The sequence below is a fragment of the Odoribacter laneus YIT 12061 genome, from assembly GCF_000243215.1.
Classification (GTDB): Bacteria; Bacteroidota; Bacteroidia; order Bacteroidales; family Marinifilaceae; genus Culturomica; species Culturomica lanea.
In genome coordinates, this window is record NZ_JH594596.1 from 115,344 (window position 1) to 230,686 (window position 115,343).

A 115,343-nucleotide genomic window follows, 5' to 3' on the forward strand; every position below is an offset into this window, starting at 1 on the left:
GAATGAGAAAAGCTAAAACTTTTTTCTTTTGAGGGAAGGAAACATAAAGCCGCCCATAGGTTTACGGTTTATTCCTTAGCAGGCTAAGGATGAGTTCTCTTAGGGAGAAAAAGGATTACAAATACCTGTATTCAAACAGATCTCGGCTGAGGCCGAAGGCGGACTTTATGGTTTTCCTTGCTGATATAGATGATTTATCTCATTTAAAAGCTGTTTATTTTCGTGAAAGTCCCTCATCAAAGAGAGACAAAATACATCTTCATCGTCATATAAAGCTGTCAATTCGGGATAAGCCACAATATCCCGCAGGGCTTCTAATAATGTATTTTTATAGAGGGGAGCAATGCGGTTCAGATTTTTGTAATATTCTGCCGATTGTCCAATAGAACAAAAATGCTCATCTAATTTTTCAAACTCAGTGTCTAACGCCAGAGGATAAGTTTGTTTCTTTAAACCGGATCTCATAATTTTTACGGTACCGATCAGATAAGAATCTAAGGGTTCTTTAATGGTCTGATTGGCATATAATTCATAAGTAGTCGTATAACTATAATCATTCCACTTCTGAGGGATCAGATAAAAAGCTGTTTTTTTGTTTAATTTAGCTAATAGGGGAATAAAGCTTTCGATAATACGGATTTTCATAAGTCAGATATTGGGTAATAAGTCTATTTAAATATCAGGTAAAAACCTATAAAAGGAATCCCGATCCCCAGCACAAAATAAATAAGATAAACTTGAAAAATCCACTGAAAGCAAATGGAAAATTTTTGTAAGCGGGATAAAGGATATTCAGGATATTGACTTTTAAAACGTTTGACATCTATTTCAGAATGATTATTATCGTATTTCATTAAAATATTTTCGTATTTTTCGTATAGTTGTTTTAATTTATCCTCCGAGACTGTTTTTCTTATTTTCAGGATATTTAATTCATCCAATAAAGCAGAGAGCTCACAACCGCATTTATGAAAATTAATCGCCCTCAATCCGTATTCCCGGGTCGCAATGACCTGAGAAATTGCTAAGACAAAAACGGATAAACCGATGGTGAGTATAGTGACTAACGTTCCTTTCGCCTGATTTTCCGGTAAGAAAATACATAAATTCATGGCAATGATGGATACTGTCAGAAAGGTTACGGATAAAGTAGAGTAGAGATTGTTTAACCGCATTCTTCTGTATGCATTAAATCTGGCTCCTCGGGTTTTCCAGATTTTCTTTTCTAAGTTTTCAATAAGTATATCCATATTTAACCACTGTTTTTTCCGTTTATTATGCCACTGTCTTTTTCAAAACTGTATAGGCTCCTCACTAAAAATCTGTTGTAAAGACGTTCAATTGTCTCCGGCGAATAAGAATGTTTCTCCCGGATCAAATTGTGCCGGATGAGTTCTGCCCTTTTTTTTTCAGGCGTATTGAGGGTGTCGTAATCGTACAAATAGGAGTTTTTTCCTTTTTTAAGTTCGTAATAGGCGCGTGTTACGGATTTTAACGATTCCGGTTTTTGATAATCAAAAATTTCCGATTGACGGAAAAAACTTATAATAATATGATCAATACGATTTAGTAAGATTATATCCGTGAGTTGCGAATAATAACAAATCCAGCCGTATCTTTTCTTTCCTGATTTTACCCCTGCTATTTTTTTATTCAATTCTTCTAAAAAATAAGCTTTCAGCGCTTCAGGCCTGTTTTTATAATGAACCGGACAGTATTCAGGTTGTTGGTATTGTTTTTTGAATTCGGTGAAAACCCCCGCAATCCGCCTGATAAAACGGGAAATTTTTTCTTCGGGAACAGTTATTTTTTGCGGGGAAATAAGATAACCTAAGTAGACAATTTCCTGAACTTTTTTTCCTGAACTTGTTTTTGACAAATTCCAATGAAGTTTTTTTCGTTTAAGGTTGTCTCTGATTTCTTGTCTGCCTGTTTTTAGTGGCCCGTTGGTAAAAAATAGCATATCGTCTACATAACGACTGTAGAAGGGAAAACGGTTTTTCATCATAAGGTCAAAATCAGACATGTATATCTCAGACAAAATGTTAGAAATGGATAGACCCTGGGGGATTCCGATTGCCGGTTTTTCTTTCTGTTTCCTCTGAGTGGTGCAAGGGAAAGGAACTGTTGGATTGTGAATGGCTTTCCAAAGCAGAGAAAGAATCCGTTCGTCTTCGATTTTTTCTTTTAATAGCCCGAATAGGATGGTATGGTCGATGTGATCGTAAAATCCTTTTATATCCGTTTTTAAATAAGCCGAATCGGAATGCTGTTGCATATATTTGTATAGATCGGCAATTTTTTTGTTCGGTAGATCTCGGTTAATGCATTCAGGAAATATGAGGTGGAGATACTCTTTTAAAGCCAATAGCAATAAGCGGTCTCTCACCGTGGGAATTGAAAGTACACGGGGAAAATGTTTGGCTCCCTTAGAAATTAATTTCTCCCGGTAGTAAGTAAAGGTATAAGTTTGGATACGGGTTTTAGTTTGAATGATATTTATTTCTTCTTCAAGCCGAGACTCGAAAGCGGTAGGAAGAACGGAATCATTTCCCCTCACCCCGGAAGAATGAAGGTGAGAATAAAATAATCTTTTTAAGTGGGAAGTAGAAATAATATCTTCAAACGTCATGCGTAATTTTATATTTACAAAAATATGTAAAAAATAGACAACAAAAAAATTTAAATATAAAAGCTGTGAGAAAATTGCAGAGCAGAATAGGATGACTTTTATTATACTGAATTTTCGGGTATCCGGAAAAAGTATTTCCGGAGGGTAAAAAGAAAAAAGTGATTTTTCAGATATTAAATATTTGAACCTTTCATGCTCAGAGCCAAGACTTCCCGGATGTCTGCAGAGGACGGATTTTGGAAAACTCTCAGGCCGAATTCCGGTATGATAGCTAGTATGTGATCGAAGATATCGGATTGTATATTTTCGTAAGGAACCCAGTTTTTTTCTGAAGAAAAGAAGTAGATTTCTAAAGGAATGCCTTTTTCGGTGGGTTGAAGCTGACGTACCATGTGGGTGAGATTTTTACTGGTAACCGGCAGATTTCGAAGATAATTCTCCAGATAGGCCCGGAAAACCCCTAGGTTGGTTTGATGTAATCCGTTGATTAACAGACAATCGTTTATGTGATGTTTTTGGTTATATTCTTGGGCCCGTTCTTCCGTTTTTTCAATGTAATTTTTGAGAATCGTAATCTTTTTGAATTTTTCCAGCATTTCAGGTGTGCAAAAATGTACGGTATTCATATCAATGTTGATAGAACGTTTGATTCTCCGGCCTTCCGATTCGCTCATTCCTCTCCAGTTTTGAAAAGAATCGCTCACTAAGGCATAAGGGGGAATGGTCGTAATGGTGTTGTCAAAGTTGCGGACTTTAACTGTATTAAGCGTAACTTCTATCACGACTCCGTCTGCATTGTATTTGGGCATAGTGATCCAGTCTCCCGGCCGGAGCATATCGTTGGCTGAAAGTTGTACTCCCGATACCAAACCCATGATGCTGTCCTTGAATACTAACATTAATATTGCTGCAGAAGCTCCCAGTCCGGCTAAAAGATGTGTCGGCGATTTCCCGATCAGAACGCTGATAATCAGTATACTTCCTACAAAAAACAAGGCAACCTGAATGATCTGGAATATTCCTTTTAAAGGTCGTTCCCGGAAGGCTTCTTTCTGGTTGATTAATTCGAATAAAGTACCCAGAAAGATGTTTGTAAACCGGATGGAAACGGCAATAATATAAATCATACACAGTTTACGAAGGAAAATGAATAGATCCGTAGTTTCTGGAAATGCTAAGGGAAGACAGGCATAAATAATGACAGGGGGAATAAGATGGCAAAAGTTATTCATAACCTTGTCGTTAAACAGTAAATCGTCCCATGTCGCTTTGGTGCGTTGCGTCACTTGACGAATGAGACGGAGGAGTCCCTGCCGGCAGATCAGGTCAGCTAAGTAGGCGATGAGGAGAATGATGAGGAGGATGACAAGGTGATTGAGAAGGCCACTTAGGTTTTCACTAACCCCTGAGTATTCCAATAATTTTTGAACCCAATTGCTTATGATATTCATATCTTTGGAGATATAATCGTTAGAAATAGAATAAACTCCGGAGCCTGAAAGGAGATGGGAATAACTTTTCAGTTTCGGAACTGCTAAGATATAATTATTTGAGAAAAAGGATGAAATTTGAGGAGGTAAAAAGGAGAAATAAATCGGATTATTTTGTTTTTTCGGACGGTTTTAATCGTTTGTTCTTTATTTTTGCAAAGAATGTTTCGACGGAAAGAAGTATGTTTTTATAAAAGGAAAGAATAAAAATGGGGTATGGCGGTAACGTGGAATTTATGGCATGGATGCCAGAAGATAAGTGAAGGCTGCCGGTATTGTTATGTATATCGGCAAGATGAAATGCATGGGAAAGATAGCAGTCTTGTCACCCGTACGGCCCTGTTTAATTTACCGGTCAGACGCAAACGGGATAAAACCTATAAAGTACCTGCCGGAGAAATGGTTTATACCTGTTTTACTTCCGACTTTTTTGTACCGGGTGCAGATGAATGGAGAACTGAGGCTTGGGCGATGATCAAAGAAAGGCCGGATTTGAGGTTTTTTATGATTACAAAGCGAATCGATCGTTTTCGGGTGGCTTTGCCGGAAGATTGGGGAGAAGGGTATGAACACGTGGCCATCGCTTGTACAGTGGAAAATCAGACGATGGCGGATTATCGTTTGCCTATTTATAAGGAATTACCAATCCGGCATAAGATTATTATATGCGCTCCTTTATTGGGGAGTCTGGACTTAACTGCTTATTTGGATGCTTCTATAGAGGAAGTCTCTGTCGGGGGAGAGTCCGGTTTGGAAGCAAGAACCTGTAATTACGACTGGGTGCTGGATATACGGCGGCAATGTGTGGAAAAGGAGGTGCCATTTGGTTTTCACCAGACAGGAGCCCGTTTGCTGAAAGATGGAAAGCTGTATCGGATTCGGCGGGAATTTCAGCATTCTCAGGCCCGCCGGGCCGGGATTGATTACCGGAAATAAGAGAAAGAAAAAGGGAATATGGTGAAATAACACAAAAGGGCACGTCCCTAATGTGTAAAAATGGAAGGAAAAAATGGAGAAAGTACGTTTTGGAGTGATCGGGACTAATTTTATTACGGACTGGGTGATTGCGGGTGCCCGGCAAGATGCCCGCTTTGAGTTGACAGCCGTGTGTTCCCGTTCGGAAATCAGGGGAAAGGAGTTTGCCCGGAAGTATGGGATTCCGTATGTTTTTACTACTGTGGAAGAAATGGCCGGTAGTTCTTGTGTGGATGCTGTATATATAGCTTCTCCTAATTTTATGCACGCTTCCCAGAGTATACTGTGTATGAGAGAAGGGAAGCATGTGTTGTGTGAAAAACCGTTGGCTTCCAATGCGGCGGAAGCGAGAACAATGATTGAAACCTCGAAACGGTATGGGGTGGCATTGATGGAGGCGATGAAACCGACTTTGACACCTAATTTTGGTGCAGTCCGGAGGCAGTTAAAACACTTGGGAAAGGTCAGGCGTTATTTTGCTTCTTTTTGTCAGTATTCTTCCCGCTATGATCAGTTGAAGGAAGGAAGGGTGTTGAATGCCTTTAAACCGGAGTTTTCCAATGGAGCTACGATGGATTTGGGAGTTTATACGATTTATCCGTTGGTTGTGCTGTTCGGGCGTCCTTTGGCTATACAAGCCTGCGGAGAAATATTGAAAACCGGCGTTGACGGACAGGCGGCGGTACATTTGTTGTATGAAGGGATGAATGCGACCGTATTGTATTCTAAAATAGCCGATTCTTATTTGCCCTCGGAAATACAGGGAGAGGACGGAACGTTAATTTTGGATAAGATACAGCAAATCTCGGAGGTGGTATGGATACCTCATGGGCCTGCTACTTCCGGAAGGGGTAATCTTTCTACCCGGCAGAATTTGAGTTTCGTTACGGATAAGGATGAATATTATTACGAAATAGCTGAATTTATAGGTTTGATCCAGAGTGGAAGATTAGAGTCGGATATCAATTCTCATTTACATTCTTTGATGACTTTAGAGATTACCGACGAAATCCGCCGGCAATTGGGGGTGGTTTTTCCTGCGGACCGGAATACAAAGTAACGGATTTGTTTTTCTTGTACTCCGGCTCGGTTTAAGGAGAGAAAAGTAAAATTTTTTGTAGCCGGTTGAAGTTTTGAGGCAATCTCTCTATTCCAGTAAACTTTGCGGCTGGGAGGAACAATAATTTCTTGTTTTTTCAAAATTCCGTATATTCGTTGTATGAATTTGAAATGAAAATGGTTGAACAAATCGAATTTACGCTGAAACCGCGTTCCAAGGGGATATATTTAGTTACCGAGGAAATTGCACGTCATTTGCCTGCTATAACGGGAGCAGGAATGGTACATCTTTTTTTAAAACATACTTCCGCAGCATTGGCCATAAATGAAAATGCCGACCCGGATGTAAGGCTGGATATGGAGGCTATCTTCGATCGTTTGGTAAAAGAAAGGGAGATTTATTACCGTCATACGGCAGAAGGAGATGACGATATGCCTGCTCATGCCAAAACAGTATTGACAGGAGTAAGTCTTACTTTACCGCTTAAAGACGGAAAGTTAAATCTGGGAATTTGGCAAGGCATTTATTTGTGTGAGTTCAGACGTTTTGGCGGTCGGCGGACGGTTGTTGCTACTGTAATCAGTTGAAAGACGTTGAGAAAGAACGACACTTTGTGCCGGATAATAGTTTATATGACGCTTCGCTGCTGAATGAACCTTTTGTTTTGGAGAATCAGATTGACTCGGAAACTGGGGTTTCATGAAACAGCGAAGCGTTGGCTTGTTGTCAGAATTGTTTTGGGGAAAGATTGCTCTTCTTCCCGCACATCAAAGCTGAATTAAGCGATTTGTTTGCGGGCATCCTGTCGTTTGACAATCTGTCCGTAAATGATAAGAGCGATAGCTGATAGAAGAGCTATTCCTGCAAAGTAATACCAGATATAATGCGCATGACTACTGGCGGCTAGCCACTCTTCCCGTGTAGAGAAAAGGGTGGGCTCCGGGCAATATTTGCTCAACAGATAGCCGGATAGTCCGAAACCTACAATGGAAGAGAGAAAAGAGTGAAGATGGCTGAAGCCTAAATAAAGTCCCTCTTCTCCTTTGGGAGCTTGTAAAGAAAAATATTCCAGGAAACGGGGAGAAATAAAAGTTTCTGCTATTCCCTGGAACACAATGCCGACGACCATCATAAAAGCGACTGGATGCATCGTTAAAATGGTGCTCTGAGGATTCAGCATATTACCGTATGCCATACACAGTGCGGAAACTGGCATAATAAACATACCGACTGTCATGGAAGTTAAGGCTGTTCTTTTCCGCATGATTTGGGTGACGAGATTTACAGTAAGTACTACCACCAAAGGATTTACATTGGCATACCAGGAAGGAGAAGCCCCCTCTCCTGCAAGACGCAATACATATTTAGGCATAGTGGCATACAATTGGTGTTGTACCATCCAGAAACCGGTGATAATGACAATTAAGGTGATTAGCCGTCCATTGGTACAAACTTTTAGAAGGGCGTGCCAGATCTGACGGAAGGTTTTACCTTCTCCGCTGTGATGACTGCTTTTATAAAAAAACCAGATCGCAATTAAAGCGAGTAAAGTCATGGAGGCTGAAAAATAATTCAGATTGATTAGACCTTCGTTCCCCATGGCTTCCCGTAAAGGCTTTACGATCGTTTTTCCGGAAAAAGCTCCGATGTTCACCATGCCATAAAAAATAGCAAAACCTTTTGCCCGGGTGGATGCTGTAGTTTCCCGTGCTACTGTGGCCGAAATAACACTTTTAATAAAAGCACCTCCCAAGATAATAAGAGCCATGATCGGAATAATTCCATAACGTAATCCACTATCGGTCAGTCCTTTAAAAATGGTGGTTTTTCCATATTCCACTAAACCTGCACTTTCCAGATAGGTCGGGAATAATGCCAGTCCACTATAACCAACGGTCAGAAGACTAAACGCTAATAGCATAGACCGTCGGAAACCGATTTTATCAGCAATTGCCCCTGCAAAAGTAGGCAGTAAATAAAGAAAAGCAGAGAAGGTTCCTGCAATGGCTGCTGCCTGAAGGTCGTTGAATCCTAAAATGCGACTTAAATAAAGGGTAATGACGATGAAGACTCCGTAATAGGCAGCCCTTTCCAATAATTCTACCGTGTTCGCTACCCAAAATGCTTTACTGAACCGGATTTTTTCTTTTGGTTTTGCTGTCGTACTCATGTTAATAATTTCAAAATTTGATGTTTATATTAAAAAATAAGATCACCACCTGTTTTTTTACCTTTTTTAGGAAAGTTACAAAACTAATTAAAATCTCCAATAAAAAAGAATTGAAGAATCGGGTTAAGTTATAAATTTTTTCTATGGGTAACAGAGAAGCCTAAAAGGTTGAATCTTTTCCTGTTCAAGGGTTCAGTGGTTCAATACTCCGGAGAGGAGGAAGAAGGATTTTTTATTTGGATTTAAAAGAGAGAGCAACTGTAAAACCCAAAAGAAAGATAAAAGGTGAATTTTTTTAAAAGACTATTGTGAAACTGTAACAAAAAAAGAGAAATTTACAGAATTAAAATAGAGGGGAATCTCTGAACACAAGGGCCAGATATTACGTATTCTTTAAGGGAAGATTTCCGGGAATTATTTTTTATCCGGAGAAATAAAAGTTCGCAAGAGAGGAAATGAGAGAGAGAATGAGAATTTGGGGAGTAATAGGAGTATTTTTTTTATTTTTATGTTTGGGTGTAAAAGCTCATAATTTACAAAAGGTGAAAAAACAGACATATTTATATGCAGTAAAAGGATCCGATCATTTGTATTTGGATAAATACGAACGGGAGGATGAACAAGGTATGAAACCTTGTATGTTATTTTTATTTGGAGGAGGATTTGTCAAAGGGGAAAGAGACGATGTTCGTTATATCCCTTACTTCCACTATTGGGCTGAGAGGGGATATGTGGTCGTTTCTATCGATTATCGGTTGGGATTAAAGGCTGTGGCTGAGGGGAAAAAAGTAAATCCGGAACAATTTCTCTCTGTTTTGGCAGGAGCTGTCCAGATGGCTGTCGAAGATTTATATGCTGCTACGGATTATGTATATACGCATGCTAAAGAGTGGAAAATTGACCGGAAGAAAATCATTGCAAGTGGTTCCAGTGCGGGGGCAATTACTGTTCTTCAAGGAGAATATGAGATTTGTAACCGGGGGAATGTTAATTCTATATTGCCTAAAGGGTTTAATTATGCTGGAATTGTCGCTTTTGCCGGTGCAATTTTGGATACTCAGCCGGATTTACAATGGAAACGACCCCCTGTACCTATGCTTTTATTTCATGGGGATGCTGACGAGCGGGTTCCTTTTTATAAAGCCGGGGATGAACGAGGCGGTTTTTTCGGTGCGAATTATATTGCCAGGCAATTGACCCATATGAATAGACCTCATTATTTTTGTATCTATTTAAATGCAGGGCATGAAATAGCGAGTATCCCCCTGGAGGAAAATAGAGGGGAAATTGAAATTTTTCTGGAAAAGTTCATCCGACAAAAACAGGCTTTAATCATGAATACGGAAATTTTTTTTCTGGGAAAAGCAGAACTGAAAAAAAAGTTGGATTTAATGGATTATATAAATAATAATTTTAAAGAATGAAATGTCGAAAAATTCGGTTTAAAATTGTGTGTGTTATTGAAATAGAATTTAGGATATGACAAATGAAATAAAAACAGAACTACATCCGTTGGAACCTTTTTTTCCGGAAGGAGCCAGAATGTTGATGCTAGGTAGCTTTCCCCCGGCGGCAAACCGATGGAAAATGAATTTTTATTATCCGAATTTTCAAAACGATATGTGGCGAATTTTTGGTTGTGTATTTTTTGATGATAAAGATTATTTTTTGACAGAGGACCGGAAATCATTTTGTGAAGTCCGGATTCGGCAATTTTTGGAAGAAAAGAGAATTGCTTTGTCGGATACAGCCCGGGAAATTATTCGTCAAAAGGGAAATGCTTCCGATCGTTTTTTGGAAATTGTAAAGACTGCAGATGTAAAGGGGATTCTGGAACAATTGCCGGATTGTCAGGCTGTGGTCACGACGGGACAAAAAGCCACAGATACGCTTCTTATGCTTTTGCAAGCGGAGGAACCCCGGGTAGGGCAATTTTCAGTATATAACATGGGCAATCGGCAACTCCGTATTTATCGGATGCCTTCTTCTTCCAGAGCCTATCCTAAACCTTTAACGGAAAAAGCAGAAATATATAAAAATATGTTCAGAGAACTAGGAATGCTGTAGAGAGATGAAAACGTGTTTGTTTATTATAGATATGCAGAATGATTTTTGCCGCCCTTATAGTAATTTATATATACCGGATGCGGAAATTGATGCCGGCCGGATTGCCCGTTTGATTGCCGGTTGCGCAAAGGATATCGACGGGATTATTCTGGCACAGGATATTCATCAGGTGATGAATATCACGCATACGGTTTTTTGGACTGATTTAGGGGGACGGCATCCGAAACCGGGAACTCCCATTAAAGCGGAGGAGGTGGAGAAAGGAGAATGGATACCTTTTACGGAAAAGGAAAGAGTTTTAAATTATCTACGGCATTTCGAAAAAGAAACAAAGGAGTTTCATGTAGTCTGGTTGGAACATTGTATTGTCGGTAGTGAAGGTGCTGCCGTTGTTTCAAGAGTCATGAGGGAAGTACGGGCATGGGCTGCCCGGGGACATTTTATACATATCGTAGAGAAGGGAGCTTATCCTTTTGCCGAACAATACGGTGCTTTCAGGGCTGAAGTAATCGTTGAAGATGCTCCCTCTACTTGGTTTAACCTGCCTTTGTTGCAGGAATTGAATACTTATGATAGTATTTGGATGGCAGGAGAAGCCCGTACCCATTGTGTGGCGGCTACGATTCGGCAATTACTGGATTTTCCTGCGATTATGCAGAAAATTGTAATTCTGAAGGATTGTATGAGCGATGTACCCGGCAACTATCCACAGGCCGAAGCTGTATTTCAAAAGGCCCGGGCGATGGGAGCCCATTTTACGACTTCAGTAGAACTGCGGCAAGGAAGAGGTAAAACCAAGAGAAAATGATTATACAGGATTTTATAGATAACGATCTATACAAGTTTACGACTATGAATGCTATCCAGAAAAAATTTCCGGAGGCAGAAGTGGCTTATCGCTTTATCAACCGGGGAGAGACTCTTTTCCCTATAGGGTTCGCCGAGAGGTTAAGGCAGGAAGTAGAGGCCATGGCCTCGCTTTCTTTATCAGAAGAGGCAGAGCGGTTTATGAGGCGAAGATGTTATTATTTTGATGCTGTATTTTTTGATTTATTGAAAGGCTTTCGTTTCGATCCCAAGGAAGTGGACATTCAACAGGAAGGCGGAGAATTAAAAGTAGAAATTCGTGGCCTCTGGTACCGTACGGTGTTGTGGGAAGTACCTTTAATGGCTATTATCTCTGAACTTTATTTTCAAATGACGGCTCAAACCCCTCAGGGAATAGCGGAAAAAGCAATAAAGAAAGCCCAGGCTTTTGTCGATTTGGGGGCAGAACTTTCTGAATTCGGAACCCGTAGACGATTTTCCTTTGAAGTGCAGGATCGGGTGGTCGGAATATTAAAACAATATATGGGATCACTGCTGAACGGAACCAGTAATGTGTATCTGGCCCTGAAACACAATTTGACTCCTATGGGAACTCATCCGCATGAATGGTTTATGTATCATGGAGCCCATTACGGTTATCGGGCTGCGAACGAATTGGCTTTGGCAAATTGGGTGGATGTATACGACGGTTATCTCGGTATAGCTTTGACAGATACGTATACGTCGACTAATTTTTTCGGAAGTTTTACGACCAAATACGCAAAGTTGTTCGATGGATTACGCTGGGATAGCGGAGATCCTTTTGAATTTACAGAGCAGGCGATACGTCATTATCGTTTGCACCGGGTAGATCCCCGTACTAAAACAATTGTCTATAGTGATGCCCTCGATCTGGAAGGGGTAAAAAAAATCCGGGAATTTGTAAAGGGACGAGTGCACGACGTCTACGGCATAGGAACTTATCTGACTAACGACGTAGGAGTAAAACCTTTGAATATGGTGATTAAATTGTTTGAATGCCGGCCTCAAAAATGTCCGTTTTTTATACCTACAGTGAAACTTTCCGATGCGAAAGGAAAACATACCGGAAACCCGGAAGAAATTGCTCTTTGTCTGGGAATTTTACGGTTACCGAAAGAAAACAGCTGAAAAAAATCGGATACAGATTCTTTTTTATAAACCAATCGATCGCATACCCTTGGTTTGAAGGCATACGATATCTGTCCTCCGATTTTAAAGAAAGAGATTCTCCATCCTGATTCAGCTCTCTTTTCTTATCCGTTTCGTTTATTAGCATAATTTTATTTGTTTTTAAAAAATGTCCATTCTACTTTAAAAAATATTGTATATAAATTGAAGTTATATTTTTCTTTTATATATTTTAACAAAAATACAGCTTTACAAGAGAAGGGAGCTTTTAAAGTTAAAATAAATAAATAAGTATGTTGATTCTTTAAAAAATAATGTCTATATTTGTTCCCTTATTTCAAAAAGAAAAGGCCGTAAAGGGAAAAGGGAGAAATACTGAAAATCAGCGGATACCATGAAGAGACAAATCTGGATATTTTGGATAATATTGACTATTATAGGGACGTCTTGTGAAAAAAGCCGGCAGGAACATTTATTGGCAGATACAAAGATTGCTTTGGATATCGCATTGGAACAGAGTTTACGGATGGCGGAGTTATTAGAATCTCAGCCGGAACGTTTACCAAAGAGTATTTATAAAGGTAAGTTAGAAACTTCCAGTTCTGCTTGGTGGACCAGTGGTTTTTTCCCGGGGACACTTTGGTATTTATATGAATATTCCGGGAATCCGGTATACAAAAAATGGGCAGAGAATTATACCCTTAGGGTGGAAAAGGAACAATACCGGACCGATAATCATGACGTAGGTTTTATGATTTTTTGCAGTTTTGGAAATGCTTATCGGATCACCGGTGATTCTGTTTGGCTGGGGCCTATCCGTCAGGCTTCTGAATCTTTGTGTACCCGTTTTAATCCGGTAGTTGGGTGTACCCGTTCCTGGAATACAAATGCAGCTACAAAACAATGGCAGTTTCCGGTGATTATTGATAATATGATGAATCTGGAGATGTTGGTTTGGAGTGCAAAGAAATTTCAGCAGCCTTATTTTAATAAGGTGGCACTTACGCATGCAAATACTACGCTGAAAAATCATTTTCGTCCGGATTATAGCAGTTATCATGTGGTATCTTATGATACTCTTACAGGTCAAGCAGAAGCCCGGCAAACTTCGCAGGGATATAGCGATGAATCGGCTTGGGCACGGGGACAAGCATGGGGATTATACGGATATACAATGATGTTCCGGGAAACGAAAAATAGTTTGTATTTACAGCAGGCAAAAGCTGTGGCAGACTTTATTATCCATCATCCGAATTTACCGGAAGATAAAATTCCTTATTGGGATTTTAATGCTCCCGATATTCCCGAAGCTTTGCGGGATGCGTCTGCAGGAGCTATTATTTGTTCTGCTTTATTGGAATTAAGCGGGTATGTAGATCCGGACAAAGCAGCCGAGTATAGAAAAGTGGCAGAAATACAACTGAAAACGCTTTGTTCTCCTGCCTATCTGGCTTCCTCCGGAGAAAATGCTAACTTTATTTTAAAGCACAGTGTGGGGCATTTTATGAAAGATATAGAAGTGGATGTTCCTTTAACTTATGCAGATTACTATTTTGTAGAAGCATTGCTGCGGTATAGGAAAATAAGAGAGCGGGAGAAATAATGCTTTACGGGAGATCCGAATCCGGAAAAGAACTGTTTCTTATCAGAAAGTCACCTTTGTAAAAGATTTGTTGGAAATTAGAAATTTCTTCTTCTTTGTTTTTTAATTTATCTTTCCTTTAAAAAAGAATATATTATGTTTATTTATATATAGGTAAATAATAATATAATTTTTATTTCATATATTTTACTTTTTATTTTTTATATTAATTTTTTTTTGTATATTGCTTTCGTTCTTTAGAGAGGTATTTTTTAGGTGTCTTTAGACTTTTATGTTTTGTATTTGCTCCACGCTATAGGTTGATAGCGTTACTATTTTGATAATAGTATACTTGTCTTTTTGTCGGGAAAATATTTTTTTAATTCTGTCGTTTAAAAGGTTAAGGAATTATATCTGTATCACTGACTGTAAACGATCATTTTATAAGTAGTTTTTAAAGCGGGAATAGTAGTATTCTTTTTTATTCACTAAATCCATATAAATATGAAAAAGAGAAAGCTAGAATTAAAAAAAGAAGTCATTGTTACGTTGAATCAAAGTACAATGGCCGAATTAAGAGGGGGTATCGGAATAGAACCTTTCACCGACGACTGTCCTTCGCAAGGAATTAACTTATGTAAGACAAATACTTGTGGAGATACAGATTTGTGTAAGTTGACCCAACTTTGTGCGGTTAAAACCGATCCTTCTATTTGTTATGCTTGTATACCCGCTACGGAATATAAGTGTGAATCTGTACAGGTTTGTATTATGTAAAGTTTGAATAAGGGTGGAGAAAAGTTCGATAGAGCTGGAGCCGAATTTATGGATTAATTTATAAAAAATGAAAATTGAAAGAGGACGTTATGGTTACGTTGAATTAAAACACGATGGACTGGAAGTAAAACCGTGATCATTGGAATTATTCGACGCCCTCTGGAAATTGTAGAAATAATAGAAGTCATCCTTGTGAAATAGCTGGTTGTGCCTATTCTGTTTTTGGGTTTAAGGTGGATGTGTTATCGGATAATAAAATGTATAGTTTTCCATGGATTCGAATCTGATTAAACTTTGTTTTACAATTAGATGTGGAGCATTAACTCCCTATATAAAATTTTCTGTCGAAAAATTTAATAATTAAAATTGAAAAAGTTATGAAAGCAAAAAAATTAGAATTAAAGAAAGAAGTGATCGCTTCTTTAAATAGAAGCATGATGGCTGAAGTAATGGGCGGAGAGCCCTTAGGACCGACTAATTCTCCTTCCAAATGTATATGTATGATTTCTGAAAAATCTCCCTGTCATACCTTAGGATTTGATTGTAGTAAAGTGACTGACTATCCATGTAAACTCTCAGATGCATGTGATACCTTACAGGAATGTACACTTATTAAGATGACAGAGTTTCCTTGTAAATTCACGGATGCCTGCTAATTAATAGCGTTAGGTTGATGTTTTAGATTTTTGAAATTTTCGTTATTCTTTCTTTTGATTAGAAGTTTTAAAATCCCATAATGAGATTTTGGATGTTTTTAAAGAAGAAAGATGCTTCGCTAATTTAGCTTTAGAACTTTTCAGGAATTGTTTCCAATTCTGGAAAGTGAGCCTCAATTTTTACAAAATCGGACTTTCTCTTTTTGTTGAAAAACCCTTTATTTTTATTCATATGAAAGCAAAAAAATTAGAATTAAAGAAGGAAGTGATTGCTACTTTAAATAAAAGCAAAATGTCAGGGCTGTGGGGTGGGGTGGAAGGTGTAACAATTGATACTTGTGCTTCAGCAGGGAATTTGTTATGTAATACCTTACGTTGTTTGGTATCAAGAGATATAGACTGTGGAACGGAAGATCAGGCTTCTGTATGCAATCCCTGTTTACCAAAAACCGAGTCACATTGTCAAACTATGCAGGAGAATTGTACATCAATGAACATTCGATGTAAACTTACAGACTTTTGTTAAAATAGAAAATGTTTGTAAAGCTCAATTATGAGGTGGGGTATAAATTTAAAAATAGTATTGGTAAGTTTAATTGTCATTGTCTGTATTTCTTTTTAGGAATAAGAGACGAAAAAGATAGAACGAAAAGGGAAGATACTCTCCTCATAAAAAACAGAATAGTTTCAATTTGTCTGATATTCCTACTACGGAAATAAACTGTAATGGAGTAAGTTTAATAAAAAAGAAATCAGTAGAAGTGAAAAATTTAAACTTTATAAAAAGTTTTATTTTACACAGAATCCATTTCGGCATATTTTTATGTTTGCTTCAGTTTTATTATTTAAGGATTAAAATGATAGGTTATGAAATCGAAAAAATTAGAATTAAAAAAAGAAGTGATTGCTTCCCTGACGAATGACGCTATGGCTAATGTATGGGGAGGAGATTTGGTCGGAAATACGAATGGTTGTATCGCTCCCTCCCAGGGAGGTGGATGTGGGAGTGGAAACTGTATCCCTTATACGCAAGATCCTTTTAAATGCCCTCTATCAGAGGTTAAGACATGTATTTGTGTTATAGAAGAAACGAGGGCATGTTTGACCGTTAAGACTTGTATGATAACAGGCGAGAATGATTGTCATAGATATATAGCTGAGTGAGTATTATAAATTGAATGGTTTTGTTCGTTAAATTCAGATGCTGAGGAAAATTGAAAAGAGGAAGATCTGATTTTAAATAACGATTCGAGTAGATTGATAATGTCTGATTTTATGAAATATGTCGGAATTTTTGATAAAATAATTAGTTGTTTGATTAGCGTTTAATAAATAAAATGTAAGAACTATGAAATCGAAAAAATTAGAATTGAAAAAAGAAGTGATTGCTTCCTTAACAAATGATGCGATGGCTAATGTTTTAGGTGGGGATTTTCTGACCGGACGTAATACAATAGGAGCTTGTGCTCCTGCGACACATAACGGGGCCGGCTGTTGTTCAGGATATTGTAAACCTTATTCCCAGGAGATGACGTGTGAAACATGTGGGGATAATTGTTTTAATAAGGATACTCTTTATTGTAAGACCGTTGAGAAAGCTTGTCAAATTATAGTACGGACAGATAATAATTGTAAAATAGAGATTGCTGTATAATACTAATAAATAACTGATGAAAAAGTTAGGATAAAAGAAAAAAGTGATAAAAAGATAGCTCGTGTTTTAGGGGGAGACTCAATAGGAAATACATCGGATTGTATAGCTCTTTTTGAGGTTGAGTGGGGGAGTGGAAAGTGTATTTTTTATTTGAAAGACCTAGTTAAATGCCTTATGACGGAGTTTGATACATGTGATTGTGTTGTACCGTATACAAAAATATGTGAAAAGTTAATTGATGATTGTGTCGTAGACAGTATGTTTTGTATAGCTAAAACAGTTACTTGTCTGTAGGGCTTTTTTGTGATATGTTTCAATTTATTAAAGCAGGTATTTTTTCATAGGGGCAGATAACGATAAAGACAACTTATTTACCTTTGATGTAGATAGGCAAATTTCAGCAGTATTTAATTAAATTTGATCCTGTGTTCAATTTGCCCTATCTTTGCAACCGAATTAGGATAAAAACTGAAAGACGGGGCGGAAAGAGAAAAGAAATGAAACTTTCGGGGAAGGGAAAAGTATAAGTGAAGGATTTAAAGGCAGGCTTTAAATCGGGTTGTTTAAAAAGATGAATATGGAAGAAGTGAAGAAAAAGGTGACTTTTGAAGAAGTACGTGCGAACGAAGAGATAAAATGTTATATAGCACAGGCAGATAAGGCTTTGTGTGCGATGGGATATACGGAACATTCCTTTGCTCATGTGGTGAAAGCAGCTGAGGCGGCTGAGAAAATACTGCTGACTTTGGGATATCCGGAACGGGAAGCGGAATTGGCAAAAATTGCGGGTTATATACACGATATAGGCAATATTGTCAACCGTATTGATCATGCCCAAAGCGGAGCTATACTGGCTTTTCACCTGTTGGAAAAAATGGGAATGGAACCCAATGAAATTGCTCAGGTGGTCAGTGCCATCGGTAACCATGACGAAAGTACAGCCGCCGCTGTAAACCCTATTGCGGCGGCTTTGATTCTGGCCGATAAAACCGATGTGCGCCGTAGCCGGGTAAGGAACCGGGATTTTGCTAATTTCGATATACACGATCGGGTGAATTATGCTGTAGAAGAGTCGAATATCTATTTTAATGACGATCGGACAGCGATTGTATTGGAACTTAAAATCGATACAACTATTTCTGCCGTGATGGATTATTTCGAAATTTTTCTCGGCCGGATGATGCTGAGCCGGAAAGCTGCCGAATATTTGAAAATACGTTTTGAATTGGTCATTAACGGTCAAAGACTCTTATGATTCCCCGGGGGAGGGGAAGGTGGCAGTTTCGGATCAAGCAAAATTTCTTATCATTTTACACATTAGGGCACGTCCCTAATGTGTAATTTTAGGAAGAAGGAACTGAGGAGATGATTGAGAGCGGAGGGAGTTCTGTTTTTCGCCAAAAAGGTCCGTCCCTTTGGGGGAAAATTTAAAAGGAAACAAGAAGATAGAAAGAACGGTGAGAGGTTTGGGATGGGAAGGCGGTTCCCGGAGGATATAATTATCGGCTCTTGAAGAGTGTAATTAAAAATATATTCCGTTTTAACCGTATTTTTTGTGTGAAATAGTTGTATATATAAATATATGTTTATATATTTGTATCGGAAATAAAAACAATAGAGGAGGCCGGATAAGAGGCCGAATTAAATTTAGAGAGGGAAATTATGGGAACAGAGTGTTTTACGGGGGAAGAATTGGAGCAGATTGCCTATATGTTGAAGGCTGTTGCCCATCCGAATCGTTTGAGGATTATTTGTCTTTTATCGCGGAAAGAGGAATTGAACGTATCGGAAATATGTGAGGAGACCGGTTGCAGTCAGGCATTAATTTCACATCACCTTACAGATATGTTGGCTAAAGGAATCTTGAAAATCCGGAGAGACGGACGGAATGCCTACTATCGTTTGACAGACGAGCGGGTGACAAATGTCATGCGGTGTATGATGAATTGCAGGTCCAAATGAGAAAAATATGGGGAGAAATAAGCGTTTTTTTTTAACCCTTAAATATAAATGTATATTTGAATATTTGAATTTATGAAAAAGTGGATACAAACGAATTGGGGAATTATTCTGTTCGGAATAATAGGAGCTATAGGAGGTTTCTTCTATTGGCGCTATGTAGGATGTCAGTCGGGGACTTGTGTAATCCAGTCGACTTGGTATTTGTCTACCCTATGGGGAGCGGCCTTGGGAGGATGGGTCGGTTCTTTTTTTAGTGGAAAAAATTTTTGTATGGCAGAGAAATGTAAATCAGAAAAATAAGTAAAAAATGATGGAAAAGTTTGAAGAAATGATTCAGGGAAATGTTCCCACCTTAGTAGACTATTTTGCCACTTGGTGTGGACCTTGTAAAATGATGCATCCTATTTTGGAAGAATTGAAACAGCGTATGGGGGATAAGGTAAAAATCGTGAAAATAGATGTAGATGTACCGGCCAATCGCGAAAGTGTTTATTTTTATCAGATACAATCTGTACCGACTTTATTATTGTTTCAGAAGGGGAAGATGGTATGGAGGCAGAGTGGAGTAGTAAGAGCTGCACAATTGCAGGAAACGATCGAGAAGTTTATCCAGAACGGATAAGGGTTTCAGTTGTGAGTAAAAAAAAGAATCGGATTAAAGATTGAGAAAATGAAATACATTATTATCGGAGGAGTTGCCGGGGGAGCTTCTACGGCAGCTCGCTTAAGGCGGCTAGACGAACGGGCGGAGATTCTCTTATTTGAAAAAGGAGAGTATATTTCTTATGCCAATTGTGGATTACCTTATTATATCGGTGGGGTTATTTCAGACCGGGAACGGTTGTTTGTTCAGACCCCGGAAAGTTTTGCCAGTCGTTTTGGCATAGGAGTAAAAGTGCTTTCGGAGGTGACGAGAATTGATCCGGAGCGGAAAAAAGTAGAGGTAAAAGATTTGAAGAGTGGCGAAGTGTATGAAGAAGGATTTGATAAATTGGTATTGTCTGTGGGAGCGGAGCCGATATTTCCTCCTTTGGAAGGAATCCGGACAGAAGGAATTTTTTCGTTGAGAAACGTCAGGGATACCGATCGTATTCATACCTATATAAAAGAGAAGCAGGTACGGAAGGCCGTTGTGGTGGGGGCTGGATTTATAGGTTTGGAGATGGCGGAAAATTTGGCTGCCCGGGGAATAGAGGTGACAATTGTCGAGATGGCAGACCAGGTGATGACTCCTGTCGATTATGAAATAGCTGTTGTGGTACATCGGCATTTAAAGGAAAATGGTATTCAGTTGAGATTGAAAGAAGCAGTTAAGGCATTTCGGAAAACGGAGAAGGGGTTGGGTGTGGAATTGAAGGGGGGAAATTTACTGGAAACAGATCTGGTTCTTCTTTCTATCGGCGTGCGCCCGGATACCCGTTTGGCCAGAGAGGCTGGCTTGGAGGTGGGAGAGGCTGGTGGAATCCGGGTGAATGCTTATTTACAAACTTCTTGCCCGGACATTTATGCCGTAGGGGATGCCATTGAATTTCCCCACCCCATAAGCGGTGTTCCTGCTTTGACTTTTCTGGCCGGTCCTGCCAATAAACAAGGACGCATCTGTGCCGACAATATGGTGCAAGGGAATTGTAAAGTTTATGAAGGATCTGTAAATACAGCCATTGCGAAAATTTTTGAACTGACTGTCGGGGCGACGGGGTTATCCGGTCGTTTATTGAATCGTTTGAATATTCCTTACCAGGAGGTGATTATACATGCATCTTCCCATGCTGGTTATTACCCGGGGGCTGTTCCGTTGACGATAAAGATTAATTTTTCTCCTACAGACGGGCGTTTATTCGGTGGGCAAGTCGTCGGATATGAGGGGGCGGATAAACGTTTGGAAATGTTGTCGGCAGTAGTGAAAGCTGGAGGAGATATTTATGCTTTAGCAGAGATGGAACAAGCTTATGCACCTCCTTATTCCTCGGCTAAGGATCCGGTAAATATGGCTGGTTTTGTGGCGGATAATATTTTGAGTGGGTTGGTACATCCGATCAGCTGGAGGGAGTTGAAAAAGTGGGAATCTCAAAAATACACCTTGATCAATGTGTGTACTCCGGAAGAATGTGAACTCGGGCATATTCCCGGTTCTCTGAACATTCCATTGGATGAGATGCGGAAGCATTTGGACGAAATACCCCGGGAAAAACCGGTAGTGGTGTATTGTGCTGTAGGATTAAGGGGGTATATTGCCAGTCGGATTTTGATGCAAAATGGATTTGACGTATTTAATTTGACCGGTGGATGGAGGACTTATGAAGCTGTCATGGAAGAGGAAAGAGGGGGAGAAGAAAAACGTGAAATTAAAGTGGAACAGCCTTTAGAGCAGCAGGGGAGGATTGTCGGTTTAGAAGTTGATGCCTGTGGATTACAATGTCCGGGGCCGGTTATGAAGTTGAAAGAAAGTATCGATCAACTGGAAGCGGGAGACCGGATGCTTATTAAGGCGACGGACCCAGCTTTTCGAAGAGATGTGACTTCCTGGGCGGAGTTAACTGGAAATCCCTTGAGAGAAATAAGGGAAGAGAAAGGTGTGATTACGGCTGTTATTGAAAAGGGAAAGGCTGTGACGGAAGAACGTAAAAGAGGAAGTGAAAACGCCAAGACATTAATTGTTTTCAGTGATGATTTGGATAAGGCACTGGCTTCTTTTGTGGTTGCCAACGGAGCAGTAGCGATGGGGAGAAAAGTGACGATGTTCTTTACATTTTGGGGGTTGAACGTAATTAAAAAAGAGCGTTCGGGTAAGGTTAAGAAAGATCGGATGGGGAGAATGTTTGATTGGATGTTACCGAAAGGAAGCCGCTACCTGGCTTTATCAAAAATGAATATGTGGGGAATGGGGGCCAGAATGATGCGGAAGATTATGAAACGTAAGGGAATTGAATCGCTGGAAAGTTTGATTCTGCAGGCCCGGGAGAAAGGAGTGGAGTTTATTGCTTGCCAGATGTCCATGGACGTAATGGGTATAAAAAAGGAAGAGCTGATGGAAGGGGTGCAAATCGGAGGTGTAGCAAATTATTTAGAGAAGGCGGAAAAAGCAGATATGAATTTGTTTATTTGAATCACCTAAAAATTTCAATATTGAAGTATTGGGTATAAAGTAATTTAAGAGGTATAGACACTGAATCTCCGGAGAAACCTTCCGTATATTTTTGACAGCTTATAAAGGTGAGTCGGTTTAATATTTATGTAAACCGGAATTTTTCAGGATTTTCCTTATATTTGTAAATATTAAAAATATTTGATTAACTTTTAGAAGCAGAGGGTAGGGATTCCCTTAGGTTTATAAAAATGAACGGAGATGAGAAAATATAGTTTATTTTTATTCTTTTGGTCGTTGACTTTGGGAACTTTTGGGCAGGTGGTTTCGGATTCATTGTCTTATGCCGGGCGACTTCAGTCGGCTATTGAAGCTGCTGCAGAAGTGGAGGAAGATTCGGTGGCTTATCGGAATGTATTTGCCTTGTTTGAGGATTTATATGCGGATTATCCGGATAGTGTGAGTATACGCGGGTATTATGAAGCCGGATTGTTGGCTTGCAAACTTCGGGAGGCCGACCGGGCTTTTCATTATTTAGATCCTCTTGTAGATACGGAAAGTAGTTACGGACCGGGCTTTATCTTTATCATTGGGGAATATCAGGATGAAGCTTTTGGCGTGTTGGTTTCGGATCCGCGTTGGAAGACCTTGGTGGAAAAAGCACGGAAAAACAAAACCGATTTTTATCGTTCGTTAAAAGCACAGAGAACCGAGTTTTTTATGCGTGCCTCGGAGGAAAAATCGGCAGCTATTTTTGCCGGTAGTGCAAGACTAAAGGGGGAAGCCTTGTATAAGGCTTTACAGGTTGCTAAAGATTATTTACCCAAGCGGCAACGGAATTATTCTATTTCGTTTACGGTATCCGATACCTTAGCCTCTTCTTATTTTGTCCGTCTGCCGAAAGAATACAATCCGGCAAAAGCTTATCCCTTGCTGATTTGTTTGCATGGTGCCGTACGATATACTGCACTGGAAGATTTTGTTGCAGATTGGATAATGGAAGGGCATAACCGGTTTTATGTCAGTGAAGCGGAAAAAGCCGGGGTTATTTTGGTTTTCCCCTTGGCGGATAAACAGTTTAACTGGATGTATCCGGATGATGGATTTTATATGGTACCGGCTATTTTGAAAGAAGTGAAACAGGCGTTACATGTAGATGACGATCGGGTGTTTGTTTGCGGACACAGTAACGGAGCTACGGGTGCTTTTTCCTACTGGATGAAGCAACCCTCACCTTTTGCCGGCTGTTTCGGATTGAATACTTATCCGAAAGTATGGGAGGCAGGTACTTATCTATTGAATGGAAAAAATCGTTTCTTTGTTAATTTTTCTACAGATCAGGATTATTATTATCCACCTCAGGCAAACGATAGGCTGGATACATTGACCCGGCAATTGGGCTTGGATTATTCGGATCATCGCTACGAGGGGTATCCGCATTGGTTTCCGCAATTCGACGCTTCAGAAGCGGCTTTCCGGATTATTTTTGAAGAGATGGGGAAACGGAGGCGAAATCCTTTCCCCTGTGAGATTTATCGTGAAACGGATGATGTAAAATACGGGCAGACGGATTGGCTGGAGATCGCTGAGCTGGATACTTTATCCTCTCGTGCAAGTTGGCATAAAACTTATAATTTCCCTATAACAACCTGGTTAGCGTATAATGATAAAGAGGAGTTAGTAAGTGAACAAGTGAATAAAAAAGCGTTTGATTTTCCGCGCGCTTCCGGAGCTGTAAAAGCTGAATATGCTAAGAATGTATTCCGTGTACAAACTTCTTGTGTAGACGTGTTTCGTTTATATATTTCTCCCGAAATGGTAGATATGAATAAAAAAGTAAAAGTATATGTAAATGGGAAATTGAAATTTAAACGTAAAGTGAAGTGGGATGACGCATTTCTCCGTCAAACTTTCCGGCGTTATTACGATCGCAGACAATTGTGGGTGAATTGTATAGAAATAAAAGTTTAGTCCGGTAAAAAATAAAAAGTTAGAGTTCTAAAGGATTAAATTTTATGCGGAAGGAAAGAAAAGTGTGAGGAATAAGGACTGAAGGGGAAGAAAAAGGGCGGATTGGGGAAGGGAAATATAGTTGGTCGGACGGAGAGGTATTTGAGGGAAGACGGAGGGGCTAAAGCGATACGAAATACAATTGCCTGAAGAGAGGGAATGGAAATCGTTTATGGCATAGTAGGAGGGTGATTTTGAAGGGGAGGGGTAAGGCCTTTACAAAAGACATTCTTTTAGAAGGAGTAGAAAATTAACCTTAATTTTTTACATTTGTAGGTATTAAAAAATATGTTATGAAGTTTAAATTTTTCCTCGGCTTATTGTTATTCTTCAATATGTCGACTGTTGCTGTGTGGGCTTGTACGTCCGCTATTATTACCGGGAAGCTGACAAAAGACGGACGACCCTTGATGTGGAAACATCGGGATTCTGGGGCGGGGTGGAATCATATTGCTTATTTTAAGGGAGAGAGATTTTGTTATACCGGTTTGGTGAACAGTGAGAATCCTTCGGATGAGATTTGGACAGGAATGAACGAGGCGGGATTTGCTATTATGAATACGGCTTCTTATAACCTCAAGGATGATGAAGTGGAAGAAATGGATAAAGAAGGGCAGTTTATGAAGCGGGCTTTGGAGGTTTGTAAAGATATGAAAGATTTTGAATATTTTTTAGATACCTTAAGTCGGCCGATGGGGGTAGAAGCAAACTTTGGGGTGATAGATGCTTTTGGGGGAGCCGCTTATTATGAAACCAACAATCATACTTATGTAAAAATGGATGTAAATGATGAGGAGTTGGCGCCCCGGGGGTATTTGATCTATACGAATTTCTCTTTTCACGGAAGAAAGGATGAAGGGAAGGGATACATTCGTTATGATACGGCGGAAGAATTATTCAGACAGTTTGAAAAAGAGGACTTTACAGCGGCTCATCTCTTTGCCGGATGTTCCCGTTCGTTTCGTCACTCTTTGTTAGGAATTGATTTGCGGGAAGAAGCTTTCAGTCCTAACCGGGCAAGTGGATTCTGTGTAGAGCAGGACTTTATTCCCCGCTATGAAAGTATCGCTTCGGTTGTCATTCAAGGGGTCAAACCGGGTATGGATCCGGAATTAGTGACGTTATGGGCCGTATTAGGGTATCCTCCTGTGTCCATAGCTTTGCCTGTATGGGTAAAGATGGGAGAGGAAATTCCGGCATTATTAGCGGCTTCTGCACAAACCGGAAAGGCTCCTTTGGGTGAGGTGGCTGTTCAGTTAAGGGATTTTGTTTTTTCCGTCAAGCGGGGAAACGGTTTAAAATATATGAATTGGAGTTTGCTTTACAATGCACAAGGAAGCGGTATTATGCAAGTGCTGCAACCTGCAGAAGAGGCTGTATTTGCCCTTTTTGCTCCTTATCAGACCGAATGGGAACGACAAGGATTGAAGGTAGAAGAAATCCGGCAACTTTACGGACAAGCTACTGAAATCATAAAAACGGCCTATAAACAAAATTTGGGTATTCTGCTCCAAGAATGAGGAAAAGAAGAGGGGTTTAAACATTCGGAAATATTTTTGAGTGTATCCGTACACAGAATCGATAATCTGTATGTGTTTGTACTGTTTTAACGGAAGACAATTTAGAAGATGGAGAGATTCGGCAGAATCTGACAGACATGAAAACGAGCAGAATCGATTTGCCCAGTTCGTTGGGCAAGGGAAACGAGTTCTTAATAAGAGGTAAAAACAGAGCGAGTGTACAGTTGGAAGGGGAAGGGTACACTCTTCGGGAATGGCGTTTTCCCGATTGTAATTCACTGGCCGAAAACGCGAATAACATAAAAATCTGGAACAATATAATGGATCATTTTCCGCATCCCTATACCAAAAGGGAAGCTATGGATCAAGAATGCCGGATTTACTCTGGAAGCTGTGTTACAAAAAGCTGCTATCAAAAACGGACAGCAGATCGATTTTTATTATTTCAGTAGATTCGCACCTTGGCTTACCCGTTGATTTTACGAAAATTTTTTGCTTTTCCTTTTGCCGGGAGAATGCCCACAGGTCTTTATCGGGTCCAGACATAATTGTCTTTTTCAGAAAGTTCTGCGCAATACCGGAAGCCGTCCCATTCGAATTCCTGTATTCTCTCCGGTTTTTCAATGCGGTTGAGTAAAATATAACGGGTCATTTCTCCCCGGGCCATTTTAGCATAAGTACGGATCGTTTCGTATTTTCCTTTTCTAAGTTCTTTAAATTCAGGGGTGATCATTCTTACTTGCGATTGTATTTTTTCTATTTGTAAAGCCGCCAAAACGTCGAGGCTTGCCAGGTTTATGATTATTTTGTCATCCTGGTTTGCTTCCTTTATCAAAGGCTCCGTAAGCTTGGGACGCCAGTATTCGTAGAGATTAGATTCTTGCATTCCCCGGATTTTGATTTTAAAAGCGATGCGATAAGCTTTGATAAGATCGAGGGGACGCAGCAGACCGTATAAGGTGGAAATGATCCGAAGATGTTTCTGAGCATATTGAAAATCTTCCTGGGTGAAGGTTTCCGGACGTATATGCTGGAAAACATTTCCCGTATAAGCCAGAATGGCAGGTTTGGCCGGAGTGTTTTCTCTGTCGAATTCCTGATACCTTTCGTAATTTATATCAGTCAGTTTATTACTGATTTGTAGTAATGTCTGAAGTTGATCCCGGGAGTAGTCCTGTATTTGGGAGGCGATGTATTCGGCCTCTTTTTGGAAACGGGGAACTGTTCCCTGAGGTAGAGGGGAAGTTATACTCATATCCATGGATTTCGCCGGTGAAAGAATGATCATCATAAGCGGATATTTACATGTAAAAATGTTCGAAAAAACTGTTACTGGTTTTAATAAATGTTTTTCAGATAAGTAGACTGACAAAATTCACATTTTTGATTTCTTTGCTACGGATAGGCCAATGAGATTTCGTCAGTTACACTCTGGGGATCCTTCCTGAACTTTTAGATTCTTGTCTGTTTTAAGCATTTAAATTTTACTAATATGGCAAATATAAGGAGAATTTACGGGTTTTGGTACGGAAAAGTTTGCTGACAATTTTTGCGGTTTTGTTTCTCTTCAAAAAATTTATATTATTTTCGTGTCGGTTATGTGATGAAAATAATGGAAAATAATAGCTATGGAAGTGAAATTGCCAGGGAGTTCCCGGATCGATGTGGCGGATGTTTTGAGGGGATTTGCCGTTATGGGAATTATTGTATTGCACAGTGTGGAACATTATAATTTTTATTCTTATCCGGAAACTACAGCTTCTTGGATGCAATTTACGGATAAAGTCATCTGGGAAGCAATGTTTTTTACTTTTGGAGGAAAGGCCTATGCGATTTTTGCTTTATTGTTTGGATTTAGCTTTTTTATTCAGGATAATCGTCAGCTACAGCAAGGAAGAGATTTTCGGGGAAGATTTGCCTGGAGGTTGGTCTTGTTATTTTTATTTGGGAATATAAATGCGGCTTTTTTTACAGGAGAAATTCTGGTTTTATATTCGATAATCGGGTTTGTTTTAATAGGGGTTTGCCGTTTGAGTACTAGGGTCGTTTTAGGATTGGCTATTATTTGTATGTTACAGCCACTGGCATGGTGGGAATTTTTCTCGGCTTTGGTACATCCGGGACAAGAGATCGGACAGAATTTGTCTAATTATTATTTTGGGATTGCCTTTGAAGCACAGCAGGGAACCTCTTTTTGGGAAATGTTGAAGGTGAATTTATGGGAAGGGCAATTGGCGAGTTTGACTTGGGCGTGGGAACACGGTCGTATGTTTCAGACAGCAGCTTTATTTATGTTGGGGATGTTGATTGGTAGGACCGGTTTATTTTTGTATACGGAACAAAATCTGAAATTTTGGTTCAAGGCTCTTTTGATCGGGATTGTTGCTTTTTTCCCTTTGAACGGTTTGGGAAACTTATTACCGCAATTTGTAGAAAGTCAAGCCGCATGGGTTCCTTTGAAGTTAATTATTCAATCTTTGGCAAATTTGGTATTTATGGTATTTATGGTGTCAGGTATTATTCTGCTCTTTTATACCACTGCTCTCAAAAAATGGATGAGTAAGATTATTCCATACGGACGTATGAGTTTAACCGATTATATTACTCAATCCATAGTCGGTTCTTGTTTGTTTTATGGTTGGGGAATAGCTTTACACCGGTATTTGGGAATCACCTGGAGTTTCGGGATGGGTATTTTGCTTTTTGGATTGCAATATTGTTTTGCTTGTTGGTGGATGAAAACACATAAACAAGGTCCTTTTGAAGGATGGTGGAAAAAGGCGACCTGGATCGGGTATAAAAACTGAGTATTGCGATTTGTTTTTGCCTTTTTAATCTTTTCTGATGTAACAAAGTGAAGAAAAGGGAAGTATAACTTATCTGTAATTATAATACGGAAGGTTATGAAAAAATTTGCTTTCTTTTTATCACTTATGGTTGTCCTCTTTTTCTTGGCTTGTAGCGATAACGATCATGATGAGACCACCGGTAAGCCCGGAGAAGGTCCGGGTGTTATTAATCTGGCTGTAACCAGTAGGGTGGGTACTCATGTCGGGGATGATCTGACAGCGTATGTAAAATCTTTGGATCTGTTGTTGTTCCGGGAAAATACGAACGGAATTTATCTATTGAGGGAAAGTGTTTCCTTCACAAAAGCGCAGTTGGAAGCTTTAGCCGGCGGAACGACGGAAGTAGGTGCTGGTTTTACAGAAGCCAGAAACGTCAATTTTGATAATTTACCAATCGGAAATTACATTATAGTCGGTGTGGGGAATATGCGGGATTCCGTTGGCGGTGCATTGGAAAATGCGGCATTATCGGCTATAAATGTGGGAAATACAATGCAGGAAATCGTTGCTTCGGTTACAGAAGGGAGCACTTCTCCCCGGATATTCTTTGGAATGACCGATCGGATTGTATTGGGTTCTGCTATGCCTGTCGCTCCTTCTCTGACGCTTTACAGAAAAGTAGCAATGTTCGCCCTTACCTTACAAAATGTTCCCGCAGCGGTAGATCGTATTGACGTAGAGGTGCAGAACACATACGGAGCTTTTAATATGACGGGTAATTTCTTAAGTGACCGGGTCATTTCAGTAACTCAGAGTAATCGCTATGAGTTTACCGAAGATCAGAGTACTTTACCGCTTGCCTTGGTTACTTTACCGACTGTTACCGGGGAACAATCGGCTTTTACCTTACTGTTTTATCTCGACAACGGACAGGTGATAACGATACCTTTACAGAATACTTATGTATTAAAAGCCAATACAATTACAAAACTGACTGCTACTATTGATGCTGATCAGTCCGGAGGGGTTTGGAATGTAAGATTGACTCTTTCTATTTCTGCCGATGTCGAGTGGAATGTCGATCAGGAACCGAATATTATTATTTAGCTAAAAGCTAAAAAGCAGGGTGACAATTTGATGAAGAATCCGATTATCTGGGGTTATTTAAGCTGTCTTGTACTGGCGGGTTGTACGGACGCTATTCAAGAACTATCTGGGACGGAGGAGGAGGCAACTGTAATTCGTTTGCCTGCCTTCTCTGTACCTTCTATAGAGAAATCCCAGGTCTTTTTTTTCAGGAAGCTGGAAAAGGGGGATACCTTGGTGTGCCGTGTAGAAATAGAAGGACCTAGAGAAGATTTTTCTACTTATTCTTTTCAATTGCCGGCGGGTTATTATCAGATGGTTCTTATTGGTAATGGAGAAATGGAGCACATTCGCTTTGAAGGGATTCCTTCTGTAGAAAATGGTATTATTGATTATTCGGATGGTACACAGCCTCCGGATTTGTATTTTACCCAAAATTATATTCAGGCGGGAGAAACCAATCGGATTGGGGCAGGGATAATAATATTATCTGCCCGGATCGCTTTGACGATTCGGAATGTGCCTTCAGGAGTTGCTCGTGTAAAAGTAAATTTACGGAATACAGTAGCGGGTATTTATATGACGCTGGTAAATTTGCCCGAAGCTGCTCATCCTGCAATTTCGTCGGAGCTTTCCGTTGTGCCGCATAGCAGTCCCGTAATACATCTGACCTCTCTGGCTTCTTATCCGGAAGGCGGGCAGAGTTTTCTGGAAGTTTTCTGTTATAATGTACAGGGAGAAATTGTTTATCAGGGAAAATCCGAATCTTTTCGGTTGGGAGGATCTGAAGATATTCAGATCAGTTGTCGTTTTGATTCTTCACCGGTAAATACGGGTATTTTTCTGTCGGAGACAAAGGGGCAGGAAATGCCGGATTTTATACTGACAAAAGAAAAATAGATAGTTCGTTTGAGTGTTCGGATATTCCACAGTTTGAGTATTCGGATGTGAGGAGAGAATTTTTAGATAAAACCTTACGCTATGAGGCAGTTGGTTTTCATTTTATTATGTGGTATCGGAATGATCGGATGTTCGGATCCGTTATCTCCGTATACTGCCGGCTCGAATGTCGTTCGTTTCAGTATGGCCTTTCAGAGTATTAACGATTTCCCGACTTCTATCGGCCTGCTGACCATATATGCTTTTAAGGAAAATGAAAAAGGGAAATATGTATTTTATCGGAAATTGGCGGAATTGAATCGGGATGCTATACGTCAGCTAGAAACGGCTCCTTCTCCCGGTGAGAATTATACAGAATCCAGATTATTTTCTGCAGAGCTTACTGTCGGAAATTACCGTTTATATGTGATAGGAAATGGGCAGGTAGAGGGGGGGAAATCTTTGCAGGTAGGCGTTTCAGAACCTTTCGACCTTTATTTCACCTATCCGGAAGACGGACTGTATTGGGCTTATTTTTTAGGAGAGGCGGAAGTCAATGCGGAAAGTGACAATCCGGTGGTCCAGATAGAGTTACACCGGGTTGTCAGCCGGGTGTTCCTGAAATTATATAGTGTTCCTTATCAAATAGATATGGTACGGATGAGTATAAAAAATATGGTTTCCCGTATTCATCTGAATGGGAGGTATTCGGGGATAACTCATTCGAGACAAGAAATATTTAAGATGAAAAATGAAAGTGTCTATGTGCAGGACACCATATTGTTTGATCTGTATACCTTCCCTTCTGCGCAGGATTCTTCCAGGTTGGAATTGATTTTTCAGGCCAAAAACGGGCAGGAAAGGACGAAGTGGATACCCCTGCAACTGGAGCCGGATCGGTATCTGTATCTGACCGGAGAGATAAATTCAGCTTGCGGGGCTTTAGTAAGTTTCGAATTTTCATGTGTTTATTTTTTTGTATGGGATTGGCCGAATATTGTATTACCGGAATTCCCGTTAAAACCTTTACCGCGATGAGATATAAAGTAGGAATAATGATGTGTTTCCTCCTCTTTGGACTGGAGGCTTGTATGGATGAAAAATGCGATTGCCTGCCGGAGGAAGGGATTGCTTTTATGATGAAGGATGTCGCTTATTTATTCGAAGGAAATGAAGCTATTGGCTACAGGCCTTATTATACGTTGACCGATCGTTTGGATATTTTGGCTTTTCAGAATTCTCAACGGGATACGACTTTTAGTTTCGATTACGCCTATTGTAAGGAACATCCTGTTATTCCGGTAAAATTGACCCCAAGGAAATATCACTTTTTGTTTGTAGCTAATCTTTTGGATGAAAAAGCGATGAGTTGGAAGAGTACTTCGGGGGAGGGACTGACGGCCACTTTCCGGATATTGGAAAACAGAGAGCCTGCTGTTTACTTGGCTGCTATTCGTACGGCCGACCTTTGGACTATTTCACAACTACCTGTACAACTCAGAATGCTGGTTTCCCGTTTGGAAATGAAAGTGGTAAATCCTCCGGAATGGATAACAGGTTTGGAATTCCGCGTGGAACATATTGCCGGCAAGATTATAATTGAGGAGGCGGTGTCGGCTGAAAATTTTCAGTTGGGAGAAGAACTTCAGGATACTACTTTCGTATATAAGTCGGAAAAATTAAATTATGCCGGGCCCGGAGAGTATTGGATGGGTATGAATACCTTTCCGACTTATGAAAATTTCCCGGCTCTCGTAGATATAAAATTGAAGGGTGAAAACCGGCTAAACCAATTGGTGATTGATGATCGGAGACTGAGTTTCCGTTCGGGAAGAATCACCCGTGTCAGCCTTGAATTTACGACTGAAAATACAGTATCTGTCTCTGTAGAAATAAATGGAAAATGGGAAGTGATTGATGAAGGTGAAATAGAAATATAAATCGGTAAAACGTAAACTGAATTAAATTAGAAATATCATGGTAAGATTGAACGGAATATTAAAGGGAGATAAGCTGGTATTGGTCGAATTTTTTGCTACCTGGTGTCCTCATTGCCAGAAAATGCGTCCTATTTTAGACCGTGTGGAAAAAGAAAATAAAGAGTATTTGCAGGTGGAAAGATTTGATATCGATGCTCCGGAGAACGAAAAGTTGCTGAATTATTATAGAATACAGTCTGTTCCTACCTTTTTACTTTTTTACCAGGGAGATCAGGTATGGAGGCAAAGTGGGGAAATGTCGGAAGAACAGTTGGAAGAGAAGGTAGAAAAGTATAGGTAGAAAGTGAGAGGTATAATCGTTTAAAATGGATAAATATTTCTGAAAAGGCCGATTGACATTTCACAGATAAACGGAACAGAAGTTTTTGATCATTCTCTTTTTAGCAGGATCGTAGTTTTGTTTGTCAAATGGGCATTCGTCCGGTAGAGGAGGGTTGCTTCATTTTACCTGATCTTCTTTAAACTGAAATGGTGTTTACCGTCGTAGAAATAGTGTATTTGTAAATCATAGCTGTCTACGATTGATTTGACAATGGCTAAACCCAATCCGGTTGATTCTGTTTTTTTGTCACTTGCGTGATAGAATCGCAGGAATATTTTTTCCGTATTTAAGGGAGCGTCCGTAGCGGTGTTGGAAAAGACAATTTCGTTTGCTCGTATACTAATCTGGATAATTCCTTTATTCGGACTGTGAATCAGGGCATTTTTCAGGAGATTGGTGAGGAGTACCTGGCTTAACGTTTCATTCATCCGGAAGGAAAATATACCTTCTTCTTTTATTTCTACCGACAACTCTTTAGGAGCGTAAATCAGATTGAAATCTGTGTTTATCCGGGAAATCAGGGCATTGAAGTTGACATCTTTTTCATCTCCGTATTGCCGGTTTTCGATCCTCGACAATAATAGTAAGGATTTATTCAGTTTGATGATACGTCCGATTGTTTGATGTATTTCTCCGATTTCATCCAATAATTCTTCGGTACAACAAGGGTTCTCGGAAAGTAATTCCAATTTATTACTACAGATGGCCAGAGGGGTTTGAAGTTCGTGGGAGGCATTTTCGAGAAATTGTTTCTGCTGACCGAAAACTTTTTCATTCCGCATAGCCATCTCTGAAATGGTCTGGTTTAAGCGTTTGAATTCACTTACTTTTGTCTTATTTTCCAGAGGGTTATTTTTCTTCCCCAAAGTATAGGAATCTAACCAGTGAATTAATTTATAAAGGGGACGTAAGCTTTTTCGGAATACCAGTTGAGTGACGACCAATATGCAGATTAACATGGCAATATAAAGATAAATGATGGACCATAAAATAGACTCCAGCATATCGTCTTCTTCCAGTGTAGAGGTCAATATCGTCAATTCGTAGTATCGCCCGTTATCTGTACGGAAGGAAGTATAGAGCACCCGCACCGGTTCTTCGTCCATTTCATATTCGTTAAAGGCTTCTGTGGTAACAAAACGTTCCTCGTACTGTTTTCCTGCTTCTTCAGGGATTTCGCGGATATAGTAACGGGTTAAAATATCCACGTGGGAAGTGAGTAACGAGCTGTCTCTTAAAGCTTGTTTGATGATTATTTTTTTGTAATTTCTGAGGCTGTCGTCTGTTTCATCCCGGACTTCATTCAATAGCTGGAAATAAAAAAATAGAGTCCAGAATGCCATTGTTAATAAGAGTACCCAGGATAATCTCCCAATTGTATAATGGATCAGTTTCATCTGATGGATAATATTAGAAATCAATTTTTTTTATGGATATCTAGAGACGATTTCTTGTTTTAAGCGCCTCTTGTATACATAAAACTTTTTGCACATTTTTATTTTTCGTTTTCAGTACTGCTATTCCCGTAACACATTTTATATCCGAAACCATAGACGGCCCGGATTTCGGGTAATGCTCCGGCTAATTTCATTTTTTTCCGTAAATTTTTTACTTGGGAATAGATGAAATCGTAACTATCAGCCTGATCGATACAATCGCCCCATACAGCTTCGGCCAACGTCCCTTTATGTATCAATCGGCCGGGATTGGTAACGAAATAATATAATAAATCAAATTCTTTCCGGTTTAATGTCAGTTCCTGTTCTCCCACAAAGGCACTATGCCGGTCCGGATACACTTTTAGATTTTCCACTTCAATTTTCAATTCTCCCTCGTTTTGTTTCCTGCGGATCACGGATTTTACCCGGGCGTGTAATTCTGCCAAGTGGAAAGGTTTTGCCAGATAATCGTCGGCTCCTACATCTAAACCGTATACTTTATCTTCCAGAGAATCTTTTGCAGATATAATGATAACACTTTCTTTTTTGTGCATTTTTTTTAGTTCCTGCAGCAATGTCAAACCGTTTCCGTCGGGCAACATGATGTCGAGTAATACACAATCGTAGTCGTAATCATTTAATTTAGAAAGAGCTGTCTGAAAGTCGGGAGCATGTTCCACGATAAAACGTTCCTTTTCCAGAGAGGTTGCCAGAGTTTTCCTCAGATTGTCCTCGTCTTCAATGATCAGAATTTTCATTTTTCTTGCTATGTTTTTACAAAGCTAAATAAATATTTGGGAAAGATTCTGGAAAAGTGATTTTGGAGGAAATAAACTCTTCAATTTTTGTACGTTTAGATCTGGGGTTAATTCGCTTCTTTACTTTTTCTTAGGATTCCTCTGCCTTGTTTCGCAAAAGAGCTTGGAGTTCCGTTCGCTATTTTGTAAAGTCAGTCTTCCCTGAAGCGCAGAGGCTTTCTCTTTTTAGCTACCTTCCTTATGCCTGATGCCGGTGGACAAGCTTTCATTTTTTTGAGGTACAGCTTCCCGACAAAATCCCCTCCTCTCTCCGAAGCAAGGTTACGGTTTCAAAAACGGTTGCTTGGGGATTAGCGCCTATCCCCGTCCCCAGGTGTTGCAAGGGGAGGGGTAAGGGTCGTGATCACCCCTTTTTCTTGAATATATTCGAATAAGGCTTTATAAAAAGGATGATGGAGGAGGGTTAAAGCATCTCCCAAGAGGATCAGTTTCATGCGGGCCCGGGTGATTGCTACATTCATCCGGCGCAGGTCTTGTAAAAAACCGATGTTTCCGGCTTCGTTTGCCCGGACTAAACTGATGAAAATAACGTCTCTTTCCTGTCCTTGAAAACCGTCGACCGTATTGATCGAAATCAGACGGGAAAAAGGTTTGAAGAAAGGATTTTTCCGCATGAGCTGTCGTATATAGCGAACTTGGGCTTTATAGGGCGAAATGAGTCCGAAGTCGATTTGTTCGTCTAAAATTCGGGTTTCTCCGATTTTTTGGATGTATTCCTGTAGTTGTTGGAGGAGGAGAAGAGCTTCGGTCCTGTTGAGGTGGCTGAGGCTTTCTCCGGCTGTTTCCTCGCTGGAATCGTATGCTTGGGTATCGCACCAGACGATAGGACTATCGTATTCGAGAATATTCCGGAACCTGACTTCCGGGGCGGCTTGCAGGCAATTATGATAGAACCAGCGGGAGGGAAAATGCATGATATCTTCGTGCATCCGGTATTGGATTTGCAACAAAGAGACTGCGGGAGGTTGCCGCTGGGCTACTTTTTGCATAAGCGTGCGGGCAAGTCCTTGTTGGGCTGCTTCTTTGTTTTTTATGGTCGGAGGGAGTTGGCAGTGATCGCCGGCTAAAATGACGCGGTCTGTTTTGCGGATGGCAATCCAGCAGGCTGCTTCCAAAGCTTGGGCTGCTTCGTCAATAAAGAGAGTGGAGAAACGCTTTCCTTCCAGAATTTTGTTGGCAGAACCGACTAAAGTAGACGCGATCACCCGCGCTTCTCCGAAAAGCTCCTGTTCTATTTTTATCTCTAATTCTGTTGCTCTGTGACGGAGGTGTTGCAGGCGGGAGTAAACCGCTTCTCTTGTTTCCCGTTTCCGCAGTTTTGGGGACAGTTCCCGGATGGTTTTCCGTATATTCCAGAGTTCCGGGTAATCGGGATGTGCTTCGAAGCGACGTTCGTAAGTGAAGGAAAGCATTTTGTCGTTTACGCGCGTAGGGTTACCGATGCGGAGTACATGAATCCCCCGGTCTACCAGTTTTTCAGAAATCCAGTCGACTGCCATATTGCTTTGGGCACAAACCAATACTTGATTTTCTTTGTGAAGAGTCTCGTAAATGGCTTCTACCAAAGTCGTCGTTTTGCCGGTGCCGGGAGGGCCGTGAACAATTGCGATATCTTGTGCGCGAAGCACGTGATTGACAGCTTTTTCCTGTTGATCATTCAGCCAGGGAAAGCGAAGCAGGGGGAGTTTCCGCTCCCGGAAAGGATGGGCACCCGACAGGATTTCCCTGAGTTCGGCTAATCGGTTCCCCTTTGCTGCGATCGTTTCCCGTAAAGCTGTAAACATGCTTTGATAGGAAGTTTCGTCGAAATAAAGCTGTATACCAAGATCTGTACATTGTTGTAAAGTAGTCGCAAAAGAAGCCTGGGGTAAGATGACTACCATACGGTTATCCCGTATATAACTGATTGTGCCTGTAAAAGTGAAATAGCGTTGTTTCCGGTTCAGGTCGGAGGTAAAAAAACAAACCGGCCGGCCGTGTTCAAAAAAATGTTCTGCCTCTTCTTCTCCGTTGTAAACCATCTCGATGACAGGGAGATTCAGGGAGTTGTAATAATTCCGTTCAGCTCGTACCGGATACCAGCAGAATCCCTGTTGTATTTTCCGTTGGATACCTCCTGCCTTTGATTTTTCCAGATAACTTTCTTTTTCATAGGTATATTCCGTTTGTAATAATCGGAGGTGTTCTGTTAATTCTGCTATGGATGCTATTTTCGTAGTATGAGGCATATCGGACTAAAATGATTCAATTCTTGCAAAGATAAAAGTTTACTTTGTATGTTGAGGTGTAAAAGTTCGAATGTTCCCCGGTTCAACTGTTTTTGTCCTTTCCCGGAAAGCTTTGCGTGATTTTATTTCCTTCAATCGGCAACTTTCTGTCGCTTCTGATAGTATAATTATTACTTTTGCTACAAATTCAAAATTATGAAAAAATTAATCATATTTGATCTGGACGGTACCTTACTGAATACTTTGGGGGATTTAGCTGCAAGCACTAATTATGCATTGAAAAAATTCGGTTATCCGGAACATAAACAGGACGAATACCGCTATATGGTGGGAAATGGAATCACTAAATTAATCGAGCGGGCCCTCCCGGAAGATGCGCGGACAAAAGATCAAATTATGCATGTAAGAGCCGAATTTGTATCTTATTATTCTGCCCATAAGACAGATTTGACAAAGCCTTATCCGGGTATACCGGAATTATTGGAAACATTAAAACGAAAAGGATTGGTTTTAGCCGTTGCATCCAATAAATACCAGGAAGCCACCCGGGAATTAATCTGGCATTATTTTAAAAACGGTACATTTGAAGTGATTTTGGGACAAAGAGAGACTGTGCCGACAAAACCGGATCCCAGTATTGTCAATGAGATTATGACTATTGTCGGACTCGAGAAAGAGGCGGTTTTATATGTGGGGGATTCCTGTGTCGATATGCAAACGGCTATAAACGCCGGAGTTACCGCTGTTGGCGTTTCTTGGGGGTTCCGTCCTTGTGACGAATTGAAAGAAAACGGAGCCGTGCATATTGTCTACCAACCTGCAGAAATTCTCGATCTACTTGCTTGATCGGATGGATGATCCGATGCTTTCCTGAAGGGAAGAGGGAAAAATATTTTAGAAGTTAGGAACGTTTAGGAATAGGGAATTCGCTACTTCCTCTATAAAATAAATTTTTAAATCTTTTTTTCACTGGGGGGCTTTTCCCAAATCTTTCCCAAATTCTATACTTTTTTTGTATCGTAAATAGGAGAATTTATAATAACCAATAAAAAGAATGATATGAAAAAAGCGTTTTTTATTTTAGTATGTTGTATCCTGTCGGTACAGTTTTCTTTTGCTGATAAAAAAATTTATACCACGGATACTTTGCAGCTGCCTGTTGCGGCTCGTCAGTTTATCAACACTCATTTTTCAGGAGTAGGGATTTCTCACATTAAGATTGAAAAGGAATTTTGGGAAGGAAATCAATATGACGTGATTCTGACGAACGGTTTTGACCTGGATTTTGACAAAAACGGAGAGTGGAAAGAAATTGACGGACACCGGAATGCTTTGCCTGTTACGGTTATTCCGGAGAAAATGGCGGTTTACCTGAATAAAAATTTCCCGGGTTTTTCGGTTATTTCGATTGAAAAAGATCGGGAGGGATATGAGGTGAAGCTATCGGATGGACGGGAATTGAAATTTAACCGGGAACAGCTTTTTATCGGATATGAGGATTGAGTACATAATTCCTCCTCTTGTTTAAACAGTAAGAAAAGAGATATTAGGAATAGTAAGTTATGAAAAAGAATGTGTATATTTTAGGAATGTTACTGGTCTTGTTAGGTATGGCCTGTAAAGATGACGATGATTCAACCTGGACTCCGGCTGAACCGGTCGTGCGTACTTTCAATCAAATGTTTCCCTTAGCACAAAGGGTGGAATGGAAAACAGTAGGAAATTATATTGTCGCTGATTTTTATTACGAGCATCAGGAAAAAGATGCCTGGTTTGATAAAAACGGAAAATGGTATATGACAGAGACTGATATCTTTTTCGAAACTTTACCTGAAAAGATAAAGACGGCTTTCCGCAATAGTGAATACAGTAGCTGGAAAGTGGAGGATGTAGACGTATTGGAACGGATAGAAATGGAAAAAGTATATGTTATGGAAGTCGAACAGGGAGATGTCGAAAAAGACTTGTATTATGTGGAAGACGGAACATTGGTAAAAGTAATGGAAGATAGAGACGGAAACGAGGATCATTGGCCTGTAGAAAGCTTGCCTCAAAAAATCAAAGATTACCTGAATACTCATTATGCTGGGGCAAAGATCATTGAATATGAAAGGGAGCGGAATGTGACGGAAGTGGATATTTTCCATGAAAATCGGTATAAAGAAGTCAAATTCGGACAAGATGATGCTTGGATATCTACCTGTTGGGAGGTATTGGAAAAAGATGTACCTGCAGCGGTAATGGCGACGATCCGGAGCCAATATGCCGGATATAAAATAGACGATATCGAATATGTAGAGCGGGCAGCCGGAGTAGCAGTATACTTGTTTGAATTGGAAAAAGGAGAGGAAGATCTCTATGTGATGGTAGATGCTTCTGGTAATATTGTACAAAATTAAGAGGCGAAGAAATATTTTGTAACTATCCCCCGGTTGTCGGAGTATAAGAATAAAAACGAAAAACAAAAAGAGCTATGGGAAAATTTGAAGAATTGATAAAAGGGGATAAACCAGTATTGGTCGATTTTTTTGCCACTTGGTGCGGACCTTGCAAGGCCATGCATCCTATTTTGGAGGAGCTGAAAAAAGAGATGGGAGATCAAATTCATGTCCTTACGATAGATGTCGACGGGGAAGCAAACCGGCAGTTTGTCATGAGTCATCAGATTCAATCCGTCCCTACTTTGATGATCTTTAAAAAGGGAGAGATGGTATGGCGGCAAAGCGGGGTTATGCAGTCGATGCAGTTGAAAAATGTGATTGAAAAATATTTATAGTTTGTAAACGGGAAGAAGCCGTTCAATCCCTTGATAACGGCTTCTTCATTTTACCACCTCTTTCGGATGGTTGCTTACACTATTTGCCTATGATCCGGTATTTTTCACCCAACCCAAAGGTTATAACCGACCGGCCGGTTATTTTTTTATTCCCCGTATCGGACATCCTAAAGCTTTTCGGTAAGAAATTCCGAAACCGAGGTTCGTTCCGCTCATCATAAAGCCATTGGCTGTACCCGTATAGAGATGGGAGGGGGTGGATAGCCAGTAAGTGCCTGTGGTAGGGGACGCCAGATCGGCATTTTCTCCCCAGAGCAAACCAAATAGAGGGAAGCAACGTTCCGCAGATTTTCCGGCACGGGTAAATAATTCTTCTGCTTGGTCGGGAGTTTGAAAATCCGTTCGGGCATTTCCTTTTATTTCTGTAATTTTCATCCATCCATTATAGCCGGCTGTACCCCGGAATTCATATCTCATGACATAAGCCTCATCGGTCCCGAACATTTTAATCATATAGGCTTTTTGAGATCCGTTACCGATAAATACATACGTATATTCCGTGCCTATCGCATCCAGGACTTCTTTTCCTGCTGTCCGGGTGACATTCGTGAAATCCAGGGAATTCGCTTGGGTAAGTATTCGGGCACATTCGTAAGCCAGGGGTAGCCGATAGCCTAATTCGCAGGGATCATAGCCGGCTCTGTCTACCCAACCATAAGGGTTGGATTCTGAATATATCTTAGTAGTAAAGCTGCCGTCAATTAGCCAATCGTCTATATTGGTAATAAATTCCGGAATTTGTTGTCCTTCTTCAGCTGTTATAGAGGGATCGGATGCGCGTAGAGGGATAGGCTCTCCATAAGTAAAGCCTACATTTCGCCCCCATTGATAAAAATTCCCCCAGGTTTGCTTGAACTGCCGGCCGGATAGATTCTCTGCTGTAGCGGGGAGAGTTGCCCCTACATTGGTTTCGGACCATTTTTCCAGGTTGAAATCTTTGTAATGGATTTGCGTTACAAATAGGGTACGGACGGTTTCCCCTTCCACTTCTATATTGATTTCCGCTTGTCTGGCTATTTTTTCATTTTTATACGGATCGGCAGATACTAACAGAGTATCTCCCTGTACAAGCAAATGACACCAGGATTGTGAGCTTTCCGCTTTCCATCTTATATTACTTGCGACGGCAACAGTCTGGGCTTTGCCGGAGGCAGAAAGATATACTTTTTCAGGAAATGTGTCGAATTTGGAACCGGTTTGAGTAATGTTAACCGACCCGCAGTTTCCTGCCTCGGTGATGGTTACGGTTGCTGTACGGACGGCAATCGTCGGATTTAAAGGTGCTGTTACAATCAGGAATTTGCCGAATTTTGCTACGGTACACCAGTCTTTATCGGAAGTTACCTGCCAGTCGCTGCCTAAGCCGAGTTCAATTTCTTGAGTACCGCCCGTCGCTTCAAACGAAATCTCCGAGATTTCCAAGGGTAATTCCGTGGGAATTAATTTGTTGTCCGAATCACATCCTGCAAAGATTAGGGTGAAGATCAGGAGAATATAGTTCAGTTGTTTCATGTGTTTTGTATTAAAATTTTAGCCAAATATGTCCCGGATAAGGGAGAATCTCCCAAAAACCTTTTGGACAGATCAGCGGCCTTTCAAGTCTGATCGGTAAAGACTTTCAGACTTCCGGTTGGCAGCTTTTTATGCTGCTGGATCGAAATCGATCGAAGACTTTTGTCTTGCCCGTCAACGAACGGATACCGGCCAGATCCTGAAAGGAACGCTCATCACAAAAAGACTGTATTCAGACTTTAGGGTTCTCCAGGGGTTGTTTCCGGAGAGGGTTGTTTAATCTTTCACACAGCGTATCGGTTGAGCATAACCGCATTGGGCACCGTTTTCATATATTTTTGTCGTATTGAGCATATAGATACAGCGCATTTTGGCGTCCAGCCAGTACCAGGAAGCTGCCCCCGGAGCTTGTAACGTTACGCCGTCTTGGAAACTCAACATTCCGGCCAAGGGTAGAATTCTGACTTCCGTTGCTGTCGCTTTATTAAATGAAGCTTCGGCATCTGTGGCGTTATCAAAATAAGTTTCTTCATTTCCTAAAAATTCAGTGATCTTGAGATATAAGTTCTTGCCGATTTGTCCCAACATTTCAAAACGTAGTGCATAAGCGTCCGCTGTTTCAAATTTTTTAATAGCGTAAATTTTAGAAGTTCCGTCTCCTACATACAGGGTCCTGTCGGGTACTCCCGGTCTGTCGACTAATTTTTCGTAAATTACCCTACTTTGGGTAGTGGCGAAAGTACCGCTTGCTTCATTCGAAGGGAAGAATTGGATTAAATCATCTTTTGTCGGTACATGGTAACCGGCGGGGCAAGGTGAGGAGCCGGCACGGGCTTCCCATGTCGTCGCCGAACCCGGGTTTAATAGCCAATCTCCGTTTGAGGAGGTAATGAATTCGGTCATGGTTTGAGCTTTTTCCGCAGTGATCTCTTCACTGGCCGGTACAGTTGCCGTGGCGCCGGTATGAGGGAAACCCACGTTTCGTCCCCATTGGTAATACAATCCCCAAGTTTCTTTGTAATTGGGACCTAGTATATTTTCTTCTGTGGCAGCTAATTTGGCTCCTAAGTTACTTTCTGCTAATTTGGAAAGGGCATATTCTCTTTGACCGATTGTCGTCTGGGTAATTTCCACGATAGCGGGATCTGCCTTGTCTGCGGTTACCGTAAGTGTCGCCGTACGGTTTCCTGTGCCTGCGTAGGCTGCGACTGTAACCGTGAAGGAAGCGCTTCCCGTCCCGCTGCTTGGCTGAACCGTACACCAATCGGCATTGGCAGATACGTTTACCGTCCAGCGTACACTGCTGTTGGTCGTTACATTTACGACAAATTCGCCGCCTTGCTGATCGAAAGTGTGAGCATTTGCATCCAGTTTTAATTGGGGTTTATCATACTTTCTGGGAGAGGTCATGTGTTTGACATCGTCCAGATTTCTCAATAAAAGTTTCCATCCTCCGTTCTGGGTGAGGTGTCCGGTCACAAAACCATTTTTATCGCTGACTTTCTCCTTGGCGAAAGTGGCTGTTTCCAGGGTAGAAAGAACTAATTCTTCGCTACTGTTCCATAGGATAGGTTGATCTCCGTAAGTCTTCGTGATATCTTTAAATTCCACTTCGTTTAATTGAATCAGTAAACCGTCTGCCACTTCTCCGGCTAAAATATTAGCTATGGTTTTTACTGTCGGATTGACGGTAATAGTCGGGGTCGGTTGTGGGCTTAGAAGAGCTGTGCTCAGACTGCCGATCGCGTTCAAGCCGTTTACTGTCGTTTTACTTCCTCCGTTCAGTAATACATTCACCTGTGTTCCTAAAGCGATATCGTGTTTGGTTGTAAATTGCAAGGCAATAGCGTTTCCGCTGGCATCCTGGATGATCATGTTTTTCTCATCGATATTTTTGCCTTCCTTATCCGATGTTACCAATCCCTTTACCCAAATATAGTCTGTTTTTGTGTTTGCCGTTAAATTCCGTAATTCTGCGATGGTGGCCAGTTCCGGTTCTTCCTGGGTAATGGTGAGGGCTGCGGTTTTATGCTGGTCTCCGTTGAAAGTAAGGGTCACTTCCCGGCTTTCCGTCGTTGTATTGGGGCTGGCGGTGATTTCCATGCTGGTACTGTCGGCCGAGACTTGTAGGCTGATCCAGTCCGTTTCTTCCGAGAAGCTGGTTGTCCATTTCACGTTGGAAGTGATGGCTAACGTCTGATGGCCTCCTGCTACTTCAAATTCCATCACTTGGGGATTGACCGATAGAACCGGTTCTAAGCCTGGTTGAGAAACCGTAACTTTTTCTATCAGAGAGCCGGCAGTGATCGTCAATGTCGTTTCCCGAAGTTGATAATCGGTATTTTTATTCGCACTGACTTTTACTTTGGCGTCTCCTTTTCCGCTGGCCGGATCGAGGGTGAGCCAGCTGCTTTCTGTATGAATGGACCAACTTTGATTGGTAGAGAGAATGATTTCTTCGCTTCCTCCTTCCAGGGCCAGACTGATAGAGTGTTTATTGATTTCTAACGTCGGCAGTGCTTCATCCTTATCGTCTTTACAACCGGATAAACTTAAACTAAGGATTAATACCAGGGTACTGAATATGCTTAATCCTCTTGTGGGGGTGCTAAATGTTTTTTTCATAATCAGGTTTTTTATATTAGAGTATAATTTATTCTTCATCTTTTACACAACGTATACTACAGCCTAATGCCCGCGGACAATAATTGGCGTCGATATGGGTTTGCCAATTTCCTATGGATACATAAACCGTATATTCGTTTACGGGAGAGGCTGTCCAGTAACTTCCGCTGACTCCTTCGGAGTTGGGACCTCCGGTATTGGTGTACAGATAACCGCAGGAAGGGAAGAGTAAGACTGCCGATTCTTTAGCGGCTTCGAATAATTTTTCCGCTTCCAGGGCATCTTGAAAATCGGTATAAGCGTCTCCTTTGATTTCCGTAATTTTTAAATAGGAGTTTATACCATCCGGTTCGATAAATTCATACCGCAGTATGTAGGCTTCGTTCGTGCCGTATTTTTTTATGGCATATCGGGTGCGGTTCCCATCTCCGGTAGAAACGCAGGTATATTCCGTGCCGTCGGCTTCCAGAACTTCTTTATTAACCAGTCTGTCTACACGGGAATAACGTCCTTCGAATTCGTCGATCGGAAAAATTTGCGAGGCTTCGTAGTCTAGGGGAATATGCCAGCCGGCTGGTGAAGGATCGCTACCGGCCCTGTCTTTCCAGGTATAACTGTTTCCCGAGGCGGGTTTAGTGGTCCGGCTGCCGTCTATAAGCCAATCCATGGGCATAGTTTCGGAAGAGCCGATAAATTCGGACATCGTTTGTGCGCTCTCCGCCGTGATAGAAGGATTAGTGGTGATTACTTTATAAGTGACGCCATGTGGAAAACCGACATTTCTTCCCCACTGGTAAAAATTTCCCCAGGTATCCCGGTAGTTCGCGCTATTGACATTTGCTTCCGTAGCGGGAAGCGTGGCTCCTAGGTTGGTATCCGACCAGCGATCCAGTACGAAAGCTCCTTTAAAACGTTGGGTCACCTTGACGGTTTGGGTGTAATCACCGGCAGTTAGCGTGATCTGAGTTTCCCGGTTTATATTGGCCGAATAAGGTTCTGCGGAAATTTTCAGGGTATCTCCTGTTTTTTCCAGATGACACCAGCCGGCCTCTACAGCGGCATTCCATCCGATATTACTCTCTACGAGCAAATTCTTAGGATCTCCGCTATAACCTAATGTCAATTCAGGTTGGGAAAGGATAATAATAATCCCTTCCTGATTTACCGGAATCGTCTTTGTTTTTTGGGGAGATGTAATTGTAATCTGGGCGGTCCTTGAAGAAAGAGACAGATTTTCCGGTACGCTGACGGTAATCTGATTCCCGGAAGTTGTCAGCGTACACCAGTCTTTATTACTCTCGGCATGCCAGCTGCCCGGGGTTTCTACTTCTATGGTACCTGTGCCTCCGGCAGCCTTTATCGTCAAGCCGGAAGAGACGATATTCAGGTCGGGTACGTTTTTCGTTTTATCGTCCGAGTCACATGCCGCCAAAGAGAAGCAAAATAACAGGACGAAGTATTTCATTATTTCTGTTTTCATATGCATAAGTTTATAGGCCGTTTATTACTCAATACTTAACTCAAACCATACATCGCTTCCGTCTGTTTTCTGGAAAAAGAAAGAAGTTGGGTTGTCGGAGGGATTGCCGGTGAGCGAATATCTCCCGCTCATCATCTCGACGATTTCTTTTCCGCCGTTCCCATAAAATGCATTCCCATTGTCATCTACCAAACCGGAAAAGCTAATATCTATTTCATCTTCTGTCCATTTGACAGGTTTGACATACATTAATAATAAGCAGGCATATATATTATAGCCGTCGGTCAGATCTACTTCCAGAAACTGCCCTTCATATTCTGCATCATAGGAAAGAAATATCTTGTAGAGAGATAGTCCTTGCTGATCTTTGAGAATTTGATTGGCATTTAGCCAGCGAGTGAGGAAGGGAGAACTTATAACTTTCAGGGTTAAGTACCAATTCAAAGTACTATAAGCGTATTTTTTATTCGGCGACATCGGTATCGTTGAAATCCGGGCATCTACATTATTATCGGTGCATTGCAGATTGCGTTCGATTTCCGACCAGTCGAAGTACTGGATTTCCTTGCCACCGATTTGGACGGGTTGATAGAACTTTATACCGGTAGTCGTGTAAATAAAAGGTACATTTAAGGTTAGCGTATCACTCCCATTGACGTAATCCAGTTCTAGTGTTCTTCCGCCTGTTTCGGGCAACAGGGCCCGTCCTTTCCGTTCAATCAAGACCGGATTACCGTCTACTTCCATCCGGTAACAACACCCTTCTGGAGGGGTGGTTACCTGAATAATATGCTTGATGGAGGCCAGTGTTTCTTCCCAGCTTTGACCGGTGGGAAGGGGTTTCATCCGGATCGTATTACCCGTTTTCTTCCCTTCCAGAATCAGTTCGTCTTTTTCCTTACCAACGATTATAAATTCATAGTCGCCCTCGTATCCCAAACCTTCCAGGCCCGGTACAGACGGATCTGAAAAGAAATGAAATACCTGATTGTAAGTGTCAAAACTGAGTACCGGCCCTGTATCTCCTTTAAGAGAATAAAGGCTGGATACAGGGGTGGGATTGGTTTCAGAACTCATAAATACTTCTTCTTCCGTAAAAGAAAGCAGGATAATATATCCTCCGTAGGCACAATCGCCTTTCGGATAATATTCCATGAGCCACCCGTTCGGAACCTCGGTCAGTATTTTCTGGTATTGTTTTAAAGCTTCTGACAGACGTTCAGTGGAGGGTTTGTCGAAAATGTCTTTTTCATCTTCTACACAAGCTTGCAGGCAAAACGAGAAGAGAAAAATTACTATATATATTGTGTTCCTCATAATGATTCATTTAATAAATAAAATATTCTATTTTCAAGGACTTCGGATGTTGCTTATTCAGTAAAAACGCAAATGCCGGTTTTCTATTACTGATCCAGGCTGTAATCCAGATTTTGAATCTCCTTCGATCGGCGTTCTACGGTACTGCGTAATTTATCAATATCGATATTCCAGGACGTTCTAAGCCAGTTCCGTACGATAGTAAATTTCTTTTGTATAATTGTGCTGCCTTCTGTTCCGGCCTTTTCCAATAATTCTTCCCAGTATGCATTGGAGTGGGTTAGATAAATGGCGATAACCTCTACAAAGTCTTCCTGGGGTTCGCTGCTGGCATAGGGAGAAACAAAACCCATTTGCAGCGCTTCTTCTTCTTTCCGGTTCATCCAGCCGGAAGGAGAATAGTCGGAAGTGGATATTTTGTCGAAATCCTTGGGATAGTTCTTGGTCTGATGCAAAATATGAGCAAATTCATGGTGCATGGTCTTGAAATAATAATAATTCAAGGAGTCGATACTATTTAGATTCAGTTCGTTTACTTTGTATAATGTCACCATCAAACCTCCTTCTGCCGTACCTAAAACTTCTGTCTGTTGTTCGGCATTGATGGCAGGAGAACCAATCAGATGAATTACTTTCGGCACATAAGTTCTCATAAAATCAATGCCGGCAATTTCGTCATAAGATTCCAGCCAGAGGTGTTTGATCAGTTTTGCCAGTTTGATTGAATTATCCATAGTGGCTGGTACTAAATTATAGGATTGGTCTATTTCCATATCCTCTATCCGGTATTTCAAATCGATATTATAATTATTGACATAATGATCCAGTAACCATAAATCGAACTGATTGCGTTTTATATCCGAAGGGTCGAAAATTGTACCTTCCGGCTTATCTTCAGAACATCCTGTTGAAAAGAAGCTGAGGAAGAAAAGGAGCAGTGAATAACTTACTATTGTTTTCATTGTATTTCGTTTATAGGTGAGGATTATTATCTGGGGTTGGCAGGCAAACCTGCACCGATTACCTGTGCCGGTAATTGGATGGCGCGTCTGGGATCGTCCACTGTTAAAATATCATCACTGCTTTCATAATGATTGTGAACGACTTCTATTCCATATCGTTTGATATCAAACCAGCGCAGGCCGTCGTGTATCGTTTCAATTCTCCGACAGTGGAGAATAAAATGAATAAAACTTTCCTGAGTGCCCGGATTTATTGAAAATTTAGGGTGTAAGACCTTTTTACTGGGTACCTCTTGAGTGTAATAATTATGAATAATATCCGGAGATATATTCACTCCGCTGTTGGTGTGTCCTTTTAACCACAGATTCATATCTGCCAAAGCCAGAGCATAATTTTCCTGATATACATAGGCTTCTGCCCGGCAAAGTAATGTTTCGTCGGTGGTGAAGGCCGGGTAGACAATGTTTATGTAACCGATACCCGCTACCTTATCGGTATACTCTGTAAATGCTCCTAATTTCGGATAGCATAATTTCTGAGCATCTCCGAAGACGGTATTATAGGCAGACAGGTTTTCTCCCCATAATCCGGGCGACCAAATTGTACCTTCTTTGGCGATTTCCTGAGAATGCCCGTACCGTTTTCCTCCGTTTGTATAAGGACCGTGAATGATCGGCCAATAAGATTTCGCCGGTAATATCAGTAAATTACAATTTAATTCTGCACTGATATAATGATTGAATCTCCAATCTAAGTCGGAAGTTTTGGCATCGCCCAGATAATCCCGTATTACTTCATTGGGGGCGTCTCCCAGAGCCAGTGTCGCATACTTGATGGTGAGATCAAATTTTCTGTAATAGAGATAAAAACGGGCAGCAAAGGCGCAAGCCGCTTTGTAGTTAAAGTGGTATTTCGGAATGTCGTAAAGTTGGTCATTGATTAAGGGAAGGCCTTCTTCGATATCCCGGGCTATTTTTTCATAGACTTCTGCTACAGTACCTCTGTCGTAATTTTTGAATACTACAGTTTCAGGTTCTTCTACATAGGGGATGCCCATATCTTGTGTACTGTTTTGTTCGTTATAATGCTGGCAAAAAATATTGACGAGTACGAAATGAGCATAGGCCCGGCATAAGAGGGCTTCTCCTTTTTGTGCCGTACAATTTTCCTCCCCGATTTCTTTAATCGTTTGTAAAACGTGATTGGCAGAGGCGATAGCTATATAGCATTGATCCCAAAGATATTGGGGAGAGTCTTGTGTGATTTCGGAGACATCCTCCCAATTGTAACATTGGGGAACCATTAAGGAATAATAAGTATAGAGGGGACCATTATCTGCTGTATTATCCGACATCAATTCCGTCATAGTAATGAAAGAAGCTGCAGGATAAGCCGAAACCAGCAGACTGGTAAGTTTTTCTTCTGTATTCAATTCTGCCCGGTTGTCGGGCATTTTATCCAGGAAATCATTACAGGCTGTAAACAGACATGCCCCTGTAATCAGCAGAGAAATAATGATATTTTTCATATTTTCAGGTATTAGAATCCGAATTTTAAAGTAAACGTAAATTGCTTGGGTACAGGGGCGGAAACACCACCTGAACGGAAGAATTCAGGATCTTGTCCGTTTAGTTTTGAATCAGCATAGATCAGAAACGGATTGGTTGTTTGTACTTTTAATTGAAGGTTATTGAGCTTCAGCCGACTGATCCATTTTTCCGGAAAATTATAGCTGAGAGATATCTCTTTCATCCGTATAAACCCTCCGTCGGCAATGCGTGCATCTGAGTAATTATAAGCGTTATAAGCATACGATAAATTGGGAATATCCTTATTTTGTCGTTTGCTGGCGATTACGGGAATATTGGTGAAAGCTTCGTCTCCGGGAAGCATCCATCTGTTTTTGAACTCTTTGGGCATTGCATCCAGGTCGGAATAGGAATTACTGAATACCGGGTCTAAACGGATTACATTTCCAAACGAATAGGTAATGAAGATATTCAATCTGAAATTTTTATAGGTGAAAATGTTTCCGAAACTTCCGGTAATGGTGGGTTCTGTGGGACCTTCGTATTTCAGAAAACTCAGGTTGTCCATTTCCTGAAAATTAATATCCGTTATGGTAATATCCCCTTTATGGTTCAAAAACAGGGGTAATCCATTCTTATTTAATCCTCTGAACGGCATGGAAAAAAGAGAACGTACCGGATAGTTTTTCAGAGCAAACCCATTTCCGGTAATCAGGTCGATGACTCTGGAACGGGTATCCAGTTTCGTAACTTCATTTTTATTTTTTGAAAAAATGAAATCTGTGCTCCAGCTGAAATCTTTGGTTTGTATATTTTTCGTAGAAAGGGTAAATTCAACTCCCCTGGATTTCATAGAGGCGACATTGGCATATTTCTGGGTTTCTCCTCCGGCGCCTTGGGTGCTCGTAAGTCCGATCAGATCGTAATTATTTCGCGTATAGTAATCCAGGGTAAAATTGATCCGGTTGTCCAGAAATCCGAGGTCTGCTCCTAAATTTAATTCGTGTTTTTTTTCGTAGGTCAATTCACTGTTTTCCAGGGAGCTGATCTGTATACCTGATTCTTTTACCGTGGAGGAGGGCCGGTAGGGACTGTAACTCGTATAAATGGCCCGGGAGTTACTTACGAAAGCCGGTCCGCGGTCTGCAGTCAGGCTGTAAGAAGCCCGGAGAGTCAGGTGAGAAAGAGCGGGTTCCAACGATTCAAAAAAAGATTCTTCGTGCACATTCCAGGCCAAGGCTGTATTCCAGGTAGGCAACCAACGGGAACTTTTCGATTTTCCTAATTTGTTTGATCCTTCATAACGTAGCGTCCCATTGAGGGTATATTTGCCCCGGAAAGAATAAGTTGCGGTACCGAAAAATGCAACATTCCGGGCGGTAGTGGTGACATTGTCATAATACTGTCCGTTTTCTTCCGCCAATTGTTTAAATGCATTGTAGTCGAAAAAAGGATTTCCTCCCATTTCATACTGGTAACCCAAACCGTTGAACCAAGTTTCTTGACGTTCAATCGAGCTGGTTTCCATGCCGCCGAAAAAATTGAAAATATGAGTTTCTCTGAAAATTTTATTATAACTCAAAGTCGCCCGGAAGTCAATTCCGAACATTTTATAATTGGTCCGTTTGTAAATACCTCCTTTCGGTAGTATGCTGATAGGTAAACTGTAAGCAATGTCCGGGTCTTTATAAAGAAAAGGGTTGGCGTCCCGGATGGTAGCGTCTGCCATAGCCCGATAGGCTAAAGCCTGATTCGAATTATCCCTGACGTTGTGTTCTTGGGAAGAATTCTGGTATTTTACAGCTCCTAATACTTTGGCTTCCAAGCCGCTTAAAATTTTCCATTTTAATTCCCCCTGAAATTTTAGATCCACCATATTGAGATCGATATAATTGTTATCCAGCTCGTTCAGAATATTGAATGGAGCATAATTACGGGTATAATATACATATCCGCTTTTGTCTTTTGCGGCCAAGGCCCGGGAGGTATTGAGGGCGTAACTATAGGGATTGATATCGAAATCCCGTTTCACTTCGCCGCTGACCACATCTATTTGTTGACTGAGGGTTCCGGGGGCTTTTTGTTTCCGGTAGGAGCCGTTGGAAATTAAATTGATGCTCAGGTTCGGCAAGATGTTGAAAGAAGCATTTACATTTGCGGTATATCGGTTCACGGAACTGGCTTTCGACCATCCCGGATCGTGATAAAGGCTGAGCGAAGTATAATATTGGGCTTTCTCTGTGCCTGAACTCAGGCTGATAGAATGGTTCTGAGCCAGAGAATTTTTGAATAATTCTTTAAACCAGTTCGTATTTCTTCTTTCGGCTTCTCCTAAATATTGATAGCAGGCTTCCGGAGTATTGGCTAATTCCCAGCTACCTGATACGGGATCGTAAGTATTGATTAATTGATACATTTTTCCGTATACCCCGCTTTCTGAAGCTCTGTATGTTTTGGCGAATCCCAGCCATCCTTTTTCCTGCATTTCTTTATAGACCCTCATTTGATCCTGAGAATTCATAATGTTGAAGGTAGTATAACTCGGTACCATTCTTACGGTAAATTCTCCCGAATAATTGATGTGGCTGACTCCGGCTTTTCCTTTTTTGGTTGTGACGACGATAACCCCGGCCATCGCTCTGGCTCCGTAAATGGAAGTGGCAGAACCGTCTTTGAGGATCTGAAAACTTTCAATATCGTCGGAACTCAGCCCGGCAATTGCAGAACTGATTAAGGTCACCGCATCTCCGGAGGAAAGATCGTCTGCTCCCAATTCCACCACATCTTCCATAACCACTCCGTCTACCACCCAAAGCGGGCGACTGCTTCCGTAGATGGAGGTGGCTCCTCTGACCCGGATTTTCGGGGCTGTCCCGAATGTTCCGGATACATTTTGTACGGTTACTCCTGCGGAACGTCCTTCCAGGGCGCGGCTGACGTCAGGCATACCTTGTACGATGACTTCTCCGGCATTCAGCTGGTCGGTAGCTCCTGTAAAAAGTCGTTTGTCCATTTGGGCCATTCCGGTTACGACTACTTCTTCCAGCGTTTCGCTATCCGGTTTGAGTACGACGTTGAGGATATCTTTATCTCCGATCCGTATGATTTGTTCTTTCATCCCGACAAAAGAGAACTTTAACGTACTTCCCGGTTTTACTTTTAAACTGTATTTTCCGTCTAAATCCGTTGAGGTACCGGTAGTCGTTTCTAACACCATGATCGTTACCCCGGGTAAAGGCTCTCCTTTGTCATCGGTGACTTGTCCGGTAAGAGTGCGTTCTTTCGGTTGCGTTTGCGGAAGGGCAGGGGGAGCGGGGCGAATCACTACATAATTGTTTATAATCTCCGCCTGCAGTTGAGTCCCTTCTAAAATAACCTGATACAATTCCTTTATGGTGAAATCTTTTTTTTGAAGACGAACGGTGCGGCGCATATCCAGTTCGTTATTACTGAAAAAAGTAAGTAAACCGGCTTGTTTTTCCACTTCGTTAAAAATAGCCTGTAGGGTATGTTCCCGTGCCTGAAGATGCACGACCTGAGCAGAAACATTTGCGGACACTTGACAAGTCAGGCCTACTGTCAGAAGGAACATGAGTTGAGACACATGCCATACTTTTCCGGAAATTTTCTCGGAAAGAGCCTTTAGCTTTCGGATTTTTTCCATACATTTGTTTTTGAAATTAATACTATTATGTCTGTTTACCAGACAGACATGATTTACTATTAAAATAGGGAGTGTTAGCGCACTCCTTGTTTTTTGGTTACCGTTATTTCTTTCTCTTTTATTTCAAATTTTATATTTGTACTGGTCGATTCTATCAGGCGAAGCAATTCATTCAAACTGGTATTTTTTTCAACAGCTCCTGTGAAACGATATTTTTTGCTTTCTTCGTTTTGGAATATAAAGTTTACATCGTACCAACGTTTGAGTTTTAAGGCAATATCTTCTATCGGCATATCCTGAAACCGAAATAAATTGTCTTTCCAGGAAGTATAAAGTTCTGTATTCACTTTTCTGATTTCCACGGTGTTGGAATCCGGATTCGACCTTAATTGCTCTCCGGGACGTAGCGGATAATTCTTCTTTCCTACTTTTACTTTTACCGCTCCTTTGACTAAGGTGATTTGTTCAGAGGCCTCATCTTTATAACAGCATACATTAAAAGCTGTTCCCAACACCCGGATAGCAGAATGCTTTGTTTTTACAATAAAGGGTTTTCCATCGTGTTTTACTTGAAAATAAGCTTCTCCGCTTAATTCCACCACTCGTTCCGCTCCGTAAAAATGATCGGGAAAGGAAAGACGACTATCGGAATTTACCCAAATTTGAGTGCCGTCACTGAGAATGACATTGTATTCTCCGCCGATGGGCACATAGATATGATTGGGTTTTTCCGTTATTTTACAGGAATTTGCGGAGGAATTAAAGGCAATCGTATTGGTCGTATTTACTCCGATAATTTCTCCTTTTGTATTCCGGATTTTTTGGTTAGCACTTTCTTCCAATACGATTTTTTCTCCGCTGGATAGTTCCAATACGGCTTTAGTAGATCCCGGTTTTACGGGTTCCGGTTTTGTAACCAGAGACAATGCGGGCGTATTTTTTTCTTTCGGAAGTAAGCGGCTCAATAGAATTCCTCCTATCAGTAGCGGAATGAGCAAACCTGCAGCAATGCTATAACGAGTCAGAATCGGTTTCTTTTTCCAGCCCGGCCGTTTGCTCGTATGCGTGTCTATATTTTTCCAGGCTTTCTCCGGCTGAATCTGTTTAAAATGAGCCACCTGAATGACTTTTTGTAAAGTATTTTCCAGTTGTTTTATTTCCTTATGATGCTCAGGATGAGCCTCCAGCCAGTTTTGTAATTGTTTCTGGTCGGCATTATTTAATTGTCCCTTCAGAGAACTTAGCAACAGACAGATAATATGAGAAGGAATTTTCTCCATTTTTTATTTTTTCTCCTATGACAGGAGAAAAACAAAAATGGGTGACAATTTTTTCTTCTTTTTTATAAATTTTTTGTAATAAAAAGTAAGAAGAGATATGTTTTCTTATTCAAATTATTTTTTAATGTGATCATTGCCCGGGCGATGGTTGTTTTCACGGTATTGACAGAAATATGTAATTCTTCCGCCACTTCTTTGTATTTTTTATTTTTGAATAAAACGGCTAGAAATATTTCTTGGGTTCTGGGAGGTAATTTACGGATTTCCCGATAGATTTCTTCCAGTTTCTGATTCCATTCCGAATCGTCTAGACGCTCTTCTTCTGCCCATTCGCCGTAATCTGAAATACTTGTTATACGTCGGTTTTCGTTTTTTTCCAAAGAATTCAGACAATGATTGTGTACTGCCTGGTATAAATAGGAACGCAAATGTTGGTCTACTGCTATAAAACTCTTTTTCTCCCAGAATTTGATAAAAACTTCCTGAACGATGTCTTCGGCAATATCCTGACGACGGACAAATTTTAAAGCATAGAGCACTAAAGGCCTATAGTACTTTTTGAAAAGCAATTGCAAGCCTTTTTTTTCTCCCTGTTTTAATAAATTCAAAATATAAGCCGCCTCATTCATGAATTATTATACCTTTATTTGCAAAAGTAATATATTTTTAATATTTTCATTCTAAATTTTATTTATACATTCCGAAGAAATTCATAAATATTCAGAATTTAGTGGTTTTAAAATCGAAACTTTTAATGTATGACGTTGATATATAGATTATTATTTTTTAAAATTCTTTTTTCTGTAAATGCATACGATTAAGTTATCTTTTTGATAAAAGTTAAAAAGAGTTTATTTTTTTACCTGCCCTCCTTTTATCCATCTTTTTTTGTAATAAGGTTCGTTCAATTCACTGAGGCGGACACCGCTGGCTGTCGTAGCATGAATAAACGTATTCTTTTTTAAATAAATACCTACATGACTAATAGATTTACGTTTTGTGGCCGTATTGAAGAAAACCAAATCCCCGGGTTTTAATTTATTCCGGGAGATTTTCCGGCAATTTTTTTTATACATGCCGATAACCGTTCTTTCTAGAGAGAGGTGATAGACGTTTTTATAAATGTTGCACACCAGTCCGGAGCAATCCACTCCTTTCTTTGTATTTCCCCCATAACGATAGGGCACTCCCAGCCAGGCTGAAGCTTCTTGGTAGAGTTGTAAGGGGTCTTTCGGTGAAACCTGAAAGCCTAATTTTGAGGATAAGTGAGAAGCAGTATGTTGTTTTTGGGCGAGCTTTCTTTGGGAACTGCAAGAACAGACCAGCAGCAAGCATAAAAAGTAGAATAGTATTTTGTGCATGAACGAATTGAATTAGACTTGGACAAATATAAAAAGTTGAAATGGGTAAAAAAAATTCTAAACCCTAATAACTGTAAAACTTTAACAAAGCTGGGGAATAAAATAACGTCCTTTTCTCTTCGGTAACCGTTTGTGCTCCCTTAAGGCTTGTGGGCGATTCTATGATTCGGAAATAATATTCTCCGAAAGTATCTTTATCTGTTTCTACAGAACGTATTCAGTAAATACGAGAGCGTGAATTATGTGTTTATTCCGCAAGAACTGTTCGGAGAATCTTCTTTATTGTAAATTTTTACTAATTTTGATTGTTGAATCATTCTAGAAATATACTGCGATGAATTGGAAAGAGATATTGGCATCTTATCCTGAAAATGAGGATATGATATTCCTCTATGAAGAATGGGGAGAAACCCCTTATTTGAGAGAGCTATTTACTTTATTAAGCGAATATCAGCCGGACTGGAATAAAGAGAAAGAATTGGGTAGTTGGGCAGCGGAATTTATGCTGGATCTTTTGGAGGAAACGGAAGCAGAACTCGGGGAGATGGAAGCAGAGGCGCGATTGGAGCAGTTTAAAGAGAGGATAGAAGAGCGGTATGACGATTTTAGAAATAGTCATCAGTTTGTAAGGGTAAATAATGTTGCCTTACGGGCAGAATCCGGGGAACAGTCTTGCGAAGATATTCGGGCCTACGTCGATCAGGAGGGAGAAAAAACCGGTTTTCCTATTTTAATTTAAGGTTTCTTTGTCTTTGATCAGGAGATTAAATCGGTTCGGAATAGGGGTTTCAAAGTTTAGCCTTTCTCCGGTTTGGGGGTGGATAAAACAAAGTTTAAAGGCATGAAGGGCAAGACGGTGAAGCGGATTGTAACGTGCTCCGTATTTTTTATCTCCGGTGACGGGGCATCCTTGAGCTTGCATATGGACTCGGATCTGATTTTTGCGTCCGGTTTCTAATTCCAGTTCCACAAGGGCATAGCGAGCATTCTTCTTTATCACTTTGTAATGAGTAATAGCGAGTTTGCCTTCCTGTGGTGTGGTGGTGTGGACGAAAAAAGCACTGTTTTCATTTATATAAGAACGGATGCTGCCTTGCTGTAGGGGAAGATTGCCTTCTATAACGGCAATGTATTTCCTTTCCGTGATGACATTTCCCCAGTCGCTTTGTAATTTTTCCTGTATTTCTTGGTTTTTGGCGAACATCATCAGACCTGAAGTATCCCGGTCCAGGCGGTGAAGGATAAAAATACGATTGTGCGGATTGTTTTGCTTGACGTAATCGCTGAGAATACGATAAGCTGTTTTTTCCTGAATCCGTTCTGTGGCCATGGACAATAAGCCTGCAGCTTTTTCTACTACAAGCAGAGAAGAATCTTCATAAACAATTTTTAACTGAGCATGGGAAAAGGGTTTATTGGCTTTGCCAAAACCGATTTCGATTTTGTCCCCTTTGTGTAAGGGAATGTCGAATTGTGTAGTTGGTTTGCCGTTTACAACAATTTGCTGATGCTTCAATAAAGATTTTATACTTGTTTTACTCTGATGGGAAAGAGAAGAGAAAAGAAAATTCAATAACGTATTTTCTTCTGTAACTTCCAAAATTTTAGTTTTTGGGGCGGGATGACGGGAAGCAGGAAAATTTTTTTTCATGTTAAAAAGATCAAGCTTTGGAAATAATAAAAAATATCCGAACAACTGCTTTTATTAGGTGATTTCATGCTTACTAGCGAAAGCTGATTGACATTTGCCAATAAAAGCGGAGTTCGGATATTTTTGTTTATCAAGCCTCTATTTCGATTAGTTTAGCACCTGCCTGAACCGGTGTACCTTCTTTTACGAAGATCCGTTTTACTTTTCCGGCATAATCCGAGGCAATATTATTTTCCATTTTCATGGCTTCCAGAATAATGACAGATTGGCCTTTGGTTACCTCATCTCCTGGTTTAACCTGGATTTTGAAAATGCTGCCCGGCATAGGAGCTTCCACTACTTTTCCCGTAATAGGTTCTTCCTGTTTTTCTTCCACTACTTTTTTCTCTGTTTCTTCCTCTTTATGCGAAGCTTGGTATTTGGCTTCTTTTTGACGGGTCAGGAAGTTTTTAGCTACTTGCGGGAATAATTCCAGTAACAATACTTCTTTTTCGTTTTCTGCCAATTTTACACCACCGGCTTCAGGTAAAGTCGGATTGGGTTGCATCTGATATTTAGACATATCATATGGAATTTCTTCCCGGGTCCCGGCGATTTTCAAACGGAATTCCGGATCGATGGGTACCGGTGTTTTACCATATTCACCTTTCACCAGATTCACAAATTGATTGGATACGTTACTGTACATCGGTTTACCGGCTTTCAAATCGAGGGCACAATTCACAGCTTGGGCACCTACAATCTGACTGGTCGGGGTTACCAAAGGAGGAAGACCTGCGGCCAGACGTACTGTCGGGATTAATTCCATGGCTTTTTCCAGAATATCCATAGAGTTCAGTTGTTTCAACTGAGCTACCATATTACTGTACATACCGCCTGGAACCTCAGCTTTCTTTACCAATTCGTTGGGTTTCGGGAAATTGAAATAAGCTTCTATAGCATGGCAGGCCTTTAATAAGGCTTCTTCGTCATTGGCTTTGGCTGCTTCAATTGCTTTGTCGAATTCTTTGTCAATTTCGGCAGGTAGGGTATCTGTCAGCGGATTGAACGGATTCGGGAATTGCTTGGTGGCGTCTACAGCTGCCAGCTCTTTCCGGATATCATACAATTCTTTGTTGATTTTAGCTACGGCTTCCATGTTAATATCGAGTTCCACACCTAATTTTTTACAGAAAATATAGATTAACTCGATAGCAGGAGCACCGGTTCCACCGGCAAAATTCCAGATATTCGTATCGACTACGTCGATTCCTTTGATGATAGACATCAATACTGCACCCAAACCGTAGCCAGGAGTACAATGTGTATGAAAATCGATAGGAATAGATAAATTTTTCTTAAATAACGGAACTAATTCTGCAATTCTGGAGGGTTGAATCAATCCGCTCATGTCTTTAATGGTGATCATATCCGCTCCCAGAGCTGCCATTTGTTTGGCTTTATCCAGAAAATATTCATTTGTAAAAACCGGAGCAGGATTCTTTTTCCCTTTCAGTTTATCCATAATGCTGAGTTTCGGATATTTCGGGTCAATTGTGTAACAAACAGCACAGTCGGCGATACCTCCGTATTTTTTTACATATTTAATAGTCGATTTTACATTGTTGACATCGTTTAGAGCATCGAAAATACGCATAATGCCTAAACCGGATTCGATAGAATTGCGGCAGAAACCATCTATAATTTCATCTGTATAAGGAGCATAACCAAATAAGTTACGGCCTCTGGATAAAGCAGTTAGTTTGGAGGCATTTCCTACAGCAGCTTTGATTTTCTCTAAGCGATCCCACGGATTTTCATTTAAATAACGCATAACGGAGTCGGGAACTGCTCCGCCCCATACTTCCATTGCATAGAAATTTGCATCTTTATAAAAAGGTAACACTCTGTCAATTTGCTGTTGTGTCATACGCGTAGCAAAAGAAGACTGTTGTCCATCCCGGAGAGTAAGATCTCTGATTAGTAGTTTTTGTGCCATTTTCTGCTATAATTTAAGTAAGTTAAAGTATAATATAGAATCTTATTTTATTTAAAGTATCGGTATCCCCTTTTTATGCTGGTTTTACGATTGCTTTTTAAGTTGTACAAACTTATTAAATAAAAATCATATTTCGTATCAATTTCTAAGAAAATTATAGAAAAAAATCGTTATTTATTTCTTTTGAATAGAGGATGATTATAATTTATAAGTTGAGTCCGATATTTTTTTACTTTTTTTTCATTTATAAGGTTTGTTTAGTTATGTTTGTACACTTAAAGGAGAAATCGAAGTTTTTAGAGCCGTTTGAAATAGAAAAAAGACGGATTGATTTCGGATTGAGAAATTGAATTTAAGATGCTGATATGATGGAAAAAATAGCTGTATTTCCGGGATCTTTTGACCCTTTTACTATCGGACACGAGGAGATTGTAAGAAGGGGATTGAAGATATTTGATAAAATCATTATTGCGGTGGGCATCAATGCTCTTAAAAGAGAATTTTTAGACGTGGATTGCCGGGTCCAATTGATTCAGAAAGTATTTGCGGATACTTCCCGGGTCATCATAGAGCCTTATTCGGGTTTGACGGTTGATTTTTGTAAAGAAATGGGAGCAAACATCATTATTCGCGGTTTACGGACGGCTGCGGATTTTGAATATGAAAGAGCTGTAGGGCAAGCTAACCGGGCTATGGATGCGGAGGTAGAGACAATGTTTATTCTGACTTCCACAGAACATACCTTTATTAGTTCGACGATTGTTCGGAATGTATATATGAATGGAGGAAATGTAGATCGCTTTTTACCGGAAGCTTTAAACACAGAGGATCTTCGGAGATGTGAAAAAAGGTAATAGGTAAATATATGAAAAAAGGAAAAAAATTAAGGGTTGCCGGGGGTATTATCGCTTTGGTGACTCTCTTTTTTTTATGTCTTCCCACTTATATGCGGAATGCATTGATACATTGGTATCCGGATATTTCGGATACTTATCTGTTTGATTCTCATGCTGTGACAAAGGCGGACACTTGTTGGGAATGGCCGGTTGCTCCGGATTATAATACTTATGTTTTGGATAGCACGGACCGGGCTTTTTTGGCCGAGTGGGGAACTGTCGCTTTCTTAGTGATACAGGAAGATAGTATTTTATACGAAGCTTATTGGGAAGATTGGACGCCACAGACCTTGTCGAATATCTTTTCAGCCACTAAAAGTATTGTCGGGATTCTGATCGGGATTGCCTATGACGAAGGCTATATCGGTAGTTTAGACGACAAGGTGGGAAAATATTTGCCGGAATTTCAGAAAGGGAAAAAAAGTAAAATTACCATACGGAATCTGTTGACAATGAGTTCGGGATTAAACTGGGATGAAGCTTATACAGCTTTATTTTCAAAAACGACTCAGGCTTATTACGGAGATGAGATCCGGAAACTGGTGATGAGTTTGGAGGCTGTGGAGGAAGCAGGTAAAAAATATTCTTACAAAAGTGGGGATACCCAGCTTCTGTCGTTTGTCCTTGAAGCAGCTACGGGACAGACTATTAGTGCGTATGCTGAAGAGAAACTCTGGAAACCCATGCAGGCTTGCAATGACGCTCTGTGGAATTTGGACAAAAAAGGGGGAGATGAAAAGTCATACTGCTGTTTTAATTCGACAGCCAGGGATATAGCCCGTTTTGCCCGGTTGATGTTGCATAAAGGGAATTGGAACGGTAAGCAGTTAGTGTCGGAAGCATATCTGCAAGAGGCGATGTCGCCTGCAGCTTATTTGGAGAATGAATTCGGAGATGGACCTCTCGATTATTATGGATTTCAAATCTGGATTATGCATTACCGGGGAATGCAGTTTCCTGCTTTCCGTGGCTTAGGCGGGCAATACCTATTTGCTATTCCTCAGAAAAATGCAATTGTTGTGCGTTTCGGACACAAGAGGAGTGAGTTATACGAGCGGGAAAAAACGGTGGATATGGACGGGTATTTGGATATTGCCTTTAAAATTTTAGCGAGGAATGAATAAAAATAACAGAAAGAAATTTTGTTCCTAAAATTTAATAGTAAAGTCTTCTTTAGGGAAGTGGGCAAAGATCAGAAAAATGGAACTTATGAAAAAATGTCATTCGAGTATTACACTTGCTTTTCTATATTTCCAAACTTTTTTAAAACCAAAACTTTTTCTTTTGGAGGTTTAATTCCATGTCTCCTCCAAATTTTTATTCACGAAAATCGTGATAAATCTTACTTTATTAAAGTTTTCTTTTTTCATTCTCCTTATATTTTTTTACTTATTCTGAGCTTTTTATGCGTCCGAAGTAACAAATGTTGTGTCTCTTTTAATCACAATAAAACATCTTGCAATGATTTTTGTTCTAATCGCATTAATGACCGGCGCTTTAGGCTTTCTCTCCTGCATTTTTCTTTTATAACCTGCTTTCAGTTGTGCAGATCCCATGACATAGCTATAATTGTAGTTCTAGTGAGGTGTACCTTCCTCTTTCTGTTGGCTAATACAGGCATTCTGGTTTCCTTTCGGATAGTGATACCGGAAGTATATTCAAACAGAGCAATCTCACAATAACAGGCAAATTCCAAGCAATTAGAACCGATACAAGAAGGTATTACAAATTTACTCATTGATAAGGGGCATAATATTTTATCCGATGAGCAAAGAAAGTTTTCCGTTATATAATAGGCACAACATGTAAAGAAACTTGCGAACGATGTGAGATTGATATCCCTTAATACGAAATATTTAAAGTTTTTGATAATGGAGAATATTGTAACTATTGCCAATATATACTGAAAAAATTGGAAGATAAATAATAAGAATAGTTACTAAGATTCTTCCCGTTACTATTTAATCAGTTATTATAAATCAGACAAACCCATTTAAGTTATTGTCATAAATAATCACCTTATATAATTATCTGTTTTTCCAATATAAAGTAAATTACTAAAAAATTAAAATTCTTTTAAATTTAACTCGTTTACTCCAATAATATCGTTCAATCTCATTTCCTCTGCACCCCATATTTCTATAGTAACAGTATATTCATTTAGGGAATTATAATCGTGAGATGCACTTGCAGAATAGGGTTCTTCTTTCCCATCTCCCCATGCAATAGAACCAAATAAATTTCGACCTGCAATAATCGGGATATGGAAAGATTGATTGTTGTGTTTAATTTTCAAGCGGCTAGCATTTGTAGAATTTTGATTGATAGTAACTTGTTGATTAACATTAGCATGGGAAATGGTAATGGTACCTTGACGTGCTTTACTATCTAAATTTGGTTCGATTGTAAAATTCAATATAGAGGTTTCCATTACCCGGGTATTAGGGAGGTATTTTATCCAATCCACAGAAATCAAGATTTTAAATTCTATATTAGCACTTACTTCGATTTTTAAATTTCCGCCCTTTTCAGATATAGTATATTCGTTTTGTGTAATGATTATAGCATCTTTTTGCAATTGTGTAATAGAAACTTTTTCAGTAATTCCCCAATCTTTGGCTCTAAATTGTATTTCTGCAGTTCGGGAATTATATGATTCGTTTGCTGAAATAGATATATTATGAGTATAGGATGAAACAGCACGACTTTTTTTCTCCGTTATCCAATCCACGTTAGGTAGTTGCATTTCATAAGGAACATTACTTTTTAATTCGATTTTGATTTCTGTTGCATCACTACTTAGGGTATAATTATTTTGGGTGAGAATTAATTCTGGAGTTATTCCACTTTGATAGATGGTGAAAGTTTCAGATGTGTCACTACTGTGAATAGTGATTTTCCCTTCTCGCTTCATGATATTGTCGTTCTTTTTTACTTCAAACTCAAGTATAGATGTTTCTAACCCTCTGGTGTCAAGAGGTGTAATCCATGTTGCAGCCTTCTCTTCAATGGTATATTCAAAATGAATATTTGCTTTAATTTCTATCAAAATCTTGCCACCTATGGCTGGTACTTCTGCTTTAGAGGAAGTAAGCATTAGAGCATCTTTTTGCTTTTGTACAATTGTAAAAGTCGTATCACAATCCCTGTTTGTTAATGTTATGGCGGAATTTCGTTCGTCGTAACTTTCATTCGCAATTACGCTAATTATAACTTCGTTTTCTCCTGCTTCGCCTTGAAGTGGCGAAACTTTACACCATGGTTGATCGGTAATAACGGACCATTGTGAAGAAGAAGTAAATCGAATCCTTTGTGATTCTTCGTTCGCTCCAAATGTCTGTAGGCCATTTTTTAGGGTAAGTTCCGGTTTAGAGATATTTATACTTTTTGTACAGGCTATAAACAATAGGGTTACCCATACAATTATAAATATATATTGTTTATTCATCATGGTCGCCATGTCTTAATTATTTTACTTTAATGAATTATTGCTTATAAGAAATTGCAATTCTTTATATTCTCTTTCTTTCTGCAATTTTATAATATAAGAACCTGTTTGTAGGGATTTTGTATCGATTTGAATTTCATTATTTTGAATTTTGCAGAATTTAGTAACATCCATATTGTTATCTGCATTAAAAAGTTGAAAATTAACACCGTCTTTTATTTGAAGTGTAAATATTTTTGTTTGTTTATTGAAAATTATAGATGTGCTTTCTTCAATGGTGACGTCATCATTTATTAAAACCAATTCCCATGAGGTATTCTCTTCCTCATTGCCTTTAATCAAGGTCCAATCAGGTGTCTTTTTACTTTTATAAAAAGCTCGTATCCGATCTCCTCCTTGAATAGGGACTGTTATTGTGACCTGTTTTGTTTTATTTTTAAGATTGAGATATACAAGTGGAGATAAATTTTCAACAGGATAGGTAACTAACTGGAGTTTTATTTCTCCTAATTTATTAGTCAAAGCCCATGTGATAGTTCCAGTAAATTTATCAGATCCAAAATTCCTGATATGTTGTCCTGTTAAATCGAACGGTTTGTTTGTATGTATGAAAGGTGCCGAAGTAAAAAAGCCAGCAAGTTCTGTATCCTTATTCGAAAATCTCAATATTTCCTGATAAGGATTACCTTCATCTTTTTTCAAGCCAATAATTGCCCACTGATTAGCGTTATAATAATTCTCTTCATTATAACCTAAGGCAGAAAGAGTATAATATCCGTTATGATTACCACTGTGTCCCCAATTTACATGAAAGTAATTGTCAGTTGTATATCCATCGAGTATAAAAGCATGTCCTCCTTTATCCTTAGCTCCTCTATAAATAATTGGCCGTTTTTCTTTTAATTCTTTTTTCAATAATGAATACCAGTCATCGGTTGTATAAACTGCACGTTTTAGAAAACAAGCACTTTTATCATATTTCATATAGGTTACTAAGGCAGAAAGTACATTACTAAGAGAAGCTGCAGTTGCTGTACCATCAAGGCCATAATCTGCTTGAAGCATCATTCCACAATCGAACATTAAAGTTGCAACTGCAGATGCCTCTTTATCTGTATATTCACCATTATACGATAATGGCATATTAGACCAATCATAAGCATGTCCCAATTCGCGGTCAGGTAAGGTTATTTGGAGTGTTTCTGTTGTATATCCTGGAATTGTGCCGCTCCCATAGTCAGGCCATTGATGAAATCTCATTACAATAGCAACAGCAGTTATAACGCATCCTGTTGCAAGTTTTTTACCGTTTCTTTCAGGACAATCATTATTATATGGTGCAAATTGATTCCATTTTGCCGTTTCTAATTCTTCTTCTATATTTCCTGCTCGTATGGTTGACCACGCTTGTCTAATATTAGCATCATAAGTAGGGTTCTGTCGAACTTTATTAATTTCTTTGTGTAGCATTTCAAGCCAATCCATTAAATTGGGGGGGATATTAGTTGGATCGAAATTGTTCACGAATGAATAACCTAAAATTGGGAGAGCAGCGTCGTCACCTGCAACAATAACAAAACCTTTTCCTCCGACATTGTTAAATATATAATATGACGGTGACTCCACTCCTTCGCGAGTATAAATACTTTTCCCATTCCAAATCAGCTGTAAATCTATAGTAGCTGTATGTGAGCGTTTTGTTTGAAAAAAACTATTCGCTATAGCATAGGCCTGTTCAACAGAGATGTTTTTGGCAAATAAAATCTCTAGCGAAAAAATTAAAATTAATAATAATAGATATTTTTTCATCACAATTTATTATTTTCCAAAATAAGATATATTGTGAACAAAAATAATAATAAAAATTAATTTGTTAAAGAAAGTATATAATTAATCAAAATGAAAAAAAGTAAATTGAAGTCTCAATACTAACGATACTCTCTGACAATATTCCATAGTATTGAGATAATGGTTATATGCTTAGAGGATGTTAATATTCGATTAGAGTATTGGTGTATAGTAGGGTGCAGAATATTGCCTACTGCTCTAAATAATTACAAACTAAAATAGGCAGTGAATCCTACCTTGATGAATTATTACAGTAAATTGTATCATAAATAAAAACCACCACATGCTAAACAGCATATGGTGGTATGAGAGGTTGAAAAATGAAATAGGAGGAAAAACTGTTTTATTTTCCTCCTACTCGATTGATTATTTTTACCAGGCAAACATGGGTCTGGGTTTCATCATTGCGTTGACTTCTTTCTTTACCTGTGCGATGACGTTTTCATCGTCTATATTGGAAAGAATACGATCGATCATATCTACAATCACCGGCATATCTGCTTCTTTCAGTCCGCGGGTGGTGATAGCGGGAGTTCCTACGCGCAAACCGGAAGTAGAGAACGGCGTACGGGTATCGAAAGGTACCATATTTTTATTAATAGTGATATCGGCACGTACCAGTGTGTTTTCTGCTTTTTTACCTGTCAGGTCAGGGAATTTGGTACGTAAGTCAATCAGCATACAGTGGTTGTCGGTACCTCCGGATACGACTTTGTATCCTTTGTCCATAAAGGCTTTTGCCATTGCTTTGGCATTTTTTTGCATTTGGACAGCGTATTCGGTATAAGAGTCGGATAAGGCTTCTTCAAAAGCAACTGCTTTTGCTGCAATAACGTGTTCCAGCGGTCCTCCTTGTTGGCCCGGGAAAACGGCAAAGTTGATCACCTGCGACATCATTTTTATTTCGCCCTTCGGTGTTTTCAATCCCCAGGGATTCGGGAAATCTTTCGGTAATAAAATCATACCTCCACGCGGTCCGCGTAAAGTTTTGTGAGTGGTCGTGGTTACGATATGGCAGTATTCAAAAGGATTGTTTAATAAGCCTTTTGCAATTAAACCTGCCGGGTGTGACATATCGCACATCAGCATGGCCCCCACTTTGTCGGCAATTTCGCGCATCCGTTTATAATCCCAGTCGCGTGAGTAAGCGGAAGCACCGCACACGATCATTTTCGGATGGTGTTCCAATGCCAGTTTTTCCATTTCGTCGTAGTCTACCAGACCCGTATCTTCTTTTACGTGGTAAGGGATAGGGTTGTAATTAATACCTGAAAGATTTACGGGTGAGCCATGGGAAAGGTGTCCTCCATGAGCTAAATCCAAACCCAGGAAAGTATCTCCCGGTTTCATACAGGCAAAGAAAACGGCAGCATTTGCCTGAGCTCCGGAATGGGGCTGTACGTTGGCAAATTCGGCTCCGAACAATTTACAAGCCCGGTCTATCGCTAATTGTTCTGTCTGGTCGACAATCTGGCAACCTCCGTAATAACGGGCTCCCGGATAACCTTCCGCATATTTATTCGTAAGACAGGAACCCATAGCCTGCATTACTTCTTCGCTCACAAAATTTTCAGAGGCAATCAATTCTATGCCTTCTTGTTGACGCTGACATTCTTTTTCAATTAAATCGAATATTACTATATCTCTTTTCATGACTCTATTGGTTTATAGAAAATTTTCTTCAAATTTAGAGGATTCCTTTGGACTTAACAAATTTTTCGACATTATTCTGAAAACGATTGAATTTTAGAGAATAAGCTAAAGAGGGCAGTGTAAACTTGAATTTTAATCCTGATAATTTCAACAGCAGAAAGCCGGGAAAAGAAATGGGATGGGAAAAGGCGTTCTTTTTTTTGTTTTTATTATTTTTGTAAGATACTAAAATGAAATAACTATGGAAAATCCTTTTGAAGAAAAACAAATGAAACGGCCGACATTTCTGACCGTATTGTGTATCCTTACTTTTATTGGGAGCGGATGGGGCATATTGTCCGAACTCTTTTCTCTGATAACTGCCGGTATGATGAATCAGAGTGTACAGATGGAACAGTATTCGCAAGCGATGGATCAGTTGGCGGATTCTGGAGTCTCTTCTTCTTTTCTTTCAGGTTTATTGAGTTCTTCTCAAGAAGTGATTCAGGCTAGTATGATGTATCGAACGCAAATTGCCGTTTGTGGTTTGATTCTAAGCGTGATCAGCTTAATCGGAGCAGTCCTGATGTTTCGGTTGAAGCGTATCGGCTTTTATTTTTATACCGCTGCTCAGGTATTGATGCTGGGCATTACTCCGATTTTTATCGGTTTTTCCTTAATTACTATTACAAGTTTGATTTTCTCTGCCATTTTTGCACTTCTTTTTATCATTCTCTATGCCGTAAATTTAAAATATATGAAATAGGTGTAAAGAATGCAGAAAATGTAAATTGCAGTTTCTTTTTCAAGAAAAACGAAAGCCGGCCGAAAAGGTATTTTCCGGTCGGCTTTTTGGATAATTTCTATTACTTTTATTCTCCTTACTGTAAGAGTAAAAGAGGGGTTTGGTCCCCTCCTATTTCATCCACACATTCAGTATCTCTCCGATATAGAGTTTATGTATGGGTTTATTTTTCCATTCTGCTTTGACTTCCGGATTATAAATGGTGTCCGGGTTAAGAACAGGAATGGCTAATGTCCGGCATTCGATGATCAACCAAGCTTCTTTAAAAGCCTGTGTTCCGGATGGAAGACTGAAAGGATGAAGCCGGGTTGCCTTTATTTTTTCAAGGGAAGTACCGGAATTTTTGTTACAATATTCGAGGGCCTCTTTGAAATTTTCAGAATAAAAAGAAAGTGTATAAGTGTTATTTTCTTCCAACAAAGGAGCAATGTCTGCCTGCGGATAAATAAAAGAAAAGGCTACCGGTAAACTGTATGCATAGCCTAAGCCGCCCCAACTGGCCGTAGCCATATTGAAGAAAGTTCGGTCTCCGACAGTGATCAGCATCCAGTCTTCAGAAAGCATTTGTATAATATTTCCGGGGATTTGTTTCGGATCAATTTGTTTATAGTTTTCCACAGTCTTATTACCGGAAGGTGTCGAAGTAGTTTTGCTTTTATGAGGCTTGTCAATGGGTACATTCAATATTTCTGCTGTTTCGAAGAATATTTTATCTACCATATCGATAGTGCTGATACGGAATCTGCTCGGAAGGCGGAGTAAATTGTCCTTATTTTTATTGAGCGCATATTCATCGGATATCCAGGTTTCAGCGGTATGTTTTTCCGGTTGGTCGGAGGAAGATACCTGATGATAATAAGTAATATGGGAAATTTGAATTTTACATTGTCCTTCTGTACAAGTAAGGATAAGATGATAGTTAATCAAGGCTTTGTTAAGCAAAATACTTTCGGGATTCAGAATCAGATATTCTGCTCCGAAACAGGCAATTTCTCCTTTTTCTTTGTTTGCATTTAAAACTTTGCAATTTGTCTGGCCGTTCGGTTGAAAGTACTTATTTGCCCATTCCAGCATACTATCGAATATCTTGTCCTGGGACATATTGGGTATATTTAACGTCTGGGAAAAAACGACTTTTCCGTCTACTTCCGGTACTGCACCGGCTAAATATTTACTGTCTACTTCCTGGGAAAAAAGAGAGAGAGGCAATAACAATAATAATAATAAAAGTCTTTTCATAGCATACACCAATTTACAATTTCAACAAAGATAATAGGAATAGCTAAATGTATTTCCTTTTAGCGGAGTAAATTATAAAATTAAATATTTTTAATATTTAATTTTGCTATCCGTTCCGATAAATTTTTATCGAGGCATACTACTGCTGGTTATTTAGGGGTATGAGAGAAGGGATCTAGAGGCATTTGGACGATGCGGCTGTCTTCTGTATAGCAGGTAAATATACCGAGAGCCCCTGATAAATTCCCGTTTAAGGGGAAGGGAGTGGAAATGCTGCCTTGATTAGCGGCGTTGGCCCGGTTCAATGACACTTGATAATCGTAATTTGCTTTTGTAATGTGTTTCAGGTTGATTATTATTTTTTCTATCGATTCATGTGGGGTGAAAGAAAGAGTTTTTTCTGTCTGTTCGTAAGGGATGTGGGGAAGATTTTCCAGTAAACAAGTACTTCGCTCCAGTAAAAGTTCTTTACTATAAGTTTCCACAGTATAAATATAGTAATTTTGAGTCGGGTCGGGGGAGGTATAGAACCGGATGGTCACTTCTTGCTCTTTTATTTCGTATGTTTGAATTTTTACTTCGTCCGGTACACTGGTTTGGGCCGTAATAGTTTTGTTTTCAGGGGTAAGAATCGACAGGTAAAGCGTATCCGATTCCGTTCGGTTTAGTTTACGGTTGGCGGCGTAATTATATACAAAACCGCTTTGAGGGGAAATATAATAAACAGGATAGAGGCGGAATAATTCGCCTGCCTGGATGTGAATTTGCAAATCGGATGAAAGCGTAAGTTTCAATTCTTGGGAGATGGGAAGTACTTGAGAGGCCGTAAGTAAAAATATCTCGTTGGGTTGGCAGTAGCATTCGATAAAATAGCCGGGTGTTTCTCCTACAGCGCGTATCGGAAGGTTGTCTTCCGGCATACAGGAAAAGCACAACAAGCTTATTCCCCCCAAGAAAGAGAGAAATTTTCGCTTTATTGTTCCGATTTTTTTTATTTCCGGCATATGGATTTACCAATTTAAATGCAGCGAAATATACGGAATAAAGGGGAGAATTACTTTAGATTTCGGGATAAATTTCGTTTTTCCGTTTTCATTTTCTTCCGGGTTAAAATAGACGAAAGAAGGGTTGGAATGATTGTAGACATTGTAAGCTCCGGCACTGATTTTTAAACGGATCCGTTTGTAGGGAAAGAGATAATCGAGATTTGCATCGAGCCGGTGATTGTCCGGAAGTTTGTAATTATAGCGGTCTGTATAAACGGGGATAAGTATCGGTTTATTTTCACTGTCGGTGATGTTGTGGGCCAGGGCCACTCCTACCGGGAAGGTCGTATATACTCCCGAGGAAAATGTCCACAAAAGATTGAGCGAAAAGCGGGAAGAGAAATACAAGGAACTGTTGATAACTATATTGTGTTTTACGTCATAAGGAGGGTTAAAGGCTTGACCGTTGTTGATTTCTTTGAATTTTCTTTTGGATTCTGAAAGGGTATAGTTAAAACGTAAATGCAGATTCCTTTGCTGGAAAGATAAATCCAGCTCGAAACCTCTGGCGTAGCCTTTCCCTTCGATCATATTGTCGGTAAGACCGCTGTATCGGGTTGATGCGTTTGCCGAGAAATCTTTCAGGTGCTGCATATTTTTATAGAATAAACCGGCATATAGAGTAAGTCCTATGGGGATTTCCTGTTCTGCCCCTATGGATATTTGCCGGCAAAGGGCCGGTTTCATCCCTTTATCCAGCGGATACCAGATATCTATTGGCGTCTTTACGGTAAAATAAGGATATAGACTCAAATATTGGGTTGTTTGGGCATAGTCTAGCCAAAGGGTGAATTTACCGGTGAAGTAACTGATTTTGGCGCGGGGAGACAGGGAATTAATCCGGGAGTTTCCCCGATAATGTTGATAATTCAGGCCGGCCACGAGTAAAAAATGATTTCCGTGGCGGTAATTCACTTCTGCATAAGCTTCGTATAAATTGAAATACTTGTCTGAACTTTTAATCAGCAGGTTTTCTGCATAATCCGGTTTGTCGGCGGTTTCAAAGCGGGCATGTTCAAATTTTCCACCGGTTAAGAACTGAAGCTGATCGTTAAGTTGACCGGTATAACTGATTTGAGTGATGAGGGAATAGCGGCGGTTGCCTCCTCCCATGGGAATACTTCCTTTTGCGTCCCCTTCACTGAAAGAAGATTTGCCTCCGATACTCAACCGGAACCGGTTTTTTTCATTGGGGGTGTAAAGTGTTCTGAGGTTTCCGGAGAATGTTTTCCAATTAAAATCATAGCGGACATTTTCTTGTAATTTCATCGTTAGATTGTCCATAGAGAAAATACCGAAAGCGCTGAGGTTCCATTGGGAAGAAAGCCGGGAATCCACGCTCAGACTAAGGTCGTTAAAGGCATATTCCGGAAGTAAATTCCCCGTATTATTTCCTTTTACGGAACGGTTATACAGCTTAGAGATGGCTTGTAAATAGGAGGTCCGGAGGGAAGCTGCAAAGGAAGTATGGTTTTTTTTCAGGGGGCCTTTGGCTTTTAAAGCGGAGGATACTAATCCCAGGGTGAGTTCTCCTTCCAGTTTCTGTTTATTTCCGGGATCGGGAATCATATTGATATAAGAGGAAAGGGATCCGTTATAGGCGGCTGGAAAGCCACTTTTATAGAGGGTGGAATTGTTGAATATATAAGGATCGAAAGTAGCTAATATACCGGTCAGATGGTCTGTGCCTGCAATTTCCACATCGTGGATGAGGAAACTATTTTCCCAGCTATTGCCTCCTCTGACATAAATTCCGGGATCGAGGGCATTGGTCGTGATGATTCCCGGTACAGTAGCCAGGTATTTTAACAAATCCTGTTCTCCTAAAATAGCCGGAACTGTTTCGATACCTTTGCGGGAAGAGTAGAGGCGTCCTGGAGAGGTACGGCCGCTGACAATGACCTCTTGCAGGTTGTTGAATTTATTGCGGAGGATGACTGTAAAAGGGGTATTTCCTTTTACCAGATGAGTGGTTTTTTTATAATTGATATGAGAGAATTCCAGTTGACAGGGAAGCTCGGCTTTTAGACTAAAATAGCCTGTAGAATCCGTTATGGTGCCTTGCTGAATCTCCGGACAAAAAATGTTTACTCCACTTACAGCTTCTCCGTTTCGGGTAATTACCCGTCCGATAATGACAGATTGGGCTTCTGCCAGAAAAGGGCAGAAAAAGAGAATTGCAAAAATAAATTTTAACATGTTTTGCAGAATTCATACGTCTGCAAAGGTAGGAAAAGTTTTCAGGGTTGATACATTCTGATGTATCAACCCTGAAATTATAGTCTGTTTGTATACCCTGTCGTTTTATCCTCCGAAATTGTCGTACATAACATTTTCGTCGGGTACTCCTAGGTCGTAAAGCATTTTGGTGACAGCTGCGATCATCATAGGAGGTCCGCAAAGATAATATTCAATATCTTCCGGATTTTCATGATTCTTGAGGTAATTTTCGAAAATCACCTGATGTACGAATCCGGGTTTATAAGCTACGCCGGCGGCGTCGGCTACCGGATCGGGTTTATCAAGAGCCAGTGTCCAGTGGAAATTCGGATTTTCTTCCTGTATTTTATTGAACTCATCCACATAAGGAGCTTCTTGCAAGGCACGGGCACCGTACCAGAAAGTAACTTTGCGTTTGGTATGCATCGTATGGAACAGGTTGAAAATATGAGAACGCATCGGAGCCATACCGGCACCTCCGCCGATAAACATCATTTCATTGTTTGTTTCCCGGAGGAAGAATTCTCCATAAGGACCGGAGATCGTCACCTTATCGCCCGGTTTGCGGGAGAAAATGAAAGAAGAACAAATACCTGGATTAACCGGCATAAAAGTACGGGTAGCCCGGTCGATAGGAGGAGTGGCGATGCGGATATTCAGCATAATGATGTTGCCTTCTGCCGGAGAGTTTGCCATAGAATAGGCCCGATAAGTCGGTTCCGGATTATGCATTTTTAAGTCGAACATCTTCATGCGTTCCCAGTCGGCCTTGTACTTTTCATCTATATCCATATCTTTGAAGTCTACGTCCAAGGCCGGTACATCGATTTGGATATATCCTCCGGATTTGAATTTCAGGTTTTCCCCTTCCGGTAGTTTGACGACAAATTCTTTTAAGAAAGTCGAAATATTACGGTTGGAAACCACTGTACATTCCCATTTCTTTATGCCTAAAACGGCTTCCGGGATACGCATTTCAATGTTTTCCTTCACTTTCACTTGGCAAGCCAAGCGCCAATTGTCGTGTTGTTGTTTATAGGAAAAAAATCCGGTCTCTGTCGGCAAAATACTACCTGCTCCGGATAATACCTGGCATTTACACATTCCACATGAACCTTTTCCTCCACAAGCTGAGGGTAAAAATATTTTTTGGTTGGCCAGTGTGGACAGCAGTGAACTTCCTGGTTCCGCCGTAATAATTCGTTCTCCGCCATTGATATTGATTTTTACATTTCCTTTTGCTGTCAGTTTGGCTTTGGCAAACAAAAGAATGCCTACCAGAATCAGGGTGACAATCAGGAATACGACAATACCGGCAGTTACGATTGTTGTATTTATTGCTAATAGTATCATTTAATTTTAAATTTTAGATTTTAATTTTAAATTACTCTGCATCGGCATTGGTTTTATTTTCTGCTTGTCCGGTTTGTCCCGGAGCTTGCTGTATACCTTCTTCTGTCGTTGCGTCATCCGTTGCAGTATGGGTTTGCATTGCCGGTGATGCCTGTACTGTTTCAGTGGAGACAGGCTGGGCTTTCAGTTTATTGAGGTCGATTCCCAGGAAACTCATAAAAGAGATAGCCATTAAACCGGTTACAATAAATGTAATTCCGATTCCGCGCAGAGGAGCCGGAATATTTGAATATTTCAGTTTTTCTCGGATAGCAGCAATACACACAATGGCTAACAACCAGCCGATTCCGGAACCCAGTCCGAAAGTGGTAGCTTCGGCTACATTTGCATAATTCCGTTGTTGCATAAATAACGAAGCCCCCATGATAGCACAGTTTACAGCAATCAAGGGCAAGAAAATACCCAGTTGGTTATACAGAGCCGGGGCAAATTTTTCTACAATCATTTCCACCAATTGTACCATAGCAGCGATGATTGCAATAAACAGGATAAAGCTTAAGAAACTTAAGTCGATCGTAGCGGCTTCTTCTCCCAGCAACCATTGTAAAGCTCCTGGCTTTAAAACATAGTTATCCAGCAGATAATTTACCGGAACGGTGATGAATAACACAAATATAACTGCTATGCCCAGACCGAATGAGGTCTTCACCGTCTTCGATACGGCCAGATAAGAACACATACCCAGGAAGTATGCGAATATCATGTTGTCGATGAAGATCGAGCGGACGAATATATTTAATAGATTTTCCATATTTCTAATTCTTCTTTAATTATTTTTCTATTAAATCCTTGTTTCTGGAGCGGTGAACCCAAATAATCAATCCGACAAGAATCAAGGCCATGGCTGGCATAATCATCAGACCGTTGTTCAGATAGTGGCCTCCGTTTTGGATATAAAAAGATTGCGGGATGATGCGGAAACCGTAGAGGGTGCCGGAACCGAACAATTCGCGGAAGAATGCCACGATCACGAGAATCATACCGTAACCCAATCCGTTTCCGATGCCGTCCAGTAAGGAAGGCCAGGGTTTATTTGCCAAAGCGAAAGCTTCGATACGTCCCATGATGATACAGTTGGTAATAATCAAACCTACATATACGGAAAGCTGTTTACTTACGTCGTAAGCGTAAGCTTTCAACACTTGGTCTACAATGATTACCAATGCAGCCACTACGACGAGCTGTACGATGATACGGATTCGCGTAGGGATCGTATTCCGTAGTAAAGAAAGAATGACGTTGGAAAAAGCGGTTACTGCCGTTACAGAGAGTCCCATCACGATGGCGGGTTCCAGCTTTGCGGTGACGGCAAGAGCAGAACAGATACCCAGCACCTGTACAATAACCGGATTGTTTTTGCTCAAAGGACCAAGGAGATATTCCTGGGTCTTCGCTGAAAAAAATGCGCTCATTTTATTTTTGTTTTAAAAACGGTTCGTAATAGGTTAAATAATTTCGGAGCATGTTTTCAACTCCTTTGGAGGTGATCGTACCACCGGAAATGGCATCTACTTCATTCTTGCCGGTTGCATTTCCGCCTTTTATAACCAAAATACTGACTAACTCCTCCCCGGAGAAAATCTGTTTGTTTTGGAATTGATTGTTAAAAGCGGGGGTGGTAATTTCGGCTCCTAAACCCGGGGTTTCTCCCTGGTGGTCGAAGAATGTACCGTAAATGGTCGACTTGTCTGCATCCAATGAAATATATCCCCAAATCGGGCCCCACAAACCGGCTCCGTAAATCGGCAGTATGTATTTAGTAGCTCCGTCTACATCTGCAACAAATACAGGAAATTCCCGTTTGTCTGCCGCTACATTGTACTGTTCTTTAATATCTACATTGAAAGCGTTCCCTTCTATTCTTTGGCCTTTATCATTCACAATAAATTGTTCTTTGATATATTTATTAAACAATTCAGCGGAATTTTGAGCGGTAGAACTGATGTGTATAGCACTCAGAATATTCTGTCTCTTTTCATTTTGCCTGTTCTCGTTTTGACGGGGTTGCAGGGAAAGAGATATGACGGACAGTAGTGCTGCGACTACTACGACCAGAATGACTGAATAGATAAATGTATATGTGTTTCCTTGTTTATTCATCTCTTTCTGTTATTAAGCATTAACTTTGGCTCTTTTCAGACGGTGTTTGATATTGGATTGTACCACAAACCAGTCGATCAAGGGGGCAAAGGTGTTCATCAATAATATCGCTAACATCATACCTTCCGGATAACCGGGGTTTATACAACGGATAATGACAGCCATTGCTCCGATCAGTAAACCGTAAATGTATTTTCCGATATTGGTCTGTGCTGAAGTGACCGGATCGGTAGCCATAAATACAGCTCCAAAAGCAAACCCGCCCATTAATAGCTGTTGATAAGCTTCCACATGTGAAACCGGTTCGAAGGCCAGGGACATGAGGAATCCTCCTACAAATACGGATAGCATGATCCGCCAGCTGGCCACATTGGTGAGCAGAAGCAGGAGTGCTCCGAGTAGAACGCAGAAGGTGGAGGTTTCTCCGATAGAACCCGGGATCAATCCCCAGAACATATCTGCAGAGGTGTAAGTCAAAGGTTGGCCTAAAGCCATTTGAGCCAATGGTGTTGCCTGAGAAATAGCATCTGTTGTCGTCGGATCACCGGCAATCCAGACAGCATCTCCGGAGATCATAGAAGGATACGAAAAGAAAAAGAAGGCACGGGCTAATAAAGCCGGATTCCAGATATTCATTCCTGTACCTCCGAAAATTTCCTTGCCGATGATCACGGCAAAAGCTGTGGAAAGAGCAATCATCCATAAAGGAGCTTCCACCGGCATGATCATGGGAATCAACAAACCGGAAACCAGAAATCCTTCATTAATCTCGTGACCTCTCATCTGTGCAGCGGCAAATTCTATTCCTAATCCGACAACATAAGAAACAATAATCATCGGAAGTACTTTCCATAATCCGAAGAAGAACATTTGGAAAAAATCTGTTTCTGCTAATACGCCGATTGCTTTAAAATGTTGGTATCCTACATTGTAAATTCCGAAAAGCAATGCCGGAACTAAAGCAATCACGACAATAATCATCGTTCTTTTGAGATCTACAGCATCCCGGATATGAGAACCGGAAGTCGTCGTGCGGTTTGGCACGAAAAGAAAAGACTCAAAACCAGTGAAAACGGAGCGGAATTTTTCCAGTTTACCTCCCTTTTCAAACTTGGGTTTTTGCTTATCTAAATAATTTCGTAAAAAATTCATGTCATTCAAATTTCAATGTTATAAAGCTTCTCTGCTTGTTCGCTTTTAACTGTATTAATTGGTTTCTTTCATCATCAAAGCAATCCCATCTTCAAGGATTTTCTGGACAGGGGTTTTAGAAGTACAGACAAATTCGCATAGCGCCATGTCTTCCGGTAAAACCTCGTAAATTCCGAGTTGTTCCATCTTATCGATATCTCCTGCCAGAATCGCTTTTAACAAGTAAACCGGAAGGATATCCATAGGGAACACTTTATCATATTGTCCGGAAACGACAAATGCCCGCCGTTCTCCGTGGTAATTGGCATCTAAGGTATAGTGCTTATTCGGACAGAGGAAAGAAGGGAACAACCGGGATGCAGAGAATTTGTTGAAACCCGGCGTAGCCCAGCCTAAAAATTCATAAGTATCCCCTTCCGGAATAACGGTAATCTGGTTGGCATAAAAACCGAGAAACCCCTTGTCGCTTACTTTTGTACCGGTCAGTACATTCCCCGAAATAATCCGCTGGTGAACTTCGTTTTTCAATTTGTCAGCCGTAAAGCAACAGATTTGTGCACCTATCATCGTTTTATAATAAGCAGCTTCCTTTACTTCCGAACCGGTTAAAGCAATGGTTTTGCGTGCGTCATAATGCCCTTCTGTAAACAGGCGGCCGATGATTGCCAAATCTTGTATATTAACCGTCCAAACGTGTTCTCCTTTGTTGATCGGAGAGATATGATTGATTTGGATACCGACATTTCCAGCCGGGTGAGGACCTTCAAAATACGTAATGTTGACGTTTTTCAGCTGATTGAAAACGGCATTCTGAGGGATACCTTCTTTTACTCCTAAATTTACATTTCCATTGCAAAGTTTTTGCATACAATCGATACCGGCCTGTAAATTTTTCCCTTCTTCTTTTAATATCCATTCAAAGTCGGGGGCTAAAGGAGCGGTGTCGAATGTGGAGATAAAGACTGCTTTGGGAGTAATTTCCGGATTGGCTAAAATACCGTAAGGACGTTGTATGATCAATGGCCATGTGCCACTGTCCTGCAGACGGGTGATGATCTCTTCCCGACTGAGTTGGTTTACATCGGCTTTCCCGAAATCTCTATAGGTGATTTCGGAATCCGCTTTAATGACAACCTCCAATAATTTTCTTCTTTCTCCGCGGTTGATAGCTTCGATACAGCCGCTGACAGGTGCCGTAAATTTGATCCCGGGGTTTGCCTTATCGGTAAATAAAGCATCTCCCGCTTTCACTACGTCGCCAACCTTGACTGTCAGTTTGGGAGTAAGTGCACGAAAATCCGTAGGTTTCATCGCATAAAGAGTACATTTTCCTCCTGCTTTTACCACTTTTTCGGCTTCCCCCTTCAACTTAATATCAAGGCCCTTTTTTAATTTGATTACCTTGGACATGTTATAATTATATTAAATAGTTTAATTATTTAAATAACGAAGTTTAATTTTTCCAAATTAGCCACAAATATACAAACCTATTACGTAATTTTGTCGTTAATTAGATTTTAATTTGCTTCTAAAAAAAAATTTTTTGATTTTGTGAAAAGAGGGGGGAGAAATCGTTTCCTTTTCCCTTTTTGAAAGAAGTATTCGAAAGTACATTCGTACTTGGGTAAACACTTTGCTGAAGAGAGAGGGATCTATCCGGAAGAATCAGATGAGAAGCAGCTTTCCGTCTTTCCCCTTGTAAACATTCGGAAGTTAAAAAAGAAAGTTTTCTGATTTTAAATAGAAATTAGGATATTCTGTCAGTAAAAAGTAAAATAGTTTTCTGCAATTTGTCATTTTGGCATAAGTTTTGATAACAAAATAAGGTTAAACAAGATAAAATATGAAGACAATATTATTTTTAATTTTAATAGGACTGGGGGTAACTGCTTGTAACTCTTCCCGAAATATCGTAAAATTGACGGGAGTGAAATGGGTATTGGAAAAGCTGGATGGAAAGCCCTTACAAATGAAAGAAAACGGGAATAAGGTTTATATTCATTTCAATGATACGGAAAAGAGGGCAGACGGAATGGCGGGTTGCAATCGTTTTTTCGGAGGCTATGAATTAGATGGCAAGACTTTGAAATTTTCCCAGATGGGATCTACGCGGATGGCTTGTCCGGATATGGAAGTTGAGTCTGCTTTTTTTAAAATGCTGGAAAATACAGATCGTTTTGAAATAAAGGACCATACATTATTGTTAATGAATCGAAATCAAGTGCTTGCAGAATTTAAGAGTGAACCTTTAAAAGAAAAATAGAGGGTAGAATAAGATTTTTCAAAAAAGATTGTCCCGGAGTTTTACTTTTAGTTTGAAAGTAAGCTCCGGGATTTTTGTGGGCTAAAGAGAAGGATTCCACCAGAATGTCAACTATTTTTATTTGTTATCGTATATGTATCAGTAAGATAAGAGATTTCTCTTCCAATCGGAGGGAGAACCTGAAAAAGGGAAGGAAACCGGATAAATTTTGTGTTCTTTGTTTTGATTTGGAGAAAGAGACCTTGGATTTTAACATTTAACAAATCTCTTCTAACGTTAAGCTTTGCTAATTAAGATTTTATTAGTAATTTATTGGCAAACTTATTGCTTGGAATAAAGTGCAACTGGAAAAATTCGGATAGGATAAAAATGAAATTGTTCTGTTGTGAAAGGGTGCCAGTCATGTAATTTAATAAAACGGAAAAAAGTATGAATGTTACAAAATCATTAGTTAGTTTGATTCTAGGTATTGTCGGCGGTTTTATTGCATTCTTTATAGCCAATGAGTGGAAAAGCGAACCGTTGAGGCCGGAAATCCGGCATGAAATTATCGGACCGGGCGTAAAGCAGGTAGCTTATACACCGGATCATACCGGTTTGGAAGGCCCGGGAAGTGTGGATTTGAGGGAAGCTGCCAAAAAGACAGTCCCGGGAGTGGTGCATGTTAAAACCATACAAATGGGACGGGAGTATGTCGGTAATCCTTTTTTGGATTTTTGGTTTGGAAATCGTTCTCAGGAAAGAGAAGTACCAATGAATATGGGTTTTGGTTCTGGCGTAATTATATCAGATGACGGATATATTATTACCAATAACCATGTTATTCGGGGGAGCGACCGTGTGATTGTGGTGTTGAATGATAAAAAAGAATATGAAGCGAAAATTATAGGTTCAGATCCGAATACAGACATTGCTTTGTTAAAGATAGATGGCAAGAATTTGCCTTGTGTAGAATATGGTAATTCGGACGATGTGGTATTAGGAGAGTGGGTGTTGGCTGTCGGGAACCCTTATAATTTAACTTCTACGGTGACGGCGGGTATTATCAGTGCCAAAGGTCGTGAGTTAGGGATGAACCGGGGACAAATGAATCTGGAGTCGTTTTTGCAGACGGATGCAGCGGTGAATCCGGGGAATAGTGGGGGAGCTCTGGTAAATGCGAGAGGGGAACTGATTGGGATTAATACCGCCATACAGTCGCCTACAGGAGCTTATTCCGGATATTCTTTTGCCGTACCTGTCAACATTGCCCGTAAAGTGGTGAACGACTTGAAAGATTATGGAAAAGTACAACGGGCGGTATTAGGAGTTTATATGCGGGAATTGACGCCGGCGGTGGCAGAGGAGATGAAACTGAAAGAGACGTCGGGTATTTATGTGGAAGATGTGATTTCCGGAGGAGCAGCTCAGAAAGGTGGTTTGAAAAAAGGAGATGTCATTCAGGGAATGAACGGTATTGAAATAAAAACAGCACCTGAATTTCATGAGCAGTTAGGGAAATATCGTCCGGGAAGCGCCGTACAGTTGAAGGTGAAACGAAACGGAGCAGAGAAATTAGTGGAAGTAACCTTACAGAATACATACGGTGATACGGCTTTAGGAGTGAAAGAAGAGGGAGATTTATTGGGCATAAAAGTAAGTCCCTTGAGCAAAGAAGACCGTTACCGTTATCGGTTGAACAAAGGCGTGAAAATTACAGATATCCGGAATGGAAAATTCAAATCCGCTGGTTTAGAAAAAGGTTATATCTTAGTAAAGATTAATAATTCCGTTCTTTATGACGAAGAAGATTTGGCGAAAGCCTTGAACAGTGTGACGGACGGGGGTGTTTTTGTTACGGCTGTAAGTCCCCGGGGACGGGTTGAATATTTTGCATTTTCATTGTTAAATTAAAAAATGTTAATAAAAAACTTCCGCAATTTTTACATGGGTATCTAAATAAAAAACATTACTTTTGCAAAATATTTGCGGTGGTATAATAAGATAGTATGAGACAATTAAAAATTACAAAGTCAATAACGAACAGGGAGAGTGCTTCCCTTGATAAGTATTTGCAGGAGATCGGTAAAGAGGATTTGATTACCGTAGAGGAGGAAGTAGAATTAGCTCAACGTATTCGTAAAGGGGATCAGCGGGCTTTGGAAAAGTTGACACGTGCTAATTTACGTTTTGTGGTTTCAGTGGCAAAGCAATACCAGAATCAAGGCCTTAGTCTTCCGGATTTAATCAATGAAGGAAACTTGGGGTTGATTAAAGCGGCAGAGAAATTTGACGAAACCCGTGGATTTAAATTTATTTCTTATGCTGTTTGGTGGATCCGTCAATCTATTTTGCAAGCTTTGGCCGAGCAATCCCGTATTGTTCGTTTGCCTTTGAACCAAGTCGGTTCTTTGAATAAGATAAACAAAGCTTTTTCGCGTTTTGAACAGGAAAATGAACGCCGGCCTTCTCCGGAAGAGTTGGCTGATACCTTGGATTTACCGGCTGAAAAAGTAGCTGATACTTTAAGGGTTTCAGGTCGTCACATCTCTGTAGACGCTCCGTTTGTAGAGGGAGAAGACAATAGTTTGTTGGATGTATTGGTAAATGATGATTCCCCTGTAGCCGATCGTACCTTAATTAATGAATCCTTGTCTACAGAAGTGGAACGGGCATTATCTACTTTAACTGAAAGAGAACGTGATATCATTAAACTGTTTTTTGGTATTAATACACAGGAGATGACCTTGGAAGAAATTGGTGAAAAATTCGGTTTAACCCGCGAAAGAGTCCGGCAGATTAAAGAAAAAGCTATCCGTCGGTTACGTCATTCTTCCAGAAGCAAGTTATTGAAAACTTATCTAGGATAAAACCCAAGAGTCGATACAGTGAAATTACACATTAGGGACGTGCCCTTTTGTGTAATTTTTTTATATTTCAGATTTCCTTTTTTGCCGTATTCTTTCTGTACTATTTTCATTCTAAAGATTTATTTCCTCCTTTTTCTGTCTTTTTTACAAGCCTACTTCTACTGCTAATAAAATATTTATTTAAAATTCTATTCTTTTCTCCTGAGAAGATATGGATTCTGGTTGTTAATCTTGTTTTTCTGTCAGGTATTTCCAGAACCGGGCGGGCATATTTTGCCGGTGCAGTTTGGGGTTCAACCGTTCCCGTATAGCGATGGATTTGAAATACTGTTTCCAGAGCTGTTGGAATAATTTTTCATCTGCAGCCAGATATTCTTCGGAAAGTTTGCCGTTTTGAAAGGGAGTCGTTTCCGAACTGAAATAAACTTCCGTTACTTCAGAAAGATCGTAATAATAGCCGTATTTTCGTTTGACATCATAGAGTAACCATTTTTGGTCGGAAAAGCGGTTTTGGAAATGAGGAGTAGTTAAAGGCAAAACATTATAACGAGGTTCAAAAACGGCGAAAAATATATCGTCTGCCGTTTTTTGAAAACGGGTGAATTGTAACAGCCGGTGTTTTTCCTGGTTTACTTTTTTCCAGATTTGGGAGATTTTCAAAACGTCGGGATCTCCGAAATTGAGTTCTATGGATTGGGGAGAGTCTATATTTTTCCGCATATAACGGAAGAGCAACATATCGACATCCGCTAACTCGGACAGCCAGGTAATCGTCAGGAAAGACAAGCCTCCCCGGCTTAGTTTTTTTTGAAGCCCTTGCCAGACCCGTTTGGATTTCTCTTCGTCTGTATAGACCGGAATCACCCGGTCGTAGAAAAGAGGGAGAGGTTCTTGTTCCGCCCATAAAAGGTCGGGAAATATTTTATAATAATAGGCCTCAAAGAGAGCTGTCAGGAGCCCTTCAAATGTTTTGTCGTAAGTGAACACCACCATATCAGTCGTCTTCAAACTGTAATTTTAATTGACGGGGATCTTCCCGTTTCCGCCCTGTGTTTTTATTCGTCAGAATTTTCCTTACCTGATCGGGATGAATTTCCTGTATTGTTTGGTAGGGTAATTCTTGGCAAGTAATAAAATAACGGGCTTTTTTCAGGACAATCCCCATTTTTTGTAATTGCTGACTGCCTAATTTGCCGTAACGCCGGGAGACCAAGATGAGTTTGGCGGATTTTACTCCTATTCCCGGTACGCGCAGTATCATTTCATAATCGGCTTTGTTGATATCTACCGGAAATTTTTCCGGATGCCGGAGAGCCCAGGCCAGTTTCGGATCTATTTCCAGATCCAGGTCCGGGTAAGCCTCATTGGCGATCTCCTCAGCTTTAAAATGATAAAAGCGCATCAGCCAGTCTGCCTGATAAAGACGATTTTCCCTGACCAAAGGGGGTTGTTTTAAAGCCGGTAAACGAGGATCGTATTCGTTTACGGGGACAAATCCTGAATAATAGACTCTTTTCAGAGTAGGTCTTTGATAAAGTGCGGAGGAAAGGTGGAGGATATCTTTATCTTGGTCCGGACTGGCACCGATAATCATCTGGGTACTTTGGCCGGCAGGTGCAAAACGGGGAACTTTCCGAAACTTTTTCCGGTCTTCCAAATTTTCCAGTATCCCCTGTCGGATATAACGCATGGGGGTAAATACGCTTTGAAAATTTTTATCCGGAGCCAGTAATTGCAAACTTTGTTCGTTGGGAATTTCTATATTAACACTCAGACGATCGGCGTATAATCCTGCTTCGTTGATTAATTCCCGGCTGGCTCCCGGAATGCTTTTCAGATGAATATAGCCGTTATAACGATGATTCAGCCGCAACTCTTTTGCTACCCTGACGAGCCGTTCCATAGTATAATCCGGATTGCGGACTACACCTGAACTCAAGAAAAGACCTTCGATATAATTACGACGATAAAATTCAATCGTCAAATTTACCAATTCAGTTACGGAAAATGTAGCCCGTTTCAGATCATTGCTTCTTCGGTTGATACAATATGCACAATCGTAGATACAATGATTGGTAAGCATGATTTTTAACAGCGATATGCAACGTCCGTCCTCTGCGAAACTATGGCATATACCCCAGCCTGTGGCGCTTCCTATTCCGGAAGAGGTATTGCGTCTGGACGTGCCACTGGAGGCACAGGATACATCGTACTTGGCCGATTCCGCCAGTATTTTTAATTTCTCTAAAACCGCTTCGTTCATGCTATATCAATTCTATCCTTATGCAAAGGAACGAATTAAATTGGAATTCGGAAGTAGAAAAAAGTTAATGATTGAAGAAAGGAGATTAAATTTTATTTTTTAGAAAAGGGGGAGGAGAAAAAGGTCTGATACTCATAAATCAAATTAGGGGTGAAGAGATTTTGGGAAATACCCTCTTCAATTTCTTGAGGATTCCAGAACCGTCCGGTCTCTACTTCATCGTTGTCGATGTGGATACGGTTGTAACGGATACAAAGGAAGGAGAAAACCAACTCCCTTTCTCTGGGGCTTTCCCAGGTATAAGAACCCTTAAACCGAACTTCAAAATCTGTTATGCCTAATTCTTCCTGAGCTTCTCTTTTCAATGCTTCTTCAATTTTTTCATTTAGTCCGATATGTCCTCCTACAGCGGTATCCCACATTCCCGGTAAAAAATCTTTTTTCATACTTCTTTTTTGCAAAAAGAGTTCGTTTTTTTCATTTTGTATATGCAGGTGTACTACCGGATGTAAAAGTTTAGATCCCGAGTGGCACAAACTCCGAGGAGCTTTTCCGATGACTTCTCCTTTCTCATTGACTAGGGGAAGCCATTCTTCTTTTTTATACTTTTGAATCATAAAATATCGTCGGGCAAATAAAATTCCTATGAATAAGCCGATCAACAAATAGAGAAGGACACCACTGACAAAATTCACCGCTTTTTCATCTGCATAATAGATTGAAAAAAACAAGAGAAGAGTATGGAAAAACAATAAGAAAAACAGCATCCGTACTGTTATTTTCATTGCTTGTTGTTGCATCGGAGTAATTTGAAAATTTTTACGGAGGGCAGTGGGAAGAGTGGAACTGATCTCTTTGTGCGAGAAGGCGAGAAACCCCAGTAAAATACAGATAGCAGCTTCCGTTATTCCGTTTTGTAAATGTTCCGGAAGAGGAGAGGAACTGGTTAAAGTTACGATTGCCGGTATGGCGAGGGCACAAGTTATAAACACTATCGTCCAATCGTTGTATCTTTCTTTAAACCGGGTATAAATAAATTCTCCCGATCCCAGTATGCCTAAACAGATTAATCCATTGGTCGGTTCCAGGCATTCATCTATAATAAAATAAAGAATGAGCAGCAACAGAGAAGGCCACAACTTTTTCAAACTTAGCATGTGATGTCCTAAAATAAAATTTTACTGATAAGGAAAAATCTATCTTTTGTTTATCAGACTTTCAAAGGTAAAAAAAATAAGGAGGAGAAAGATATCTTCCCGCTTTAATCTTCTACGGATACTGAAATTTTTGAAACCTGACAAGCGAAGGAAGGAAAATTTATTTTATCTATAATGGAAGGGGTGTTTGACAGGCAGATGGTGTTTAAGATAGGGATAAAATAAAAGGACGTTCCGTTCTGAAGAAAAATTATAGTATAAACAGAAAAAGGGGTAAATACAAAGAACGGAAGTAAGAAAGTATTTTATCGTATTTTAAACTTAGTAAATTCTAATTCATAATTAGAAATGAAGGATATAAGAATAATATCTTATATTTGTTTGATTTTTAGTCTGTGTAGAAAAAGGCTGTTTTTAGCCATTTCTTTTTTACGATATATTTCATTGTGAATATTTTACAGATAAACCATACCTGTCTGTTAATGCAGGTAGTTATTTTTTGAAGTGATCATATTATAGCGAAAAATATGCTCTTATTATTTCTCTGTTTTATCGTTTTTTCTTTGCCTCTGGCTCCTGTGAAGGAGATAAAGGAGGATGCACAGGAGAAAGAAGTGCAGGTCTATATTGATAGGGCTTATCAAAGTTCTTATTCCGATCCGGTTCGGGCTATTTCTTTTTCCAATACGGCTATTCTAAAGGCTGAATTGTCCGGGGACCGGAATTTATTATGCCGGGCATTAGTTGCTTTGGGACGTTCCTATGTCAATCTCGGTTCTTTTGACATGGGGTTCGAAGCTTTTTATAATGCTTTAGATAAATGTCCGCCAGAAAACAAACAATTACAAGCTCAGATAAATGTAAATATCGGACATTTGTACATTAGTGTAGGAGATATAAAAAAGGCATTTCAATTTATAGAGCGGGCAACCGAACTTTTCACTGCGTTGGGGGATACGGCAGGAATTGCCAGTTGTTATAATGCAGAGGGATTGGCTTACGAGCGGATAGAGGAAGACGAGAAAGCAGAGAACAGCCTTAAAAAAGCATTGGAATTGAACCGTCAGTTAAACGACCGGAAGAATATTGCTGCTAATTTGAATAATTTGGGTCTTTTGGAAGGCAAACCGGAAGAAAGGATAAAATCATTGGAAGAAGCAATACAACTTAATAAATCGTTAGGAGCGAATTGGTCGCTGGCGGAAAATTATAATAATCTAGGTACTCAATATTTTTTTTTAAAAGAGTATAAAAGAGCATTGGAGGAATTGAATAGTGCTTTTGTTTTGGCGACAAATTTGAGTGCTAAAGAATTGCTATGCGATAATTATCGTTATCAGACCTGGGTATATAGGGCAATGGGCAATTATAAGAAAGCTTATGAAAGCATAGAGCGGTTGTATGAGATGGAGAAGGATCTCTTATCGAATAAGAAAATCAGGGAAATGGAATTAAATGTGGCTGACCGGCGTTTTAAAGCCCAGCAACAGGAATTGAATTTAAAACAAAAAGAGCTTAAAATCAAGAGTTTGGAACGGGATATGTTGCTGGTTATGGCTTTTTCTTTGGCCCTGTTTTTCGGATTGTTTTTGCTGATATGGAGATTCAGACACAGACGCAAAATTCAGTTGACTCTGGCGACACAGAAAATTGAAGCTCAACATCAGGAAATGATGAAGTTACGACTGGAAAAGACAGAAGAAGAACGAAGGAATGTCGAAATGGAATTGGAATACAGCAAGAAGGAATTGACAAACTTCGCCTGTTATATGCAAAGTAAGAATGAATTGATTGAGAAAATTAAAGTGATGATCCGGGAGTCGTATAAGGATGCTAAACCGGAGATAAAAACTCAGTTAAAGACGATTAATGCTTTTATTACTCAATATCAAAATAAGGAAGAAAATATCGGTCCTTTAATGGAAGAGATCGAACGGGTCAATGCGGAATTTATTGTGCGTTTGACTACCCGGCATCCTGATTTATCAAAGAATGAAAAACAATTGGCTTCTTTTTTACGAATTGATTTTAGCACAAAAGAGATTGCTCTTCTGGTTGGTTCTACTCCTAAAACTGTCAATATGGCCCGTTACCGCTTACGTAAAAAACTGGGATTGGAAACGGACGAAGGTTTAAGTGAGTATATGAAGAAAATGTAGATTTAATATGTTCCCCTTTCTCCGGTTATTTACGTTTTCAGTTGTGTTTCTCTCGCTTTTCTGCCAGCTCAAGCTCCGTTAAAACACCAAAACTTCTCCCTTTTCGTCGGGCAAAGCCTGGTTAACGCCGACGGACAACTGGGATTTCTTTTCTTTAAATGTAGATATGATTATTTTATTAAATATTTGATAATCAAATATTAAATTCGAATAATGTAGATATTAATTTTAAAAAATACATCTTTTTGTAGGTACCTTCTGCAAGCAAAATTCAAACGATTGTTTTTTCCTCTTTTATTTTTGTCGGGCGATGGTGAAAATTAAATCATGTTTTAAAAATAATAACTAAAACCTTTATGAAGATGAGAAAGTGTGTTTTGCAAATGTTGTTCATTGTGGCGGCATTTCTGGTTTTTCCAGGGTGTAGCGATGATGAAGATAATGTCGATTGGGAAAAGGTGGTAAAAGTGGCGGTGGCAACCCCTTCCCAAGTGTATTTTGAACGTACGGCCAATCAGCCGGATACAGTAATCATTGATGTCGCTTTTTCTGTGCCTGTTCCGGAAAATATAAACTTTGAAGTCCGGCTGGGAGCGAACAATCAGGTAGATGCTGATAGTATTTCTTTGTCTCACGAGCATTTTACCATAGAAAAAGGGGGACGTTCTTTTGAGATGACTTGTAGGGTGGAAGCTGGAGCTGTTCCTGTAGGAATTCAGAACTTGCGTATCGATTTTGTTTCGTCACATCCTGAAGTGGGGACAATTCAATTAGAGATTCCCATAGAGAAAGAGGGCCCCAATACAATTGTGCATGTAGACGGTTTGAATTGGGTCGTTGATTTCGATCAACAAGTGTGGCAGGAAGTGGAAATTGACGGTAAGGTAATCGGAGGATTATTTCAGACGGCTGTAGCTATTGGTTCTGCTCCTGCTGTAAAGAGAATTCATTTCGATAATTATGGGCAGGATATTATGGGTAAGCAGGAAGGAGATTTGATCTATGTTCTTCCTTTGGAAGAAGGTATAGAGATTGGAGAGAGCTCGGACTGGGCGTTTAATGCTTCCTATAGCAGTGAGAACTGGATGTATATGCCGGTATTGTATTCGGAAGATTATACAGATTGGCTGGGAAAAACAGCCTATGTGGGTATGAGAATCGTGACGGACATTCCGGGCATTCCTTTCAAATATTATTGGTTCAAGTTTACAGTTTCGGATGATGCTGTATTTACTTTAACCGAATATGCTTATGATAAGGAAGGAAAAAGTCTGAAAACCGGTCAGACAGAATCGGAAAATAAATAAGAGGAACAAAATTAATCTCGGATAAAATGGAAAATAGACAGACGAATAAGGCAAAATATCTGTATCGGATATTGGTGGTGTTACTGGCCTGGTGTTTACCTTTAGGTGCGATGGCTCAGGAGGATTACCTATTAAAAGGAAATGTGGCGGATGAGAAAGGTGAGACGATGCCGGGGGTGAATATTTTAATAAAAGGGACTGTGAGTGGAGTCGCTACGGATCTGGATGGAAATTTCACCTTAAAAGTTAAAAAGGGTGACTTATTGGTGTTTTCGTTTACCGGCTATAAAACGCAGGAAATTCCTGTTGTCGGACAGAACGATTTGAAGATCGTTTTGCAAGAAGACATAGAAAGCTTGGAGGAAGTAGTGGTTATTGGTTACGGTACCCTGAAAAAGAGCGATCTGACCGGTGCAATCACCTCTGTAGATGCGGAAAAACTGGCAGGCAAATCGACGGTGAATGTTGCTGAAGCTTTGCAAGGACAGGTAGCCGGCGTCAGTATTGCCAAATATGGCGGTTTGGCCGGACAGGGAGTATATGTGAAAATACGCGGATTTGGTACTTATGGAAATAGTGAGCCTTTATATATCGTGGACGGTTTCCCCGGGGATATGTCGACGATAGCTCCCAACGATATCGAGTCGATAGAAGTATTAAAAGACGGTGCGGCAGCAGCTATTTACGGCTCTGTAGCCGCTAACGGAGTTGTCATTATTACGACGAAAAGCGGTAAAAAGGGGCAGGTGAAAGTGGATATTAATTCCTATGGAGTAGTAAAAAAGGCTACCGGACTTTTTGATATGTTGGATGCAGAAGGATTTCAAACCCTGAGCCGGATGATGGTGGAAGAAAAAAATAAGTATTCCGATAAACCGAAGGATATACCGGCTTATGTATATAAAGAACCTCGTGCTAATACCGACTGGCAGGACGAAGTTTTTCGCCGGGGTTTTGCTCAGAGTCATAGTGTTTCCGTGAGAGGAGGGGGAGAGGTTGCTCAATTCTCTATTTCTGCCAATATTTATGACGAAAAAGGAATTGTTTTGGATAATAATTTTCTGATGCAGAATGCCCGTATGAAGGTGAACACCAAAAAGTCGATTTTTGATATCTCTGCCAGTTTGGCTTATACGGCGAAAAAGAGAAGCGATCCCGATTTTTCTCTTACGGAAGTATACCGGGCCAGTCCTTTAACGCCTGTATTGGATTCGGATCAGGAATTCGGATATGGAATAGCAGATCTTTCTGAAGGTTTTGTGTCGACACGCAATCCGGTTGCGGATGCGCATTTTAAACATAATAAGACAAAGACCCAGGACGTAGTCGCTATGTTTTCTGTGGCCGCAAATTTTACCGATTGGTTGCAGTTTAAAACGGCTTATTATTACAATGGATATAATTCGCAATATTATGAAAATGCTCCGAATTTTATATCCAGTCCCACGGAACCGAATGAATATCCTTATGTATATGAAAAACGGAGTTACTGGGAGAATCAGACAGTGGATAATTATCTGACGTTTAATAAAAAATTCAAAGGGCATGCTATAACCATGATGGCCGGTATTTCAGTGGCTATGGAAAAATCCAATTGGAATGCTCTGAACGGAGAAGGGAAGACGACAGTAGACGGAAAAGATCAGCCGGCAGGATTTGAAAATCCGTGGTGGAACACTCCGAATGCTGCGATTGGCGGAACCTTTTCAGGAGAGGGTACGAGAACGGTGTACAATCGGCTTTCTTATTTCGGTCGCTTGAATTACTCTTTTAAAGATCGTTATCTGTTGCAGGTAACGGTACGACGGGATGGTTCTTCCAAGTTCGGACCGGATTCCCGTTGGGGAACTTTTCCTTCAGTCGCTTTGGGTTGGAGAATCAGCGAGGAGGAATTCTTTCCGAAAGGAGGGGTTGTATCGAATTTGAAACTAAGAGGTAGCTGGGGACAATTAGGAAATGAGAATGTTTTAGGTAATTTCGATTTTCTGGCCTTGATGACAAAAGGAAATGGTGGTAGTTTAGGTTATGTACAAGGAATGGGTAAAAACCCTTGGATTGCAACGATCGCTAATGTAATGGAAAACCGGGAATTGAAATGGGAAACCAGTCAGTCGTTAAATATAGGTGTGGATTATGGCTTATTCGACGGCAAACTGACCGGGGCTTTGAACTATTTTAATAATAAGACCATTGATTTATTGATTACCAAAAAACTGGCACCTTCAGCCGGTATTGCCGATCCTATTCTGAATATAGGAACGATGCGGAATACGGGAGTAGAGTTTGATGTGAATTACCGGAACAATTACGGAGAATTTTCCTGGAGTGCCGGGTTTAATATCACTTACCTGAAGAATAAAGTAATCAAAATGGCTAATCCCGATCAGATTATTTACGGTGGATATGATGCTACCCAGACCCGGGAAGGTAAGCCTGTAGCTACGTTCTATTTATATCAGACAGATGGAATTTTCCAGAATATGGGTGAAGTGTACGCCCACAGTAAAGATGGAAAATTGATACAGCCCAATGCCAAGCCGGGAGATATTCGTTTTAAGGATATAAACGGAGACGGAATATTAGACGGAAAGGATAAAGTGGACATGGGGAACGGGATGCCGAAAGTAGAAGCCAATCTGTCTTTTAATGCAGAATATAAAGGCCTTGATTTTTCCTTCTTATTAGGAAGCGGTTGGGGACATAAAATATACAACGGTACCCGTGTGAGATCTGAAAGTATGGATGAACTTTATAATATGTTTGCTTCTACTTTAAATGCCTGGACACCTACGAACCGCAATACCAATATGCCCCGTGCGGTGTTGGAGGACCCGAATGAAAATTCCCGGGAATCCGATCGGTTTCTGGAAGACGGCGACTTTATCCGTCTGCGACAGATACAGTTGGGATATACTTTACCGAAAGTTTGGTTGCGTAAACTCAATATGGAAAAGATCCGCTTGTATGTGAGTGCAGATAATGTATGGACCTGGACTAAATATTCCGGTGTAGATCCTGAATTTGCACAGGAAAAAGTAATCAATACCGGTATTGACAGTAGCATTTACCCGTTTACAAAATCTTATGTATTTGGATTACAAGTGACTTTTTAATAAATGAGATATAAAAATAGACCTATGAAAAAATTACTGAATCTGATATATCTGCCGTTACTAGCTATAGTGTTAGGCGGTTGTGAAGATTTCCTGACAGTGGAATCTCCGGATCAGTCTACTTCCGGAAATTATTGGAAAAGTCAGGAAGATGCCCTGTCGGGTTTGTCTGCTGCTTATTCCCAGTTGTATTATGGAGGGGGATGGCGTTTTCATGAGAACAAGTTTGTATTTGAACCTTTCCGGGAAGATATCATGGATATGGGGCCGGGAGCTTCCGGTTACGGGTATATGAGTTCAATTTACAATTTTACCTTTAATATGAACAGCAGTGTGCCGGCTACAATCTGGGATTATAATTATTGGGGGCTTAGCTATAGCAACCAGGTGATAGATAAAGTCAGTGCTATGGATGACGCTCTGTTCGACACCGACATGAAAGGGCAAATTATTGCAGAAGCTCGTTTTATGAGGGGATATTATCATATGGTATTGTTATTAAACTGGGAAAAAATCATTGTTCGGGAGAAATACATTACTTCGGAAGGTGATATAGATCAGCCTTTATCAGAAAGAGATTATGCCTGGGATTTTATTGTAGATGATTTTAAGTATGCTGCCGGCAATTTACCGATGACGCGTGGGGCTGCTGATAAAGGACGGGCTACTTCTGCTGCGGCAAATGCTTATCTGGGATATGCCTATCTGACCCGGGCCTATGAAGAGCCGGAACGTAAAACAGAATTTCTGGAACAGGTGGTAGAAGTTTTGAAACCGGAAAATTTTAAGGGTTATAGATTGGTATCTATGGACAAATGGTTGGGGATGTTTAACGGTACAAACGATAATTCCGAAGAGTCTTTGCTTGAAGTACAATTCTCCCCGGCTACTTCTGGAAATGCTTATTATAAACATCAGCTCCATTATTGGGTGGCTTCTTCTGAATTAGGTGGCTGGGAAGGGATTTTACCTTCTACTATGTTGTATGAAGAATTTAAAAAAGAAGGAAAAATTGCCACAACGGGGGGCTATGATAGTCGTTTATACAATACGTTGTGGTTTAAAGATGAGTATTTTAATGGAAATCCTGAAAAAGTTTGGGGGTACAATTATGACGAATGGTTTAATGGAAAAGACAAACCTGTATTCCGCAAATTTATTCCGGTTGACGAGGAAGGCATGAAGCCGAGTGAAACTTCTATGAATATGATGTTGATGCGTTATGCAAATGTGTTGTTGATGCGGGCAGAAGCTTACAATGAATTGGATCATCCGGAATTGGCAAAACCTTTGATAAATGAGGTGAGAGCCAGAGCGGATATGCCTTCTATGTCGGGTTCTTCTCAACAAGCTGTGAGAGCCCAGATCGAACACGAACGTATAGTGGAATTTGCTTTGGAAAGTTTCCGTTTTTACGATTTACGCCGTTGGGGAAAAGCGAAAGAAGCTTTGGCTGCAGTGGGACGAACAAGTTTTGATCCGAGCAGGCATAATTTCTTTTATGTTCCTCAGGATGAGCTAAATTCAAATGGGCAAATTAAATAAATAAAAAGGGGTGTTGACGGAATGTTCTATTTCAGAACATTCCGTTTTTTTAAATTCATTGAATTATATATATTGCGCCTCCTAATGAATAAAAAAAATTATGCTAATAGTGATAGGTTTAATGGTCAGTGGGATTCTTTTAGGGTATTTGTTTCGGGAACGAAACCTGAAATTTGTACAAAAATTGATTACTTGGGCCATCTTTATTTTACTTTTTTTACTGGGACTCAGTGTAGGAGTTAATGATCAGATTATGAATAATTTGGACACTATCGGAATAGATGCTTTATGCATCACTTTGGGAGCTGTTGCCGGAAGTATCTTGTGCGCCTGGGGTATTTATAAGTTTTACTTTTCTAAAGGATGAAGCGGAAAGAAAAGAGAAACTTCAGAAGTTCGAATGTGACACTGTTCGAGAAACAGTATACTTTTCACATTTAAACATTTGACATTTTTACTTCTAAAACAGCTTTAAGCTTAGAATTTAGCAATCGTTTAAATATGCGTGGAAGTTTAATTATTGTCGCTTTTTTTATCGTAGGGGTATTGATGGGGCGTTTTATCGAGATGCCTGCTTTTGTTACCGAGCAGGATCCTACTTTATATGCCCTCTATGTATTGATGTTTCTGGTCGGAATCAGTATAGGAAGTGATAAAAAAGCATTGCAAGCCCTGAAACAACAAAATCTGAGGATTGTATTAGTGCCTTTAGGAACCATATTGGGAACTTTAGCCGGTTCGGCTGTCATCAGTTTGGTGTTGAAAGACAGGAGTTTGACGGATTGTCTGGCTGTGGGTTCTGGTTTTGGGTACTATTCCTTATCTTCTATTTTTATTACTCAATATAAGGGAGCAGAGTTGGGAACCATAGCTTTGGCTTCTAATATTATTCGGGAGCTGCTCACTTTACTAGCCGCCCCGTTTTTGGTCCGTTATTTTGGGAAATTAGCGCCTATATCGGTCGGGGGAGCTACCACTATGGATACCACTTTACCGGTTATCACGCAGAGTTCCGGCAAAGATTATGTAGTGGTTTCCATTTTTCATGGGATTACAGTTGATTTTAGCGTGCCATTTTTGGTTACGTTTTTTTGTACAATATAAATATCGGTAAAGAAACAGGGTAACTGTTTGGATGAAATTTTGAAAGTATTAATTAGATAATCAGATGATAAGATATATATTTTTCTTCATATTGGCCTGTTATATGTGGGAGGGAAAAGGTCAGGTTATTGGAAATGAATGGGAAAATCCTTCTGTGAATGAAATCAACCGGGAGCCTATGCACGCCTGGTTTATACCTTATGAAAAAGAAAAAGATGCAATTCAGAAAAAGACTTCTGAAGCTTCACGGCTTTCTTTAAACGGAATCTGGCATTTCAAATATTCGGTCAATCCGGAAAGTCGCCCCCAAGATTTTTATAAAAAGGGATACCGTTTGAAAGGATGGGATCGGATTGAAGTGCCTGGAAGCTGGGAGTTGCAAGGTTTTGATGCTCCTATTTATACGGATACGAAATATCCTTTTCCGGCGAATCCTCCCTATATCCCAAAAGATTATAATCCGGTGGGATCCTATGTCCGGGAATTTACTCTTCCGGAGAATTGGCAAGGACAGGAAGTTATCTTGCATTTTGGAGGAGTAGAATCGGCTTTTTATTGTTGGGTGAACGGAGAGTTTGTCGGATATAGTGAAGATAGCCGGCTGCCTGCAGAGTTTATTATTACTCCTTATTTGAAGAAAGGCCGGAATAAATTGGCTGTGGAAGTATATCGCTATAGTGATGGTTCTTATCTGGAATGTCAGGATTTTTGGCGGTATAGCGGGATCGAACGGAACGTATGGTTGATTGCCCGTCCGAAATCCCGGATAAGGGATTTTGAGGTAACTGCTCCTTTGGTAAACGATTACCGGGATGGAGATTTGAAGGTGAAGATAACGGCCGATGTCCGGAATCTGGTTAGGGGTACGGCATTCGAAGTAAAGTTGTTGGATAAAGAGAAGCTGATCTATTCCGCCCGTTCGGAAGTAAAAGAAGCTACGGATACGTTACATTATTTTCATACAGCCTTGGCAGATGTTCGCAGCTGGACGGCGGAGACCCCGGAATTGTATACCTTGGTTGTGAATACGTGGAATCCTCAGGGAATTCTTCAGGAATCCTTTGCTCATCGTTTTGGTTTCCGGACGGTGGAGATGAAAAACGGAATGTTACAGCTAAACGGTGTCCCCATACTCCTGAAAGGAGTAAACCGACATGAACACGATCCTAAAAAAGGGAGAAGTGTGACTTATGAGGGAATGAAAGAAGATATCCGCTTGATGAAGCAATTTAATATAAATGCTGTGAGATGCAGCCATTATCCCAATATAGAAGAATGGTACGAACTTTGTGACGAATACGGGCTTTATCTGATTGATGAAGCCAATCTCGAATCGCACGGAATGGAAGTAACGGAAGAAGGAACATTGGCAACTGTTCCGGAATGGATAACTCCGTATCGGGAGCGGATGAGCCGAATGGTAGAAAGAGATAAAAATTTTACTTCTGTCATTGTCTGGTCTTTGGGGAACGAATCCGGGTATGGACCGCATTTTGAGACAACTTATCGTTGGACGAAACAGAGAGACGCTAGTCGTCCGGTACAGTATGAAGGGGCCGGTCGGGAAGGAGCTACCGATATTTATTGCCCGATGTATGCCCGGGTGTGGAAATTGAGGGAGCATGTCAATCAAAGGCGTCCCATGCCTCTTATCCTTTGTGAATATGCCCATGCCATGGGAAACAGTGTGGGGAATTTGAGCGATTACTGGGATTTGATTTATAAATACGATCAGTTGCAGGGTGGTTTTATATGGGATTGGGTAGATCAGACTTTTGCGATAAAAGACAAGGAAGGAAATGACATCTGGGGTTATGGAGGAGATATGGGATATGTCGGAGTGAAGAATGATTCTAATTTCTGTGCGAATGGTTTGGTAATGGCCGACCGCTCTTTGCATCCTCATATCTGGGAAGTGAAAAAAATATATCAGGGAGTGCATTTTGATGGCATACCTTTTAAGACAGGCCGGATCTCCTTGACAAACCGGAATGATTTTCTGAATCTGGATTGTTATGCTTATTCCTGGAAAATAAAAGCGGATGGGAAGATCATTCTGTCCGGCAAACTGGATGTACCCGCCATCCCTCCTCATGGAACGGCGGAAGTGGAGGTCAGCATACCTGAGTTTGAGGTAAAGCCCGCTACTGAGTATTTTCTGCATTTGGAAGCTTCTACCCGGGAAGCGACGGATCTGCTGCCTTCGGGGCATATTGTGGCCTCGGAGCAGATGCCTTGGCCGGTAGATTATATTGATCCGGAAGTGACAAAGATGAAAGGAGTTTTAAAGTTAGAACAAACAGACCGGCAGATAAAAATAAACGGGGAGGGATTTGAAATTGTTTTTTCTACCGACAGAGGAGAATTGATAAGCCTGGCTTATCAAGGAAATCAGGTGCTGAAGGAAGCTTTGCGGCCCAATTTCTGGAGGGCTCAGACGGATAATGATGTCGCCAATGGTATGATGCAGCGTTGTGGAATCTGGTTAAAAGCCGGGGAAGAGCTGAAATTGGAGGATTTGAAGGTGGGGAGGACTGGAGAAAATGTACAGCTGAAAACCCGCTATACCTTACAAGGACAAACTTCTGTTTATTCCGTTGTCTATACCGTTTATCCGGATGGAGCCATACAGGTGGAGAATTTTTTTAAAACAGAAGAGAAAGATTTGCCTGAAATGCCTCGTTATGGTATGCGGATGGTGTTGAAGGGGGAATACGATCAAATGAGCTGGTTCGGAAGAGGTCCTCACGAGAATTATTGGGATCGTAAATCTTCGGCTGATATTGATTTGTATCGGGCTACTGTCTGGGAACAATTTCATCCTTATGTTCGTCCACAGGAAACAGCTAATAAATCAGACGTACGCTGGTGTGCTTTATTGAATGCTTCCGGCGACGGTATTTTAGTAGTAGGAAAACAGCCTCTGAATGTAAGTGCCTGGAATTTTCCGCTACAGGATATTACACATGTCAGTCCTAATATCGAAAGAAAACACGGCGGAAGTATCCGTAAACAGGATATGGTATGGCTGAATATTGATTTGCAGCAAATGGGTGTGGGCGGTGATAATTCCTGGGGGGCGCAGACACATCCGGAATACACCATTACTCCGGACGATAAACAATATACCTTTACCATTATTCCTGTAAAATTCGGTGAAGATTTAGTAAAGAAATCCAAGATAAACCGGAGAGAAAACCTAAAATAAGAGATTTATACATACAATATAAGACGAGATTAAAAGATGAACAAGATTTTGTGGATAGGATGGGCCGTATTAAGCTTGGTGAGCTGTCGGCCGGGAGAAATTCCTAAATCGGAAAAAGCGTTTGAATATCCTGATATTTTAAACATTACGTATACCCCGGATCATTCCAAAGGCGGAAAAGGTTGGTATACGGATTGCGGAGCTTGGATGGGGTTTACTTTACCCGAAGCAGAGAAATTCACCAATGGTTTTTGCGGGCCTTTCGATTTGGATAACCGGAGGTGGATCAGCCGTTCCTTGGTACAAGTGGGGTATGTCGAAAATGGAAAAATAATAACTCCGGATATGTTTCATCCGGATAGTCTGGTTTATTTCCCCGGACAACTGTATATGGAAAGCAGTATTGCTACTATTTCGATCCGTCAACGGCTTTTCTTTACCGACAAAAACCATGCTTTACTTCTGTGTCAGAGTGACGAAGAAATAGATTGGTTTTTCGAAGGAAGTATTTGGGGAGAGGATTATAAAAATGAAGTGATCAATCAAAGCTTGGTTATTTATTTACCGCGGGGAGAAGTTGCTGCAGTGACTTTTGAGAAAGACGCGGAAATTATGCTTACTTCTTCTGTATACAAGGCTTCTTTCTCTAAGCTTGCCAGGCATCATATTGCCGTATTTTCGTTTTTTAATAAACAGGAAGAATTACAGCAGGGACTGGAAAAAGCAGAAGCTCTTTTGGGACAGTCCCAACACTTGCAGGAACAGCATGCTCAGAGATGGAATACTTATTTGGAACGGATTTTGAGAACAGATATGCCTGCGTCTTATAATCAAATTGCTGTAAAAGCCATGGTGACTTTGCTGAGTAACTGGCGTAGCAGTAAGGGAGATTTGTTACACGACGGCATGGTCCCCTCACATGCTGTGGGGTATTTTGTCGGATTTTGGGCATGGGATACTTGGAAACAAGCGGTAGCTACTGTCCGTTTTGAACCTGAATTGGCAAAGAATCAAATCCGTTCGATGTTTGATTATCAGGATGAAGCCGGTATGATTGCCGATTGTATTTATAGCGATAAACGGGAAAATAATTATCGGGATAGTAAACCCCCTTTAGCCGCCTGGAGTGTGTATGAAGTTTTTCGGGAAACAGCCGATACTGCTTTTGTACGGGAAATGTATCCTAAGTTATTAAAATACTACCGCTGGTGGTTTAGCTACCGGGATCATAACGGCAACGGAATCTGTGAATTCGGTTCTACAGACGGTACAGAGGAAGCTGCAAAATGGGAAAGCGGAATGGATAATGCTGTTCGCTTTGACGAAGCGAAAATGGTAAAAAATAGAGAAGGAGCCTGGAGTTTTAACCAGGAATCGGTGGATTTGAATGCTTATCTTTCTTATGAACACCGTTTGTTGAAACAAATGGCCGCTCTTGTCGGAGAGAGGTTTGAAGAGCCCGATCGGACAGAAAACCTGAAGACTTATTTTTTCGATGAGGAAAAAGGATATTTTTTTGATAAAGTGCTGGAGGGCGACTTTGTGCGGGTAGAAGGACCGGAAGGCTGGACCCCTTTGTGGACGGAAATAGCTACTTCTGAACAAGCCGGAAGAGTAATGAAGATCCTTGCTGATACGAATAAATTCTCAACCTATATTCCTTTCCCCACTTTAGCTGCGGATCATCCTAAATTTTTACCGGGAGGATATTGGAGAGGACCGATTTGGTTGGATCAGGTATATTTTGGTATTTCCGGAATTCGGAAATATGGCTACCATCGGCAGGCAGACTACTATACAGATCAGGTATTTACCCGCCTGAAAGGATTATCGGGAAAGGCGCCTATTCATGAAAATTACGATACACATGATGGAAGTGTACTGAAAGCTCCCCATTTCAGTTGGTCGGCCGCTCATTTGTTGATGTTGTATTGGGAATACGGGAGAAAATAAGGAGAGGGTTGAGCCCCTTGTTTCAGGATAAGGGATAGACACTTCCGGCCGGATGCATGAGAATACTTCGCTGATTGACAGAACCCCCTGTTGGTTTAAGTTTTATGAAAACCGGGGATTCGTTAATCAGCGAAATGTTTAAGAGATCTTCCTCTTATATGAACTGATAGGGATCAAAACCGGATTTTGAGGTTTCTTTTTTCTTTTCGGAAAAAAGGATACAATTTTTATTTACTTTATTAACTTTACACAGTTGTAATTATAATATTATTTACATGAGGATTATGAATCGATTATTGTTGGCCGGCATGATAGGATTAATATCAGTTGTTTCGGCAAATGCTCAGTTTGATCAGTATTTCTGGGAGAAAACCATGCGTTTTGATTTTTATCATTGCGGAGACCAGAACACCCAAAGTTACTTTTTTGATGAATTGAAGGAAGAGCCTTATTGGGCAGGTTCCAAGGTTTCTCTGATTGATGATAACGGTTATGGAAATCAACTGTTTAAACTGGTAGATGAAGCTAGCGGTAAGCTTATCTATTCCCGTTCTTATTGTACTTTGTTTAATGAATGGCAAACTACTCCTGAGGCTGCAGAAACGATGAAATGTATGCCGGAATCGGTTGTATTCCCTTTTCCCAAAAAAGATGCCAGGCTCGAATTATATGCCCGCAATCGGAAGGGAAAATTTGAGAAGAAATTTGAGTACTCTATCCGCGTTAACAGTTACTTTATCAAGCGGTTTACTCCCCGTTATGAAACCTTTGAAGTTGTTTATAATGGAAATCCGGATCACAGAATCGATTTGGTTTTATTGCCGGAGGGGTATTCTGCCATGGAAAAGGAAAAATTTATGACGGCCTGTAAAGTATTTGCAGAAGAATTTTTCAGTTATTCTCCTTTTAAAGAAAATGCCCAAAAATTCAATATCCGGGCTGTATGGGCACCTTCCGAGGAAACAGGCGTGACGATTCCCGGAGAACACATTTGGAGAAATACAGCTTTAAAGGCTTCCTTTTATACTTTTGATTCGGAAAGATATCAGATGATAGAAGATTTTCAAAATGTCAGGGATGTTGCCGCCCATGTGCCTTATGATTATATCTATATTTTGTCGAATACACAAAAATATGGAGGCGGAGGAATATATAATTTTTATGGAATAAGTGCCGCCAATCATCCGACCCGTACGGGTAAAATTTATGTACATGAATTCGGGCATGTATTGTTAGGCTTGGGAGATGAGTATGTGGGAAATGTCTCTTACAACGATATGTATCCGAAGGATGTCGAACCATGGGAAGCCAACTTGACGACCTTGGTGGATTTTGGACGGAAAGATTGGAAACACCTGTTGAAAGCTGGAACCCCTGTTCCCACACCTTTGACAGACGAGAACAGCCGGGAATTAGGAGTATATGAAGGGGGCGGATATGTAGCAAAGGGAGTATATCGTCCTTGGCCCAATTGCCTGATGAATAATTTGCATAAAACAGATGAATTCTGTCCCGTATGTATTCTGGCCATTCAGAAATACATCGATTTCCTGTGTGAATAACTGATTACCCGGTTGAAGATAGCCGGTAGAAACGTCTTCTAGTCCTTAAAAAATGCTTGAATTTTGATGGAAAAAAGAAAGAAACTCTCCCTGAAGTAAAATTTTACCTTTGGGGAGAGTAAGCTTTCTTTAAAAATAGCCTGACGCTTCTCCTGAACTGTAAGTCGATAGTCCCTGATTTATATATTTGTTCGTTGAAGCTGCGGACTTGCCGGTCAAAAGTTTGAAAGACTTTACCCATCCGGTTTCAAAAAACGGGGGACGGTAAAGAAACTCTTTTGGAACCTTGTATTCTGGGAATGAAGTTCATTTCCTTATTTACCCAAACAACTGCTAGATAAGCTCCAAGTAAAATTTAAAGTCAAATATGCGAAAAGCAGTTTCACGCGGTAAATGCCGTCCTCTGACAATGGGAATACTCAACATTAACTGATAGACTTTAAAAAGGCTTACTGTTTGTTTTTCCGAGATTTGGATATTGTATGTTTTGCAATATTTCCTGAGGGCGTAAAGAAATATCCGGTATTCGTATTTGTCTTTGTAATTGACGGAAAGATAATCTTTCAAAGGAACTGGAATATGCCAGATTTTGAACAGATACTCAGGGACTTCATCGAAAGTGGCATCTAAGTGTTGCTCTATAAATTCAAAACTTCTCTGCTCTATTTCGTCGATACTCATATATTGGGGTTTTAGACTGTCTTTTACCGACAAATAAAAAAGCGTGAACTATACTTATTTTCTCTACGAAGGCTTGACGAGACCCCAATGACAAAAATAAGCAAGCCCACGCTTTTTTGTGAGTATATCGACAAAGCGTGAGCGTTGCACATTTTATCTCGTCATTAATTAAAATCGTCAAATTTTCGTAGAGAGACTAATGTAAACGCAAAATTAAATTATTTAGCTCAAAGTTACACTACAAGTAGGCAACTCTATGACAAAGTAAATAATAAAAATTGACTTTACAAAATGAAAAAAGGATGTCGGACGACATCCTTTTATAAATATTTAGTAAGTTAAAATTACTTTACAGTATTCATGTGAACGATTAGTTCCAGTACCTTATTCGAATACCCCCATTCGTTGTCATACCAGGATACTAATTTCACAAAGTTTTTATTTAAAGCAATACCTGCTTTAGCATCGAAGATAGAGGTACGGGCGTCTCCTAAGAAATCAGAAGATACGACCTCTTCTTCCGTATAGCCCAGAATTCCTTTCATTTCTCCTTCTGAAGCTTCTTTCATAGCAGCTTTGATTTCGTCATAAGAAGCTTCTTTAGCTAAACGGAAGGTAACGTCTACTACAGATACATCCAAAGTCGGAACGCGGAAAGACATACCTGTTAATTTTCCGTTTAATTCGGGAATAACTTTTCCGACAGCTTTGGCTGCACCGGTTGAAGAAGGAATAATATTACCAGCTGCAGCACGTCCGCCTCTCCAGTCTTTCATGGAAGGACCGTCTACTGTTTTCTGTGTAGCCGTTGTAGAATGTACGGTAGTCATTAAACCTTCAATAACTCCGAATTTATCCTGGATGACTTTGGTTAACGGAGCCAGACAGTTCGTCGTACAGGAGGCGTTAGAAACAATTGCTTCTCCGGCGTATTTCTTATTGTTTACACCCATTACAAACATAGGAGTGTCGTCTTTGGAAGGAGCTGACATCACTACTCGTTTAGCACCTGCTTTGATATGAGCTTCCGCTTTTTCTTTGGTAAGGAAAAGTCCGGTGGATTCTACCACATATTCTGCACCTACTTCATCCCATTTCAAATTGGCCGGATCCTTTTCTGCTGTTACGCGGATAGCCTGACCATTGACAATCAGTTTGCCATCTTTTGCTTCGGCAGTTCCTTTAAATCTTCCGTGCATGGTATCGTATTTCAGCATGTAAACCATATAGTCTACGTCGATCAGGTCATTAATACCTACAATCTCAATATCATCTCTGCTCATAGCAGCACGGAATACTAAACGTCCAATACGTCCGAATCCGTTAATACCAACTTTAATTTTTGACATCTTCGTTATTTTTTAGGTGATACAAATCTAAAATTTTTCTCAAATTTACAATAAAGTAATGGAATCTGTGCTTATTGAATTTAAAACTATCCGAAAAAATAACACAAACGATTCCAAATAAAAAGAAGAACTTTTTTGTTTTATCATGATTTTCACAAAAATAGAAATAAAAAATGAAACTTTAAAATGCTTCGTCTATTAGATAATTTACGGTAAAATACCAGAAAAGTTTAGCAAGGGGATGAGCTGTACTTTGAGGGCTTAAAGAGAGAGCTCATCCCAAATAGATTGAAATTCCCCCCTCTGTGATTTGAAACAAATTGAGACGATCTGGAAATAAAATGAAAGTTTTTAAAGATTTTTTCTTTAAAAAATTTTGTGCAAACGTTTTAAGTACTTATATTTGCCCTACGATATAGAAATTATATTGCTTTATAAGTGTAGTAAATTTATTGTTAGTGTGTTTAAAAAGAGGCTTCGGCCTCTTTTTATTTTTTACACATGAGGGACGTGCCCTAATGTGTAATTTTGAAATCTCCTTCTTTTTTTGTAAATTTGATATATCTGTATCAATTTACTTAAGAATGCCGCGTCAAGCTCGTAAACAATCTGTAACTGCTATCTACCACGTTATTTTACGGGGTATGGATAAGATGTCGCTTTTTTATGACGACAACGACCGCAAATTGTTTTTAAAGCAATTGAAATCACAGGTATGTCCGGATTTTGAAATTTATTGTTATTGTCTGATGACCAATCATATCCATTTATTGGTGAAAAGTAATTTGCTTAGTCACTATATGCATCATATTGCTTTTGTTTATGCGATGTGGTTTAATGCTAAATATCACAGAAAGGGATATCTTTTTCAGGATCGGTTTAGGAGTGAAGGGATCGAGACGGAAAATTATTTAATTCAATGTTTTCGCTATATTTTACAGAATCCAGTCAAAGCCGGAATCTGTAGACAAGTTTCAGATTACAGATGGAGCAGTTACAGACTTTATTATAATTCTTCTGCTAGTTTTGTAAATGTCGGATTTATAAAGAACTTTTTTTCGGATAGAATACAATTTGAGAAATATCTGTTGGAAAGGAATCAAACTTCGTTTCTGGAATATTTATCCGAACGTCAAATGCGGGACGAAAGGTTGAGGGAGATGCTGAAAGCATTACTGAGAGGACGAGATATACATACCTTAGCAAAAGATGAGCAGAAAATGATCCTTCGGCAGATGTTGAGGGAAACGGATGTGGAATTGCGGCAGTTGGCAAGAATTAGTGGGGTGAGTATCGGAATTATTCGTTATTTGAATGAGTGAGGGAGGGGGAAAAATTACACATTAGGGCACGTCCCTAATGTGTAATTATGAGGAGAGTTATTTGTATATTTTTTGTAATTCTTCGTCTATGGCTTTGCCACGTAAATCGCGGGCGATGATGGTGCCGTCGGGTCCGAAGAGGATGATATGAGGAATACCCGAGATGCCGTACAATTCAGTTGCTTCTTGGGTGGGAACAAAGAGTTGTGGCCAGGTAATGTTAAGATCTTTTACGGCTTTTTGATGGTCTTCTTTTTTATCCCATACGGCTACCCCGATCACGATCAATCCTTTCTTTTGGTAATCTTTATATGCTTTAGCAATATAAGGGATTTCCTGACGGCAGGGGCCGCACCAGGAAGCCCAGAAATCCACTAAGGTATATTTCCCTTTTCCTACATAGTCGGACAAGGAGATTTCTTTTCCGTCTTTGTCTTCTGCTTTAAAATCCTGGAAGAGTTTACCTGGAGCTGTTAATTCGATTCTCCGGTTTTTTTCTTGGATTTGTTGTATAGCTTTACTGTTTTTAACTTGATTTCCTGCTTGTGCAACGACCGCATTGAATTTTTCCGGAGTCAAGATTCCCGCCCAATTCAGTATGATCCATGTACCCAGCGCATTGTCTTTATTGAGTTGAAAATAGCTATTCATTAAAGAATCAAAGCTTTGTTTTAATTTTTCAAAGTTTTTTTCTAAGATTTCTTCTTGCTCTTCGTCGCTTAAATCCGTTTGACTTTTCACTTTTTCGATTTCCGCCCGGAAATTATTTTGTATTTGTGAAGATTTTGCATTGATCTCACTCATCGTATTATTGAGAGGAGTGCCGGCAGGAGCTTCTGTATCATTCATGTCTATCAGAATTTCTCCTTTTTCCAGAATAAAATTACTGTGAAGACGTTGTAAACGAAGGAGAGCCATTTGAGCTGTATCTATTTGTCCGGAAAAAGTAAATTCTCCTTGGGCAATGACAGCACTATCCAACAGATTTCTGTTTTCGGTATTTATTAAATATACCGTTTCTCCGTTATAAGCCGGATCGGTTACTTTCCCTTTTACAGTGTATGTATTTGTAGGGGAGGAACAAGCTGCCCATAGGCCGGCTACAAATAAAATAGTAAGAATTCTTTTCATAATTTCCTGTTTTTAATTTAGTCTTATGTTTAATAAAAAAACCGTCCCCACAAAGGAACGGTTTTTTTCATTATAAAACAAAATTATTTTTCCGTATGCATGATAGCGGCTTGAGCAGCAGCTACTCTGGCGATGGGGACGCGGAAGGGGGAGCAGGATATGTAATTCATACCAACGGCGTCGCAGAAGATAACGGATGAAGGTTCTCCACCGTGTTCTCCACAGATACCTAACTTGATATTCGGATTGGTTTTACGTCCTAACTGAGCACCCATTTTCACCATGCGGCCCACTCCAACTTGATCCAGTACGGCAAACGGATCGGCTTTGAGGATGCCTTTTTTCAGGTAAGTCGGTAAGAATTTACCTACATCATCCCGGGAATAACCGAAAGTCATCTGGGTTAAGTCGTTTGTTCCGAATGAGAAGAACTCTGCCACTTCGGCGATTTCATCTGCCGTGATGGCAGCGCGAGGAATTTCAATCATGGTGCCAACCATGAATTCTACCCGTACTCCTTTTTCTGAGAACACTAATTCAGCGGTTTTACGGATAATATCTACCTGCATTTTCAACTCTTTTACTTCTCCGACGAGAGGTACCATAATTTCCGGTTTCGGGTTCAAACCCTTCATTTTCAAGTTGCAAGCGGCTTCGATAATGGCGCGGGCCTGCATCTCTGTAATTTCCGGGTAAGTAATGCCCAGTCGGCATCCCCGGTGTCCTAACATCGGATTAAACTCATGCAGAGCGTCTACTTTTTGTTTTACTTCTTCTACAGAAATATTCAGTTTGGTTGCCATCTCTTGCTGAGAAGAAGGTTCATTCGGCGTAAATTCATGCAAAGGCGGATCTAACAGGCGGATTGTAACTCCCAGTCCGTCCATAGCTTCCAGTATACCTTCGAAATCTCCTCTTTGCATCGGTAAAATCTTTGCTAATGCTGTACGGCGGCCTTCTTCTGTATCAGAAAGGATCATTTCGCGCATGGCATCGATACGGTCTCCTTCAAAAAACATATGTTCTGTACGGCAAAGACCTACTCCTTTGGCACCGAAATTGCGGGCTGCTTTTGCATCATTCGGAGTATCTGCATTGGTACGTACATACATACGGGTATATTTTTCTGCCAGGTCCATAATGGCTTTAAAATCTTCATCCAAAGAAGCGGCTACTGTGGCTACTTTGCCCAGATAAACTTCACCGGTAGAGCCGTTCAAAGAAATCCAGTCTCCTTCTTTAATCATGGTTCCTTTTACGGTAAATTGGCGTTTATGGTAGTCTACGTTAATATCTCCTGCTCCGGAAACACAACATTTACCCATACCGCGAGCCACAACGGCGGCATGGGAAGTCATACCTCCTCTTGCTGTCAGGATACCTTCGGAAACGTGCATGCCTCTTAGGTCTTCCGGAGAGGTTTCTAGACGTACCAAGATAACTTTTTCGCCTTTATTTTTCCATTCTTCCGCTTCATCGGCAAAAAATACCACTCTACCGCAGGCTGCTCCTGGGGAAGCCGGTAAACCTTTGGTCAGCACTTTGGCTTTAGACTGGGCAACTTTGTCGAATACCGGGTGGAGTAATTCGTCCAGTTTCGCCGGTTCAAGCCGGAGTAAAGCTGTTTTTTCGTCAATCATTCCTTGTTTCAGCATATCTACGGCCATTTTCACCATAGCAGCACCGGTACGTTTCCCGTTTCGGGTTTGTAACATCCACAATTTGCCGTCCTGAATTGTAAATTCCATATCTTGCATATCGTGGAAATGATTTTCCAATTTTTCCTGTACGCTGTTCAGTTCGGCATAAGCTCCCGGCATTGCTTCTTCCAAAGAAGGATATTTTGTTTTTCTTTCTTCTTCGGAGATACTTTGTAATTTAGCCCAGCGGCGTGAACCTTCAATCGTAATTTCCTGAGGTGTGCGAATACCTGCCACGACATCTTCTCCTTGGGCGTTGATCAGATATTCTCCGTTAAAAATATCTTCTCCGGTAGCAGCATCGCGGGAAAAAGCAACTCCGGTAGCTGAATTATTACCCATATTACCGTAAACCATTGATTGCACATTTACGGCGGTTCCCCATTCTTCCGGAATCTGATTGAGTTGACGGTACAATACAGCCCGTTCTGTCATCCAGGAATCGAATACGGCACAAATAGCCCCCCATAGCTGCTCCCAGGGACAGGTCGGAAAATCTCTGCCTGTCTTATCTTTGACAACTTGTTTGAAGTTACCTACTAATATTTGAAGATCTTCAATTGTAAAATCCGTATCGTTGGTAATATTTTTAATCGCTTTCAGCTTGTCGATTTCCACTTCAAAAGGATTATGTTCTCCTTTTGCTGCAGAAACACCCATTACCACATCGCCGTACATTTGAATAAAACGGCGATATGAGTCCCATGCAAATCTCGGATTACCTGATTTTTCTGCCAATAATTTTACAGCGTCATCATTCAAGCCCAGGTTAAGTACAGTGTCCATCATACCCGGCATAGAAACACGTGCTCCGGAACGTACAGAGACCATCAATGGGAAAGCCTCGCCTTTTGAACCGAATTTCGCATTCATGATTTTTTCCATGTGTGCAATACCAGCTTTCACATCGCTTTCAATCAATTTCACTACAGCTTCTTTTCCCTGTTGATTGTAAATCGTGCAAACTTCAGTGGTAATTGTAAAACCTGCAGGTACAGGTAGTCCGATAAGATTCATTTCGGCTAGGTTGGCTCCTTTTCCTCCGAGCAGATTTTTCATGTCCGCACGGCCTTCAGCCTGCCCGTTACCGAAAGTGTAAACGTACTTGGTACTCATATGTGTTAGATTTGTTTTATATTCCTTTTTTCATAAGGAATGGTTTATATTATAGAAATTTTTCTCTATTAATGATCTGATTGGCAATACGATCGATCAGAAATACCCGCTATTTTTAAGAGTGCGCAAATATAGTTTTTTCTATCGAAACATGAAAATGTTATAAGTAGTTTTTATGTAATAAAGTCATGAAAACGTTATAAATACGAATTAAGTGTAACAGAACGAAATAGGTCTTTTAAAAATAAACTATAAATTTAGTTTTATAATTAATAATATAGTTATATATTTGACTATTCAAAAAAGTTCAAAATATGAAAAATTACATTTGGATTTTGGTATTTATTTTTTTATCGGGGTGTAAGTCGCAGATAAAACAAGAGAAAGAAGAAGAAAAGCTACTTACCTTTGAAGTTGATCTTCAACAATTATCGGAAAAGGGATTTGACGATTTTTATGAATTGGAGGAAGTAATAAAATTAGAGACCACTGATCGTTCTATTTTAGGAGATATCAAGAAGATTTTAGCGGGAAAAGATCGTCTATTTATTTCCAGTTGGAATCATCCGGGAATATTGGTATTTAACCGGGATGGGAAATATTTGTATCAGATAAATAAACAGGGCAAAGGACCGGGAGAATATCTGGAGATAACTGATGTCCTATTGACCGAAGATCCGGAAGAACTGATTGTATACGACCGTAGCGGTCGCTTTTTACATTACGATTGGGAAGGAAATTTCTTGCGGGAAGGGAAAATGGATTCTTATATCAGTCATGTGGAACGTTTACCGGATGGAGGATGGTTGACGGATCATGCTTTGGCGCATACATCTTCTTTCCGGGATTCTCTTTATATTTTACGGGCATCGGATTCAAGCGGACAATATATACAAGGTACAGTGGCTTTACCGGTTACGAAATATATTTTACCATTAAGAATGGTTTCAAATTTATACCAGAACGAGGGGCGTTACTACGGGATTCCTGTCATAGAAAATACGATTTACGAATACAACTACCGGGATGCGGAATTTTCTCCCCGGTATATTTATCAGCTCCGGAATTATCCTGTGCCGGATGCCTCCAAGCTTTCTCCTGCTGAAATGATGAAACCTTTTATCTATGATTATTATATTTTTAACAGTGAATACATTGGGGAAAATACTATTTTGTTGATAGCCTGGCGTGGGGGGGTGAAAGAAAACAGCATGTTGACTTTGGTGACCGATAAAAAGAGTAAAAAGACAGAGGTATTTCAGGCGATTGTAGAAGATAAGAAAAACGAATTACCCTTACATCGTTACCTTCAGCATACAGGATTCAAAGGGAAAGTTGTGGCCTATACCCATCCACTGGAACTACAACAGCGTACTTTTTCTGATGCTCATTCGGTAGGAGCTCGTTTGAGTGAAGAATTGAATGAAGAGAGTAATCCGGTTCTATTGATTTATAAAGAAAAGGAATCATTTTAAATATGTTTAAAAGTGTGAAGAAGAATGAGCTTTGAATGCTGACGCAGGCATACTTTGTCGAAAACACTCTTTTCCTTGGGAAGAAAGCGGTAAGCCGTTCTTAAAATACAGACACGTTTAAACGCATATAAATCGGGTATCCTTTTGGATTTTCTGTCTTTTGGTTTTATTTTTCCTGCGGATATGTTATTTTCGCAGGAAAAATAAATGCTTGTGGAGGGAAAAAGATATCGGGATTTACCGTCTTTTTTTAAGACTTTATTTGGAGAACGGGTACAGAAATTATCTATAGACGGCGGATTTACTTGTCCTAACCGGGATGGAAATAAAGGTTGGGGAGGATGTACTTACTGCAATAATGCCAGTTTTAATCCGGATTATTGCCGGGAAGTAAAGGGAATTACCCGGCAGTTGGAGGAAGGGATTCGTTTTTTTGATGCCAAGTATCAGGGACAAAAATATTTGGCTTATTTCCAGGCTTATTCAAATACTTATGCTCCTTTGGAAGTTTTGAAGTCCAGATACGAAGAAGCTTTAGCTCATCCGAAGGTTGTCGGACTGGTGATTGCTACCCGTCCGGATGCGGTAAATGAGGAGATTTTGGATTATATTGCCGGACTTTCCAAGCATTGTTATGTTTGTATGGAATACGGGGTGGAATCGGTAAACGAGAGGGTTTTGGAGACGATACACCGTCGGCATTCTTATAGGGAGGCAGAGTGGGCTATTTGTGCCACAGCAGAGCGTGGAATATATGTAGGAGCCCATTTGATTTTCGGTTTACCCGGTGAAACCAAGGAATCCATGTTGGAAGGAGCCGTTCGTTTGGGAAATCTTCCCTTGCACGTTTTAAAACTTCATCAGTTGCAGATTATAAAAGATACGGTTATGGCAGAAGAATATGCCCGGAATCCGGAAAAATTTCAGCTTTATTCGGTTTACGATTATTTGGATTTCGTCGTGGAAGTTATCGGAAAACTTTGTCCGGAAGTATACCTGGAGCGTTTCGTCAATCAATCCCCTCCAGAATATTTAATTGCTCCGAATTGGGGAGTGAAGAATTTTGAGTTTGTAGCCCTGCTGGATAAAAAATTGGAAGAAAAGGATGTTTGGCAGGGAAAATACCGCAATATTTAGAAGGGGATAAAACCGGAACGGAAGAAGGAAACGAATGGCAGACCGATATAGTCTGCTATTGAATATAAAAAGGAGAATGTGATATATCAAACGAAAATAAATGAATAGGATCGGACAATCAAAAGTATACGACACCTTGAATGCGTTGGGGATTACTTTCGACTATCTCGAACATCCGGCTGCCCCGACCATTGAAATAGCTAAACAGTATTGGACAAACCTGGAGAGTACTCATTGTAAAAATTTATTCTTCCGGAACCACAAAGGGAATCGTCATTATCTGGTTATTTTTGATTGTGATCAGAATTTAGCCATTCACGATTTGGAACATCTGTTGAAACAGGGAAAACTCAGTTTTGCTTCGGAAAAAAGAATGGTAAAATACCTGGGTTTATATCCCGGTTCCGTGAGTCCTTTCGGTCTGGTGAATGATACCGAACATCATGTATATGTTTTTTTAGATGAGAATTTGAAAAAAGCGAATAAACTTTCTTTTCATCCGAACGATAACCGCGCTTCTATTGCTATTAAAACAGAAGATTTTATCCGCTATATGAATGCTACGGGAAATGGGTATGAATGGATAAAACTGTATGGAGAAAAAGAGGGGTGAAAGTACAGAGACGGATATTTTTTATAAAGTTTGTGTCTTTCTTTTCTATCTCCCTTTTCGGAAGTTATAGCTGAAAAAGTAGTTTTTTCATCTCTTTACCTGGCTTTCCAACTGTTATTTATGTAGAAAATTTTTGGTTTATCATTTTTTTTCTTTCTATTTGTTAGTTTTTGCCTTTTTTCTGTGTATCTTTGTTTAAATTTAAACAATTGAAATATGATCAGTATATCTCATGCAGTGGAAGAGCTTGTAAAACATCGTCCTTATTTGTCTGAATCTCTGGCCGCCGGAATCATAAATGTATCGGCATTGGCGAGGCAATTGCAACCGGACGTGGAAAAAATATTACAAAAGGAGGTCAATACGGGAGCTATTGTTATGTCGCTGAATCGATTGGCTCCCTACTTACAAATCCGGCAGCAGGTGCAGTTAAATAAGCTGCTGAATAACATGGGGGATATTATACTCAGGAGTAATCTGTGTGATTATACATTTAAGAATTCACCTACTTTATTGGAATGTCATATTGAAGTCCTGAAGAAATTGGTGAAAAACGAAGAAGTTTTCTATACTATGGTGCAGGGGGTTTTTGAGACGAATCTAGTGGTGAGTGATACCATGGAGGAATTGATTTTGGATTATTTTAAAGATGAAGTTTGTTTGTTTAAACAGAACTCTTTGTCTTCCGTGACCCTTAAATTGCCAAAGGGAAACAGCATGCAGCCGGGTTTTTATTACAGTATTATGAAGGAATTATCCTGGGAAGGAATCAATTTGACGGAAGTTATTTCTTCTACCAATGAGTTTACTGTTGTCGTCGATAATTCTTTAATTGATAAAACCTTTGTCGTTTTGAAAAATATGGGGAAAAGATAAAAAATAGGCGGGATCAGGATAGAAATCCGGGGATTATTAAAGGGAAATTGTCGAATTAATGAAGTTTTTTTAACTTTGCCTTCTTTCGGAGGAGGGGGTGAGCTTCAGTTTTTTAACTTGTAACTTATAACTAATAATAATTATGTTTGAGAATTTATCGGAAAAATTAGAACGTTCGTTTAAGATACTAAAAGGACAGGGGAAGATAACGGAGTTGAACGTAGCTGAAACGCTGAAAGAGGTGAGACGTTCTTTATTGGATGCGGACGTCAATTATAAGATAGCTAAGGATTTTACAAATCGGGTAAAAGATAAGGCATTGGGTATGAATGTATTGACAGCTGTCAAACCGGGGCAGTTGATGGTAAAGATCGTACACGATGAATTGGCCGAATTGATGGGAGGTAAGAATGTTGATATCGATGTAAAAGGCAATCCGGCCATTGTTCTGATGTCTGGTTTACAGGGATCTGGTAAAACTACTTTTTCCGGTAAGTTGGCGAATATGCTGAAGACCAAGAGGGGAAAGAAGCCCTTGTTGGTTGCTTGTGACGTATATCGTCCGGCGGCTATTGAGCAGTTGCGTGTTTTAGGAGAACAAATCGGAGTACCGGTATATACGGATGAAAATAGTAAAGATCCGGTTGGAATAGCGCAGGCTGCTATCCGGCAGGCGAAGGCAGAGGGAAAGGATGTTGTCATTGTCGATACAGCCGGTCGTCTGGCGATTGACGAACAGATGATGACCGAGATTACGGCTATAAAAAAAGCGATAGAGCCCAACGAAACTCTTTTTGTGGTGGATGCCATGACCGGTCAGGATGCTGTGAATACGGCAAAAGAATTCAACGAGCGTTTGGATTTTGACGGAGTGATCCTGACCAAGTTGGATGGTGATACCCGGGGTGGAGCAGCTTTATCTATCCGGACAGTGGTCAATAAACCTATCAAATTTGTCGGTACGGGTGAAAAAATGGAAGCCATCGATGCTTTTCATCCGGAACGTATGGCCGATCGTATATTGGGGATGGGGGATATTGTTTCTTTGGTAGAAAAGGCACAGGAGCAATTTGATGCCGAGGAAGCTAAAAAACTGCAGAAAAAATTATCCAAAAATCAGTTTAATTTCAATGATTTTCTCGGGCAAATCCAGCAAATCAAAAAAATGGGTAACATCAAGGACCTGGCTTCTATGATCCCGGGAGTCGGGAAAGCGCTGAAAAATGTGGATATCGATGACGATGCTTTTAAGAGTGTAGAAGCTATTATTCATTCTATGACCCCTATGGAGCGGGAGATGCCGGATATTATCAACGGTTCCAGAAGGAAACGGATTGCTTTGGGAAGCGGGACGACTGTACAGGATGTCAATCGCTTATTAAAGCAATTTGAAGAATCGAAAAAAATGATGAAGATGCTGTCCGGTGGAGGAAAGATGATGCGGCATATGCCGGGGATGAAACGCTAGGAAAAGCGAATCGTATTTTTTAATATAAACCATAAACGCGGTCGGTCCGCATGAATCCTATGAAATTAATAGACGGAAAAGAAATTGCTGCACAGATTAAGCAGGAACTGGCGGATAAAGTGACACAATGGAAGGCGGAAGGGCGGAAAGTCCCTCATTTGGCCGCTGTACTGGTCGGAAATGACCCGGCAAGTGAGACGTATGTAGCCAGTAAAGTAAAAGCTTGTCAGCAGGTAGGTTTTAAGAGTACCGAATTGCGTTATCCGGCTGAGATTACGGAAGAACAATTGCTGGCGGTTGTAGAAAAGCTGAATGCAGATAAGGATGTAGACGGCTATATTGTCCAATTGCCTTTGCCGGCCCATATTTCTGAACAAAAGATATTACTGGCTGTTGATCCGGCGAAAGATGTGGACGGATTTCATCCTTGTAATGTGGGGAAAATGGTAACCGGTCTGCCGGCTTATGTGCCGGCTACTCCTGCGGGGATTGTCGAATTACTGAAACGTTATGAAATCCCCACCCGGGGGAAACATTGTGTGGTGATCGGCCGGAGTAATATCGTAGGTACGCCGGTGTCCGTATTGATGTCGCGTAAGGATAAATATGCGGATTGTACTGTTACTCTTTGTCATAGCCGTACGCAGAACATAAAAGAGATTACATTACAGGCGGATATCCTGATTGTAGCTTTGGGAAAACCGCATTTTGTGACAGCAGATATGGTAAAAGAGGGAGCTGTCGTGATCGACGTTGGGATTCATCGTGTTCCTTCTGACCAAACAAAATCGGGTTTCCGGTTAATCGGAGATGTCGATT

At 40.3% G+C, this 115,343-nt stretch carries 93 protein-coding genes and 1 pseudogene (1 of these 94 only partly in view); 54 read left to right on the plus strand and 40 right to left on the minus strand.

Annotated features, from left to right (window positions below; all coding sequences use genetic code 11):
- Positions 1 to 165: 165 nt before the first annotated feature.
- The 4 genes from HMPREF9449_RS00595 to HMPREF9449_RS00610 form a co-directional block, all read right to left on the minus strand.
- Positions 166 to 645: a hypothetical protein gene (locus HMPREF9449_RS00595; protein ID WP_009135276.1), complete on the minus strand. Its 480-nt coding sequence runs from the start codon at positions 643 to 645 to the stop codon at positions 166 to 168.
- A 23-nt stretch (positions 646 to 668) separates the two neighbouring features.
- Positions 669 to 1,250: an SLATT domain-containing protein gene (locus tag HMPREF9449_RS00600; RefSeq protein WP_009135277.1), complete on the minus strand. Its 582-nt coding sequence runs from the start codon at positions 1,248 to 1,250 to the stop codon at positions 669 to 671.
- A 2-nt stretch (positions 1,251 to 1,252) separates the two neighbouring features.
- Positions 1,253 to 2,632, minus strand: a complete 1,380-nt coding sequence (locus HMPREF9449_RS00605) for an RNA-directed DNA polymerase (protein ID WP_009135278.1) — start codon at positions 2,630 to 2,632, stop codon at positions 1,253 to 1,255.
- Between the two features lie 173 nt (positions 2,633 to 2,805).
- Positions 2,806 to 4,083 (minus strand): mechanosensitive ion channel family protein, encoded by a 1,278-nt coding sequence (locus HMPREF9449_RS00610; protein ID WP_009135279.1) that lies wholly within the window; start codon positions 4,081 to 4,083, stop codon positions 2,806 to 2,808.
- A gap of 255 nt (positions 4,084 to 4,338) precedes the next feature.
- Here HMPREF9449_RS00610 and HMPREF9449_RS00615 point away from each other — a divergent pair, with 255 nt between their 5' ends.
- The 3 genes from HMPREF9449_RS00615 to HMPREF9449_RS00625 all read left to right on the plus strand — a co-directional run bounded on the left by HMPREF9449_RS00615 (position 4,339) and on the right by HMPREF9449_RS00625 (position 6,744).
- The gene (locus tag HMPREF9449_RS00615; protein ID WP_009135280.1) at positions 4,339 to 5,058 is read left to right on the plus strand and encodes a DUF5131 family protein; all 720 of its coding nucleotides are present in this window, start codon (positions 4,339 to 4,341) and stop codon (positions 5,056 to 5,058) included.
- A 73-nt stretch (positions 5,059 to 5,131) separates the two neighbouring features.
- On the plus strand, positions 5,132 to 6,157 hold the full coding sequence (locus HMPREF9449_RS00620; protein WP_009135281.1) for a Gfo/Idh/MocA family protein: 1,026 nt from the start codon (positions 5,132 to 5,134) through the stop codon (positions 6,155 to 6,157).
- Positions 6,158 to 6,333: 176 nt separating this feature from the next.
- Entirely contained in the window at positions 6,334 to 6,744 is a 411-nt protein-coding gene (locus HMPREF9449_RS00625; RefSeq protein ID WP_009135282.1) for a secondary thiamine-phosphate synthase enzyme YjbQ, read from the plus strand.
- Positions 6,745 to 6,935: 191 nt separating this feature from the next.
- Here the strand turns inward: HMPREF9449_RS00625 and HMPREF9449_RS00630 are convergent, their stop codons facing one another.
- Positions 6,936 to 8,327, minus strand: coding sequence for an MFS transporter (locus tag HMPREF9449_RS00630; RefSeq protein ID WP_009135283.1), 1,392 nt, complete (start codon positions 8,325 to 8,327; stop codon positions 6,936 to 6,938).
- 542 nt (positions 8,328 to 8,869) lie between these two features.
- On the opposite strand from HMPREF9449_RS00630, the gene HMPREF9449_RS00635 reads away from it, so the two are divergent.
- The 18 genes from HMPREF9449_RS00635 to HMPREF9449_RS00720 all read left to right on the plus strand — a co-directional run bounded on the left by HMPREF9449_RS00635 (position 8,870) and on the right by HMPREF9449_RS00720 (position 26,069).
- Entirely contained in the window at positions 8,870 to 9,751 is an 882-nt protein-coding gene (locus HMPREF9449_RS00635) for an alpha/beta hydrolase (RefSeq protein WP_187118576.1), read from the plus strand.
- A 55-nt stretch (positions 9,752 to 9,806) separates the two neighbouring features.
- Complete coding sequence (locus tag HMPREF9449_RS00640; protein ID WP_009135285.1) at positions 9,807 to 10,394, plus strand: uracil-DNA glycosylase family protein; 588 nt, start codon at positions 9,807 to 9,809, stop codon at positions 10,392 to 10,394.
- Positions 10,395 to 10,398: 4 nt separating this feature from the next.
- Entirely contained in the window at positions 10,399 to 11,202 is an 804-nt protein-coding gene (locus HMPREF9449_RS00645) for a cysteine hydrolase family protein (protein WP_009135286.1), read from the plus strand.
- Complete coding sequence (gene pncB / locus HMPREF9449_RS00650; protein ID WP_009135287.1) at positions 11,199 to 12,371, plus strand: nicotinate phosphoribosyltransferase; 1,173 nt, start codon at positions 11,199 to 11,201, stop codon at positions 12,369 to 12,371. The genes HMPREF9449_RS00645 and pncB overlap by 4 nt, the downstream gene beginning before the upstream one ends.
- Before the next feature lie 394 nt (positions 12,372 to 12,765).
- Entirely contained in the window at positions 12,766 to 13,974 is a 1,209-nt protein-coding gene (locus HMPREF9449_RS00655; protein ID WP_009135289.1) for a glycoside hydrolase family 88 protein, read from the plus strand.
- Between the two features lie 483 nt (positions 13,975 to 14,457).
- The gene (locus tag HMPREF9449_RS00660; protein ID WP_009135290.1) at positions 14,458 to 14,730 is read left to right on the plus strand and encodes a class I lanthipeptide; all 273 of its coding nucleotides are present in this window, start codon (positions 14,458 to 14,460) and stop codon (positions 14,728 to 14,730) included.
- Positions 14,731 to 15,107: 377 nt separating this feature from the next.
- Complete coding sequence (locus HMPREF9449_RS00665; protein WP_009135291.1) at positions 15,108 to 15,386, plus strand: class I lanthipeptide; 279 nt, start codon at positions 15,108 to 15,110, stop codon at positions 15,384 to 15,386.
- A gap of 88 nt (positions 15,387 to 15,474) precedes the next feature.
- Positions 15,475 to 15,912, plus strand: a complete 438-nt coding sequence (locus tag HMPREF9449_RS00670) for a hypothetical protein (protein WP_009135292.1) — start codon at positions 15,475 to 15,477, stop codon at positions 15,910 to 15,912.
- Between the two features lie 341 nt (positions 15,913 to 16,253).
- Positions 16,254 to 16,550: a class I lanthipeptide gene (locus HMPREF9449_RS00675; RefSeq protein ID WP_009135294.1), complete on the plus strand. Its 297-nt coding sequence runs from the start codon at positions 16,254 to 16,256 to the stop codon at positions 16,548 to 16,550.
- Positions 16,551 to 16,734: 184 nt separating this feature from the next.
- Positions 16,735 to 17,040: a class I lanthipeptide gene (locus HMPREF9449_RS00680; protein ID WP_009135295.1), complete on the plus strand. Its 306-nt coding sequence runs from the start codon at positions 16,735 to 16,737 to the stop codon at positions 17,038 to 17,040.
- Positions 17,041 to 17,617: 577 nt separating this feature from the next.
- Complete coding sequence (locus HMPREF9449_RS00685) at positions 17,618 to 18,295, plus strand: HD domain-containing protein (RefSeq protein ID WP_009135297.1); 678 nt, start codon at positions 17,618 to 17,620, stop codon at positions 18,293 to 18,295.
- Positions 18,296 to 18,702: 407 nt separating this feature from the next.
- The gene (locus HMPREF9449_RS00690) at positions 18,703 to 19,002 is read left to right on the plus strand and encodes an ArsR/SmtB family transcription factor (protein ID WP_009135298.1); all 300 of its coding nucleotides are present in this window, start codon (positions 18,703 to 18,705) and stop codon (positions 19,000 to 19,002) included.
- A 72-nt stretch (positions 19,003 to 19,074) separates the two neighbouring features.
- A complete protein-coding gene (locus HMPREF9449_RS00695; protein ID WP_009135299.1) occupies positions 19,075 to 19,302 on the plus strand; it encodes a hypothetical protein in 228 nt (75 codons plus the stop codon).
- A 10-nt stretch (positions 19,303 to 19,312) separates the two neighbouring features.
- Positions 19,313 to 19,624 (plus strand): thioredoxin, encoded by a 312-nt coding sequence (gene trxA / locus HMPREF9449_RS00700; RefSeq protein WP_040611458.1) that lies wholly within the window; start codon positions 19,313 to 19,315, stop codon positions 19,622 to 19,624.
- A 48-nt stretch (positions 19,625 to 19,672) separates the two neighbouring features.
- Positions 19,673 to 22,108 (plus strand): FAD-dependent oxidoreductase, encoded by a 2,436-nt coding sequence (locus tag HMPREF9449_RS00705; protein WP_009135301.1) that lies wholly within the window; start codon positions 19,673 to 19,675, stop codon positions 22,106 to 22,108.
- Between the two features lie 240 nt (positions 22,109 to 22,348).
- Positions 22,349 to 24,058, plus strand: coding sequence for an alpha/beta hydrolase (locus HMPREF9449_RS00710; protein ID WP_009135302.1), 1,710 nt, complete (start codon positions 22,349 to 22,351; stop codon positions 24,056 to 24,058).
- A 332-nt stretch (positions 24,059 to 24,390) separates the two neighbouring features.
- Positions 24,391 to 25,617 carry a C45 family peptidase gene (locus HMPREF9449_RS00715; protein WP_009135303.1) on the plus strand — a complete coding sequence of 409 codons (1,227 nt, stop codon included), beginning with the start codon at positions 24,391 to 24,393 and terminating at the stop codon, positions 25,615 to 25,617.
- 137 nt (positions 25,618 to 25,754) lie between these two features.
- Complete coding sequence (locus HMPREF9449_RS00720) at positions 25,755 to 26,069, plus strand: hypothetical protein (protein WP_050810384.1); 315 nt, start codon at positions 25,755 to 25,757, stop codon at positions 26,067 to 26,069.
- 77 nt (positions 26,070 to 26,146) lie between these two features.
- On the opposite strand, the gene HMPREF9449_RS00725 is transcribed toward HMPREF9449_RS00720, so the two are convergent.
- Positions 26,147 to 26,908 carry a YaaA family protein gene (locus HMPREF9449_RS00725; protein WP_009135304.1) on the minus strand — a complete coding sequence of 254 codons (762 nt, stop codon included), beginning with the start codon at positions 26,906 to 26,908 and terminating at the stop codon, positions 26,147 to 26,149.
- Positions 26,909 to 27,245: 337 nt separating this feature from the next.
- On the opposite strand from HMPREF9449_RS00725, the gene HMPREF9449_RS00730 reads away from it, so the two are divergent.
- The 6 genes from HMPREF9449_RS00730 (at position 27,246) to HMPREF9449_RS00755 (ending at position 32,651) form a co-directional block, all read left to right on the plus strand.
- Positions 27,246 to 28,424 carry a DUF418 domain-containing protein gene (locus HMPREF9449_RS00730; RefSeq protein ID WP_009135305.1) on the plus strand — a complete coding sequence of 393 codons (1,179 nt, stop codon included), beginning with the start codon at positions 27,246 to 27,248 and terminating at the stop codon, positions 28,422 to 28,424.
- 96 nt (positions 28,425 to 28,520) lie between these two features.
- A complete protein-coding gene (locus HMPREF9449_RS00735; RefSeq protein WP_009135306.1) occupies positions 28,521 to 29,513 on the plus strand; it encodes a FimB/Mfa2 family fimbrial subunit in 993 nt (330 codons plus the stop codon).
- Positions 29,514 to 29,540: 27 nt separating this feature from the next.
- Positions 29,541 to 30,392: a hypothetical protein gene (locus tag HMPREF9449_RS00740; protein WP_147639993.1), complete on the plus strand. Its 852-nt coding sequence runs from the start codon at positions 29,541 to 29,543 to the stop codon at positions 30,390 to 30,392.
- Positions 30,393 to 30,473: 81 nt separating this feature from the next.
- Positions 30,474 to 31,409 carry a FimB/Mfa2 family fimbrial subunit gene (locus HMPREF9449_RS00745; protein ID WP_009135308.1) on the plus strand — a complete coding sequence of 312 codons (936 nt, stop codon included), beginning with the start codon at positions 30,474 to 30,476 and terminating at the stop codon, positions 31,407 to 31,409.
- Positions 31,406 to 32,311, plus strand: coding sequence for a FimB/Mfa2 family fimbrial subunit (locus HMPREF9449_RS00750; protein ID WP_009135309.1), 906 nt, complete (start codon positions 31,406 to 31,408; stop codon positions 32,309 to 32,311). The genes HMPREF9449_RS00745 and HMPREF9449_RS00750 overlap by 4 nt, the downstream gene beginning before the upstream one ends.
- A 37-nt stretch (positions 32,312 to 32,348) precedes the next feature.
- Entirely contained in the window at positions 32,349 to 32,651 is a 303-nt protein-coding gene (locus HMPREF9449_RS00755; protein WP_009135310.1) for a thioredoxin family protein, read from the plus strand.
- A gap of 164 nt (positions 32,652 to 32,815) precedes the next feature.
- Here HMPREF9449_RS00755 and porY read toward each other — a convergent pair whose 3' ends face one another.
- The 3 genes from porY to HMPREF9449_RS00770 form a co-directional block, all read right to left on the minus strand.
- Positions 32,816 to 34,090 carry a PorY family sensor histidine kinase gene (gene porY / locus HMPREF9449_RS00760; protein ID WP_009135311.1) on the minus strand — a complete coding sequence of 425 codons (1,275 nt, stop codon included), beginning with the start codon at positions 34,088 to 34,090 and terminating at the stop codon, positions 32,816 to 32,818.
- A 98-nt stretch (positions 34,091 to 34,188) separates the two neighbouring features.
- Complete coding sequence (locus HMPREF9449_RS00765; protein WP_009135312.1) at positions 34,189 to 34,890, minus strand: response regulator transcription factor; 702 nt, start codon at positions 34,888 to 34,890, stop codon at positions 34,189 to 34,191.
- A 350-nt stretch (positions 34,891 to 35,240) separates the two neighbouring features.
- A complete protein-coding gene (locus HMPREF9449_RS00770) occupies positions 35,241 to 37,178 on the minus strand; it encodes an AAA domain-containing protein (RefSeq protein ID WP_009135313.1) in 1,938 nt (645 codons plus the stop codon).
- 195 nt (positions 37,179 to 37,373) lie between these two features.
- Between HMPREF9449_RS00770 and HMPREF9449_RS00775 the strand changes: the two genes are divergently transcribed.
- The 4 genes from HMPREF9449_RS00775 (at position 37,374) to trxA (HMPREF9449_RS00790) (ending at position 39,954) form a co-directional block, all read left to right on the plus strand.
- Positions 37,374 to 38,024, plus strand: a complete 651-nt coding sequence (locus HMPREF9449_RS00775) for an HAD family hydrolase (protein ID WP_009135314.1) — start codon at positions 37,374 to 37,376, stop codon at positions 38,022 to 38,024.
- Between the two features lie 213 nt (positions 38,025 to 38,237).
- The gene (locus tag HMPREF9449_RS00780) at positions 38,238 to 38,681 is read left to right on the plus strand and encodes a PepSY-like domain-containing protein (protein ID WP_009135315.1); all 444 of its coding nucleotides are present in this window, start codon (positions 38,238 to 38,240) and stop codon (positions 38,679 to 38,681) included.
- A 59-nt stretch (positions 38,682 to 38,740) separates the two neighbouring features.
- Positions 38,741 to 39,577 (plus strand): PepSY-like domain-containing protein, encoded by an 837-nt coding sequence (locus HMPREF9449_RS00785; RefSeq protein ID WP_009135316.1) that lies wholly within the window; start codon positions 38,741 to 38,743, stop codon positions 39,575 to 39,577.
- Between the two features lie 74 nt (positions 39,578 to 39,651).
- On the plus strand, positions 39,652 to 39,954 hold the full coding sequence (gene trxA, locus HMPREF9449_RS00790; RefSeq protein WP_009135317.1) for a thioredoxin: 303 nt from the start codon (positions 39,652 to 39,654) through the stop codon (positions 39,952 to 39,954).
- Positions 39,955 to 40,092: 138 nt separating this feature from the next.
- Here the strand turns inward: trxA (HMPREF9449_RS00790) and HMPREF9449_RS00795 are convergent, their stop codons facing one another.
- From HMPREF9449_RS00795 to HMPREF9449_RS00840, 10 genes are all read right to left on the minus strand, one after another.
- Positions 40,093 to 41,526 (minus strand): BACON domain-containing protein, encoded by a 1,434-nt coding sequence (locus tag HMPREF9449_RS00795; protein ID WP_009135318.1) that lies wholly within the window; start codon positions 41,524 to 41,526, stop codon positions 40,093 to 40,095.
- A gap of 276 nt (positions 41,527 to 41,802) precedes the next feature.
- Positions 41,803 to 44,151 carry a BACON domain-containing protein gene (locus tag HMPREF9449_RS00800; RefSeq protein WP_009135319.1) on the minus strand — a complete coding sequence of 783 codons (2,349 nt, stop codon included), beginning with the start codon at positions 44,149 to 44,151 and terminating at the stop codon, positions 41,803 to 41,805.
- A 28-nt stretch (positions 44,152 to 44,179) separates the two neighbouring features.
- Positions 44,180 to 45,631, minus strand: coding sequence for a BACON domain-containing protein (locus HMPREF9449_RS15690; protein ID WP_009135320.1), 1,452 nt, complete (start codon positions 45,629 to 45,631; stop codon positions 44,180 to 44,182).
- Between the two features lie 24 nt (positions 45,632 to 45,655).
- Positions 45,656 to 46,948, minus strand: coding sequence for a DUF4302 domain-containing protein (locus HMPREF9449_RS15695; protein WP_009135321.1), 1,293 nt, complete (start codon positions 46,946 to 46,948; stop codon positions 45,656 to 45,658).
- 86 nt (positions 46,949 to 47,034) lie between these two features.
- On the minus strand, positions 47,035 to 47,910 hold the full coding sequence (locus tag HMPREF9449_RS00815) for a zinc-binding metallopeptidase (protein ID WP_009135322.1): 876 nt from the start codon (positions 47,908 to 47,910) through the stop codon (positions 47,035 to 47,037).
- 26 nt (positions 47,911 to 47,936) lie between these two features.
- Entirely contained in the window at positions 47,937 to 49,439 is a 1,503-nt protein-coding gene (locus HMPREF9449_RS00820; RefSeq protein WP_009135323.1) for a RagB/SusD family nutrient uptake outer membrane protein, read from the minus strand.
- A gap of 11 nt (positions 49,440 to 49,450) precedes the next feature.
- Positions 49,451 to 53,032 carry a SusC/RagA family TonB-linked outer membrane protein gene (locus tag HMPREF9449_RS00825; RefSeq protein ID WP_040611471.1) on the minus strand — a complete coding sequence of 1,194 codons (3,582 nt, stop codon included), beginning with the start codon at positions 53,030 to 53,032 and terminating at the stop codon, positions 49,451 to 49,453.
- A 146-nt stretch (positions 53,033 to 53,178) separates the two neighbouring features.
- Positions 53,179 to 54,384 (minus strand): FecR family protein, encoded by a 1,206-nt coding sequence (locus HMPREF9449_RS00830; RefSeq protein ID WP_009135325.1) that lies wholly within the window; start codon positions 54,382 to 54,384, stop codon positions 53,179 to 53,181.
- A gap of 62 nt (positions 54,385 to 54,446) precedes the next feature.
- Positions 54,447 to 55,013 (minus strand): RNA polymerase sigma-70 factor, encoded by a 567-nt coding sequence (locus tag HMPREF9449_RS00835; protein WP_009135326.1) that lies wholly within the window; start codon positions 55,011 to 55,013, stop codon positions 54,447 to 54,449.
- A 222-nt stretch (positions 55,014 to 55,235) separates the two neighbouring features.
- Positions 55,236 to 55,745, minus strand: a complete 510-nt coding sequence (locus HMPREF9449_RS00840) for a C40 family peptidase (RefSeq protein WP_009135327.1) — start codon at positions 55,743 to 55,745, stop codon at positions 55,236 to 55,238.
- A 334-nt stretch (positions 55,746 to 56,079) separates the two neighbouring features.
- Between HMPREF9449_RS00840 and HMPREF9449_RS00845 the strand changes: the two genes are divergently transcribed.
- Positions 56,080 to 56,484: a hypothetical protein gene (locus HMPREF9449_RS00845; RefSeq protein WP_009135328.1), complete on the plus strand. Its 405-nt coding sequence runs from the start codon at positions 56,080 to 56,082 to the stop codon at positions 56,482 to 56,484.
- On the opposite strand, the gene HMPREF9449_RS00850 is transcribed toward HMPREF9449_RS00845, so the two are convergent.
- The gene (locus HMPREF9449_RS00850) at positions 56,476 to 57,396 is read right to left on the minus strand and encodes an RluA family pseudouridine synthase (protein ID WP_009135329.1); all 921 of its coding nucleotides are present in this window, start codon (positions 57,394 to 57,396) and stop codon (positions 56,476 to 56,478) included. The two genes, HMPREF9449_RS00845 and HMPREF9449_RS00850, sit on opposite strands and share 9 nt — an antisense overlap.
- A gap of 130 nt (positions 57,397 to 57,526) precedes the next feature.
- Positions 57,527 to 59,374, minus strand: a complete 1,848-nt coding sequence (locus HMPREF9449_RS00855) for a biotin/lipoyl-containing protein (protein WP_009135330.1) — start codon at positions 59,372 to 59,374, stop codon at positions 57,527 to 57,529.
- 365 nt (positions 59,375 to 59,739) lie between these two features.
- Between HMPREF9449_RS00855 and coaD the strand changes: the two genes are divergently transcribed.
- Positions 59,740 to 60,228, plus strand: coding sequence for a pantetheine-phosphate adenylyltransferase (gene coaD / locus HMPREF9449_RS00860; RefSeq protein ID WP_229031410.1), 489 nt, complete (start codon positions 59,740 to 59,742; stop codon positions 60,226 to 60,228).
- Positions 60,229 to 60,239: 11 nt separating this feature from the next.
- A complete protein-coding gene (locus HMPREF9449_RS00865) occupies positions 60,240 to 61,394 on the plus strand; it encodes a serine hydrolase domain-containing protein (RefSeq protein WP_009135332.1) in 1,155 nt (384 codons plus the stop codon).
- Positions 61,395 to 62,335: 941 nt separating this feature from the next.
- Here HMPREF9449_RS00865 and HMPREF9449_RS00870 read toward each other — a convergent pair.
- The 3 genes from HMPREF9449_RS00870 to glyA form a co-directional block, all read right to left on the minus strand.
- Positions 62,336 to 63,730, minus strand: coding sequence for a BACON domain-containing protein (locus tag HMPREF9449_RS00870; protein ID WP_009135334.1), 1,395 nt, complete (start codon positions 63,728 to 63,730; stop codon positions 62,336 to 62,338).
- Between the two features lie 12 nt (positions 63,731 to 63,742).
- Positions 63,743 to 65,527, minus strand: coding sequence for a C10 family peptidase (locus tag HMPREF9449_RS00875; protein WP_009135335.1), 1,785 nt, complete (start codon positions 65,525 to 65,527; stop codon positions 63,743 to 63,745).
- Positions 65,528 to 65,938: 411 nt separating this feature from the next.
- Complete coding sequence (glyA, locus tag HMPREF9449_RS00880; protein WP_009135336.1) at positions 65,939 to 67,219, minus strand: serine hydroxymethyltransferase; 1,281 nt, start codon at positions 67,217 to 67,219, stop codon at positions 65,939 to 65,941.
- Positions 67,220 to 67,460: 241 nt separating this feature from the next.
- On the opposite strand from glyA, the gene HMPREF9449_RS15700 reads away from it, so the two are divergent.
- The gene (locus HMPREF9449_RS15700) at positions 67,461 to 67,964 is read left to right on the plus strand and encodes a hypothetical protein (protein WP_009135337.1); all 504 of its coding nucleotides are present in this window, start codon (positions 67,461 to 67,463) and stop codon (positions 67,962 to 67,964) included.
- A 150-nt stretch (positions 67,965 to 68,114) separates the two neighbouring features.
- Here HMPREF9449_RS15700 and HMPREF9449_RS00895 read toward each other — a convergent pair whose 3' ends face one another.
- The 9 genes and pseudogenes from HMPREF9449_RS00895 to HMPREF9449_RS00935 all read right to left on the minus strand — a co-directional run bounded on the left by HMPREF9449_RS00895 (position 68,115) and on the right by HMPREF9449_RS00935 (position 78,583).
- Positions 68,115 to 69,242 (minus strand): DUF4468 domain-containing protein, encoded by a 1,128-nt coding sequence (locus HMPREF9449_RS00895; RefSeq protein WP_009135338.1) that lies wholly within the window; start codon positions 69,240 to 69,242, stop codon positions 68,115 to 68,117.
- 149 nt (positions 69,243 to 69,391) lie between these two features.
- Positions 69,392 to 70,246 carry a DUF4249 family protein gene (locus HMPREF9449_RS00900; RefSeq protein WP_009135339.1) on the minus strand — a complete coding sequence of 285 codons (855 nt, stop codon included), beginning with the start codon at positions 70,244 to 70,246 and terminating at the stop codon, positions 69,392 to 69,394.
- Positions 70,247 to 70,252: 6 nt separating this feature from the next.
- Positions 70,253 to 72,487, minus strand: coding sequence for a TonB-dependent receptor (locus tag HMPREF9449_RS00905; RefSeq protein ID WP_009135340.1), 2,235 nt, complete (start codon positions 72,485 to 72,487; stop codon positions 70,253 to 70,255).
- Positions 72,488 to 72,592: 105 nt separating this feature from the next.
- Positions 72,593 to 73,861, minus strand: a complete 1,269-nt coding sequence (nqrF, locus tag HMPREF9449_RS00910) for an NADH:ubiquinone reductase (Na(+)-transporting) subunit F (RefSeq protein WP_009135341.1) — start codon at positions 73,859 to 73,861, stop codon at positions 72,593 to 72,595.
- Between the two features lie 193 nt (positions 73,862 to 74,054).
- Positions 74,055 to 74,672 (minus strand): annotated as a pseudogene (nqrE, locus tag HMPREF9449_RS00915) (NADH:ubiquinone reductase (Na(+)-transporting) subunit E); the annotation flags it as partial.
- A gap of 19 nt (positions 74,673 to 74,691) precedes the next feature.
- Positions 74,692 to 75,333 (minus strand): NADH:ubiquinone reductase (Na(+)-transporting) subunit D, encoded by a 642-nt coding sequence (locus HMPREF9449_RS00920; RefSeq protein WP_009135343.1) that lies wholly within the window; start codon positions 75,331 to 75,333, stop codon positions 74,692 to 74,694.
- Between the two features lies 1 nt (position 75,334).
- Positions 75,335 to 76,021 (minus strand): NADH:ubiquinone reductase (Na(+)-transporting) subunit C, encoded by a 687-nt coding sequence (gene nqrC, locus HMPREF9449_RS00925; protein ID WP_009135344.1) that lies wholly within the window; start codon positions 76,019 to 76,021, stop codon positions 75,335 to 75,337.
- Between the two features lie 12 nt (positions 76,022 to 76,033).
- Positions 76,034 to 77,173 carry an NADH:ubiquinone reductase (Na(+)-transporting) subunit B gene (locus HMPREF9449_RS00930; RefSeq protein ID WP_009135345.1) on the minus strand — a complete coding sequence of 380 codons (1,140 nt, stop codon included), beginning with the start codon at positions 77,171 to 77,173 and terminating at the stop codon, positions 76,034 to 76,036.
- Positions 77,174 to 77,227: 54 nt separating this feature from the next.
- Positions 77,228 to 78,583 (minus strand): Na(+)-translocating NADH-quinone reductase subunit A, encoded by a 1,356-nt coding sequence (locus HMPREF9449_RS00935; RefSeq protein WP_009135346.1) that lies wholly within the window; start codon positions 78,581 to 78,583, stop codon positions 77,228 to 77,230.
- Between the two features lie 433 nt (positions 78,584 to 79,016).
- On the opposite strand from HMPREF9449_RS00935, the gene HMPREF9449_RS00940 reads away from it, so the two are divergent.
- From HMPREF9449_RS00940 to HMPREF9449_RS00950, 3 genes are all read left to right on the plus strand, one after another.
- Complete coding sequence (locus HMPREF9449_RS00940; RefSeq protein ID WP_009135347.1) at positions 79,017 to 79,436, plus strand: META domain-containing protein; 420 nt, start codon at positions 79,017 to 79,019, stop codon at positions 79,434 to 79,436.
- A 429-nt stretch (positions 79,437 to 79,865) separates the two neighbouring features.
- On the plus strand, positions 79,866 to 81,329 hold the full coding sequence (locus tag HMPREF9449_RS00945) for a Do family serine endopeptidase (protein WP_009135348.1): 1,464 nt from the start codon (positions 79,866 to 79,868) through the stop codon (positions 81,327 to 81,329).
- Positions 81,330 to 81,424: 95 nt separating this feature from the next.
- The gene (locus HMPREF9449_RS00950; RefSeq protein WP_009135349.1) at positions 81,425 to 82,285 is read left to right on the plus strand and encodes a sigma-70 family RNA polymerase sigma factor; all 861 of its coding nucleotides are present in this window, start codon (positions 81,425 to 81,427) and stop codon (positions 82,283 to 82,285) included.
- Positions 82,286 to 82,510: 225 nt separating this feature from the next.
- Here the strand turns inward: HMPREF9449_RS00950 and HMPREF9449_RS00955 are convergent, their stop codons facing one another.
- The 3 genes from HMPREF9449_RS00955 to HMPREF9449_RS16960 all read right to left on the minus strand — a co-directional run bounded on the left by HMPREF9449_RS00955 (position 82,511) and on the right by HMPREF9449_RS16960 (position 85,705).
- On the minus strand, positions 82,511 to 83,278 hold the full coding sequence (locus HMPREF9449_RS00955) for a TIGR03915 family putative DNA repair protein (RefSeq protein ID WP_009135350.1): 768 nt from the start codon (positions 83,276 to 83,278) through the stop codon (positions 82,511 to 82,513).
- A gap of 1 nt (position 83,279) precedes the next feature.
- Positions 83,280 to 84,548: a putative DNA modification/repair radical SAM protein gene (locus HMPREF9449_RS00960; RefSeq protein WP_009135351.1), complete on the minus strand. Its 1,269-nt coding sequence runs from the start codon at positions 84,546 to 84,548 to the stop codon at positions 83,280 to 83,282.
- Positions 84,549 to 84,640: 92 nt separating this feature from the next.
- Positions 84,641 to 85,705 carry an NUDIX hydrolase gene (locus tag HMPREF9449_RS16960; RefSeq protein ID WP_009135352.1) on the minus strand — a complete coding sequence of 355 codons (1,065 nt, stop codon included), beginning with the start codon at positions 85,703 to 85,705 and terminating at the stop codon, positions 84,641 to 84,643.
- Between the two features lie 527 nt (positions 85,706 to 86,232).
- Between HMPREF9449_RS16960 and HMPREF9449_RS00970 the strand changes: the two genes are divergently transcribed.
- The 9 genes from HMPREF9449_RS00970 (at position 86,233) to HMPREF9449_RS01010 (ending at position 101,656) form a co-directional block, all read left to right on the plus strand.
- Positions 86,233 to 87,864, plus strand: a complete 1,632-nt coding sequence (locus HMPREF9449_RS00970) for a tetratricopeptide repeat protein (protein WP_009135353.1) — start codon at positions 86,233 to 86,235, stop codon at positions 87,862 to 87,864.
- Between the two features lie 362 nt (positions 87,865 to 88,226).
- Complete coding sequence (locus tag HMPREF9449_RS00975; RefSeq protein ID WP_147639994.1) at positions 88,227 to 89,171, plus strand: hypothetical protein; 945 nt, start codon at positions 88,227 to 88,229, stop codon at positions 89,169 to 89,171.
- 26 nt (positions 89,172 to 89,197) lie between these two features.
- The gene (locus HMPREF9449_RS00980) at positions 89,198 to 92,284 is read left to right on the plus strand and encodes a SusC/RagA family TonB-linked outer membrane protein (RefSeq protein ID WP_009135355.1); all 3,087 of its coding nucleotides are present in this window, start codon (positions 89,198 to 89,200) and stop codon (positions 92,282 to 92,284) included.
- Between the two features lie 24 nt (positions 92,285 to 92,308).
- A complete protein-coding gene (locus HMPREF9449_RS00985) occupies positions 92,309 to 93,829 on the plus strand; it encodes a RagB/SusD family nutrient uptake outer membrane protein (RefSeq protein WP_009135356.1) in 1,521 nt (506 codons plus the stop codon).
- A 100-nt stretch (positions 93,830 to 93,929) separates the two neighbouring features.
- Entirely contained in the window at positions 93,930 to 94,196 is a 267-nt protein-coding gene (locus HMPREF9449_RS00990; protein WP_009135357.1) for a LysO family transporter, read from the plus strand.
- 134 nt (positions 94,197 to 94,330) lie between these two features.
- Positions 94,331 to 94,933, plus strand: coding sequence for a lysine exporter LysO family protein (locus HMPREF9449_RS00995; RefSeq protein WP_009135358.1), 603 nt, complete (start codon positions 94,331 to 94,333; stop codon positions 94,931 to 94,933).
- Positions 94,934 to 94,997: 64 nt separating this feature from the next.
- Positions 94,998 to 98,141 carry a glycoside hydrolase family 2 TIM barrel-domain containing protein gene (locus HMPREF9449_RS01000; RefSeq protein ID WP_009135359.1) on the plus strand — a complete coding sequence of 1,048 codons (3,144 nt, stop codon included), beginning with the start codon at positions 94,998 to 95,000 and terminating at the stop codon, positions 98,139 to 98,141.
- A gap of 36 nt (positions 98,142 to 98,177) precedes the next feature.
- Positions 98,178 to 100,094: an MGH1-like glycoside hydrolase domain-containing protein gene (locus tag HMPREF9449_RS01005; protein ID WP_009135360.1), complete on the plus strand. Its 1,917-nt coding sequence runs from the start codon at positions 98,178 to 98,180 to the stop codon at positions 100,092 to 100,094.
- 284 nt (positions 100,095 to 100,378) lie between these two features.
- A complete protein-coding gene (locus HMPREF9449_RS01010) occupies positions 100,379 to 101,656 on the plus strand; it encodes a M64 family metallopeptidase (RefSeq protein ID WP_040611489.1) in 1,278 nt (425 codons plus the stop codon).
- 333 nt (positions 101,657 to 101,989) lie between these two features.
- Here HMPREF9449_RS01010 and HMPREF9449_RS01015 read toward each other — a convergent pair whose 3' ends face one another.
- Together HMPREF9449_RS01015 and gap are read right to left on the minus strand one after the other, a co-directional pair.
- The gene (locus HMPREF9449_RS01015; RefSeq protein WP_009135362.1) at positions 101,990 to 102,337 is read right to left on the minus strand and encodes a hypothetical protein; all 348 of its coding nucleotides are present in this window, start codon (positions 102,335 to 102,337) and stop codon (positions 101,990 to 101,992) included.
- Between the two features lie 344 nt (positions 102,338 to 102,681).
- Positions 102,682 to 103,686 carry a type I glyceraldehyde-3-phosphate dehydrogenase gene (gene gap / locus HMPREF9449_RS01020; RefSeq protein ID WP_009135363.1) on the minus strand — a complete coding sequence of 335 codons (1,005 nt, stop codon included), beginning with the start codon at positions 103,684 to 103,686 and terminating at the stop codon, positions 102,682 to 102,684.
- A 584-nt stretch (positions 103,687 to 104,270) separates the two neighbouring features.
- Here gap and HMPREF9449_RS01025 point away from each other — a divergent pair.
- Positions 104,271 to 105,008 (plus strand): transposase, encoded by a 738-nt coding sequence (locus HMPREF9449_RS01025; RefSeq protein WP_147639996.1) that lies wholly within the window; start codon positions 104,271 to 104,273, stop codon positions 105,006 to 105,008.
- A gap of 57 nt (positions 105,009 to 105,065) precedes the next feature.
- Here HMPREF9449_RS01025 and HMPREF9449_RS01030 read toward each other — a convergent pair whose 3' ends face one another.
- Both HMPREF9449_RS01030 and ppdK read right to left on the minus strand, forming a co-directional pair.
- Positions 105,066 to 106,139: a TlpA disulfide reductase family protein gene (locus tag HMPREF9449_RS01030; RefSeq protein ID WP_009135365.1), complete on the minus strand. Its 1,074-nt coding sequence runs from the start codon at positions 106,137 to 106,139 to the stop codon at positions 105,066 to 105,068.
- An 83-nt stretch (positions 106,140 to 106,222) separates the two neighbouring features.
- Positions 106,223 to 108,955 (minus strand): pyruvate, phosphate dikinase, encoded by a 2,733-nt coding sequence (gene ppdK / locus HMPREF9449_RS01035; protein WP_009135366.1) that lies wholly within the window; start codon positions 108,953 to 108,955, stop codon positions 106,223 to 106,225.
- A gap of 314 nt (positions 108,956 to 109,269) precedes the next feature.
- Here ppdK and HMPREF9449_RS01040 point away from each other — a divergent pair, with 314 nt between their 5' ends.
- The 6 genes from HMPREF9449_RS01040 to folD all read left to right on the plus strand — a co-directional run.
- On the plus strand, positions 109,270 to 110,430 hold the full coding sequence (locus HMPREF9449_RS01040) for a 6-bladed beta-propeller (RefSeq protein ID WP_009135367.1): 1,161 nt from the start codon (positions 109,270 to 109,272) through the stop codon (positions 110,428 to 110,430).
- A 207-nt stretch (positions 110,431 to 110,637) separates the two neighbouring features.
- The gene (locus tag HMPREF9449_RS01045; RefSeq protein ID WP_009135368.1) at positions 110,638 to 111,567 is read left to right on the plus strand and encodes a TIGR01212 family radical SAM protein; all 930 of its coding nucleotides are present in this window, start codon (positions 110,638 to 110,640) and stop codon (positions 111,565 to 111,567) included.
- A gap of 100 nt (positions 111,568 to 111,667) precedes the next feature.
- Positions 111,668 to 112,180, plus strand: coding sequence for a prolyl-tRNA synthetase associated domain-containing protein (locus HMPREF9449_RS01050; RefSeq protein WP_009135369.1), 513 nt, complete (start codon positions 111,668 to 111,670; stop codon positions 112,178 to 112,180).
- Between the two features lie 216 nt (positions 112,181 to 112,396).
- Positions 112,397 to 113,056: a hypothetical protein gene (locus tag HMPREF9449_RS01055; RefSeq protein WP_009135370.1), complete on the plus strand. Its 660-nt coding sequence runs from the start codon at positions 112,397 to 112,399 to the stop codon at positions 113,054 to 113,056.
- Positions 113,057 to 113,198: 142 nt separating this feature from the next.
- Positions 113,199 to 114,524 carry a signal recognition particle protein gene (ffh, locus tag HMPREF9449_RS01060; RefSeq protein ID WP_009135371.1) on the plus strand — a complete coding sequence of 442 codons (1,326 nt, stop codon included), beginning with the start codon at positions 113,199 to 113,201 and terminating at the stop codon, positions 114,522 to 114,524.
- Between the two features lie 59 nt (positions 114,525 to 114,583).
- Positions 114,584 to 115,343, plus strand: the 5' portion of a protein-coding gene (gene folD / locus HMPREF9449_RS01065) for a bifunctional methylenetetrahydrofolate dehydrogenase/methenyltetrahydrofolate cyclohydrolase FolD (protein WP_083833149.1). 113 nt of this gene lie beyond the right edge of the window; the window shows 760 of its 873 coding nt (coding positions 1-760); its start codon is at positions 114,584 to 114,586; its stop codon lies beyond the right edge, outside the window.

What these genes read in the sequence shown, in the direction of transcription:
- HMPREF9449_RS00690 (WP_009135298.1), top strand. Translation starts at nt 18,703, where the DNA reads ATGGGAACAGAGTGTTTTACGGGGGAAGAATTGGAGCAGATTGCCTAT.
- coaD (WP_229031410.1), top strand. Translation starts at nt 59,740, where the DNA reads ATGATGGAAAAAATAGCTGTATTTCCGGGATCTTTTGACCCTTTTACT.
- HMPREF9449_RS00980 (WP_009135355.1), top strand. Translation starts at nt 89,198, where the DNA reads ATGGAAAATAGACAGACGAATAAGGCAAAATATCTGTATCGGATATTG.
- HMPREF9449_RS00870 (WP_009135334.1), bottom strand. Translation starts at nt 63,730, where the DNA reads ATGGCGACCATGATGAATAAACAATATATATTTATAATTGTATGGGTA.
- HMPREF9449_RS15690 (WP_009135320.1), bottom strand. Translation starts at nt 45,631, where the DNA reads ATGAAAACAGAAATAATGAAATACTTCGTCCTGTTATTTTGCTTCTCT.
- HMPREF9449_RS01005 (WP_009135360.1), top strand. Translation starts at nt 98,178, where the DNA reads ATGAACAAGATTTTGTGGATAGGATGGGCCGTATTAAGCTTGGTGAGC.
- HMPREF9449_RS00950 (WP_009135349.1), top strand. Translation starts at nt 81,425, where the DNA reads ATGAGACAATTAAAAATTACAAAGTCAATAACGAACAGGGAGAGTGCT.
- HMPREF9449_RS16960 (WP_009135352.1), bottom strand. Translation starts at nt 85,705, where the DNA reads ATGCTAAGTTTGAAAAAGTTGTGGCCTTCTCTGTTGCTGCTCATTCTT.
- HMPREF9449_RS00900 (WP_009135339.1), bottom strand. Translation starts at nt 70,246, where the DNA reads ATGCCGGAAATAAAAAAAATCGGAACAATAAAGCGAAAATTTCTCTCT.
- HMPREF9449_RS00985 (WP_009135356.1), top strand. Translation starts at nt 92,309, where the DNA reads ATGAAAAAATTACTGAATCTGATATATCTGCCGTTACTAGCTATAGTG.
- HMPREF9449_RS00775 (WP_009135314.1), top strand. Translation starts at nt 37,374, where the DNA reads ATGAAAAAATTAATCATATTTGATCTGGACGGTACCTTACTGAATACT.
- HMPREF9449_RS00990 (WP_009135357.1), top strand. Translation starts at nt 93,930, where the DNA reads ATGCTAATAGTGATAGGTTTAATGGTCAGTGGGATTCTTTTAGGGTAT.
- HMPREF9449_RS00655 (WP_009135289.1), top strand. Translation starts at nt 12,766, where the DNA reads ATGAAGAGACAAATCTGGATATTTTGGATAATATTGACTATTATAGGG.
- HMPREF9449_RS00605 (WP_009135278.1), bottom strand. Translation starts at nt 2,632, where the DNA reads ATGACGTTTGAAGATATTATTTCTACTTCCCACTTAAAAAGATTATTT.
- HMPREF9449_RS00955 (WP_009135350.1), bottom strand. Translation starts at nt 83,278, where the DNA reads ATGGTGGTGTTCACTTACGACAAAACATTTGAAGGGCTCCTGACAGCT.
- ffh (WP_009135371.1), top strand. Translation starts at nt 113,199, where the DNA reads ATGTTTGAGAATTTATCGGAAAAATTAGAACGTTCGTTTAAGATACTA.
- HMPREF9449_RS00595 (WP_009135276.1), bottom strand. Translation starts at nt 645, where the DNA reads ATGAAAATCCGTATTATCGAAAGCTTTATTCCCCTATTAGCTAAATTA.
- HMPREF9449_RS15700 (WP_009135337.1), top strand. Translation starts at nt 67,461, where the DNA reads ATGGAAAATCCTTTTGAAGAAAAACAAATGAAACGGCCGACATTTCTG.
- trxA (WP_040611458.1), top strand. Translation starts at nt 19,313, where the DNA reads ATGGAAAAGTTTGAAGAAATGATTCAGGGAAATGTTCCCACCTTAGTA.
- HMPREF9449_RS00830 (WP_009135325.1), bottom strand. Translation starts at nt 54,384, where the DNA reads ATGGAGAAAATTCCTTCTCATATTATCTGTCTGTTGCTAAGTTCTCTG.
- HMPREF9449_RS00705 (WP_009135301.1), top strand. Translation starts at nt 19,673, where the DNA reads ATGAAATACATTATTATCGGAGGAGTTGCCGGGGGAGCTTCTACGGCA.
- HMPREF9449_RS00945 (WP_009135348.1), top strand. Translation starts at nt 79,866, where the DNA reads ATGAATGTTACAAAATCATTAGTTAGTTTGATTCTAGGTATTGTCGGC.
- pncB (WP_009135287.1), top strand. Translation starts at nt 11,199, where the DNA reads ATGATTATACAGGATTTTATAGATAACGATCTATACAAGTTTACGACT.
- HMPREF9449_RS00865 (WP_009135332.1), top strand. Translation starts at nt 60,240, where the DNA reads ATGAAAAAAGGAAAAAAATTAAGGGTTGCCGGGGGTATTATCGCTTTG.
- HMPREF9449_RS00720 (WP_050810384.1), top strand. Translation starts at nt 25,755, where the DNA reads ATGAAAACGAGCAGAATCGATTTGCCCAGTTCGTTGGGCAAGGGAAAC.
- HMPREF9449_RS00685 (WP_009135297.1), top strand. Translation starts at nt 17,618, where the DNA reads ATGGAAGAAGTGAAGAAAAAGGTGACTTTTGAAGAAGTACGTGCGAAC.
- HMPREF9449_RS00895 (WP_009135338.1), bottom strand. Translation starts at nt 69,242, where the DNA reads ATGAAAAGACTTTTATTATTATTATTGTTATTGCCTCTCTCTCTTTTT.
- HMPREF9449_RS00645 (WP_009135286.1), top strand. Translation starts at nt 10,399, where the DNA reads ATGAAAACGTGTTTGTTTATTATAGATATGCAGAATGATTTTTGCCGC.
- HMPREF9449_RS00750 (WP_009135309.1), top strand. Translation starts at nt 31,406, where the DNA reads ATGAGATATAAAGTAGGAATAATGATGTGTTTCCTCCTCTTTGGACTG.
- HMPREF9449_RS00875 (WP_009135335.1), bottom strand. Translation starts at nt 65,527, where the DNA reads ATGAAAAAATATCTATTATTATTAATTTTAATTTTTTCGCTAGAGATT.
- HMPREF9449_RS00630 (WP_009135283.1), bottom strand. Translation starts at nt 8,327, where the DNA reads ATGAGTACGACAGCAAAACCAAAAGAAAAAATCCGGTTCAGTAAAGCA.
- HMPREF9449_RS00660 (WP_009135290.1), top strand. Translation starts at nt 14,458, where the DNA reads ATGAAAAAGAGAAAGCTAGAATTAAAAAAAGAAGTCATTGTTACGTTG.
- HMPREF9449_RS00820 (WP_009135323.1), bottom strand. Translation starts at nt 49,439, where the DNA reads ATGAAAAATATCATTATTTCTCTGCTGATTACAGGGGCATGTCTGTTT.
- HMPREF9449_RS00935 (WP_009135346.1), bottom strand. Translation starts at nt 78,583, where the DNA reads ATGTCCAAGGTAATCAAATTAAAAAAGGGCCTTGATATTAAGTTGAAG.
- HMPREF9449_RS01015 (WP_009135362.1), bottom strand. Translation starts at nt 102,337, where the DNA reads ATGAGTATCGACGAAATAGAGCAGAGAAGTTTTGAATTTATAGAGCAA.
- HMPREF9449_RS00715 (WP_009135303.1), top strand. Translation starts at nt 24,391, where the DNA reads ATGAAGTTTAAATTTTTCCTCGGCTTATTGTTATTCTTCAATATGTCG.
- nqrC (WP_009135344.1), bottom strand. Translation starts at nt 76,021, where the DNA reads ATGAATAAACAAGGAAACACATATACATTTATCTATTCAGTCATTCTG.
- HMPREF9449_RS00730 (WP_009135305.1), top strand. Translation starts at nt 27,246, where the DNA reads ATGGAAGTGAAATTGCCAGGGAGTTCCCGGATCGATGTGGCGGATGTT.
- HMPREF9449_RS00680 (WP_009135295.1), top strand. Translation starts at nt 16,735, where the DNA reads ATGAAATCGAAAAAATTAGAATTGAAAAAAGAAGTGATTGCTTCCTTA.
- HMPREF9449_RS00940 (WP_009135347.1), top strand. Translation starts at nt 79,017, where the DNA reads ATGAAGACAATATTATTTTTAATTTTAATAGGACTGGGGGTAACTGCT.
- HMPREF9449_RS00765 (WP_009135312.1), bottom strand. Translation starts at nt 34,890, where the DNA reads ATGAAAATTCTGATCATTGAAGACGAGGACAATCTGAGGAAAACTCTG.
- trxA (WP_009135317.1), top strand. Translation starts at nt 39,652, where the DNA reads ATGGGAAAATTTGAAGAATTGATAAAAGGGGATAAACCAGTATTGGTC.
- HMPREF9449_RS00625 (WP_009135282.1), top strand. Translation starts at nt 6,334, where the DNA reads ATGGTTGAACAAATCGAATTTACGCTGAAACCGCGTTCCAAGGGGATA.
- HMPREF9449_RS00855 (WP_009135330.1), bottom strand. Translation starts at nt 59,374, where the DNA reads ATGGCACAAAAACTACTAATCAGAGATCTTACTCTCCGGGATGGACAA.
- nqrF (WP_009135341.1), bottom strand. Translation starts at nt 73,861, where the DNA reads ATGATACTATTAGCAATAAATACAACAATCGTAACTGCCGGTATTGTC.
- HMPREF9449_RS00665 (WP_009135291.1), top strand. Translation starts at nt 15,108, where the DNA reads ATGAAAGCAAAAAAATTAGAATTAAAGAAAGAAGTGATCGCTTCTTTA.
- HMPREF9449_RS00800 (WP_009135319.1), bottom strand. Translation starts at nt 44,151, where the DNA reads ATGAAAAAAACATTTAGCACCCCCACAAGAGGATTAAGCATATTCAGT.
- HMPREF9449_RS01000 (WP_009135359.1), top strand. Translation starts at nt 94,998, where the DNA reads ATGATAAGATATATATTTTTCTTCATATTGGCCTGTTATATGTGGGAG.
- HMPREF9449_RS01050 (WP_009135369.1), top strand. Translation starts at nt 111,668, where the DNA reads ATGAATAGGATCGGACAATCAAAAGTATACGACACCTTGAATGCGTTG.
- HMPREF9449_RS00770 (WP_009135313.1), bottom strand. Translation starts at nt 37,178, where the DNA reads ATGCCTCATACTACGAAAATAGCATCCATAGCAGAATTAACAGAACAC.
- HMPREF9449_RS01010 (WP_040611489.1), top strand. Translation starts at nt 100,379, where the DNA reads ATGAATCGATTATTGTTGGCCGGCATGATAGGATTAATATCAGTTGTT.
- HMPREF9449_RS00960 (WP_009135351.1), bottom strand. Translation starts at nt 84,548, where the DNA reads ATGAACGAAGCGGTTTTAGAGAAATTAAAAATACTGGCGGAATCGGCC.
- HMPREF9449_RS00780 (WP_009135315.1), top strand. Translation starts at nt 38,238, where the DNA reads ATGAAAAAAGCGTTTTTTATTTTAGTATGTTGTATCCTGTCGGTACAG.
- HMPREF9449_RS00615 (WP_009135280.1), top strand. Translation starts at nt 4,339, where the DNA reads ATGGCGGTAACGTGGAATTTATGGCATGGATGCCAGAAGATAAGTGAA.
- HMPREF9449_RS00735 (WP_009135306.1), top strand. Translation starts at nt 28,521, where the DNA reads ATGAAAAAATTTGCTTTCTTTTTATCACTTATGGTTGTCCTCTTTTTC.
- HMPREF9449_RS00825 (WP_040611471.1), bottom strand. Translation starts at nt 53,032, where the DNA reads ATGTTCCTTCTGACAGTAGGCCTGACTTGTCAAGTGTCCGCAAATGTT.
- HMPREF9449_RS00995 (WP_009135358.1), top strand. Translation starts at nt 94,331, where the DNA reads ATGCGTGGAAGTTTAATTATTGTCGCTTTTTTTATCGTAGGGGTATTG.
- HMPREF9449_RS01030 (WP_009135365.1), bottom strand. Translation starts at nt 106,139, where the DNA reads ATGAAAAGAATTCTTACTATTTTATTTGTAGCCGGCCTATGGGCAGCT.
- HMPREF9449_RS00675 (WP_009135294.1), top strand. Translation starts at nt 16,254, where the DNA reads ATGAAATCGAAAAAATTAGAATTAAAAAAAGAAGTGATTGCTTCCCTG.
- HMPREF9449_RS00835 (WP_009135326.1), bottom strand. Translation starts at nt 55,013, where the DNA reads ATGAATGAGGCGGCTTATATTTTGAATTTATTAAAACAGGGAGAAAAA.
- HMPREF9449_RS00920 (WP_009135343.1), bottom strand. Translation starts at nt 75,333, where the DNA reads ATGAGCGCATTTTTTTCAGCGAAGACCCAGGAATATCTCCTTGGTCCT.
- HMPREF9449_RS01055 (WP_009135370.1), top strand. Translation starts at nt 112,397, where the DNA reads ATGATCAGTATATCTCATGCAGTGGAAGAGCTTGTAAAACATCGTCCT.
- HMPREF9449_RS00640 (WP_009135285.1), top strand. Translation starts at nt 9,807, where the DNA reads ATGACAAATGAAATAAAAACAGAACTACATCCGTTGGAACCTTTTTTT.
- HMPREF9449_RS00600 (WP_009135277.1), bottom strand. Translation starts at nt 1,250, where the DNA reads ATGGATATACTTATTGAAAACTTAGAAAAGAAAATCTGGAAAACCCGA.
- ppdK (WP_009135366.1), bottom strand. Translation starts at nt 108,955, where the DNA reads ATGAGTACCAAGTACGTTTACACTTTCGGTAACGGGCAGGCTGAAGGC.
- HMPREF9449_RS00850 (WP_009135329.1), bottom strand. Translation starts at nt 57,396, where the DNA reads ATGAAAAAAAATTTTCCTGCTTCCCGTCATCCCGCCCCAAAAACTAAA.
- HMPREF9449_RS00840 (WP_009135327.1), bottom strand. Translation starts at nt 55,745, where the DNA reads ATGCACAAAATACTATTCTACTTTTTATGCTTGCTGCTGGTCTGTTCT.
- HMPREF9449_RS01025 (WP_147639996.1), top strand. Translation starts at nt 104,271, where the DNA reads ATGCCGCGTCAAGCTCGTAAACAATCTGTAACTGCTATCTACCACGTT.
- HMPREF9449_RS00610 (WP_009135279.1), bottom strand. Translation starts at nt 4,083, where the DNA reads ATGAATATCATAAGCAATTGGGTTCAAAAATTATTGGAATACTCAGGG.
- HMPREF9449_RS00930 (WP_009135345.1), bottom strand. Translation starts at nt 77,173, where the DNA reads ATGAATTTTTTACGAAATTATTTAGATAAGCAAAAACCCAAGTTTGAA.
- HMPREF9449_RS00970 (WP_009135353.1), top strand. Translation starts at nt 86,233, where the DNA reads ATGCTCTTATTATTTCTCTGTTTTATCGTTTTTTCTTTGCCTCTGGCT.
- HMPREF9449_RS00710 (WP_009135302.1), top strand. Translation starts at nt 22,349, where the DNA reads ATGAGAAAATATAGTTTATTTTTATTCTTTTGGTCGTTGACTTTGGGA.
- HMPREF9449_RS00725 (WP_009135304.1), bottom strand. Translation starts at nt 26,908, where the DNA reads ATGATGATCATTCTTTCACCGGCGAAATCCATGGATATGAGTATAACT.
- HMPREF9449_RS00815 (WP_009135322.1), bottom strand. Translation starts at nt 47,910, where the DNA reads ATGAAAACAATAGTAAGTTATTCACTGCTCCTTTTCTTCCTCAGCTTC.
- gap (WP_009135363.1), bottom strand. Translation starts at nt 103,686, where the DNA reads ATGTCAAAAATTAAAGTTGGTATTAACGGATTCGGACGTATTGGACGT.
- HMPREF9449_RS00785 (WP_009135316.1), top strand. Translation starts at nt 38,741, where the DNA reads ATGAAAAAGAATGTGTATATTTTAGGAATGTTACTGGTCTTGTTAGGT.
- glyA (WP_009135336.1), bottom strand. Translation starts at nt 67,219, where the DNA reads ATGAAAAGAGATATAGTAATATTCGATTTAATTGAAAAAGAATGTCAG.
- HMPREF9449_RS00745 (WP_009135308.1), top strand. Translation starts at nt 30,474, where the DNA reads ATGAGGCAGTTGGTTTTCATTTTATTATGTGGTATCGGAATGATCGGA.
- HMPREF9449_RS00755 (WP_009135310.1), top strand. Translation starts at nt 32,349, where the DNA reads ATGGTAAGATTGAACGGAATATTAAAGGGAGATAAGCTGGTATTGGTC.
- HMPREF9449_RS00795 (WP_009135318.1), bottom strand. Translation starts at nt 41,526, where the DNA reads ATGAAACAACTGAACTATATTCTCCTGATCTTCACCCTAATCTTTGCA.
- HMPREF9449_RS15695 (WP_009135321.1), bottom strand. Translation starts at nt 46,948, where the DNA reads ATGAGGAACACAATATATATAGTAATTTTTCTCTTCTCGTTTTGCCTG.
- HMPREF9449_RS00905 (WP_009135340.1), bottom strand. Translation starts at nt 72,487, where the DNA reads ATGTTAAAATTTATTTTTGCAATTCTCTTTTTCTGCCCTTTTCTGGCA.
- HMPREF9449_RS00620 (WP_009135281.1), top strand. Translation starts at nt 5,132, where the DNA reads ATGGAGAAAGTACGTTTTGGAGTGATCGGGACTAATTTTATTACGGAC.
- porY (WP_009135311.1), bottom strand. Translation starts at nt 34,090, where the DNA reads ATGAAACTGATCCATTATACAATTGGGAGATTATCCTGGGTACTCTTA.
- HMPREF9449_RS01045 (WP_009135368.1), top strand. Translation starts at nt 110,638, where the DNA reads ATGCTTGTGGAGGGAAAAAGATATCGGGATTTACCGTCTTTTTTTAAG.
- HMPREF9449_RS00845 (WP_009135328.1), top strand. Translation starts at nt 56,080, where the DNA reads ATGAATTGGAAAGAGATATTGGCATCTTATCCTGAAAATGAGGATATG.
- HMPREF9449_RS01040 (WP_009135367.1), top strand. Translation starts at nt 109,270, where the DNA reads ATGAAAAATTACATTTGGATTTTGGTATTTATTTTTTTATCGGGGTGT.
- HMPREF9449_RS00975 (WP_147639994.1), top strand. Translation starts at nt 88,227, where the DNA reads ATGAGAAAGTGTGTTTTGCAAATGTTGTTCATTGTGGCGGCATTTCTG.
- HMPREF9449_RS00695 (WP_009135299.1), top strand. Translation starts at nt 19,075, where the DNA reads ATGAAAAAGTGGATACAAACGAATTGGGGAATTATTCTGTTCGGAATA.